This is a genomic window from Bradyrhizobium sp. SZCCHNR1098 (assembly GCF_032489375.1).
Lineage (GTDB): Bacteria > Pseudomonadota > Alphaproteobacteria > Rhizobiales > Xanthobacteraceae > Bradyrhizobium.
Map to the genome: position 1 here is coordinate 1 of NZ_JAUEXY010000014.1, position 112,466 is coordinate 112,466.

Here is a 112,466-nt window from a genome sequence, read left to right on the forward strand (position 1 = left end):
ATGAACCACGCGGCGGTATCGACCGCGCGCTGCGACAGCTGTCACAACGGCAGCTACACCGGCCAGGGCACCAAGGGTGCCATGGGCACCGCGTCGTACCCGGGCCACGTCGCCACCGGTGGCGCCGACTGCGTCAGCTGTCACGCCAAGGCGGCCTCGGGCGGCTTCACCAGCTGGGGCGGCGCGGCGTTCACCCACTCCGCGGCCAACACCAATTGCTCCGCCTGTCACAATGGCTCGAGCGCGAAGGGTTTGACCACGCCGCCGCACATTCCGGTGACCGGCGTCCAGTGCTCGAACTGCCATAGCAACACCGCGGCGAGCTTCGCCACCTACACGATGAGTCATACCGCCGTGCATGCGACGCGCTGCGACAGCTGTCACAATGGCGCCTATCGCAGCCAGGGCCGCAGAGGCGCGCAGGGGCCGGATCACAGTGCCAAGTCACAGGATTGCGGCTGCTGCCACGTGCGCGCTGCCGCCAACTTCTCGACCTGGGACGACGACCCGCAGAAGCCGGCCGCGGGTTGCTCGACCACGGCCAGGTCGGTGGTCCCCGCTCAGGCGCCCGTCGCCAAGGCGGTGACGCCAGCCACGACCGCCAACCGGACGATGACGGCGGCCACGACTCCCGAGTCCGCATCGGGCACGAGCGCAGCGCCGGCCACGGCTGCGGCCGGCGCGGCTGCGAAGCCTGCCGCACCATCCAGTTCGACGCTCTTGTTCAGCAGCAAGCCGCTGGCGAATACAGCTGCGACGTCGGCGGCCGCGACGACCGATCCTCGAGCAGGGGCCCCGGCCGGTGCGCCTGCCGCCTCCAAACCCGACGGCGCGGCGAAAGCTGGTGACGCGGCGTCGGTGTCGCAGCCGCTGAGCACTCTCCCGCGGATGACATCCGCCCCTTCAGCGCCTGTGCCGAACGATCCGCGCAGCAAGCTCCTGCCTTCGATCGGTGCCGCCAATCCTGATGCAATGGAGTCGCAGAACGCAGGTCGGGTTCCATCGCTGCTGCCGACGGTCAATCCGAGGGCAGGGCTTGCCGGCTCGAGCGCCACGGAGGCCGGCTCGAGATTCAACCACATGACGGCGCAGGGACCGTGCGCATCCTGCCACAACGGCATGAGTGCGCCTGGCAAGTCGTCGAAGCACATTGCGACTGCGGCGCCGTGCGAGACCTGCCACAAGAGCACGACGACGTTCAGCGGAGCCCGCTTCAGCCACACCGGGACGACAGCGGCCTGCGCGAGCTGTCACAACGGCATGGCCGCGACCGGCAAGCCGCAGAAGCACGTCGCGACCAATGCGCCGTGCGAGACCTGCCACAAGAGCACGACGACGTTCAGCGGAGCCCGCTTCAGCCACACCGGGACGACGGCGGCCTGCGCGAGCTGCCACAACGGCATGGCCGCGACCGGCAAGCCGCAGAAGCACGTCGCGACCAATGCGCCGTGCGAGACCTGCCACAAGAGCACGACGACATTCGGTGGAGCCCGCTTCAGTCACACCGGCACGATGGCGGCCTGCGCGAGCTGTCACAACGGCATGGCCGCGACCGGCAAGCCGCAGAAGCATGTTGCGACCAATGCGCCGTGCGAGACCTGCCACAAGAGCACGACGACGTTCAGCGGAGCCCGCTTCAGTCACACCGGTACGATGGCGGCCTGCGCGACCTGCCACAACGGATCATCAGCCGGCGGCAAGCCGCCGCGCCACGTGGTCACCAGCGCGCCATGCGAAAGCTGCCACAAGAACACCGTGTCGTTCTCGGGCGCACGGATGGATCACGCCAGCCTGACTGCGCCGTGCGCCAGCTGTCACAACGGCTCCAATGCCACCGGCAAGTCGCCGAAGCACTTCGTGACCAACGTCCCCTGCGAGAGCTGCCATCGGACGGTCAGTTGGAGCTCGGTCAACTACCGGCATATGTCGGCAAGCTATCCGAACCATAGCGCCACGATTGGCTGCACCGCCTGCCACAGCGGCAATTCGCAAGCCGTCGTGTTCAAGTTCGCGGCCTACAAGCCCGACTGCGCCGCCTGTCACGCGGGTGATTTCCGGCCGCAGCAGCATGCCAAGCTCGTGAAGCCGGCGCCGATGGACTACACCGTCGCCGAGCTCAAGGACTGCACCGGCGCGTGTCACATCTATGCTGACAAGTCGCAGACCGCCATCATCACCCGTCGCCAGCGGCAGCACCGGGTCAATGGAGGCGGCTGGTGATGAGCTGCCGCTTCAGTCAAGCAGCAGCAGCGAGGTCGACCCGATGGGCGATGACTCTGCTGTCCGGCCTGCTCGCAATCCTGCTCGATGGAGCCTTCGGCGTCGCACCGGCCCAGCCCGTCATCGATCAGTTCGTCGCCAGCGCAAACGCCACGACGATCGGCAACTGCAGCCTGCTGCGCGTCAACTTTCATGCTCGCGTGCGCTACACTGGGCATTTTCCGCTGGATAAGGGCAGCCAGCTCAGCGTCTCGCTACAATTGGTCGATCGGGACGCCGTCATCACGCGGCGTCTGGTCAGACGAGAGGGCGTGCGGGTCGACAATGCCCAGGGCTCCGGCATCCAGGACGTCTATCTGACGCTCGATCAGAACAGAGGACCGATCCTCGTCGCTCAGTTTGCTGGCGAGTTCACCTATCAGATCGTGCAATCCGGCAGCTTCGAGCAGGTCACGATCGTGATTGCCCGGAAGGGCCCGGTGTCGGCGTGCAAGGTGAAGGCCCTTGTGCCGAGCGTAGCCGCTCCGGATGCGCCGAAACCGGTTGCGATCCCCGGTGCGGCGGCGTCGGTCCGCAACGACAATCGCACGATGCAGCAGGCGTCCGCGGCGGACATCCGGTTTGCGGAGGCCTCGATGGACGAGGCGCGCGCATCGATCAAGAAAGGCAATTTCAACGCCGCGATCGACCTTCTGAAGAAGGTGCTGAAACTCCCTGAGACCGGTTCGAGCGCAGAGGCGCAGGAGCTGCTCGGCGTCGCGCGCCAGAAGGCCGGGCAGACCGCTGCAGCCCAGGCCGAATTTGAGGACTATCTGCGCCGTTATCCGAACGGCGAGGGCGCTGAGCGGGTGAGGCAGCGGCTCGCTGCGCTTCTGACCGCAACCAGCAGCGCGCCGGCACGACCGCGCGACATGTCTCCGGCCAACTCCGATGGCGGAGACATGGGGGCAGGGATGCCAACCAAGTCGGCAGGGCCGAACGGCGATACGCGCTGGTCGATGTCGGGCAGCCTCTCGACCACCTTCATCACCAATGACAGCACCAGCGCCGTCAAGGACAGGGCCATCGCGCCGAACCCGAATGCAGATCCCGATGCCCACCGGGTACACCAGAACACGCTGCTGACCAATTTCGACTTCCTGGGCACCGCGGACAACGATCGCATCAGGACCAAGTTCAAGCTGGCGTTCACCCACGAGCGCCAATTCGATACGGGCAATGACAAGTATGGCGTCTCGACCGCGCAAGTCGATTACACGCTGAAGGAAGCCGACGTGACCTTGCGCGTCGGACGGCAATCCCGCAACACCGGCGGCGTGATCGGCCGTTTCGACGGCGCGGTGCTGAGTTGGCAGAAGAGCCCCGGGCTGCGCTTGAACGTGCTCGCGGGCTCGCCGAACTGGAGCCGTTTCGACGCACCGTTCAAGGATGGCAAGACGCTCTATGGGGCAAGCATCGATTTTGGCAAGATCCTCGGCGGGCTCGAGACCACCGTCTACCTGATCACGCAATACGACCGCAACATCGTCGACCGCCAGGCCATCGGCGCGGAATTCCGCTATTTCGACACCAACAAGTCGCTGCTCGGCCTGATCGACTACGACACGCATTTCCGCGCGCTCAATGCCGCCGTGTTCTCGGGAACGTATACGTTCGAGGACAAGTCGGTCATCAACGCCTCGTTCGATTACCGAAGAGTTCCATTTCTCTCGACCTGGAATGCGTTGCAGGGGCAGCCGTTCCTCACGCTCTACGACATGATGAAGTTCAATACCGCAGGCGAGATCAGGCAGCTCGCGATCGACCGCACGCCGACATTCCAGTCGGCGATGGTCAGCTATTCGCGGCCCCTGAACGAGACCTGGCAGGTCGCCGCCGATGCCACGGTGACCAATCTGACCGGCACGCTGCCGTCCGGCGGCGTCGACGGCACGCCGGCGAGCGGTCTCGAATATTATCTGTCGGCTCAGTTGACCGGGAACAGCATCATCAAGCCGGGCGATCTGTTCATGGGCGCGCTACGCTACGCGAGCCTGGCGGACTCGAAGTTCTATGTGCTGGATCTTGCCTCGCGCTACCCGATCACCCCCGATCTCGCCATCAGCCCGCGGCTGCGGATGGGCTACAGGTCCGGCACCCGGACCGACTTGAAGGAGTACACGATCCTGCCGTCGTTGCTGGTCAGCTATCTCTGGTCGAAGGAGATCAGCTTGGAAACAGAGGTTGGCTACCGGTTCGTCGACAGCACGCTGGCCAACGTCAAGACGACGACAAAGGACCTGTTCGCGACGGTCACGTTGCGGCGCGATTTCAACGCCGACGGTGTCACGAAGTGCAACGCCTCGATCGTCAGCTGCGCCTGGGCCAGGCCTGCAGCGTTGCAAGGCGGCCAAGGCGCGGGCTCGGGCGATATGCCGCTGCGGTCGCGCGCGTCGATCCTGCCGTCCTATATGCTGGAGACCGGAGTGCGCTACTGGTTCAGCTCGGGGCAGAATCGCTACCGCTATTTCGCCGATCAGGCAGCGACGCTTCAGGTCTCCCGGCTCGCTTATGGCGGCATGACCGGGCACAGCGGCGAGATGTTCTTCAGGGTTGATGCGCTCGACGGCCCGTTCACCAACATGTTTCTGAAGGGCTATTTCGGGGCGGGCAAGATCAGCTCGGGCACTCTCGTCGATGAGGACTTTGCTCCTTTCGTCAATCCGTCATCCAAGACCGTCAGCAGCGTGGGCGGGCGGCTGCAATACGCAAATCTCGATGTCGGTTTCAATCTGCTGGAGACGGAGCGTTTCCGGCTTGGTGCCTTCGTCGGCTATCAATATTGGACAGAAACGGTCGACGCGCGGGGCTGCACCCAGGTGGGTGGCAATCCGACGATCTGCAGTCCGGCTCTTGGGGCAGGCGTCAAGGTGGTGACCGAGCAGGATCGCTGGCATAGCGGACGGGCCGGTGTCTCACTCGACACGCGGCTGTCTGACCGGCTGAGCTGGCAGGCGGAGGCCGCTTATGTCTGGACTTCGCAGAATGCGATCGACACGCACTATTTCACGTTCGGGCGCGATCCTGCCTCAGGACAAGGATCCGGATTCCAGGCCGAGACCGTGCTGAACTACCAGTTGACCGATAATTTCCGCATCGGCATCGGCGGACGCTGGTGGCATCTCAGCACCAATGCGGTCGATTCCTTCAATCAGGTCCTGAGATATACGACGGAGCGCTATGGCGTCTTCCTGCAGGGCTCCTACCAGTTCAATCGGGCAAAATAGTCGGCAGGAGTCGTCCAATCATGAACTACCAGATGCGGCCGTCGAGCCTCCTCCCTGAATATGACGCGATGTTCCGCGGTGCGTTGGATCGACTGCATCAGGAACGGCGCTATCGTGTCTTTGCGGATCTTGAACGCCAGGCGGGGCGCTATCCCTATGCGATCTGGCATTCGGGGGAGGGCAAGCGTGAGGTTGTGATCTGGTGCTCGAACGATTATCTGGGCATGAGCCAGCACCCGAAGGTCATGGGAGCCATGATCGATGCCGTATCGCGCATGGGCACAGGAGCCGGGGGCACCCGTAATATCGCGGGAACGAACCATCCGCTCGTCGCGCTCGAGCAGGAGCTGGCCGATCTCCACGGCAAGGAAGCCGCGCTGGTGTTTACCTCCGGCTACGTTTCCAACGAGGCGGGGATATCGACGATCGCCAAGCTGCTGCCTGGGTGTTTGCTGCTTTCCGACGCGTTGAATCACAACTCCATGATCGAGGGGGTACGTAAGGCCGGTGCTGAGAAGCAGATCTGGCAGCACAATGATCCTGAGCATCTCGAACGGCTGCTGCGGGCGGCAGATCCCGAAAGGCCAAAGCTCATCGTATGCGAGAGCCTCTACTCGATGGACGGCGATATCGCGCCTCTGCATCGAATTTGCGACTTGGCCGAGCGCTACGGCGCACTGACCTATGTCGACGAGGTCCATGCGGTCGGGATGTATGGCCCGCGCGGCGGCGGCATAGCTGAGCGCGACGGGGTCATGGAAAGGATCGACATTGTTGAGGGCACGCTCGCAAAGGCCTATGGCTGTCTCGGCGGCTATCTTGCGGCTGGGACGAACCTGATCGATGCGGTGCGCTCCTACGCCCCCGGTTTCATCTTCACGACTGCATTGCCGCCTCCGGTCTGTGCAGCCGCGACCGCTGCAATCCGGCATCTGAAAGCCTCGACAGCGGAGCGCGTCCGGCATCAGGATCGTGCAGCGCGGCTGAAGTCCGTCCTGACGGCAGCAGACCTGCCGGTGATGCCGAGCGAGAGCCATATCGTGCCGGTGCATGTCGGCGATCCCGAGAAGTGCAGGGCGGCTTCGGACCTGCTGATGTCGGAGCATGGCATCTATATCCAGCCGATCAATTACCCCACTGTCCCGCGAGGAATGGAACGCCTGCGTCTTACACCTACGCCCTATCACGACGACGCGCTCATGGACCAACTGGTCCATGCGATGATGAAGGTGTGGGACAAACTCCATCTCTGTTACCGCCGGGAGAGCGGCTTCACACGTGGGCATGAAGCGCCATAGCGCTGCCGGCGAAAGATTGGATCAGAAATCGGCACGTCCGGCCGGTGTGCGGAAAGGCGGTCGTGCTTCAGCTACTGAACGAACGCAGGTGTTCTCCCGCTCCGAGCGCACCATCCAGCCTCTCCTCCTTTCCAGTCTGTTTCCGGTTGTTTGCGGATGGCCGTGTCCGGCGACGAGTCCGAGCTGTCCGACGGCCCATGCCAGGCATCCGGCCGGATCAGCGCCAGGCCCGATTCCGGATCGTGAAACTTGCGCAGATGCGCCGGCGTTTCGGTGATGATGATCTCGAGGTCGGCCGGATGGCCCGACCTCGTATAGGCGTAGCCACCGAAGAAGTCCTCGCCCTTGCCCTGCACGCCGATTTGATCATGCTCGCGATGGTTGCGCTGATTTTAACTTCCACGAAGCGTGTCATCGGATCGTTGTCTTCCGCGCTATTATATTAGGGAATGCAGGCGGAATCGGAGCGGTCCTTACCAAAGCCGGAGATAGAATTGCGACTGTCAGCCTGAATGAGAATCAATTGCGCTGAAATCGTAACCGGGACGAATTGCAGCAATGAACCGTCGCGAGCGCCGAGCTTCGCCCACCAAAGTGAAGCTCCAACCTGCCAAGCCCGATGGTGCCGCGAACTTCTATGACGCTGCCTTGCGTGACGTCGCCAATGGCCGACATGCGGACGCCGAGCGGTGTTGTCATATGGCGCTTGCGATCGATGGAGGGCATGCGCCGACCCTCAACTTGCTAGGGATCCTTGCACTGCAGGCACAGCAGTATGAAGCTGCACTGCGGTGGGTATCCCGCGCGATCCAGCAGGATGTTCAGCCGCAGTACTTCCTGAGTCTTGGCACGGTGCTACAGGTCCAGGGACGCTCGGATGAGGTGATGAAGGTCGTCGAGTAGGCGAGGGCGCTCGGTCTCGAAAGCGCCGATCTGTGGATGCTGAGGGGCAATGCCCTTGTCAGCCTGCAGCAGCTCGCCGACGCTGTGTTGAGCTTCCAACGTGTGCTGGAACTGAATGCGAGGCATTGGGACGCGGCAAACCAGTGCGGCATCGCGCTTCAACGGTTGGGGCGGATCGACGAAGCGCTCGCCTATCTCGATCTGAGCGACGCCTTGCGGCCCAACCATGTACCGACGTTGTTGATGCGTGGTGCACTTCTGAATGGCCTGAAGCGGTTCGACGAGGCCCTTGCCATCTGTCGGCGAGCCCACGAGATCGAGCCCGGCAACTCTGACATCTGTGTCAAGACGGGCATTGTCCTGCGGACGATGCGCCGAGACGAAGAAGCGTTGCAATGGTTCGAGCGGGCGCTGGCTTTGCAACCTGGCTCCAGGGATGCGCTGCACGACAAGGCCTCTGTGCTGACGAAGCTGCGTCGATTCGACGAAGCGTTCGAGGTCTACAGGCAGTTGAAGCGTGCCGACCCGAGAGACACGCTGGCCGATCTTGGGACGGCTCATTTGAACCTGTTGCTGGGGGATCTCGACGCGGGCTGGTCTGGTCGGGAGGCCCGTTGGAGCCTGCCGAGCTCTTATCCGCGCTTCCAGCAACCCATGTGGCTGGGCCAGGACGGCATCGCTGGAAAAACCATTGTCATCGCAGCCGACGAAGGACTGGGCGATACGATCCAGTTTGTCCGTTACGTGCCGATGGTCCTGGCGCTAGGCGCCTGCGTCATCCTCGCCGTTCAAAAGCCGTTGCTACCTCTGTTGTCGAATGTGCCGGGCATTTCGCAGTGCATTCCGGTCTCGGAGGCCGCCGACCTTGCGGGAGTGGATATCCATTGTCCGATCATGAGCCTGCCGTTTGCCTTTCGGACGACACTGGCCGCGATTCCAGCGCCGGTGTCGTATTTGCCGGCGCCTGATCCGGATCGGATTCAAATCTGGCAAGAGCGCCTTGGTGCGCCTGAGAAATTGCGTGTCGGCCTGGTCTGGTCAGGCAACCCCAATCATCTCGACGACCACAATCGCTCCATCCCATTGCGCATGTTTTCCCGCCTGCTCGGCGAGGACGCGGCGTTCATCAGCTTGCAGAAAGAGCCGAAGGCCGAAGACAAAGCCGTGCTCCAGGAGGCGAGCCGGATTACGGACCTGACGGGCCAACTTGCCGATTTCGCGGACACGGCCGCGCTGATCTCATGTCTGGATCTCGTGATCACCGTCGATACCAGTGTCGCTCATCTCGCCGGCGCGCTCGGCCGTCCCACCTGGACGCTTCTGTCGTATACGCCGGACTATCGCTGGCTGCTCGATCGTGACGATAGCGTCTGGTACCCGAGCATGCGTCTGTTCCGTCAGCGCGAAGGGCGCGACTGGGGCGAAGTCATTGATCAGGTCGGAGATGCTCTTCACAAGCTGATTGTGGTGGGGGCGCCGTCCCCGCCGGTCTCGAGCGATGAGATCGCGTGATCCGTCGCCGTTTCACTTCGACGACTGGCGGCTTGCCGTCAGCTGCTGTCGGTAACGTTCGGCGTCCCAGTCGAGCAGCATCTGCTCGTGCTGCGACGAGAGATAGCTGATATCGGCCGACAGCGGCAGGCGGCTGGTCACGAGCGCGAGGCAGCTCAGCATGGCCTCGGCGCCCGGGCTGGCGTCGTTGCGGATGATGGCGCCGAGACCCGGCGCGAGGGCTGCGACGGGGGCGGGCAGGCGGCTCGCTTCCGCGCGCGCGAGCATCGTGGTGAGGCCGTCGGCGCCCTCGATCGTCGGCAGGCCCGGGCCGAGAAACACGACGTGATCCGGATACAATGAGCCGCCGGTTGCGATGGCGCGGTTGAACGGATCGGTGGCGATGCCGTGGCTACCAGCGTCGTGCGGCGGGCGATAGGCGGTGCCTGCGCACAGACGGCGCAAGGCCGCGGCGTCGGCAGCGGGCGCCGGGCGCACCGGCAGCGCCAGCCGGCGCTCCACGTCATGGACCAGCGCCTCAGCCTGATCGCAGGTGTCGGCGCCGACGACGAGGCCGTGATTGCCGAGGATCAGCACGTCGATGCGCTCGCGCGCGACGATTGCACTCACCGCGCGCGCCAGCGGCAGCCCGGGATGAAAGTAGTCGAGATGGCGCCAGGAGAGCCCGACCAGTCGCGCCGAAAATTCATCGCGTGCGTCGCGCCGTGCCGCCCAGGCGATGGTGTTGACGGCATGCACGTGCAGCACGACCCGGTGCGGCAGCAGCGCATGCAGCGCAGTCTCGATCGAGGCGCGTAGCGGGCCGGGGGCTGCCAGCGGAATGCGCTCATCGTCAGCGGCGAGCGCGTCGCGCGCTGCAGGCAGGAGGACAGGCACGAAGATGTCCTTCGCGTCGGCGTCGGCAAGCCAGGTGCCGGACGCCTTCACCCACAGCACATCATCCTGCTTGAGCGAGGAGTTGCCGCCGGCGCCTTGCACCAGCTCCACGTTGCGGCCGACCCGCGCCGACATCCGGCGCAAATCATCAAGCTCGGCAGGCTCGCGCATCTCGCGTCTCCTTCTCACCACACCAGGTGCTGCATCGTCCAATTCGGCATGCGGCCTGGCGAAGCCGCGAGCTTGCGCGTCGCGGCAGCCAGGTCGGGCGCACCGGCCAGCGTCGTGCGATGCACGCCATCGCCGAGCAGCAGGCTCTGCAGGCCTGCGGCGCGGGCGCCGGCGACGTCATGGTCGAGTGAGTCGCCGATCATCAGCACGCGGTGCGGATCCGGATCGCCGAGCTGCTCCAGCGCAGCCGCGAAGATCGGCGCATGCGGCTTGCCGACGAAGCTCACCGGGCCGCCGAGCCACTCATAGGCGCGCGCCAGCGTGCCGGGCGCAGGCACGAGGCCGCTCGCGCCGAACATCATCAGGTCGGGATTGGCGCAGATCATCGGCACGCCTCGCGCCGCCGCTCCGGTGAATTGATCGCGCCAGAGGTCCGGCTCGGCGAGGTCGTCATCAAGGCCGCCGAGCAGGATGAAATCGGCGTCGCGCATATCCGTCACGACGACGAGATCCAGCCCGTCGATCAACGAGCGGTCGCCGCCCCTGGTGATCGGGAAGCAGGCATTGCCACAATCGGTGAAGGGCGCGCGGGTTCGGTCGCGCAGGCCGGTCCAGGTCACCTCGCCCGAGGTGAGAATGCCGTCATAGGCAGAGCGCGGCAGGCCGAGCCGGGCGAGGCGCTCGGCATTGGCGCTCGCGCGCTTGCCGGAGTTCGACAGCACCAGGATATGCTTGCCGGCCTCGCGCAGCCGCAGGACGCAGTCATGCGCAGCGGTAAGCACCGTCCTTCCGTCATGCAACGTGCCCCATTGGTCGAGCAGCACGTGATCGAACCTGTCGGCGATGGCGGACAGGCCGCTGATCTCGCACGCCGCCGCCGTCATCGCGGCGGTCCCTGCAGCGCCAGCAGCGCCGTGCCGTAGCTCGCTTCGGTCTGCGCGGCGGCGCCGACGGGCACGCCGACGATGCGCCGGCGGATATCGGTCCAGGCTTCGTTCCGGGCACCGCCGCCGATGCTGATCACCCGCCGCAGAGCCGGCGCGCCGAGCGCGTGAAGACGCCGATAGGCCAGCGCTTCCACGCCAGCAATTCCTTCGAGCAGCGCCTGGAAGAAGCGATGATCCTCGACCGGCCGTGGCGTGATCCGCGGCGCCAGCGCGGGATCTGCGATCGGAAAGCGTTCGCCGGGTTTTTGCAGCGGATAGTAGTCGAGCCCGGTGGGCTCGTCCGGGCGCAGTAGCGGTGTCATGCGATCCATGGCGTCGGTGGTGAAATGCGCAAGCAGCGCGGCGCCGCCGGAATTCGATGCGCCGCCGGCGAGCCATTTGTCGCCGAGGCGGTGCGAGTACACGCCCTGATCGGCGGCGAAAATCGGCTGCGTCGCGACCAGCTTCACCACCAGCGTGGTGCCGAGCGAGGTCACCGCATCGCCCGGCGTATCGGCGCCGGTGGCGATGAAGGCGGCGACGCCGTCGGTCGTGCCGGCGACGATGCGCGTCGATGGGGACAGACCGAGCGAGCGCGCGATGGCTGGATCGATGTCGGCGAATGGCGTGCCCGGCACCAGAATGCTCGGCAGCACGTCGCGTGGAACGCCGAGCTGATCGATCCACTGCGGCCATTCGCGCCTGACAGGGTCATAGCCGAGCTTCAGGGCGTTGTTCTCATCGCTGACGCCGTGACGGCCGGCGAGGCGTCCGGCGATCCAGTCGGCCTGGTGCACGGCATGCCGCGCGCCGCTCGTGGAGGCGAGCAGATGCAGCAGCTTGGCGAGCGGGCTGCTCGTGCCATGCGCACCGCTCTCGGGCGGTGCGACGGCTGCGATGCGCCTGGCCTCGTCGACGGCGCGGGCATCATTGTACATCAGGCCGAGCGAGCGGGGCCGCCCGTCGGCGTCGATCAGCAGCAAGGTGCCGGAGGTGCCGTCGACCGCGATGTGCGCGACGGCGCCGAGATCGACGATCCTGCCGAGCTTGTCGAGCGCCGCGACCGTCGCCTGCCACCACAGCTCGGGATCCTGGTCGATGGCGTTGCCGTCCTGACGCGGTACGACCAGCGGAACGGCGGCTGCGCCCTTGATCTCGCCGCTGATATCGACGGCGCAGGCGCGCACACCGCTCGTGCCCACGTCGATGCCGACAAACAACTCCGTCATGCGACCTCATCCCGTTGTGCGCCGGCGAGCATGCCTGTGCTCGCCCGGCGCGTCGCCCCTGACGCGCTGCAGCACGTTTGGGGGATTGACGGCCGGATCGGCGTCTGCAATTTTTTGCAAGGAGTGAAGAATTTTGCAAGCAGGCATTCGTCGTGACGACAGCTTCCGACAGGGCGCCCATGGTGGACGGCGAGGCCTCGCTCGCAACGCGCGCCGCGTGGCTGTATTTCGCGGCCGGGCTGACGCAGTCGGAGGTCGCCGACCGGCTCAACATCCAGAGCACCAAGGCGCATCGCCTGATCGCGCGCGCCAGCCGCGAGGGCATGATCCGCGTCTTCGTCGAGGGCCCCGTCGCCGAATGCGTCGCGCTGGAGAACGCGCTGGCCGAGCGCTACGGGCTCGCCTTCTGCCGCGTCGCGCCGGATCTCGGCGAGGGCGATCTGCCGCTGAAGGCGCTGGCGCTGGAGGGCGCCAGCTTCCTGCGCCAGGTGCTGGAGCGCGGCGACGACAAGATCATCGGTGTCGGCCATGGCCGCACGCTTGCGGCGGTGGTGGCGCAGCTGCCGCAGACCCCGGCGCGCGACGTGCAGTTCGTGTCTTTGCTCGGCGGCCTCACGCGCAAATTCGCCGCCAACCCGTTCGACGTGATCCATCGTCTCGCCGAGCGCACTGGTGCCGAAGCCTATCTGCTGCCGGTGCCCGTGTTCGCCAATTCGGTCGCGGACCGCCGCGTGCTGATGCAGCAGTTCGGCATTGCCGACGTGTTCGCGCTGGCGCAGCGCGCCTCGCTGCTGTTCGTCGGCATCGGCCAGATCCATGCCGACGGCTTCCTGGTGTCGAGCGGCATGATCAAGCCGGACGAGGTCGTCGAGCTGAAGCGCGCCGGCGCCTGCGCCGACCTGCTCGGGCATTTCTTCAACGCCCAGGGCGAGCTGCTCGATCTCGATCTTTCGGCGCGCGCCACCTCGATGGCCGCTGCCGATCTGAAGAAACACCGCATCGTCGCCATCGGCGGCGGCGAGGCGAAGATCACGGCCCTGCGCGCGGTGCTGCGCAGCGGCTTCCTGAACGGTCTCATCATCGATGAGGTAACCGCTCAGGCACTCGCTACCGACAAGCCGGAGAAAACATCCGGCCACGCCAAGAACAAGAGTCGGAAGGGCAGGTAACGCGAACACGTCTCTACAAAAAACAAAGGGAGGGTTGAATGTACGATCGTGAGAAGAATCTCTTTGCGTCCTATGCCGGCAAGCGCATCAGCCGGCGTGATCTGCTCGACGGCGCTGCCAAGCTCGGCATCGCCGGTGTCGCCGCCAATGCCGCCTTTGCCTCGGCGATGTCGAGGGCGATGGCCGCGGATTTCAACTGGAAGGCCCATAGCGGCAAGACCGTCAAGCTGCTCCTCAACAAGCATCCCTATGTCGATGCGATGATCGGCGACATCGAGGCGTTCAAGAGCCTGACCGGCATGAACGTCAGCTACGACATCTTCCCGGAGGACGTCTATTTCGACAAGGTGACGGCGGCGCTGTCGTCGAAATCCGATCAATACGACGCCTTCATGACCGGCGCCTACATGACCTGGACCTATGGTCCGGCCGGCTGGATCGAGGACCTCAACACCTACATCAAGGATCCCGCCAAGACCAATCCGGCGTTCGCCTGGGACGACGTGCTGCCCGGCCTGCGCTCCTCGACCGCCTGGGACGGCGTGGCCGGCTCCGAGCTCGGCTCGGGCAAGGCCAAGCAATGGTGCATCCCGTGGGGCTACGAGCTCAACAACATCACCTATAACCGCAACATCTTCGACAAGGTCGGCGTCAAGCCGCCGAAGAACCTCGACGATATGCTCGACGTCGCCGCCAAGATCACCAAGGACGCCGGTGGTCCCTATGGCGTCGGCGTGCGCGGCTCGCGCTCCTGGGCCACCATCCATCCCGGCTTTCTGTCGGCCTACGCGAATTTCGGCCAGAAGGACTTCGTGATGGAGGGCGGCAAGCTCAAGGCCGCGATGAACACCAAGGCGTCGAAGGATTTCCACGAGAAGTGGGTCAAGATGATCCAGGGCTCGGGTCCGAAGAACTGGTCGACCTACACCTGGTACCAGGTCGGCACCGATCTCGGCGCCGGCGCTTCCGGCATGATCTTCGACGCCGACATTCTCGGCTACTTCATGAACGGCGGCGAGAACAAGGAGCGTGGCAATCTCGGCTACGCGCCATTCGCGGCCAATCCGGCCGCCAAGGCGCCGACGCCGAACGTCTGGATCTGGTCGCTGGCGATGTCGAGCTTCTCCAAGCAGAAGGATGCGGCGTGGACCTTCATGCAGTGGGCGGCTTCCGTCGAGCACGACCTGTTCGGCGCCCGCAAGATGGACTTCGTCAATCCAGTCCGCACCTCGGTGTGGAAGGACAGCGAGTTCCGCGATCGGATCGCCAAGTCCTATCCTGGCTATCTTGAGCAGCATGACCTCTCGGCGCCCGGTGCGAAGATCTACTTCACAGCGCAGCCGCTGTTCTTCGATCTCACGACGGAGTGGGCGGCCTCGCTGCAGAAGATGGTGGCCAAGGAGATCAGCGTCGACGAGGGCCTCGACAAGCTTGCCGAGAGCATCAACCGTCAGTTGAAGCAGGCCGGCCTTGGCTGAGGCCGGGCGACGCTCGTTCCATGACCACCCGCCGGTCCGGCCGCTCCCCCACGGGCGTCCGGACCGGCCTATCCCCGCGCTGATGCGATCACGCTTGTCATGAGCATGGCTGAACTTATCGAGACCCAAGCAGTGCCGCGCCGCACGAAACGCTGGCGCGGGCGATTGCTGCCATACCTGTTGAGCCTGCCGGCCCTGCTGGTCTGCATCGCCATCCTGGTGCCGTTCGTCACCGCGGCCGTCTATTCTCTGCAGCGCTACCGGCTCAATCTGCCATATCTGCGCGGCTTCATCGGCATCGACAACTACATCGATTTCCTGTCCGATCCGGCGTTCTGGAACACGCTGCGGATCTCGCTCGTCTACACCGCGGTAACAGTCGTCGCCGAGCTGCTGCTCGGCCTGGGCATCGCGCTGCTGCTGCGGCGGCCGACGCGCTTCCACAACGCGGTCTCGATCGTGCTGCTGCTGCCGCTGATGACGGCGCCGGCGATCGCCGCCTTGATGTGGAAGCTGATGACCAATCCGAGCTTCGGCATCCTGTCCTATCTGGTCGGCCTGTTCGGCGCGCATGACTTCAAATGGGCCTCCGATCCGTCGACCGCGCTGTTCACGGTCGTCCTGGTCGACGTCTGGGTCTACACGCCCTTCATCATGATCCTGCTCTTGGCCGGTCTGCGCTCGCTGCCGCGTCAGCCGTTCGAGGCGGCCGCACTCGACGGTGTGCCGGCGAGTTTCGTGTTCTTCCGCATCACCTTGCCGATGCTCGCACCCTACATCATCACCGCATCGCTGTTCCGTCTGCTCGATTCGATCCAGCAGTTCGACATCGTCTATGCGATGACGCAAGGCGGCCCCGGCGACCGGCTGATGGTGTTCCAGGTCCAGGCCTATCTCGAGTTCTTCCAGTACACCAATGTCGGACGCTCGGCGGCGCTGCTGATGATCCTGTGGCTGATCACCAACGTCCTGTCGAACATCTTCATCAAGAACTGGCTGCGGCTGCGCGCACGCGCCCACGGTCACGCCTGAGAGAGGGACGTCATGGATCACTCCAGCCTGGCTGGACGCATCTTTCGCGGCATTGCGCTCGCGCTGGTGCTCGTGTTCTTCATGTTTCCGATTGTCTGGATCCTCCTGATGTCGTTCCAGACCAACGAGCAGGTCCTGCGGATCCCGCCGCGCATCTTGTTCGAGCCGACATTCGCCAATTACGAGGCGCTGATCTCGGGCCAGCTCCGCACCGCGGCCGGCAATCTGCAGATCTCGTTCATGCGCAACCTGATGAACAGCTTCGTGCTGTCGAGCGCCTCGGTGATCCTGGCCTTGCTGCTCGGCGTGCCCGCGGCCTATGCGTTCGCGCGCTTCAAGTTCAGGCTCGGCGAGACCATTGCGTTCACGCTTCTCTCGTTCCGCTTTGCGCCCCCGCTGCTGGTGCTGCTGCCGCTGTCGCTGTACTACCAGCAACTCGGCCTGAACGACACGTATTTCGGCATCGTCTGGGTCTACCAGCTGATCGCGCTGCCGTTGATCCTGTGGATCGTGCGCGGCTATTTCGAGGACATCAGCCCGGATATCGAGCATGCCTACCGGCTCGCCGGCCACTCCTGGCGCGAGGCGTTCACACGCATCGCGGTGCCGCTGGCAGGGCCGGGGATCGCAGCGGCGGGGCTGTTGTCCTTCATTTTCTGCTGGAACAATTTCGTCTTCGCGCTGATCCTGGCCTCGGCCGACAAGCAGCCGGTGACGGTGGGCGCGCTCGCCTTCGTGACGGCGTCCGGCATCCAGTACGGCCAGATCGCCGCCGCGATCGTGCTGTCGGTTACGCCGACATTGCTGCTGGCGCTCTACGCGCAGCGTTATCTCGTCGAAGGACTGTCGCTCGGTGCGGTCAAGGGTTGAGGATACATGGCGCGTCTCGAACTGAAAGCCGTCGACAAGACCTTTGGCGCCGCTTGCTGCGCGAAAGGCGTGTCGCTGACGGTCGAGCCCGGCGAGATCGTCGCAGTGTTCGGTCCGTCCGGCAGCGGCAAGACCGTGCTGCTGCGCATGATCGCCGGCATGTTCGAGCCTGACGATGGCGACATCCTGGTCGGCGGGCGCTCGATCGTCGATGCCCCGCCGGAGCAGCGCGGCATCGGCATGGCCTTCCAGAATTTTGCGCTGTTTCCGCATATGAGCGCGCGCGACAATATCGCCAGCGGCCTGCGCGCGACGGGGGCGGCCGACACCGCCGCGAAAGTGACGGCGATGAGCCGGCTGTTGAAGATCGAGCACGTGCTCGGCCACAAGCCTCGTGAACTGTCCAACGGCCAGAAGCAGCGCACCGCGCTGGCGCGCGCGCTGATCGGCAGCCCCGAGGTGCTGCTGCTCGACGATCCCCTGCGCAATGTCGATGCCAAGCTGCGTTACGAGATGCGCCTCGAGCTGCCGAGCCTGCTGCGCCGCAGCTCGGCGGCGGTGCTCTATGTCACGCAGGACTATCGCGAGGCGATGGCAATCGCCGATCGGATCGCGGTGCTGATCAATGGCCGTCTGATGCAGGTGGCGTGTCCAGAGGAAATCTACGCGCGGCCCGCCTCGGTCGCGGTGGCGCGGCTGTTCGGCGATCCCAGCATCAATCTTGCCGAGGTCACGCCGGTGGCGGAGCAGGGCCGACTGACCGCATCTGTCGCCGGGGCGCTGATCCGGCTCGATGCGGACGGTTTGCCGACCAATATGCGCGAGCGCTGCTGGCTTGGCGTCCGGCCGGACGATGTCGTGGTGACGCGTGATGGCGGCGAGGGTGCGATCCCGGCGCGGATCGTCGCGGTCACGCCGATCCACGAGCGCGCCGTGGTGCTGCTGCGCTTCGCCGACGGATCCGAGTGGCTGGCTGCGCTGGCGCCGGAGGCGCTGGAGGCAGATGCGGACGAGGACGTGTTCGTGCGGTTCGCGCCCGATGCGGCGCTGTTGTTCGACCACGCGACGGGAGACCGCATTGGCCTCTCGCCGCGGCGGCAGGCGGCGTGAGGACCTGACATGGGCATGCTCGAAATCCGCAACGTCGACAAAGTCTATCACAGCCGGGGCAAGCCGCCGGTCCATGCCGTGCGCGCGCTCGATATGGAGGTGAAAGCAGGCGAGATCGTTGCGCTGCTCGGCTCTTCCGGCTGCGGCAAGACCTCGACTTTGCGCATGATCGCCGGGTTCGAGAGCGTCAGCTCGGGTTCGATCGCGCTGGCGCAGCGGCCGATCCATGATCTGGCGCCGGCGAAGCGCAAGGTGGCGATGGCGTTCGAAGGCTATTCGCTGTATCCGCCGCTCACGGTGCGCGAGAACATCGGCTTCGCGCTGAAGGCGCAGCAGCTGTCGCGCGCCGAGATCGCGCATCGGGTCGATAGCATCGCCCGCCTGGTCGAGATCGAGGATATCCTCGACAGCCATCCGCGCGCGCTTTCCGGCGGGCAGCAGCAGCGCGTCTCGCTGGCGCGCGCGTTGGTGCGCGACGCCGACCTCTATCTGCTGGACGAGCCGATGGGGCAGTTGGAGCCGCAGCTCCGCGCCGTGCTGCGCGGCCGCATCAAGGGCCTGCTCGCCGGACGTGGCATGACGGCGATCTTCGTCACCCATGACCAGACCGAGGCGAGCGCGCTCGCCGATCGCATCGCTGTCATGGAAGACGGCGTGCTGCAGCAGTTCGCGAGCGAGCGCGAGCTGAAGAACCGCCCGGCCAATCAGTTCGTCGCGAGCTTCATCGGTGAGCCGCCGATGAACCTGATGGAGACCGCGGTGACACAGGAGGAAGGCGGCTTCCGTCTGTCCGTGGGCTCCGATGTTGCCTTTCACATTCCCGCGCAGACGTTGGACGTGACGGGACAACAGGCGCTGGTGCAGGCCGATCGGATCAAGGTCGGCATCCGGCCGCAGCGGATCGCGATCGGCAGCGGTGAAACGCGGCTGCGCGTCGTCTCCAACCAGTGGCTCGGCGATCAGTCGCACATTGCGGGCGAGTGCGCCGGTCATCTGCTGGTCGCCGTGACGTCGAGCAGGGTCGTGGCGCGGCCGGGCGACGTCGTGCCGTGCGCGCTGGAGTCACGCCATCTCCACGTTTTCGGCGCCGACGGAGTCTGCGTCCGCCACGCGGAGGCGCGTTGAATATGACCTCCGGAGCGATTCGCGACGTGATCATCGGCATCGACGCCGGGACGTCGGTGATCAAGGCGGTGGCCTTTTCGCGGGATGGCCGCCAGCTCGGGGATTTCGCGATTCCCAACAGCTACACCACCTTGCCGGGCGGCCGAGTCGAGCAGGACATGGAGCGGACCTGGACCGACACCGTTGCGGCCTTGCGCGGCCTCAGCGGCGCGCTGCCGAATCTGGCTCACCGGGTCGCCGCGATCGCTGTGACCGGGCAGGGCGATGGCACCTGGCTGATCGATGCGGATGGCCATCCCGTCGCGCCCGCGCTGCTGTGGCTCGACTCGCGTGCGGCAGGTTTCGTTGAAGCCTTCCGCGGCGGCGAGCGCAATGTCGCGCACTATCAGCGCACCGGATCGGGGCTCAACGCCTGCCAGCAGGGGGCGCAACTGGCCTGGCTGCAGGCCCATGACGAAGAGTTGCTGGGACGCGCGGGCACGGCGTTCCACTGCAAGGACTGGCTCTACTTCAAGCTGACCGGCGAGCGGGTCACCGATCCCTCCGAGGCGACGTTCTCCTGCGGTGATTTTCGCAAGCGCGGCTTCGACGGCGATGCCGCGCGTCTCATCGGCATCGCCGATGCCGCGCGCCTGTTTCCAGATGTCGTCGACGGTGTCGCGACGACGCATGGCTTGACGGCAACGGCTGCGGCCGAGACGGGCTTGCCCGACGGCGTGCCCGTGTCGCTCGGCTATGTCGACGTGATCTGCAATGCGCTCGGCGGTGGGCTGTATGACCCCACGCCGGAGGTCGGCTGCACCATCATCGGCTCGACCGGCATGCACATGCGGCTGGTGAACGGCGCCGATGCAGTCAGGCTGAATGCCGAGGCGACCGGTTATACGATGCCGTTCCCGGTGCCGGGCCATTATGCGCAGATGCAGTCGACCATGGCCGCGACCTTGAACATCGACTGGCTGCTCGATGTCGCGCGCGGGGTGCTCGCCATGGAAGGCATCGCGCGGTCGCGCAACGATCTGATCCGCCGGCTGGACGAGCGCGTGCTTGCGGCGAAATCGGGCGAGCTGCTGTATCATCCGTTCATTTCCGACGCCGGCGAACGCGGCCCCTTCGTGTCCCATGAAGCTTCTGCGCAACTGATCGGCCTGCGTATCGGTCACGGCTACTGGGATCTGATGCGTGCCGTGATGGAGGGACTGGCCTTCGCCGCACGCGACTGCTACGCGGCGATGGGACCGCTGCCGACGGAAATTCGCCTGACGGGGGGCGCGGCACGCAGCCGCGCGCTCGGCGCCATTCTTGGCGCGGCACTCGGCAGCACGATTCGAGTCTGCCGTCGCGAGGAGGCCGGCGCGTCGGGGGCGGCGATGATCGCCGCGGTCGCGACCGGGCTCTACTCGGACATGATGATCTGCGCGGAGGAGTGGGTGAGACCGTATCTGGATGAGCCGCAAGCGCCGGATGCGGCGCTGGCGGAACGTTATGCGCAGCTGTTCCCGGTCTATGTCGAGGCCCGCCTCGCGGCGCGGCCGGTCTGGAAGCAGCTCGCCGCACAACGCGCAGGTGCCGATCATGTCTAGCTCCATCGCCATCATCGGCGACCGCTTCATGCTGCCGTCGGTGTTCGCCGAGCGCATCACCGCCGTCTGCGGCGATGGCATCGACATCCGCATGCTCGAGCAGCCCTGGCCGGACGAGCCGATGGAGCATGGCTATGCCGGCTCCAAGCTCGACGGGCTGAAGGAGTTCATGGGCGACCCCGAAGAACTGGCGGACTTCATCGGCGAGGCGTCCCTGCTGGTGACGCATCTGGCTCCGATCTCGCGGGCGATGCTGCAGCGGTTGCCGAGCCTGAAATTCATCGCCGTGTCGCGCGGCGGCCCCGTCAACGTCGACATGCAGGCCGCGCGCGATCACGGCGTGTTGGTCGTCAACACGCCCGGCCGCAACGCGAGCGCGGTGGCCGAATTCACCATCGGCGCGATGCTCGCCGAGACCCGGTTGATCCGTAGCGGCCACGAGTCGATGCGGGGCGGGCAATGGCGCGGCGATCTCTACCGCGCCGACCGCACGGGACGCGAACTCGGCGAAATGACGGTCGGCATCGTCGGCTATGGCGCGATCGGCACTCGCGTGGTCAAGCTCTTGAAGGCGTTCGGCTGCAAGATCCTGGTGACCGACCCCTACGTCCAGCTCAGCGCTGAGGACCGCAACGACGGCGTCGAGCACGTCGCGCTCGCCGACCTCTTGGCGCGCGCCGACGTCGTCAGCCTGCATGCCCGCGTGACGCCGGAAACCACCGGCTTCATCGATCGCGATGCGCTGGCCCGGATCAAGCCCGGCGCGATCCTGATCAACACGGCGCGCGGGCCGCTGGTCGACTATCGCGCGCTCCATGACGCGCTCAGCTCGCAGCGACTGGCCGGTGCGATGCTCGATACGTTCGCCGTCGAGCCGGCGCCGCCGGACTGGCCGCTGTTGCAGCTTCCCAACGTCACGCTGACGCCGCACATCGCCGGCGCGTCCGTGCGCACCGTCACCTTTGCCGCCGACCAGGCGGCCGAAGAGGTTCGCCGCTATCTCGCCGGCGAGCCGCCGCTCAATCCCTGCTGACGACGAAAGGTTTTCGACATGAATCGCGAGGAACGGCTGATCCGCGAGAACATCATCGCCAAATGCCGATGGATGAATGCGTCGGGCTTGAACCAAGGCACCTCGGGCAACATCTCCGCCCGCTACAAGGACCGCATGCTGATCACGCCGTCGGCGACACCTTACGACTCGATGAAGCCGGAGATGATCGCCTCGATGCCGCTCGAGGGGGACTACGGTTCCTGGGAGGGGCCGTTGAAGCCCTCGACGGAATGGCGCTTTCATCTCGACATCATGCGCGGCCGTCCGGATGTCGGCGGCGTCGTTCACACGCATTCCACCTATGCCACCGTGCTCGCCATCGCGCGCAAGCCGATACCGGCGTGTCACTACATGATGGCGGCGTTCGGCGGCACCGAAATCCGCTGCGCCGGCTATGCGCGTTTCGGCACGGCCGAATTGTCCGAACTCGCGCTGGAGGCGCTGGAAGGCCGCAACGGCTGCCTGCTGGCCAATCACGGCATGATCGCGGTTGGTGCCAGTCTCGAGAAGGCGATGTGGCTCGCGGTCGAGCTCGAGACCATCGCCCGGCAATATTATCTGTCGCTCGCGCTCGGCCAGCCGCACATCCTGGGCGACGCCGAGATCGCCGAGACGTCGCAGGGGTTTTCGACCTACGGGCTGCAGGAGCCGAAGGCGAAAGCGGCGAAGCCGGCCAAGGCGACGGCAAAGGCGCGCGCCGCCGCGCGCGGCAAGCCAGAGAAGAAGCGCAGCAGCAAGCGATGAATGCGACGGTCTCACGCAGCGGAACCGATCACGGTCTGTTGGACCTCGCCGTGATCGGCGGCGGCATCAATGGCGCTGGTATCGCCCGTGATGCCGCCGGCCGCGGCCTGAAGGTGCTGTTGTGCGAGAAGGACGATTTCGCCGAGGGCACCTCGTCGCGATCGGGCAAGCTGATTCATGGCGGCTTGCGCTATCTGGAGTACTACGAATTCCGCCTGGTGCGCGAGGCCCTGATCGAGCGCGAGGTGCTGCTGGCCTCGGCGCCGCACATCATCTGGCCGATGCGCTTCGTGCTGCCGCACTCGCCGGAGCAGCGTCCCGCCTGGCTGGTGCGCGCCGGGCTGTTCCTCTACGACCATCTCGGCGGCCGCAAGCAGCTGCCAGCGAGCCGCAACGTCGATCTCGCGCATGAGCCGGAGGGCGCGCCGCTGCGCCCCGAATTCCGGCGCGGCTTCGAATATTCGGACTGCTGGGTCGACGATGCCAGGCTGGTGATCCTCAATCTCGTCGATGCCGCACGCAAGGGCGCGACGATCCTGCCGCGCACCCGCGCCGTGAGCGCACGGCGAGAGAATGGCGTCTGGCGGCTGGAGATGTGCTCCGAGAGCGGCGAGCTGCAGACCGTCAGCGCGCGGGCGCTGGTCAACGCCGCAGGTCCCTGGGTGCAGGACGTGGTGCAGGGCGTCGCCGGGCTCAACTCGGCGCACAATGTGCGGCTCGTGAAAGGCAGCCATCTCGTGGTGCCAAAATTCTGGAGCGGATCGCAGGCCTATCTGCTGCAGAACACAGATCGCCGCGTCATTTTCGTCAATCCTTATGAGACCGATCTGGCGCTGATCGGGACCACTGACATCGTGCATGACGGCCGCGCGGAAGACGTTGCGATCGACTGTGCCGAAGTCGACTATCTGCTCGCCGTGCTCGACCGCTATTTCCGGGCTGCGCCCGGCAAGGGGGATATCATTCACGCCTTCTCGGGGGTGCGGCCGCTCTATGACGACAACGCCGACAATCCGTCGGCGGTGACGCGCGACTACGCGTTCGAGGTACATGGTGCACCCGGGCAGCCGCCGCTGCTGTCGATCTTCGGCGGCAAGATCACGACGTTTCGCCGGCTTGCCGAACAAGCGATGGAGCGCCTCGCGCCATGGTTTCCGCAGCTGGCGTCGGCATGGACGGCGGGCGCGCGCCTTCCGGGCGGCGATCTCGGTGCGCCGTTCGATCAGTTCCTTGCTGATCTCGCCGGCGAGTATCCGGGATTGCCGCCGGCGGTGCTGGCACATTGTGCGCGGCTCTACGGCACCCGGGCGCGCGACCTGCTCGGAGCATCCCGCAACGTCGGCGATCTCGGCCGCCATTTCGGTTCCTCCTTTTATGAGCGCGAGCTCGTTTTTCTGCGCGAGCAGGAGTGGGCCGTCACGGCCGCCGACGTCCTCGACCGGCGCACCAAGCACGGCCTGCATCTGAGCCGTGCCGAGCGCGAGGCGTTCGAGCATCAGCTCTGACCGCGTCTTGACGCCTCGAGCCCTTCCGCGACCGCCGCAGCGCTTGGCGGGTGCCGATGACACGCCCCGGCAAACCGTGCTATCGAGCGCCCGCGATATGGATCGCGACGCGCCTGGAGACGCGGAATTCGGCACAATCCGGACCTTTCGCCGATGCTTGACGCGCCGATCGCTTCACAATCAAACCGCCCGACGACCTCCTGAATTCGACGCCATGCGGGACCAGATCAAAGCGAGAGCCGACCATCGGCGCGGTCCGCGGCAGGCAGGCATTGTCGACGCCTGGACCAGGGCCGCGTCCGGATCCTGGATGGATCGGCGCTGGACCCCCTGGATCATCGTGCTGAGCGGCCTCGTGCTGGCTCTGCTGTGTGATGCCTTCGTGGCGCACATGCTTTCCGTCAACTATCGGGAGACCTATCGGGCCACCGAGGCCGCCAACGGCGATCTTGCCCGCGCGCTCGAAGAATACATGTTGCGCAACATCCAGGGCGTCGACGTGCTCTTGAACACGACGATCGACAGTCTCAAGCAGGACCCATCGCTGCTCACCGCCGGCAATCCGGCCCTGATCGACGAGCTGAAGCGCAGGGTGGCGCCGTATCCAGCCGCGGGCGGCATCGTCGTGATTGATGCGGACGGCAACCTGCTCGGCGACAGCGCCGGCAACGGAGTTCCCGGCCGCGAGAACAATTTCGCCGATCGGGCCTATTACAAGGTCCAGCGCGATGACCCCGGCCGCGGCCTGTTCATCGACGTGCCGGTGGCCTCGCGTGTGAACAAGGGTCTGTTCATCGCGGTGAGCCGCGCCTTGATGATGCCGGGCGGACGTTTCGCCGGCGTGATCGTCGTGGCCGTCGACTACGAGAATCTGCGGCAGTTCTTTCTGTCGCTGAACGTCGGGCAGCGCGGAACGGTGACGCTCTATCGAGACGATGGCACGATCCTGCTGCGCTCGCCGCACGCCGACGATTTTGCCGGCCGCAACGTTCGGTCCAATCGTCTGTTCAGCCAATATCTCCCGCAGGCGCCTCACGGCAGCTTCGAGGGCAGCGGCATGACGGACGGCACGTCGCGGAGCATCAGCTATCGACGCGTCGCCGGCCTGCCGCTGGTGGTGACCGTGGCGCGCGATCCGGTCGAGTATCTGGCCGGCTGGAAACACAACGCGCTGTACTACAGCGCCATCGCCGCCGGGCTCAATCTGCTGATCTCGGGATTCGGCCTCGTCCTGGCGCGGCAATGGCGGCTGCGCGCGGCATCCGAGCAGGCGCTGCGCGACAATTTCGAGCAGCATCTGCTGGTCACGGAGAACGTGCCCGCGTTGATCGTCCAGGTCGGCGCCGACGGCGACATCCGCTACGCCAATCGTGTCGCACGCGAATGGTACGCGCAGCCGCCCACCGGAGCCGGCCGCAGCCGCAGGATCGACGACTACATCGATCCCGCGCGACGTGGCGAGGTGAGGCCGAAGATCGAGGCCGCGCTGGCCGGCCGCACCGCGGGCGGCGAGGAGAAGATCGCGTTTCCCGACGGCCGTGAACGCTGGTGCCAGACCATTCGGGTGCCGGATCGCAGCCAGGATGGCACGGTGCGCGGCTATTTCGTGCTGTCGGTCGACATCACCGAGCGCAAGCGCATCGAGGACGAATTGCGCCAGGCCCAGAAGATGGAGGCCGTCGGCCAGCTGGCCGGCGGCATCGCGCACGATTCCAACAACATGCTGGCGGCGACGCTCGGCAATCTGGATCTGCTGCTCGACGCCTTGCCGCCCGCCGATGTCTCCTGCCGCAGCATGGTCGAGCGGGCGATCGAGGCGGCGGAGCGGGTCGCCGATCTCAACCGGCGGCTGCTGGCCTTCGCCCGCAAGCAAGCGCTGCAGCCGCAGATCACCGACGTAAATCAGTTGGTCAGCGGGATGACGACGATCCTGCAGCGGACGCTCGGCGAGAACATCGAGATCGAATTGGCGCAGGATCCGATGCTGTGGCACTGCCTGATCGACCCGACGCAATTGCAGAACGCGCTGCTCAACCTGGCGCTCAACGCGCGCGATGCGATGGATGGCGGCGGTCGACTGACGATCACGACGACGAATGCCGTGCTCGACCAGCCGCTCGATGACGGCGACGAGCGCATCATGCCCGGGGACTACGTGACGATCGCGGTGTCGGACATGGGGGCCGGCATGCCGCCCGAGATCGCGCGCCGCGCCTTCGAGCCGTTCTTCACCACCAAGGAGTTCGGCAAGGGCAGCGGCCTCGGCCTCAGCATGGTCTATGGCTTTGCGCGGCAATCGGGAGGCACGGTGCTGATCGACAGCCGGGTGGCGGAGGGCACGTGCGTCACGCTGTATCTGCCGAGCGCGGGGCCGGGCGTCACCGGTCGCGCGCGCGCCGGCGCGGCGCGGCTGGCGCGGCCGCAGACTGGCGAACGGATCCTGGTCGTGGAGGACAATCCGCTGGTGGGCGCGATGGCATCGACCATGCTGACATCGATGGGCTACAGCCTGGTCGTCGTCACCAACGTGGCCGCGGCGATTGCCGAGCTGGAGCGGCCGGACCCGGTCGCGCTGCTGCTGACCGACATTCTCCTGCCGGATGCCCTGACCGGCATCGACCTGGCGCGCGAGGTGCGCCGCAGATGGCCCGATCTGCCCATCGTCTTCATGTCCGGCTTCGCCGACCCCTCGCTGGTGCCGGAGGAATTCCGGGCGACGACCAGGCTTCTCGCCAAGCCGTTCCGGCTGAGCCAATTGTCGGAGGCGATCGTGTCGGCCTTGTCCGGCAGGACAGCGACGTGAGTCCGCAGCGATCATGCGGTGAGCGATCCCTCGTTTGCCCCGATCCACAGCGCCGTCCGGGCGAGCCGTCTCCGCCTCGCGGCGCGTGATGCGTCCGAGCTGTGCCGGTGGTTTCGCCCTCTCGACAACGAGGGCGCAGGGAATGCCGGGCGCTGGCCGCACCCATGGCCCGCCAGCGGAAAAAATGCTGGCGGCAGGAACCACAGGTTCAGCCGAGACATCCCGGCATTCCCCGCGCGATGGTTGGGCGGCTTATACGTCCTCTCCCCGGGGACCGGCTGTCTTGCCCCCGTCACCCGCGCAACGCGAACGCGTTGTCACGAGCTTGGCCTCAGCACCGGGAGGCCAGGACCCTACGATTTCGCCGGCGCAACGGCTTCGTTCGTCCGCATGACCTTCGTCACGCTGCGAGCCGCTGCGCCCACCGCATCCCACCCCGCGTGCCGTGACGATCGCGATACGCCCCTCGTGCCGAGGCGGGACGGGGAGATACAATCATGATTTCCGATAAAGCGAAACAGGAATATTTTCCGCGTGGGGACTGGACAGGGGTGATGTGATTGAGCCGGCGGATGAAAAGAGAATTTCGGCGCAGGCTGTTTCGGCCTTGCGACCGTTCCCGGGAACCCGAAAGCTTCGATCACAAACCCGGGTCGGCACACGGGACGTTCCCGGCCATGTTCTTTCTTGCGTGTATTGCTGCCCTAGAGCCCAAAGGAGTAGCATTGAGGAACTCTAAGCGCTGGGGGCGCGTGATGAGAAGATGGCTGATCATCTGGTCGCTGTACGCCGGGATGATGGGATTTGCACTTGGAGCAAGTTTCTTCTTCGGCATATATGGTCGTAACGTGACAGAAAGCGGCATAGCTGCCAACCATGAACAGTACTCTGCCGAAGAAGGCGCCAAGTCCAAGAAGGAAGAGACTGACGAAGCGCTTGCTTACTACACGCTCTGGCTTATGGCATTCACTGGAGTTCTGGCCTTCGCTACGGTCGGGCTGGGCATAGCCACCGTGCTCCTGTACGACACTGGCGAAAAGCAATTTCGATTCGCTATCCGCACTAGTGTCAAGCAGTCGCGGGACATGAAGGCTTCGATAGCTGCCGCTGACCGGTCCGCTGCTGCGGCCGAGCGCGCACTGACTGATTTAGAAAGGCCCTGGATTTTCGTCCACTTGTCGCCCCATCTTGTGGACAGGAAAGCCCCACCAGAATTCAAAATTCCTCCCGTTGCCGTATTTCAGATTGGCAACCATGGACGAATGCCAGCTATCATCAGAACTTGCTACATAGCCTTGGAGGGGCTTCCTCAAACTGAGCCTTCCGCGGGGCTGTTGCGTGATGAATTTCACATGTCGATCGGACCGCAAGAAAGGTCCGAAAAGCTTCCCATCGATTGCCCCGGCGGATTGGCTGAGTATGGCGTGGTAGTCGATTTGATTTCGGAGCAACTTCATCCGGTTCCCGAACTGAAACAAACCGAGAATTTCTTTTTCTACATCGTCATCGAGTACGTCGATGTGCGAGGGAAAGTGTACAAATCTAGCTTCTGCTGGCGCTTCGACTTGGGCGTGAATTATTGGGTCGAATTTGGCGGCCCTAGATTCAACTATCTGACCTAGAACTCCCGCTGCAGTCAGGCCCCCGTGAGGCTGCATGGTCGCGTCATAGAGATCAAATTCCCTCGCTTCGGAAGCCGAGTTTCAGCTTCGGATCGACGGTGCCACGCGACGTCTTGAGGGCGGTTGCAAACGGGTCTTCTTTCAGGCCAGCGATCGGCGCTGCCCCGACGGGGTAGAGATAAACTTCAATGATCGGTTGACGCTTGGCCGATCCCCCTGCGGAACGTGCTCGCTTGGCAAGGCGGGCGCTCTCGTCTGCCTCGCGGTTCGGCGGATTTTTGTCTGGAGTCTTGGGCTTACGCATTGGCTCTCGCCATCGCCGAAGCTTGCGTGTTGCAGATGATGGTACGGCGCAGACTCAAGTTCAGCACCGGTCAGGCATCGCACTTCACTCCACCGCATCCTTCTTCGCAATCCGGTGCAACTGCTCGAACAGATCGGCCTGCTCGCTGGTGCACAGACACACGCCCTGCGCGGAGTCCGTCTCGCCGGCGTTGAGGTAGGCGTGGCCCATGGTGCTGTCGAGATACATGCCGTCGCCTTCGTGCAGGGTCTCGGGCGCGTAGAACTCGGTGTGCACGGCGATGGTGCCGCGGGTCACCAGGAAGTATTCCTCGCCGCTGTGGCGGAGCAGGGGGCCGAACTCCTCGAGCGTGCGGGCGCGCACCTCGGCGATCATCGGCACCATGCGCTTTCCGATCAGGTCGGTGCATTGATAGGTGTAGGTGTAGAACCTGGTGTTGACGATCTGGCCCTGGCCGGCGCGGCTGACGCTGCGGCGGGCGGTCACCGGGCGACCCGCCTCGGGACGCGGCGAAGCAGGGCTGAACAGCTCGGCAATGTCCATCTGCAGGCCCGAGGTGAGCTGCAGCAGCTTGTCATAGGTCAGCGACATCAGGCCGTTTTCGACCTTGGACAGGGTCGACAGCGCCATGCCGGTCTTTTCGGCGACCTGCTTCAGGGTCAGCCCGCGCGCCTGCCGGGCCGCCTTCAGGCACTGGCCGAGCTGGGAGTGGGGGGCTTCGGCTGAAACGCTGATGGCAGTGTCTGTCAAAGCGATCTCCGGAAAATCCGTTAGCGGATCAGGCGTGCCGATGGCCGGGGCAGGCCGACAATCTCGCCCCAAAGAACAACATATTCAATTGGGTGCCCCGATGTCCGAAGGTCATGCGTGGACAGCGGTGGAACAATGCGTTTTCGGGTCGTGCATTCGATTTCCTATATGCTAAATAGTTTTCCGAAACGGAAAAGAGAAGCCCGTGGAATCGATTTGCGACAAGACCGCCGTCGAGCTGGTCAACCTCCTGAAAACAAAGGCGATCTCGCCGGTTGCGCTGCTCGAATCGTGTCTGAACCGGATCGCGGCGGTGAATCCGGCCGTCAACGCGGTGGTGACCCTGGACGAGCCGGCTGCCCGCTCGGCGGCCAAGGCCGCCGAGGCCGAGATCGTGAGGGGCGAGGACCGGGGGGCGCTGCACGGCCTGCCGGTCCTGATCAAGGACACCCAGGACACCGCCGGGATGCGCTCCACCTATGGCAGCCCGATCCTGGCCGACAATGTCCCGGCCGTCGACCAGGCCTCGGTGGGCCGGCTGCGCGCTGCCGGCGCGATCATCTTCGGCAAGACCAACACGCCGGAATGGGCGGCGGGCGGCAACACCCGCAATCCCGTGTTCGGCGCCACCGGCAACCCGTTCGATCCGATGCGCTCGGCCGCCGGCTCCTCCGGCGGCTCGGCGGTCGCGCTCGCTTGCGGCATGGCCCCGCTGGCCTCCGGCTCGGACACCGGCGGCTCCCTTCGCAATCCGGCCGGCTTCTCCGGCATCGTCGGCATGCGACCGTCCTACGGCCTCGTCGCCAGCGAGAAGCGCGCCCATGGCTGGTCGTGCCTGTCGACCGATGGGCCGATGGCGCGCGATGTCGCCGATACCGCGCTGATGCTGTCGGTGATGGCGAGCGACGATGCGCGCGATCCGCTCGCCTACACCTTGCCGGGCGAAGCCGTGCGCGGCGCGCCATCGCGCTGGGCGGTGCCGCCGGTGGTCGAACTCAAGACGCTCAGGCTCGCCTTCACCGAGGATTTCGGCTTTGCGCCGACGGAAGCGCTGATCCGCCGCGCCTTCCGCGCGCGCGTGTCGCGCATCGCGCCGCTGTTTGCTGACGCGCACGAGAGCGCGCCCGATTGCAGCGGCGCCGACGAGACCTTCGCGGTGCTGCGCGCCTCGCTGTTCCTCACCCAGCACGGCAAGAATTTTCGCGAGCGGCCCGACATGCTGGGGCCGAACGTGCGCGCCAATGTCGAGGAGGGGCTCGGCTACAGCCTCGACGATTTTTCGCGCGCGAGCGCCAACCAGACCCGCATCTACCGCGCCTATCAGGGCTTCTTCGCAAGCCACGACGTGCTGATCAGTCCGACCATCACCTTGAGCCCGCGGCCGTGGGTCGAGCTGTATCCGGCCGAGATCGACGGCGTGCCGACACGCTCCTACTTCCACTGGCTGGCGCTCGCTTATGCGGTGACGCTCGCCGGCCATCCCGCGCTCAGCCTGCCGCTCGGCCTCGACGACAACGGCCTGCCGTTCGGTCTGCAGATCGTAGGTCCCCGCGGCGGCGATGCGCTGGTGCTCGGCGTCGCCGCGGCGCTGGAGGCCGCCTTTGCCGATGACGCCGAGCTGCGCCGTCCCCGGCCGGACCTCGCCAGGCTCGCGTCGCTGCCGCCGCTGGCGCAGACGCCGGGCTTCATGGCGTGGGATTGAGACCGGCCATCATGATCAATACATCCTGGAGCGACTAACGATGTCCGACGTCCCCTCATGGCCGTTTTCGCTGGTGCGCCGCGCCGGCGGCCTGGTGTTCCTGTCCGGCGAAATCCCGGTTGCGGATGACGGTAGCATTCCCGAAGGCATCGCGGCGCAGACCGATCTCGTCTTCAAGCACATCTCGGAGACGCTTGCCGGCGAAGGCCTGACGCTCGACGACGTCGTGTCCTGCATGGTGCACCTCGCCGACAAGGCGGACTTCGCCGCCTACAACGAGGCCTATCGCAGGCACTTCAAGGACCCGCTGCCGGTGCGCACCACGGTGCAGGCGCAGATGATGGCGGATGTGAAGATCGAGGTCACCGTCGTCGCGGCGGCGCGGACCTGAGATAGGAGTGATGACGATGCAAAGCGCGATCGTTCTCGGTGGCGGCATGGTCGGTGTCGGCACGGCGCTGCACCTGCAGAGCCGCGGCTGGTCAGTGGCGCTGGTCGACCGCAGGGAGCCAGGCCGCGAGACCAGCTACGGCAATGCCGGCATCATCCAGAGCGAGGCCGTCAGGCCCTACGCGATGCCCTATGATCTCGCCGGCGTGCTCGACATTGCGCTCGCGCGCACCAACGACGTGCACTACAGCCTCGCGGCGTTGCCCTATCACGTGCGCCCGCTGCTGCAATACTGGTGGAATTCGTTCCCCGCCCGGCACGAGGTGCTGACGCGGACCTATGCGCAACTGATCGCACGCGCCGCGCCCGAGCACGAGCCGCTGATTCTCGCGGCCGGGGCCGGCAATCTCGTGCGCCGTGACGGCTTTCGCGTGCTGCACCGGACGCAGGCGCAGTTCGACAAGGAGGCCAGGGAGGCCGAGGCGGTCGGCAAGGCGTTCGGCGTCAAGTTCAAGCTGCTCAGCGCCCAGCAGCTCAAGCAGGCCGAGCCCGGGCTGATCGACAGCGGCATCGGCGGCCTGCACTGGCAGGAGCCGTGGACCGTGTCCGACCCCGGCAGCCTCGTCGGCTCCTATGCCGAGCTGTTCACGCGGCGCGGCGGCAAGCTGCTGCGCGGCGACGCGACCACGCTCGCACAGGCGGGCAGCGGCTGGGCCGTCACCACGGCGGAGGGACGCATCGAGGCCGAGGCCGTGGTGGTCGCGCTCGGACCGTGGTCGCCGGAGTTCCTGAAGCAGTTCGGCTACGACATCCCGATGGTGCGCAAGCGCGGCTATCACCGTCACTACAGCGGCGGCGCCCCGCTCGATCTGCCGTTGCGCGATGCGGCGCGCGGCTATCTGATGAACCCGATGGCGCTCGGCGTGCGCATCACGACCGGCGCCGAGCTGTCATCGCCGAATGCGAAGGCGACCCCGGTTCAGCTCGGCAAGGCCGAGGCTGCCGCGCGCCAGCTCATCGACCTCGGCAAGCCGGTGGAGCCCGAGCCGTGGATCGGCACGCGGCCGTGCATGCCCGACATGCTGCCGGTCGTCGGCCAGGCGGCGCGTCACAAGGGCCTGTGGCTGCATTTCGGCCACGGCCACCAGGGCTTCACGCTGGGGCCCGCGACGGGACGCATCCTCGCCGAGCTGATGAGCGGCGAAGCGCCGAGCGTCGACGTCGCCGCCTGCGCGCCGGCGCGATTCGGCGCATAGCTGCGAGAGCTGCTGCAGCCCTGCAATTGCAGGCTGCAGCGGCGCTCTCCGGGCAGTCCCTTGTTTACCAAGCGGGCCTGTTCTGGCGCTGCAAAATTTCCACTTCACGAATTCGCAAGCCCGCTCTCCTAGGGTGACGCCGGTTGAACCAGGACGCGGGGGCGAAACGCGTTTCGTGAGTTCTGTCGTCGGCCAGTGATCCGAACATCATGTGGGGGAGCAGATGAACTTCACGGGCCTCGTGTACCGCTTCATCTCGAATTTCGTATTTCTCGCGGCCGTCTATCTCAGCCTGAACTACATCGAGAAGTACCAGAACCGCGCCGTCCTGGCGCTCGTGGTGCTGATCTATGCCGGCATGCGCGCCGTCACGGTGGTGCGCACCTTCCATTTCTTCGGACGGATCGAGAAGATGGAATCGGACGTCCGCCGGCTGGCCGGCATGCTCGGCGACGGGCCGGTGGGGCAGGTGGTCAGCAGGCAGGTGGTGTCCGACGTCGGATCGCTGCGCAAGGACGGCGAGAAGAAATCCTACATCGACCTGTTCTTCCTGGCCGCCGCCGTCATCCTCTGCGTCAGCAAGCTGGTCTCGAATTGATCGGTCGCACCGCGATCGGTGTGCATCAGGCCGATCGCCGCGATATCGAGTTCGAGCAGCCGAAGGCGAGGGCGAGCGAATCGTGCCGCATCCCCGCGTGCAACATCTGCGAATGTTCAGCGCCGCCTGAGGCTCGCGAGGCGCAGCGGACGCGGCGCCGGCTTGGCAGTCGCCGCCTTCGGGGCCGGGCTCTCGAGCCGGGCGAGCTGATGCCGCTGCGCCGACAGCGGCGCGACAGGCGGCCATGCGAACAGATTGGGCGCCGGCGCTGCCAAGGCCGGCGCTGCAAGGCGCGGCGCGAGCGGCGGACGCGGCCATGCCGGCTTCTGGGCGCCGTGCGTGACGGCCGCGGGCACGTCGAGAATGCCGAAATCGTCTAGCCTGGCGCGGGCGCGTGTTTCGGCGCCGGCGAGATCGACGGGCGCGATCCTGGGCCAATGCGCCACCGGGGTCTCGTCCGACGGACGATGCACCAGCCAATCCTCGGGCTCGGTCGGCGTCGCCGGCCGGTCCGGCGTTGCCGCCACGACGTGCACGATCTTGTAGTTCTTGGCCTTGAGTTCGGCGAGGATCTTCGGCAGCGCCGTGACGGTGCGGGCCTGGATGTCGTGCAGCAGCAGGATGCCCTTGCCGCGCGCCTCCAGCCGCTTCATCGCGAGCTCGTAGACCTTGGCGCCGGAAATGCTGCGCCAGTCGTCGGCCAGGAAATCGGCGCTCCAGACCTGCAGGCCGAGCGAGGCGGCGTAGCTCTCCACGGCGTCACCGCGCAGCAGGCCGGGCACGCGGAAGAACGGCGACAGCGCGGAGGGATCGGTGAGCGCGGCCTTCGTCCAGGCGACGCCCTGATCGACCTCCGGCTGGACCTGTTCGAGCGTCATCTTGTTGAAGCTCAGCGGATGGTTCTGGCTGTGGGTGCCGATGGTGTGGCCGGCGGCCGCGAGCTTCCTCACGCCCTCGGGATCGGCCTTGGCCTGGCGGCCGATGGTGAAGAACGTCGCCTTGACGCATTGGTCGGCGAGAATCTGCAGCACCCGATTGCTGTATTTCGGCAGCGGCCCGTCGTCGAAGGTGATGACGACCTCGTGATCCTTGAGCGGCAGCGTCTCCTTGTACTGCATCGCGCCCAGGCGCGGATGCTCGCGCGGATCGACCACCAGGACGCGCGACGTGCCGAGCGCGTTCGGGTGTCCGGGACAATCGGCCGCCGATGCGACTGACGATCCGACACTGGAGGCGACGCAGGCGACGGTGCCCAACAGCACTGCGAGCCATGTTGGCCGTCCGACGCAAGCCCACCGACGATCACGCATCACGCTGCTCACATTCCCTTCACCGTCCCGGCCCCTTCGGTCAGGGTCTTCGACGCTCGATGATGTGTCGCAGCCGCGCGGGACGGGCAAGCGACCGCCAAGACATAGCAGGGATGTTCGGCTGTCGCGAGATGACATCGTTCCTGGTTCCGGTTTGCACGCGGCTGTTGCCGGATTGCAAGCGGTAGAAATCGCCGTGATCACGGCAGTCGAGCGTAGACAGGGGTCCTGAACGACGGATTAACCACCTTCGTTCGGCGTCGTCGGCGCGGGTGAAGGGCGCTCGCTATGCTGCTCGTGATGCACATCCGCCGGCTGCTTCGGAACCACATGGACCACGCGATAGCCGTGGTTCTTCAGGTAGCGCAGGAACGCGGGCAGCATGGCGACCGTGCGCGGCTGCGGATCGTGCAGCAGGATGATGCCCTTGCGCGCCTGGCTCAGCCGGGTGGTCAGCAGCTTCAGCGTCTGCTGCGGTGACATCGGGTTCCAGTCGCTGGCCCAGAGATCGGCGCCGAACACGACGATGCCGCGCGACTGCAGCAGGTCGAGCGTCGCCGGTGTCGATTCGAAATAGGGAAAGCGGAAGAATGGCGTCGACGGCGTGGTCGTCTCCGCGCCGTTGAGCGCCTTCTCGTCGGCGCCGATGCCGCGATCGATCTCATCGACGGCCTGTCCCGGCGTGATGTGCGCGAGATTCGCATGCGTGAAGGTGTGATGGCCTATGGTGTGGCCTTCGGCCGCGATCTTCCGCACCAGCGCGGCGCGGCGCGACGCAGGCTCGCCGACCAGGAAGAAGGTCGCGCGCACGCATTCCCTGGCGAGTGCGGCGAGCACCTTGTCGGTCATCGGCGGCGACGGGCCGTCGTCGAAGGTCAGCACCACCTCGCCGTCGTGCAGCGGCAGCGTGTCCGGGAAGCTCTTCAGGCCGACGCGCGGATGTGTCGCGGGATCGACGGTGAGAATGCGCGACGTGCCGAGCGTACCTTCGCGCGGGCATGCGGCGGGCGCAGCTGCGGCGACGTCAGCCGCAAGCAGCGCCGCCACGACGCAGGCCGCGTTTACCCATCCCGTCATCGGTCGCCAAAGCCGCATCTTTTCCCGTTGCGCTCGCTGTTGCCGATTATGTAATGCGTGAAAGCACAAATCAGACCATTTGCTCTGAAATCAAGCGCGTGAGGCACGTCATGAACGAGACATCGGACGTTGCCCATGCTGATGCTACTCTACGCGATCGCGCGCCGATGCGCACCGAATCCGGCGAGATTCGCGCCGAATTCATCGCGGCCATCACGGCGGCTATCGCCGCCGAGGACGAGGCGTTTCTGCGCGCCGAGGTCGCCGAGCTGCACGAGGCCGATCTCGGCGACCTGATCGCGGCGCTCGCGCCGGACGACCGTGTCCGGCTGGTCGAGCTGACCGGCACCGATTTCGACTTCTCCGCGCTGAACGAGGTCGACGACGCGGTCCGCGAGGAGATCCTCGAGGAGCTCGAGCCTGCGACCGTCGCCGAGGGCGTGCGCGAGCTCGAATCCGACGACGCCGTCGAGCTGTTGGAAAGCCTCGACGAGGAGGACAAGGAGGAGATCCTCGAACGCCTGCCGCCGTCGGAGCGCGACGCGCTGGCGCGCAGCCTCGACTATCCCGAGGGCTCGGCCGGCCGCCGCATGCAGAGCGAGGTCATCGCGGTTCCACTGGGCTGGACGGTCGGCGAGGCCATCGACTACATGCGCGAGACGCCGGATCTGCCCGAGCGGTTCTACGAGATCTATGCGGTCGACGACGCACGGCATTGGCAGGGCGCGGTGTCGCTCGATGCGCTGCTGCGCGCCCGCCGTCCGGTTCCGCTGGCCGATCTGATCGACGAGGACCGCCGTCGCGTCACCGTCACCGACGATCTGGCCGAGGTGGCGCGGCTGTTCGGCAAGTACAATCTGGTCGCGGCCCCCGTGGTCGATGCCGATAACCGGCTGGCCGGCGTCATCACCATCGACGACGTGGTTGACGTCATCGAGGAGGAGGCCGACGAGGATTTCAAGGCGCTCGGCGGCGTGTCGGGCGACGAGGAATTGTCCGACAGCGTCTGGACCATCGCCAAGGGCCGCTTCAACTGGCTGCTGATCAATCTCGCCACCGCGTTCCTGGCGTCATCGGTGCTCGGCCTGTTCGAGGGCCAGTTGCAGCAGATGGTGGCGCTCGCCGTGCTCGCGCCGATCGTCGCCAGCCAGGGCGGCAATGCCGCGACCCAGACCATGACGGTCGCGGTGCGCGCGCTGGCGACGCGCGAGCTCGGGCCGAACAATGCGATGCGGGTCGTGATCCGCGAGGGGCTGGTCGGGCTCGTCAATGGTCTGGCCTTCGCGCTCGTCACCGGCATCGCCGCCGTGGCGTGGTTCAAGATGCCCGGGCTCGGCATCGTGATCGGGCTTGCGATGATCTCGAATCTCGTCGCGGGTGCGCTCGGCGGCATCCTGATTCCGATGGTGCTCGAACGCGTCCGCGCCGACCCGGCCGTCGCCTCGGGAACCTTCGTCACGACGGTGACCGACGTCGTCGGTTTCTTCTCGTTTCTCGGCATCGCCACGCTGTGGTTCGGCTTGAAATAAGCGCAATCCCTGAACGACTTATATCGTTAATCCGGCCTTAACGCGGTTCGGCGAGACTGTCGCTTGAGACGGAGTCGGACGATGCAACGCTTGCGGCTGAAGGCAGATGGACGGATCGTGGAGCTGCGTGACGGCGAGGAGATTCCGCTGGCGCCCGCGGCTCCGCTCGAAGTGCGCGACCTCAGGCGGCGGGTGCAGCTGACCCAGCAGGAATTCGCCGCCAAGCTCGGCGTGCCCGTCGAGACCATCCGCAACTGGGAGCAGGGCAAGCGCATGCCGCGCGGCCCGGCGCGCGCGCTGCTCACCGTCATCGCGCACGCGCCCGAGACGGTGTTTGCCGCCTTAGCCAAGACTTAAGCCAAACACGGGTCGTGCGTTGGCAACGCCCAGCGTGTGCCTACATAATGTTGCACGCGCTCTGGAGTGCACGGCCATGCTGATGATCGAGGCCAATGGTGCCGGAATTCCCGCTTTGGGTCTCGGAACCTGGGAGCTGCGCGGGCGCGCCTGCAGCCGCATCGTCGAGCAGGCGCTCACCCTCGGCTACCGGCACATCGACACCGCGCAGGTCTATGAGAACGAGCACGAGGTCGGCGAGGGCCTGCGCGCCTCCCGCGTCCGGCGCAACGAGGTGTTCCTGACAACCAAGGTGTGGACCACGCATTTCGCGCCGCACGATCTCGAACGCTCGGCCAAGGAGAGCCTGGTCCGGCTGCGCGTCTCCGAGGTCGACCTGTTGCTGCTGCACTGGCCCAACCCGCACGTGCCGCTGGCCGAGACGCTCGGCGCGCTGGCGCATGCCAAGACGCTCGGGCTCACACGCCACGTCGGCGTCTCCAATTTCACGGTTGCCTTGCTCGACGAGGCGGTGGCGGCATCGCCGGAGCCGCTGGTGTGCAATCAGGTCGAGTATCATCCCTATCTCGATCAGACCAAGGTCCGCGATGCCTGCGCGCGCCATGGCATTGCGCTTGTCGCCTACAGCCCGATCGCCAAGGGCAAGATCAAGAACGATCCGACCTTGACGCGGATCGGCCGCGCCCATGGCAAGAGCCCGGCGCAGATCTGCCTGCGCTGGCTGGTGCAGCAGAACGTCGTGGCGATCCCGCGCACCTCGAAGATCGAACGGCTGTCCGAGAACCTCGACGTGTTCGATTTCGAGCTCTCGGAGCAGGACATGGCCGACATCTTCGCGATGGGCAGTCCCGAAGGGCGGATGACCAACTTCGCCTTTGCGCCGAAATGGGATTGAGGGCGGCGCCCGCGCCGCTATGCTAGACACCGACATGGCAGGCGCGGCCGGCGGGCCGGATGGCGGCTGGCGCTGCAATCCCTGCCAATGATCGGCGAGACCGCGCGCAGCCCAGGCAATCGGTCCGGCGTTCGGTCAGGCGCGGGCGCAAGTGAAGCAGCATGGAACGTTGGCAGTTCATCCGTTGGGGCATCGCCGCATCGGTGCTCGCGCATCTCCTGATCGCCGGTGGGGTCGTGGTCTCGACCACGGTGCGTCCCTACGAGATTGCCAGGACTGACGAGGTTGCCGTCGACATCGTCGATGCCGACGACCCGCAGAAGACGCCGGATCCGGTGTCGACGCCGTCCCCATCGCCCGAGCTGACGCTGCCGCAGCTGGCGCCGAGCCCGTCGCCGGCGGCCGCCGCGCCGCCTCCGGCGCCTGAGCCGGCGCAGCCACCGGTGCAGGAGGCGAAGGAGATGCCGAAGCCGCCGTCTCCCTCACCGGCGCAGCCACGGCCTTCGCCGATGCCGCCGTCCAAGGCCGTGAAGACGGTCGCCAAGCCTTTGCCGCCGCCTGTGCCGGCTCCGGCGCCGAGCTATGTGCCGCCCGAGCCCGACATCACGGTGAAATACGGCGTCATGCTGGGCCTGCCGGAGCCGCTTTCGCCGCTGCCGCCGGCAATCGGCCCGGACGATGCCAAGGACGCCGGGCCGGCCGCGACGACCAACCTCGCGGCCAATCTGGAGACGGCGCTGCGTCAGCGGGTCAGGAGTTGCGCCCGTCTTTCGGCTTCGATGTCACCGTCCGACCGGGTCATGGTCAGGCTGCGCTTCGCAATGACGCCCGACGGGCGGCTGGCGACGGAGCCGGAGGTGAGGGAGGTGATCGCACCGCTGAAGGCTGCGCAGCTGAAGGAAAGCGCCGTCGAGGCATTGAACGCCTGCCAGCCCTATTCGATGCTGCCGCGGGATCGCTACGACGAGTGGAAGGTGATCGAGATGTCGTTCACGCCGCAGGACTTCACGCGCTGATCGTGTCGCGCGCGGGGGACGCAAATCGGAGCAAGTCGCTGTCGACGCGGCCACCGCCGATCCTGTATGCGTCCCGGAAGGCAAGGCTCCCATGGCCGAGACGGCGCGGCCCATGCACGCCTGAACACGGAGACGGCTGGACATGACGCTGAAGCTGGTGATCGGCAACAAGAACTATTCCTCATGGTCGATGCGGCCGTGGCTGGCGCTGCGCGGCTGCGACATCGCCTTCGAGGAGATCGTGATCCCGCTCTACACCGACGATCCCGCCGACAAGGCGCGCATCCTTAAGCATTCCCCGGCCGGCAAGGTGCCGATCCTGATCGATGGCGCGATCAGCGTGTGGGATTCACTCGCGATCATTGAATATCTCGCAGAGCGTTTCCCGCAAGCGGGGCTGTGGCCCGCCGATGCCGCTGCCCGCGCTCATGCGCGATCGGTCTGCGCGGAGATGCACTCCGGCTTCCCGGCCTTGCGCAACGAATGCCCGATGAACCTGCACCGGCCGGTGCGGCTGGTGGAGCTGTCTGCCGATGCCAAGGCCAACATCGCCCGGATCGAGGACATCTGGCGCGACTGCCGTGCCCGCTATGGCAATGGCGGGCCGTTCCTGTTCGGCCGCTTCGGCGCGGCCGACGCCATGTTCGCGCCGGTGGTCACGCGCTTCCACAGCTTCGCCATTCCGGTCGCCGCCGAGACCCGCGCCTACATGGACACGATGATGGCGATGCCGGAGTTCGCGGCGTGGGTGAAGGACGGACTTGCGGAGAGCTGGATCATCGACCGGGTCGAGAAAGTCTGAACGGCGTCGCCTGTTCACGATATGGTCTGCGGTGGACGAGCGAGCCCCGACGCGCTCGTCCAGGAATACCGCCTACGGCGTCATCCCGTTGAAGACTCTCGCAATCTCCGTGTTTGCCATGTCGTGAGGTCGCTGGTCAGGGCGGGCGGCGGCGTGATATAAGCGCGATATTTATAAAGACACGCCGGCCCGGGCAGCGGGACAAGGGGCTCTTGCCGGCACGCGAGCAGGAGAGGGCGTTGAAACACAAGTTCCCCATTGGATCGACCGTCTATTTTACCGCGAGCAACGTCTCGCGTCCGGCCGCCACCGGCACCTACGAGATCATCCGCCAGCTTCCGACGGAAGACGACGACTGCCAGTATCGGATCAAAAGCTCGACGGAAGCCTTTGAGCGGGTTGCCAGAGAGAGCCAATTGGCCTTGTCTTGAGGATGACGTGCCGCGTCGGCGGAGGCGGCCGCCGGAGACGTAGCCGAAGCGAGAGGGGGAGTTGCCACGCGTTCGGGAGCCGTGGCGCGAGACGCTGACGATTGCTGCGCGATCCCTTTGGGGATAGCGGGTAGCTCCACACCATCCGGCGCCCGCAGGCGCATGGAATCGTCCTATTGTCGTGGTGGGGCCGCAATCGATCGGGTGATCATTTGAATTTGATGATCGTTTCACGGCCGTCCCATGTAGGGACGCCATCGGGCCCGCTCTCGCTGGCCCACGTCAGGAACAAGCGCGCATGAACTCGACCTGGCCTTCCTCGTTGGATCAGCTCTTGAACTCACCGGCGTTCCCGATGTGGCTCACCGTTGCCGCGGCGGGTTTCTTTGCACTGATCGTCCTGATTACCCTGCTCAGGGCCGAGAAATCGGTCGCCAACGGCGCGCTGACGGTGATCACGCTGCTGGCGGTCGGGATTGCGGTGGCGTCGATGATGCGGAGCCAGGATGCGAGCCCGCGCGGCGCCAATGGCGATCCTGCGGCGACCGCCACCGTCAGCTTCTCGCCGCCCGCTCTGGCCTGCGTGGATGATCTCGCCGGCGACCTGGTGCTCGCGAATTGCGAGAAGAGCCTGTTCGGATCGGCCGAGATGACGGCCGCGGCCGTCAGTTATGCGGCGGGCATGCTGAGCCGGCTGTCCCAGGCGGGCGACGTCGCCAGCGCCAACAAGGTGATGACCGCCGAGCTGCTGGCGCTGCGCCGCGCCGTGGAGCGCGATCGTTATGGCCTGATGGCCTATGTGCTGCTGACGCGCGACCGCTGCACGCCGAGCGATTGCGTGATGTTCCGTGCCGTGGGCGATCGCCAGCAACTGATGAACAACATGGAAGGGCGGACCTATGAGGGGCTGGTGACGCGCTACGCCTCGCAGTGGAATGCGGCCCCGGGCCAGCCCGTCGCTGGAACCTTTGCGGGACTGGCGCCTCCAGGGCAGGCGCCGTCGGCGCCGAGCGGCAAGCCGACGACCGCGGAATTTCCCAGCTCGGCCAATACCCCGCCGGTCAGCATCATGAATCCCGAGCCGACGGCCTCGACGCGCTCGGTCGCTCCGGCAGCCGCTGCGCCGAAGCCGCCGACGCAGCTTGCGCCGTCGCCCGCAGCGCCGCCGACCGTGGCTGCCAGCCACGCCCAGGCGCCGCCGGCGGCCAAGAAGGCCGCACCGAAGCCGAAGCCGGCTGCCGCGGCGCCTCAAGCGGCGCCTGACGCCGCCGAGCCGGCCGCCAACAACGAATAGATCCCGCTGGTCGAACCGCCATCATGCCTCTGCACCTGATCAAGCTCGCCGTCGGCTGCGAGTCCGTGAAAGAGCTGAAGGAGTGGATCGCCGAGCGCATGCTCGCGGCCAAGAAGAAGGGCCTGCCGCAGCAGCACGTCCATGTCACGCGGATGACGCCGAAACGGGTCGAGGACATCCTCGCCGGCGGCTCGCTGTACTGGGTGATCCGCGGTGAGGTCGCCGCGCGCGAGAAGATCGTCGGCATCGAGCCGTTCCGCGACGGCGACGGCATCGGGCGGTGCCGCATCATCATGCAGCCGAAGGTGATCGCGGTGTCGCCGCGGCCGATGCGTCCGTTCCAGGGGTGGCGCTATCTGACGACCGAGGATGCGCCGGCCGATCTCGGCAAGTCCAGTGCGGCGGGGGTCGAAGCCATGCCCGAGCCGCTGCGCCGCGAGCTGCGCGATCTCGGCCTGCTGTAGCCGCTCGACGAGTTGCCGGTGTTGCGCGTGAGCATCTCACGCCGGGGCGGAAGTTCAGACTCGATCGCAAGGGCAGAGCGTACGCTCTACCCGGCGTCAGTTGCCGCTGACTCTGGCCTTGCGGGCCAGGGAGCACTCGCGGTCTTGGCGAACCGCTGATTTGCCGGCGGCTCAACCGGCGATATTGTCGATCAATCGCGTGGTTCCGATCTTGGCCGCGACCAGGATGCGTATCGGTCCTGACTCGTTCGGGGCGATGGGCGCCAGTGTCTCGGCGTGGCGGACCTCGAGATAGTCCAAGGCGAAGCCGGCTTCGGTGATCGCGGCGGCGCCGTCCCCAATCGCCGCCTGCATGTCGTCGCCGGCGCGCAGCCGGGCCGCCAGCTCCTTCAGGACACGGTACAGCGTCGGCGCCGCCCGCCGCTCGTCTGCAGTGAGGTAGACATTGCGCGACGACATCGCGAGCCCGTCGCGTTCGCGCACCGTACGCGATCCGACGACGCGGACGCCGAGATCGAGGTCGCGCGCCATCTGGGCGACGACGCGGAGCTGCTGATAGTCCTTCTCGCCGAAGATCGCGACGTCCGGCCGGCATTGCGTGAACAGCTTGGCGACCACGGTCGCGACCCCGCCGAAGAAATGCGGACGGAAGCGATCCTCCAGCCCGGCCAATGCCGCGCCTTCCGGCACGACCCGCGTCGCGAAGCCGTCCGGATACATCGCCTTCGCGTCGGGATGCCAGATCAGATCGACGCGCTCGGCCGCAAGTTTCGCAACATCCTCCTTCCAGGTCCGGGGGTAGGAACCGAAATCCTCCGTCGGCGCGAACTGAGTCGGGTTGACGAAGATCGAGACGACCACCTTGTCGGCGCGGCGCTTCGCCAGCCGGACCAGCGAGACGTGGCCTTCATGCAGCGCGCCCATGGTCGGCACGAGCGCGATGCTGGCCTTTCTCGCGCGCAAGCTGTCGAGCTCGCGGCGGAGGGCGGAAACGGTGCGGGCGACGCGAGGGCTTCGTGACATTTTTGCTCGATCTCACAGCGAAAAATTGCGGTTGCTCTGTTCGGCCTTGACGCTCGGGCGACCGCCCTTAACAAGGACGCGACACGCCGCTCAGCATACTTGAATACGCCTGTTAGCACGTCTCCGCGTCCGATGCGGAGTTGGTAAACGCGCGCGTCAAGTAGTAGCGGAGGATGCGTCCCCCGCGGGATTCACGATGACGATGCATTTCACTTGACCGCAGACGACCGTGACTCGAAGATGATCGTAAGAGGTCGACAACATGCTGGTGCAGACTAGCCAAGGACAATCGGGCTCGGCCCACGTGGTTGTGCTTGGAAACGAGAAGGGCGGGTCGGGCAAGTCGACCACCGCCCTGCACATTGCCGTGGCACTCCTCAAGGCCGGCCAGCGCGTCGCCACGATCGATCTCGACTGCCGCCAGCAGAGCTTCACCCACTACATCAACAACCGCAGCGCCTGGGCGCGCCGCACCGGCCTGCGCCTTGAGCTGCCGACGCACTACTGCATCCAGCTCGGCCGGACGTTGCAGATCGACGAGAACGAGAACGCCGAGTTCCAGCAGTTCATGGAGGCGGTGAGCGCCGTCGAACGCTCGTTCGATTTCATCGTCATCGATACGCCCGGCAACGACAGCTACCTGATGCGCCTGGCGCATTCGATGGCGGATACGCTGGTCACGCCGATCAACGACAGCTTCCTCGACTTCGACGTGCTGGGAACGGTCGATCCGGCGACCTATGCCGTGACCGGCGAGAGCCACTATGCGGAGATGGTGCGTGACGTCCGGCGCAAGCGCCGCCAGGTGGACGGTGCGATGACCGACTGGATCGTGGTCCGCAACCGGCTGTCGATGCTCGGCTCCCGCAACAAGCAACTGGTCGCCGACGGCCTCAAGGACCTGTCGCTGCGGCTCGGCTTTCGCGCCATCGACGGTTTTGCCGAACGCGTCGTCTATCGCGAGTTCTTCCCGCGCGGACTGACCGCGCTCGACGACATCGACGAAGCGACCCTGGGCACCCGCCCCAATCTCGGCCACGTCACGGCCCGGGAGGAGGTCACCAGCCTGCTGCGGCAGCTCAAGCTGCCGCTGGACGAGCGCGGCCGCCGCCGCGCCGCGAACCGCGCCGAATGGTTCGCCCAGGTCGACAAGCCGCTCGACCTGCACGACATCATCAGCGCCTGAATACCGTCCGCAGTCCGGCGAAGCCGCGCCTGAGACATTGTGCGCGTTGAACGTGCGCCCGCCGCTTGGTTAACAATCCGCGTGACAGGGGGGACGGCGCGTTCAGCCTGCTTGGGGCGGACGAGGAAGATTTGTCTCAGGTCAACGCCGCGGCCGCCAACTTCGCTAGATTACCGTCAAATTCATGACTGATTTGAACCTGACGTTCAGGGCTCAAGTTACAGAGACGGGCGACGGAACCCGCTATGCTGCACAGCAACTAGGTGCGGCGCACAACGAACGGGCGACCGATACACAACATTTGGTCTTCCTGTCACAGCGCCGTTACATATATTAAACAGAACGGGTCGCGAGAGTCTTACAGGTTCAAAACTACCTTTGATTGTGCTCCCGAGGGACGAACATGAAGCGTGGAATAACCGTTCTTGTGTCTGTCAGCGTGCTGGCGGCCGTCGGCTACTTCACCGCGAGCAAGTGGGCGATCCGGCACGAGACCATCAGGTTCTATGACGCCTCGCGCGACAACCGTCTGGTCGAAGTCGCCGTGGCCGTCCGCCGCGACAAGGAGATGCAGGCCGAAGCCGGCATGGTCAAGCTGCCGGTCGCGATCCTCAATCACGGCAACACCGTCAAGTTCACCGAGTACTCGTTCCTGGCCAACGTATTTGCTGCGCGCGGCTACATGGCGGTCAGCATCCAGCACGACCTGCCGACCGATGCGCCGATGGTGACGAAGGTCGGCGAGCCCTATGTCGGCCGCCTGCCGCAGATCCAGCGCGGCGTCGCCAACATCCGGTTCGCCGTCGAGCAGATGCACCAAGTGCAGCCGAACGCCGACTATGATCATCTGACGATGGTTGGTCATTCGATGGGCGGCGACATCTCGATGTATTTCGCCAAGCAGTATCCCGAAGACGTCCGGAAGGTCGTCACGCTCGACAACCTCCGCGTCCCGTTCGTCACCGACGGCAAGTTCAAGATCCTGTCGTTCCGTTCGAAGGACCCGCAATTCAAGACCGATCCCGGCGTGATCCCGAGCGACGACATCTGCGAGAAGGAAGGCATCACGGTCGTCAACACGGACTTCCAGCACAACGACATGCGCGACACCGGACCCGACGACGCCAAGTCGTCGATCCAGGCCATGCTGGACAAGTTCCTCGCCGACAGCGACAGCAGCAGCGACATCGGGCCGGTCAAGACCAAGACACCATTGCTCGATCCGGGGCCCGTCGCGCCCTATGCGCCGGTCGGCAAGACCGCGACGCCGGCCAAGCCGCTGACGCATTGAGCGCGCAAGCCGGGATGCACGCCAGCCTCGCCTGACCCTTGCCGCCCACCACGACGGGCGGAATGAACGACGTAAGCGGCAGATGGGTCGCTGCCGTCATTGAAGCTGTTCGTCCGGCTGCCCACATGATGCGCGTCCGAGCAAGGTGCGCGTATGGTCGATCGTCGTACGAAGCCAGGTTCTGCGCCGATGACCACGGCCGACGATGGCTCGCGCCAGCAACGGTTGCCGGACGATGCGCGCTCCACGGCAGACGCCGTTGCGGCGTTTGTGGCGCAGGCCAAGGCCATGGCTCCTGCAGCTCAGGGAACCAGAGGTCGTCTCGTCTTTGCGCTTGATGCGACCCTGAGCCGCCAGCCGACCTGGGACATGGCCTGTGCCCTGCAGGCCGACATGTTTCGCGAGGCCGCCGCACTCGGCAGCCTGGATATCCGGTTGGTGTACTATCGGGGCTTCGATGAATGCCGCGCCACTGGCTGGATCTCCGACAGCGCTGAGCTCGCCCGGCTGATGGGCAAGATCGATTGTCGCGGCGGCCAGACCCAGATCGGCAAGGTTCTTGCCGAGGCGCGACGCCATGCGACAGCGTCTGGAATCCGCGCCGTCGTGTTCGTTGGCGACGCGATGGAGGAGAATGTCGACGTGCTCTGCGCAAAGGCCGGCGAGCTCGGGCTGTTGAAGGTCCCGCTGTTCATGTTCCAGGAGGGCAATGAGCCCGCGGCCGAGCAGGCTTTTCGCGAGATGGCGCGGCTGTCGGGGGGAGCATGGTGCCGCTTCGATCCCGGCGCATCCGCGCAGTTGCGCGATCTTCTGCGCGCCGCGGCGGCCTATGCTGCCGGTGGTCGCGCGGCGCTGCTCCGGCTCGCCGGCTCCGAAGCGGGCGCGGCACGTCTGATCGGGCAGATGAAGTAGAGATCGATCTCGGCCGCCGCCAATATCAAGCCCGGCGCACCGGCTCGAGCCTGCCGGTCGCGTACGCAGCCGATCATGCTTTTTGTCCCGACACGCCCTATATTCGGATCATGACACTGATCGCTGGCGCCGTCGCCGTCATCACCCTTTATCTGTTGCTGCAGATGTTCCGGAACGCGAATCCGGCGGCGCTGGCGCGCGCGCTCAAGTTTGCCGGTGGCATCGGCTGCCTTGCGGTGGCAGCCTTCACCGGCCTCCGCGGCGAGCTGGTGGTGGCGATCCCGATCGGGCTGTTCGGGGCGGGATTGCTCGGCTGGTCACCGGGTGGGCTCGGCAATGTCGGCAGCATGTTCGGGCTGGGCGGGCAGCGCTCGTCCGGTCAGAACTCGCGGGTGCGCTCGCAATTCATCGAGATGGTGCTCGATCACGACAGCGGGCAGATGCAGGGCCGTTTCGTCGCCGGCGTCCATGCCGGCCGGTCGCTGGACGAGTTCGATCTGCCGCAGCTCGCCGCGATGACGCCGAGCCTCGATGCCGACAGCGTCGCTCTACTTGAAACTTATCTGGACCGCCGGTTTCCCGCTTGGCGTCAGCACGCGGAGCGCGATGCGGCAGGGCGGCAGGGACGCGCGGCGTCGAGCTCCAAAATGACGGAAGAGGAGGCCTATCAGATCCTTGGCCTGCAGCCGGGCGCGGGGCGAGACGAGATCGGTCGGGCCCACCGTGCGCTCATGAAGAAACTGCATCCCGACCAAGGGGGGTCGACGTACCTCGCCGCCCGGGTGAACGAGGCCAAGGATACTCTGCTTCGTACGCATCACGGCTAACTCCGGCAACGCCACCAACGCCACAACACCGAACCCGCTTTCAACGCAACTTTGTCGACGCCTGCGGCTCTCGCCCTTGCCAGGCACGATCGTTCGTCATGGTGAAAAAGTTCTAGCGGCAAATCCTTGACGAGTGGTTTGCGGCCGTGCGTCCCGATCATCGATCGCGTGGTCCGCAAACGAAAAGGCCCGCGCTGTGTCGCGCGGGCCTCATCGGAACAGGATCGGTGCCGGCGTTAGTTGTGCACGGTCATGCAGGAGATGTCGGCGCGCTTCAGCTTCTTGCAGACGGCCTCGGCCTGATCACGATCGAGTCCTGCGAAGCGGGCGCGGATCAGGGTCTTGTCGCCCTTCGCGACCGTCTCGGTGAAGGGATCGGCCTTGCTGAGGAGGCCTTGCGCCGAGCTGCGGGCCGCCTCGATCCGCTTCTGGGCCTCGGCCTCGTTGTCCAGCGCACCGACCTGGATGATCCAGCCGCTCCGCGTCACGGAAGGCTTGCTCGGAAGCTCCGCCGCGGCGCTCGCGGAGGCGATCTGCGTCGGTGCCGGCTGGGCCGGAGGCGCCGCATAGGCCATGGCCTGCGACGAGCCTGCCGGCAGGCTGGAGGCAGGCAGCACGCCGAGAATGCCGTTGCCGGTGCCATGGCCCGGCGGCTGCGGCGGCATGTCGGGACGGGGGGCCTCGGCGCGGGTGATCGGCGGCGCCGGCTCGATGGCCTCGACGCGCTGAGCGAAGGGCGCGGGAGCAGGGGCGGCCGGCTGCGGCGCGGCGGTCGCGAGCTTGACCGCGCCGGCCTTGACCTGGACCGTCCTGACCTTGACCGGCTTCATCGGCTCGGTCGAGCCGGGAACGATCGACATCGGCTGGCTCTGGATCACACCGGAGGTCATCGGCGCCGGCTCGACCTTGGCCTCTCGCGGTGCCGCCGGCGGCAGAGCCGCGGTGGCTTCCGAGAGGGTCGAGATGATCTTGGAGGCGCGGCTCGGGGCCGGCGTCTCCGGCGCCGCGGAGGCGAGCTGCACCGTGCCCTGGTTCGGATCGCCGCCGTCGGAGCCGCCGCGCTCGCCGATCGCCGCCACGGTGCGCCGGGTCGCGCCCTTGTCGAGGTTTTCGGCAAGCAGGTTGCGCATGATGGCGTCGCGCGAGCCGCCGCTGCGGCCGCCGAGCACGACACCGACGAGGTGGCGGTTGCCGCGGCGCAGCGAGGTCACGATGTTGAAGCCGGAGGCGCGGGTATAGCCGGTCTTGATGCCGTCGATGCCCTCGACATTGCCGAGAAGATGGTTGTGGTTGCGGATCGACTGGCCGCGATAATTGAACACCACCGTCGAGAAATAGCGATAGTAGCGCGGGAAGCGGTCTTGGATCGCGCGGCCCAGGATCGACTGGTCGCGCGCCGTCGTGATCTGCGCGTCGGCGGGGAGGCCGGAGGCGTTCACATAGGTGGTGCGGCTCATGCCGAGCGAGCGCGCCTTGCGCGTCATCATCTTGGCGAACTCGTCCTCGTCGCCGCCGATCGCCTCCGCGATGACCACGGCGGCGTCGTTGGCCGACCGCGTCACCAGGCCCTTGATCGCGTCCTCGACGCGGATCGTCTGACCGGGGCGCAGGCCGAGCTTGGTCGGCGACTGCTCGGAGGCGTGCTCGGACACCGGCATCTCGGTATCGAGCTTCATCTTGCCGGAATCGAGCCGCTCGAACAGCAAATAGAGCGTCATGATCTTGGTGAGCGAGGCGGGGTGCCGCGAGGCGTCGGGATTGGTCGCCGTCAGCGTCGCGCCGGAATTGCCGTCGACGACGATCGACGCGAACGCCGGGCTGTAGCTGCCCTCGTCATTATGGGGCGAGTGCCGCGCGTGATGCTGCCGATGGCGCCGACGCGCCTCCGCGCTGTCGACCGTGACCACTGCTGCCGTCGCGAGGGTGATCAGTCCGTAGACGCCAACTCGCAACAGGCGCGAGGAAGCCATTTGTTTGCGAAGCATGAAATCCCCGTCCAATTTCTGACGTGATCACCGGCCCGTAAGGCGAAATTGTGCCGAACGCCCCCGTAACCGTGCCTGTCGGACCTCCCGATCGCGCCATGACGCTACCAAGCATCGAAGGGCTCGAACTGAGGTTTTGTTAAGACGCTGTTTTAGAACAGCTTTACGGTTCGGCCGACGCTGGCCGGGACCACCGGAGAGGTTAGGACGGTCGAGTTGCCAAAGGATTAAAGAAACCTTGCGCCGACGGTCGGTATTTCCGCGGAACTGGCCCGGGTTGGGGCGCCTGACGGTGCATCGAGACCGCAATGCCCGCGATGGTGCATTGCACAAGATTCTTGATTTTTTTTGTGCGCTGCACTATATTATGGATGCGTCAGGGAGCCGGGGCTTCCCTGAGGGCGCTCAAAATCAGGGAAAGGAATGCCACATGTTTAAGGTTGAAGACTTTCAGAACTACGGCAAAGAGCAGTTCGAGACCGTCGTGAACTCTGCGACCACCGTGCAGAACGGGCTCCAAGCCATCGCCACCGCGTATGGCGACTACACCAAGAAGTCGTTCGAGGACACCAAGTCGTTCGTCGAGAAGCTCCAGGGCGTGAAGTCGCTCGACAAGGTGCTCGAGGTGCAGACCGAGTTCGCCAAATCGGCCTACGAGACCTTCGTCGCCGATTCGCAGAAGATCGCCGGGCTGTATTCGGATCTCGCCAAGCAGGCGTTCAAGCCGCTGGAAGGCATCGCCGCCAAGTTCACCCCGCCGGCCGCGCACTGACCGTTCGCGCCCTGTAGGGAGCACAAAGCCCGGCTTGCGCCGGGCTTTTTTGTTGGCTGAAGGCGGAGCGCTGTCGGTGCCCGGCGCTTCTGTTATTTGGCAACCCGCAGCTTCGACAATGCGGTGCCGATCGAGTTGAACGTGGTCACGATCTGGCTCGAGCTCGTCAGCATGTAGAACTTGTCGGGACTGCTGGCGCAGTTCTGCAGCACGGCCGAGGTCGGATCGGCGGGCGAGCTCGTGTTCACCTGGATCGTGTAGATCGTGTACATCGCGTTGCCCTTCGAATCCTTGGTGTTCTTCAGGTTCGAGCAGAGCAGGGCCTGGCGCGCGTCGATCGGGTTGCCCGAGGCTTGCGACGAGCCGTTGCCGTATTCGGGCCAGCGGTCCTCGGTGTTCAGGCCGTCCGACAGCAGGATGATGACGCGATTGTAGGTGGTGTTGACGTCCTCCGCCGGCGCGGCCAGCACGCCGTTCGGAATCAGCGACTGTACGGCCCAGGCAAGTCCGATCGCCTGATTGGTGCCGCCGGTGGGCTGCATGGCGTTGACGGCGCTCTTCAGCGAGCTCCAATTGTAGCTGAGCGGCACGATCTCCGCGAGCTTGGTCGAGGCCGTGCTGCTGCAGTACTGGGTGCTGTTCTCCATGTGCTGGTTGGCCGGGAACAGCGTCGTCACGTCGGAGGTCGCGGGCGACACGGCATTCGCGTCGTTGGGCTGGGTGCGGTCGGCGACGCAGCCGGTCCAGGTGCTCTTGGTATTGGCGATCCAGGTGTGCGTGAAGGTGTTGACCTTGCACACCGTGCTGGATCCGCTTCCCGTGCAACTGCACGTGTTGTTCGGAAGATTGCTGCCGCTGGTCGGGCAGCTGCAGTAGCTGCCGGTGCACCAGTTCACCCGCGTGCTGGTCTGCACGCTGTCCCAGCAGCCGTTGTAGTAGCTATGCGAGGCGGAGTCGTAGCCCGGGCAGATATACCCGTTGTAGGTCCCGCTCGACGGGATCTTGGAGGCGCTGGAGCTGCCGGTCGCCGGGCCGCTGGTGCAGGAGAAGTAGGGGAAGCCGTTGCCGGACTTGAACGGACAGGAAGATCCCGGTCCCACCATGTCCCATTGGGACTGCGTGAAACTGCCGTTCGGGATTGCGGCCTGATAGGAGCCATTGGCGGGCTGGATCGTGGGCGGATTCTGCCAGTCGGTCCAGTCGATCCAGTCCTTGGCGTAATTGCTGGCGCCGACGTTCACGACCTTGGCGAATGGAACGACCGAGATGTAGACGTCGCCCGGGGTCTTGGCGAGCGCGCTGAGCTGGTCGATCAGCCCGCCGCTGCCGGCCACGGCGTTCTGCAGCGCGGACATCTTGCCGCTGGATGCCATCGAGCCGGTATTGTCGAGCGCGAGCGCCACCCGCATCTTCACGTCGCCCCAGGTCGATGTCGTTTTGACGCCGAAGTCCATGGTCGGAAAGCCGGCGATCTTCATGAACTGGGTGACGATCTGACCGGAGGCCGACAATTGGATGTTGGAGGCCGATGAGCTGGTCGAGGAGGTATAGCTGGCCGTCACGGTGACGTTCTGCGCGTCCGTGCTGGTGTAGAGCGCCTTGAAATAGGCGCTTGCCTTGGTTCCGACGTCGGCTGCGCTGATGGTGCCCTGCGCCAGGTCGCGCGACAGCATCAGCGAGGTGGAGTCGAGCGCGGCCTGCATCGACGACCGCGCGGCGTTCAGCCGGCTGTAGTCGACGCCTGCGCCGACGAAGGCCAGGATAGGGACGAGCGAGATGGCGAACAGCACGGAGATGTTGCCACCGCGGTCGCAGGCGAACCGTCGGGCGGCGCGGCGGCAGAGTCGAATGAAGGAGACATCGGTCATGTCGCTCACCAATTATGGTTTTCTGCAGGTGTTTTCGGTTCGGCTTCGTCAAGGACGGGTAAATCGAAACCGCGAAACACCGGGCCAATGCCCGCAGCGTGGCGCCGCGCCCGCAACCGAGCTGGTTCCCTGTCAATGCCCGCTGAATGGGCTTTGTAAAATGCGGCCGGTTTGATTAACCTTGCACCTCATCGCCGGGGCAGGGAATCGGTCCTGCCGGAGCGTCGGTCCGTCCTGGGCCTGCGCTTGCGGCAAACCGGTCGCTGACCCATATTCCGGGCGTCGGTCCGACCGAACCGGTCGGCTGGGACAGGCGATCTGGAAAGCAGGACCGGGTGGCGGAAAGCGGCCCGGCAGGGACAGGTCGGGGCAACCCTTATTGAGCAACCCTCCAAGTTGAGCGACCCTCCAAGGGAAACTCTTTATTGGGGGCCTCGCAGCCATATCTAACGCGTGCAAGATGTCGCAGCCAACTTCCAGATTGAACCGATCCGCGCCCAGGATGAGCAATAACGACAACAAGTCCGGTGGCACCGGTGGCCCGGCAACGTCCGTGATCACCAAGGTCAAGCCGAAGACCAAGCGCCCCAACCTCTACCGCGTCCTGATCCTGAACGACGATTACACGCCGATGGAGTTCGTCGTTCACGTCCTGGAGAAGTTCTTCAACAAGGACGTCGAGGCCGCGACCAAGATCATGCTCCACGTGCACCACCACGGCATCGGGGAGTGCGGCGTCTTCACCTACGAGATCGCCGAGACCAAGGTGACGCAGGTGATGGACTTCGCCCGCAAGCACCAGCATCCGTTGCAGTGTGTGATGGAGAAGAAATAGCCGGCTCTCTCCGCGAAGAGAGCCGCCGACGCGTGCAATAGCGAGCCAGAGGCCGGGGGCTCCGGCCGCTCGGGCGCGCCGGAGAAGTGGCGGTGGCGAATCGGAATCGCAAGTCGCCGCAGATGCAAATTGCTGCAGACGAGGTCGGCGCAATCCGGGCAGGTTTCACGTTTCGCCCGAAGAATTACGGCCGCTCCGGTCCCTATCTCTCCGCGCTGGGCCGCCTGCGCCGTTCGGTTGTCGCAAGCCCGATTTGCCGCAATCGGAACGGGTTTTGCATTGACGATCCGGTGAACCCGTAATCGAGCGGCTCGGCCGGTCTTTTGTCGCACTCGGTTATAACTATATTTGACGAAGGTTGTTGTTGCCTGACCGGGCGGCGGCGATCATGATGGCAAGGGGCCACAGAGGACGCGCATGCCGACTTTTTCTCAAAGCCTTGAACAATCCCTGCATCGTGCGCTGGCGATCGCCAACGAGCGTCATCATCAATACGCGACACTGGAACACCTCCTTCTGTCCTTGATCGATGACTCCGATGCAGCGGCCGTGATGCGCGCATGCAGCGTCGACCTCGACAAGCTGCGCGGCAGTCTCGTGAACTACCTCGAAACCGAGTTCGAAAATCTGGTCACGGACGGCAGCGACGACGCCAAGCCGACCGCAGGTTTCCAGCGCGTGATCCAGCGCGCCGTGATCCACGTTCAGTCGTCGGGCCGCGAAGAGGTGACCGGCGCCAACGTGCTGATCGCGATCTTCGCCGAGCGTGAGAGCCACGCCGCGTATTTCCTGCAGGAGCAGGACATGACGCGTTACGACGCCGTCAACTACATCAGCCACGGCATCGCCAAGCGGCCCGGCGTGTCCGAGGCCCGCCCCGTGCGCGGCGTCGACGAAGAGACCGAGACCAAGGGCAGTGAGGACTCCAAGAAAAAGGGCGAGGCGCTGGAAACCTATTGCGTCAATCTCAACAAGAAAGCGCGGGACGGCAAGATCGATCCGGTGATCGGCCGCAACTCCGAGATCAACCGCGCCATCCAGGTGCTGTGCCGGCGCCAGAAGAACAACCCGCTGTTCGTCGGCGAAGCCGGCGTCGGCAAGACCGCGATCGCCGAAGGCCTGGCCAAGCGCATCGTCGACAGCGAAGTGCCCGAGGTGCTGGCGGCGGCGACCGTGTTCTCGCTCGACATGGGCACCTTGCTCGCGGGCACGCGCTATCGCGGCGACTTCGAGGAGCGCCTGAAGCAGGTCCTCAAGGAGCTCGAAGCGCATCCGAATGCGATCCTGTTCATCGACGAGATCCACACCGTGATCGGTGCGGGTGCGACGTCGGGCGGCGCCATGGATGCGTCCAACCTGCTCAAGCCGGCGCTGGCCTCGGGCTCGATCCGCTGCATGGGCTCGACGACCTACAAGGAGTACCGCCAGCACTTCGAGAAGGACCGCGCGCTGGTGCGCCGGTTCCAGAAGATCGACGTCAACGAGCCGTCGGTCGAAGATGCGATCGCCATCCTGAAGGGCCTGAAGCCGTATTTCGAGGACTATCACCGGCTGAAATACACCAACGAGGCCATCGAGGCCGCGGTGCAGCTGTCGTCGCGCTACATCCATGACCGCAAGCTGCCGGACAAGGCGATCGACGTGATCGACGAATCCGGCGCGGCGCAGATGCTGCTGGCCGAGAACAAGCGCAAGAAGACGATCGGCATCAAGGAGATCGAGACCACGATCGCCACGATGGCGCGGATCCCGCCGAAGAGCGTGTCGAAGGACGACGCCGAGGTGCTCAAGCATCTCGAGCAGACCCTGAAGCGCGTGGTGTTCGGCCAGGACAAGGCGATCGATTCACTGTCGGCCTCGATCAAGCTGGCCCGTGCCGGCCTGCGCGAGCCGGAGAAGCCGATCGGCTGCTATCTGTTCTCGGGTCCGACCGGCGTCGGCAAGACCGAGGTCGCCAAGCAGCTCGCCTCGACCCTGGGCGTCGAGCTGCTGCGCTTCGACATGTCGGAGTACATGGAGCGGCACACGGTGTCGCGCCTGATCGGCGCGCCTCCCGGCTATGTCGGCTTCGACCAGGGCGGCCTCTTGACCGACGGCGTCGACCAGCATCCGCATTGCGTGGTGCTGCTGGACGAGATCGAGAAGGCGCATCCGGATCTCTACAATGTGCTGCTGCAGATCATGGATCACGGCCGGCTCACCGACCACAATGGCAAGCAGGTCAACTTCCGCAACGTGATCCTGATCATGACCACGAATGCGGGCGCGGCCGACATGGCCAAGCAGGCGTTCGGCTTCCATCGCTCGAAGCGGGAAGGCGACGACCACGAGGCGATCAACCGGCAGTTCGCGCCGGAATTCCGCAACCGGCTCGACTCCATCGTCTCGTTCGCGCACCTCAACGTCGAGGTGATCGGCATGGTGGTCGAGAAGTTCGTGCTGCAGCTCGAGGCCCAGCTCGCCGACCGCGACGTCACGATCGAGCTGTCGGAGCCGGCCAAGAGCTGGCTGATCCAGCACGGCTATGACGAGCAGATGGGCGCACGGCCGATGGGCCGCGTGATCCAGGAGCACATCAAGAAGCCGCTGGCCGACGAGGTGCTGTTCGGCAAGCTGAAGGGCGGCGGGCACGTCCGCGTCGTCCTCGTCAAGGACGAATCCGGCGTCGAGGAGAAGATCGGCTTCGAGTTCGTCGAGGGCCCCGTCACGCCGAAGTCCGAAGTTCCGGCCGCGCGCAAGCGCAAGCCGAAGTCCGGCGGCGGCTCGAAGGGGCCGGCGCCGAAGGGACCGCTGGTCAAGGCGTAAGCCTGACGCTACGAGATGACTACGAAAGGCCGGCCATCGCGCCGGCCTTTTTCGTTGACGCGAGGTTCTTTGATGCGACGTCCGGCTCAGGCCGGCTTGACGAAGAAATACACCGTCAGGCCGCAGCCGACGGCGATGATGAAACGGCGCACATGGGCCGGCGGGATGATCTGGCCAAGCCGCGCGCCGACGAAGCCGCCGACCATGGCAGCCCCCATCATCGTCAGCGTCTCCAGCCAATGCACGCGGCCCGAGAACGCAAAGATGGCGGAGGCCGTCATATTCATGAGCGCAGCGAGCAGCACCTTCATGCCGTTCATGGCGCGGATGTCGCGCATGCCGTAGAACACCAGGGCCGCCAGCATCAGGATGCCGATGCCGCCGCCGAAATAGCCGCCATAGATCGCGATCACGAACTGCACCGCCTGGATGGTCAGCGGCCCGAACCAGCGCGCGCCATCCTTCGGCGTAAAGCGCATGCCGAATGCGAACACGCTCGTGGCGAACAGCAACAGCCAGGGCACCAGCCGGCTGAAGGCGGCCGACGGTGTGACCAGGAGCAGCACGGCGCCGAGCGTGCCGCCGATCAGGCTGATGATCGACAGTCGCACGAGGTCGTGGCGCCAGGGCGCCTTTGCGTCGTTCAAGATCTCACGGGAGGCCCAAGCGCTGACGAACTGCCCGGGGCAGAGCGCGACGGTGCTGGAGGCGTTGGCGTCAATCGCGGGAATGCCGGCGGCGAGCAAGGTCGGGAAGGTCAGGAACGCGCCGCCGCCGGCCAGCGCATTGACGATGCCCGAGCCGAAGGCGGCGAGGGCGAGCAGGGCCAGCATCGTCCAGTCCGTCATCGCTGTCACTACTCGCCCTTCAGCCGCTGGCCGTCTTGGACGCGGACGCGCTCGGCGCCGCGGGCGCCGGCCGGCGACAGCCTGAGCATGCTCAGGAACGCGCCGACCAGCGCGAAACCGACGCCGGTCAAGAGCGACAGCCGCGTGCCGTCGGTCGAATCGATCGCGAGAAACATCGCGACCAGCGCCGCACCCGTGGTCTGGCCGAGCAGGCGCGCCGTGCCGAGCATGCCGCTGGCGCCGCCGGCGCGCTCGCGTGGCGCAGCGGCGATCATGGTACGGTTGTTCGGCGTCTGGAACAGGCCGAAGCCGCAGCCGGCCAGCGCCATGCGCCAGACGATATCCCATGCCGACGGCTCGCGCGGCAGCAGGCCGAGCGCACCGAGCCCGCACGCGAAGATGACGAGACCGATGCCGCCGAGCAGCCCGGCTGGCACGCGCTCGACCAGACGCCCCGCAATCGGCGCCGTCAGGCCGACCGCGATCGGCCACGGTGTGATCAGCAGGCCCATCTGCACCGGCGAATAGCCGAAATGGCTTTCGAGATAGAAGGGGATCGCGACGAAGGCGAGCATCTGTCCGCAGAACGACGAGATCGAGGTCGCGATCGACAGCGCGAACACTGGAATGCGCAGCAGGTCGAGCGGCAGCAGCGGCGAGGCCATGTGGGTCTGGCGCCAGACCAGCCACACGCCGGCCGTGATGGCGACGACGAACTCGATCGCGCAGGTCACCAGCGCCTCGCCATGGCCGAGGCTGTCCACGGCGGCGATCAGGAAGCCGAAGGCGACCGCGCTCAAGGCCGCGCTCTGCCAATCGAACATGTGCGGCGCGCGCGGCGTATGCGGCAGGAAGCGGAAGCCGAAGACGAAGGTGACGATGCCGAGCGGCACGTTGATCGCGAACAGCCACGGCCAGTTGCCGACGGCGAGGATGCCGGCGGCGATGGTCGGACCGAGCGCGGCGGAGACCGCGACCACCATCGCATTGATGCCGATGCCGCGGCCGAGCAGAGCGTGCGGATAGGTGAAACGCACCAGCGCCGAGTTGACGCTGAGGATGCCGGCGGCGCCAAAGCCCTGCAGGATGCGCGCGAGCGTCAGCAGCAGCAGGCTGTCGGCCAGCGCACAGAAGGCGGAGGCAGCCGTGAACAGCACGAGGCCGGCGAGATAGACCCGCCGATAGCCGATGATCTCGCCGAGCGAGGCCAGCGGCAGCAGCGAGATCGTGACCGCGAGCTGATAGCCGTTGACGATCCAGATCGAAAAAGCAGGGCTGGCATTGAGGTCGCGGGCGATCGTCGGCAGCGCCACATTGGCGATCGCGCCGTCGATCACGGCCAGCACGATGCCGAGGGCGATCGTCACGATCGCCCAGGTGCGCTGCGGCAGCGGCAGTCCGTCGGCGTGCAGACCCGTGGTCGTCGGCGTCTTCATGCGGGCTCCGGCCGCAGCCGGGCCGCGGGCAATGGACGGGAACGGGCAACCGCGCCGCACAAGCCCCGTTCCACGCCGGCGGACCGCGCCGCCGCGTCACCGCCGTTTGGGGCGGGCCTGAATGGTCCTGAGATAATTGACCGCGGCTTCCGCCTCGGGCCGCTCGAACTGGAAGCTCGGCATGTCCTTGTGAATGGTCGACAGGCCGGTCTGCAGCCGCTGGGCAAAATCCTCGTCGTAGAGCTTGCTGTCACCGAAGGTCCTGAACGGGGGCGCGTCGGGATGCCGGCTGGCGCCTGTGAGACCTACCGCATGGCATCGGCTGCAAAGGCTTTGCAAGAGCGCTTTTCCACGCTTCTGCTCGCTGTCCAGCGCATGGCTGGCGGTCGACGCGAACGCCAGCAGCAGGCAGGCGGACCCCATTCGTCGTCTCATGAACTCGTTCTCGCGTGTCTTGCGCCCGGCTACCAGCGGCCCTCGGCCTTGCTATAGGCATATAGGGCGATCAGCCCGATCGTCACCAGGGTCGAGCCGATCAGGACGATCCGGTCCCAGCGCAGCTGTGTCTCGTCGTCCCGCTGCAAGGTCAGCAGGGAGAACAGGGCCTTCATGGCAAAGCGGCGCATCGAATCGATCCCGGCAGCGGCCGCACATTCCGATGACGTGGGCCGGCCGCAGCTTAGCCTGCCCAATCGTTGCGCCGCCATGGCGAACATCTTGGGTCTGATGTCCGGCCCCCGGAGGGGCTCGGAAGCCGGATGCTCGAACTACCCAGCCTGTCCCATCACGACGTCTGCCACCGCCCGCGCGACTTTCGCGATCGTTGCGTTGCGATCCTCGGGAGACGCCTGTGAACCAGTCAGATAGGCCGTGACCAGAACCGGTTTGCGGCCCGGGGGCCAGAGAATGCCGACGTCGTTGGTCGTGCCGCGGTCCCCAGCGCCCGTCTTGTCGGCGACGCGCCAGTCACGCGGCACACCGGCGCGAAGCCGAGTGTCGCCGGTCTTGTTGGCGATCATCCAGTCCGTCAATCGCTGGCGCATATTCGTCGACAAGACCTCGCCAAGGAGCACGCGGCGCAGGTTCTGTAGCATGGCGGCCGGACTGGTCGTGTCGCGAGGGTCGTCGGCCAGCGCCTCGTTGAGCTCAACTTCCCAGCGGTCCAGGCGGCTGATCTCGTCGCCGATCGATCGGGCAAAACGCGTCAGACCCGCAGGACCGCCGATCTGCCGCAACAGGAGATTTCCCGCGGTGTTGTCGCTCTGGGTGAGCGCAGCTTCGCAGAGCTCGGCGAGTGTCATGCCGCGGCCGACGTGCTCCTTGGTCACCGGCGAATATGTTACGAGATCCTTCGCCTCGAACGGGACGCGCGTGTCGAGATGCAGTTCGCCGGCGTCGACGCGCTTCAGGACAGCCGCGGAAGCCAGACACTTGAACGTGCTGCACATCGGAAAGCGCTCGGCCGAGCGCAGGCCCGCCTCGAACCCGCTTTCGGAGTCGAGGACGGCGATGCCGAGCCGTCCGAGGCTCTCGCGCTCGATGCGGGCGAGTTCCCCTTCCAGATGCGCCCTTCGGTCGGCCGCCGCCTTCGCCGCAGGTGATGGCAGCCCGCTCGCCGCAGCCGCCATCCCGAGGATTCCAAAACCCAGATGCCGTCTCGTCAGCATGTTCATTCTCCAGTGACTGCGCGAACCTGCCGAACGAGGTGACGACTGACAAACGATCATTTATTCGTCGAGCCATGAGCAGAACTTGGTCATCATGCCCATCCGCAGCCATCTCCCTTTGAACGCCTTGCGGGCCTTCGAAGCATCCGCCCGGCATCTGAGCTTCACCAAGGCAGGCCTGGAGCTCAGGGTCACGCAGACCGCGATCAGTCACCAGGTGAAACAGCTCGAGCAGATGTTGGGCGCTCACCTGTTCCGGCGCCTGCCGCGCGGCCTCACGTTGACCGACGAAGCCCTGGCTCTGTTTCCCGTCCTCAACGATGCGTTCAGTCGCATCAGCGGCGCGATCGATCGCATCGAAGCGAAGGGAACCCGCGAGGTCGTGACCGTCGGCTGTGTCGGCACCTTTGCAACGGGATGGCTGCTGCAACGCCTCGACGGTTTTCGAGATACGCACCCCCATATCGACCTGCGCCTCCTCACCAACAACAACCGCATCGATATCGCCGGAGACGGGCTCGACATCGCGCTTCGCTTCGGCGACGGCTCCTGGCACGGCACTGAGGCCATCCATCTGATGTCTGCCCCGCTGTCGCCCGTCTGTCATCCCGATGTCGCGAGTCGTCTGCGCGCGCCGTCGGACCTCGCGGGCGAAAATCTCCTGCGGTCATATCGCGCCGAGGAATGGCCATTATGGTTTGCAGTCGCGGGCGCTCCATGCCCGATGATCCAGGGGCCGATCTTCGACAGCTCCGTCGCGATGGCCGAAGCGGCCGCGCGCGGCGTCGGCGTTGGCCTGGTTCCGATCGCCATGTTCAACTGCGAGCTCGAGACGGGTCGGCTGGTCAGGCCGTTTGCGGCTGAGGTCGCCGCCGGTTCTTATTGGCTGACCTGGTTGAAGTCGAAAGAACCGACGTCCGGCATGCGTGCCTTTCGTGACTGGCTGGTTGATGCCTTGCGCGCCGATCCGCCGCGCTGACGGCCGGTCGCCACCGCGCACAAGCCGAGGGAGCTAACAGCGCCACGAGGCGCGTGAGGTGGGCGCGTTGCGGCCAGCTCAGCGCTTTACGGCGCTGCGCCGCCACTCGCGCGGCGACAGGCCGAACTGCTCGCGGAACACGCGGCCGAAATGCGAGAGATCGTTGAAGCCCCAGGACAAGGCGATTTCGCTGATCTGACGATGCGCCAGCGTCGGCGAGCCGAGATCGCGCCGGCACTGCTTGAGCCGCGCAGCCAGCACGAAGCGCTGGAACGAGGTCTCCTCGTCCGAGAACAGGTCGTTGACGTAGCGCGCCGATAGCCCGAGCTCGCGTGCGATCTCCGGCAGTGAGAGGTCGGCGTCGGGCAGCCGGGTGCGGATGTGCGCCTTGATGCGATAAAGCAGCGCTGCGCGATGGCTCGAGGCGGGCAGGGGCTGTGTGCGAAGCCGCTCGGCCAAGGTCATGGCGAGCAGGTCGGCAGCCTGGTCGGCCAGAGGTTCGACATGCTCGGGGCCGATGTGCTCGGCGCGTTCGCAGAGCCTGACGATGAAATCATGGGCGAGCGGCTGGAGCGGGCTATCGGGGCCGAAGCTGATGGCCGTCACGGTTTCCGTCGGGCCGATCCGGCGCTGCAGCATCTCGCGCGGGAGCTTGAACACGATCTGCTTGAACGCGGCGTCGAACTGCAGCTCGTAGGGGCGGGTCGTGTCGTAGATCGCGAACTCGCCGGGCCGGATCACGGTGTCGCGGCCATCCTGAACGACGCCGCCGATTCCCTCTCGCCCGAGCGCGACGAGGACGAAGTCGGCATCCGCCCGGGAGATTCGCTGCGAGGTCCGGTGCACGCGCTGCCGGTCCGAGGCGACCTCGGAGCAGACGGCGCGGCCCAAGGTCGCGTGCGTCACCGCGCCGCGAAATGCGCTGCCGAGATCGGACGTGCAGTCGAGGCCGACATAGACGTCGCAGACGATGTCCTGCCACAGCGCCAGCCGGCGGTGGCCCGGGCTTCCTTCCGTGGTGAACAGGACCGGCATCGCTCCGTCCCCCTCCGCCTCTGTGTCGCGTGGATCGTCGGAAATGCAGCAAGTTCTGGGCCGGCTGGTCTCTCGCTGGCGGCCGCAGTCGAGTTTTCGTTCCCTCCAAGACGAGCGCGAATGATCGCCGAGGTCAATACTCCCCTGCGAATGCGGCGCGCGGCGCCGCCGATCCGGAAGAGGGGAGACGCGGGATGGGACTGGCACATCCGAAATACAAGGTGGCGGTGGTGCAGGCGGCGCCGGCCTGGCTCGACCTGGACGCCTCGATCAAGAAGACCGTCGGCCTGATCGAGGAGGCGGCCGACAAAGGTGCCAAGCTGATCGCGTTTCCGGAGGTCTTCATCCCCGGCTATCCCTGGCACATCTGGATGGACTCGCCGGCCTGGTGCATCGGCCGTGGCTTCGTGCAGCGCTATTTCGACAATTCGCTGGCCTATGACAGCCCGCAGGCCGAGGCGCTGCGCGCCGCCGTGCGCAAGGCCAGGCTCACGGCCGTGCTGGGACTGTCCGAGCGCGACGGCGGCAGCCTCTACATCGCGCAATGGTTGATCGGCCCGGACGGCGAGACCATCGCCCGGCGCCGCAAGCTGCGGCCGACCCATGCCGAGCGCACCGTCTATGGCGAGGGCGACGGCAGCGATCTCGCCGTGCACGACCGGCCTGACATCGGCCGGATCGGTGCGCTGTGCTGCTGGGAGCATCTGCAGCCGCTGTCGAAATACGCGATGTATGCCCAGAACGAGCAGGTGCATGTCGCGGCCTGGCCGAGCTTCTCGCTGTACGATCCGTTCGCGCCGGCGCTCGGCGCCGAGGTCAACAACGCCGCCTCGCGCGTCTATGCCGTGGAAGGCTCGTGCTTCGTGCTGGCGCCGTGCGCCACCGTCTCGCAGGCGATGATCGACGAGCTGTGTGACCGGCCCGACAAGCACGCGCTGCTGCATGTCGGCGGCGGCCACGCCGCGATCTTCGGTCCAGACGGCTCTTCGCTTGCGGAGAAGCTGCCGCCGGAGCAGGAGGGGTTGCTGATCGCCGAGATCGATCTCGGCATGATCGGCATCGCCAAGAACGCCGCCGATCCGGCGGGACACTATTCTCGCCCCGACGTGACCCGGCTGCTGCTCAACAAGAAGCCGCTCAACCGGGTCGAGGCCTTCGCGCTGCCGGTCGACGCGGTCACGCCCGGCGAGGCACAATCGGCGGCTGGCTGACAGGCTTGGCGAGCGCTAGGTCCCGGCCTCCGGTTGTGCCGGCGGCGGGGCCGACCGCCGCGGCGGCCGCTGCGCACGGCCTGCCGGCGCCGCCATGCGCGGCTGCAAGGTGACGATCACCGGGTTTGGCTTGTGGTCGGTCGCCGCGCCAGTCGCGGCGTCCACACCCATGCCGATCAGGCCGCCCGCTAAGATGTTGCCGGCGAAGCCGGCCGCGCCGGTCGCCGGGATGTCCTTGGTCAACGGGATGATCTGGGTCTCGTAGCCCGGCTTTTCGATGGTGACGGAGATGTCGGCATTGCGCTTGGCGACGAACGAGCAGGGCGTCGTGCAGGTCATCGGCGCTTCGAGACCGGCGATCGTGGCCTCGGCCCCGGACGGTGTCGACGCGACACTGATCGTCTCGGTTGTACCCCGCGTTACGGACGCGCAACCTCCCAGCGCGGCGCACAGCGCTACGAACGCTACAACTCTCATTTGGTACTGCCCCCTTGAAACCCGGGGGAACTCAAGCGCAACTGGAGCGGGACGGCAAGCGCAATCAGCATTATCCGAAGAAATTCCCGGGCGAGTTTCACGCGAGTGTGGCTTTCACACCTGCTTTCCACGAACCTGCCGTGCGATCGCCTTCTGCGCATCAAACTCGGCGCGCCGCCGCGCCAGCTCTTCCGGCGCGAGCATGGCCGGATTGCTGTAGTCGCGCTTCCAGCCGTGATCGTCGCTCCACTGCAAAGGCGATTGCACGGTCGTCCGTGCGGCTGGTGAACTCTCGAGGACACGCAGGGCGAGCTCGAGCGTGAAGGCCTGTGAGGCCGCGTCGTGCGGCTTGCCGGCGGAATTGCCGAGCGGAAAATCCGAGAACAGGAAGCGCGGTGCTGCCGCGTGCTCGACGATGTCCTTGGCGCAGCCCATGACGACGGTCGCGATGCCGTTCGCTTCGAGATGCCGGGCTACCAGGCTCACGGTCTGGTGGCACACCGGGCAGTTCGGCACCAGCACGACGGCGTCGATCTCGTCGGCGCGGCAGTGCGCAAGAATCTCCGGCGCATCGGTCTCGATCGTCACGCGCTGGCTGCGATTGGTCGGCGCGCCGAAGAAGCGCGGTCCGACCGCGCCGATGCGGCCCTCACGCGCCAGCCTGATGAGCTGTGGAAGCGGAAACCAGGTGCCGGGATCCTCGGCGCTGGTGTGCGCGCGATCATAGGCGATGTGGGAAATGCGCAGGTCGTGCTCCGCCGACGTGTCGCCGTCATAGACGGAGTAGAACTTGGCGCCACCATTGTAGGGCGCGCCGGGGCCTTGATCGCCTTTGGCGGGATCGAAAGGCGCGGCCGTGGTGACGATGGTGACGCGCGACTGCGCGAGCGGCTTGCGCAACGGATGGAACGGCGCCGACGTGTAGTGAGCCCAGCGATAGGGCGTGTCATAGCCGATCGCGAGATAGTAGTCGCGCGTGCGCGCCATGTAGGACAAGGGCGCATCGCTTTCGGGCGCGAAGCCGAGTCTGTCGTCGGTCGGTGCGGTCATCCGTCGCGCTCCCTGCAGGACTTGAGGATTGCTAGCCCGCTCATTCGCTGTGTCAAGGCGCCGCGCGGTGGAACCCCGCATGGTCCTGGGCTTTGTCTGTCGACAGAATTCCAACCATTGCACCGCGCTCACGATGCCTTCCATTTTTTCGGTTGCTCGCATTGCCTGTCTCGGCCTTGCCCTGATCCTGACCGGGCCGTTGTCCGGCGTGGCGGCGGAGCAGGGCTCAGACCGTGACGTTGCCGTGCCGGCTGATCCGAAGGGCGGCGCGCAGCAGGACGCGCCGCACGAGACTGCGAAGCCGGCAGAGGCTGCGGCAGAGGGCCCGGAGATCAAGGCCGAGGAGTCCAAGGAGAGCGGCACCCGCGAGGCGATCTGCCTGATGATCGAATCCGCAGCCAAGGCGAATGATCTGCCGCTCGAATTCTTCGCTCGCGTGATCTGGCAGGAGAGCCGCTTTCAGAGCGATGCAGTCGGGCCGGTCACGCGCAACGGCCAGCGCGCGCAGGGAATTGCGCAGTTCATGCCGGGCACGGCGAACCAGCGCCAGTTGCTCGATCCGTTCGATCCGGTTCAGGCGCTGCCGAAGTCGGCGCAGTTCCTGGCCGAGCTGCGCGATCAGTTCGGCAATCTCGGGCTCGCGGCGGCGGCCTACAATGCGGGGCCGCGCCGGGTGCAGGACTGGCTCACCGGCAAGGGGCAGATGCCCTGGGAGACCCGCAACTACGTCTCGGCCATCACGGGAGCCACGATCGATGAGTGGGCGGCCGCCGGTAACGGCGGCAAGACGCCGCCGAGCCCGCCGCCGACCTCGTGTCGTCAGCTGATGGCGATGTTGAAGCGCGCGCCGAATCCGTTCGTCACGGAGCTCGAGCAGCATGTGGCGCTGTCGGCCGCGAAACCATGGGGCGTCCAACTGGCTGCGGGCTTCGACCGCAACAAGGCGCTCGCGATGTATTCGCGGGCGATCAAGGGGCTTGGCCCGGTCATCGGCGACCGCGACCCGAGCCTGCTGTCGTCGGTGATGCGCTCGCGCGGCAGCCGCGCCTTCTACCAGGTGCGAATCGGCGCCGAGACTCGGGCCGAGGCCGACGCGCTCTGCAGCCGGATCCGCGGAGCCGGTGGCGCCTGCTTCGTGCTGCGCAATCGCTCCGGATAGAGCTCGTGCGGCGCCGCGCGTGGGGATGGTGGGAATGGCTGCGCCGGACGCAGACCCGCGCGCGCCTTATGGCGGTTGACGCGAGCGGCTTTCGCCAGCCTTATCGCGGTTCGTTCCGCTGGGCCGCCCGTGACACTTCCTCCGCTCGATTCGCCGCAATGGCATGGTTCACTGCGCGCCTTCGGCTGGGGGCTGCGCGCGACGTCAGCGACCATCCTGTCAGTGGTGCTGTTCGTCACCTTCATCGGCATCGGCGCGCTCGCCCACGATACCCGTTTCAGCATGCTCTGGGCGATCCTGAGCACGGTGCTGGTGTGGGCCGGGCCGGCGCAGATCATCCTGGTCTCCACGCTCGGCTCCGGCCAGACCATTTTGCAGTCGGCGATCGCGGTCACGATGAGCGCGATCCGGCTGTTTCCGATGGTGGTGGCGGTGCTGCCGCTGATCCGCTCCCCCCAGACCAAGCGGCGGCACCTGGTGCTGATCGCGCATTTCACCGCGGTGACCCTGTGGGTCGAATGCTATCGCTTCCTGCCGCATGTGCCGCGCGAGCGCCGCATCGCCTTCGTGCATGGGCTCGGTACCGGCCTGATGGGGATTGCGCTGATCGCGACCATCATCGGCTATCTCTTGGCCGCCAACCTGTCGCAGACCTTCGGCGCCGCGGTGCTCTTGCTGACGCCGCTGGCGTTCCTGTTCTCGACCCTGCGCAACGCCAGGGAGCTGGCCGACGTGCTCGCGCTCGGCCTTGGCCTCGTGCTGTATCCCGTGGCGGCCCAGCTCAACAGCGGCGTCGATATCCTGGTCAGCGGCGTCGTCGCCGGAACGCTCGCGTTCGGCGCGCACAAATGGCGCGAGCGGCGGGGGCCGGCATGAGCGACTTCATCGGCGATTGGCATGCGCTCGTGGTGCTGCTGGTGGCGGGCGTGATCCCCAACCAGATCTGGCGCCTGCTCGGGCTGTGGTTCGGCAGCGGGCTCGACGAGGGCTCGGACCTACTGATGTGGGTCAAGGCGGTTGCGACCGCCATCTTGGCTGGCGTCATCGCCCAGATCCTGGTGCAGCCGCCGGGCGCGCTCGCCAGCGTGCCATGGGGCCTGCGCTACGGTGCGGTCGTTGCCGGCCTTGCGGCCTTCATGGCGAGCCGCCGCTCGATCTTTGCCGGTGTCGTCTGCGGCGAGGCCGTCATGCTGGCCGGCAAATGGTGGCTCGGCTGAGTTGCGCGATCTTGCGCAACCGCAATTGCGGTGAGCCGAGGTTCGGATAGATTGCCGGGCAGACCCAAGGACTCCGCAATGACCACTGATACCGATCTCCGCCCGGGAGAAGTTGCCGTCGACGCGCCACAGCCGCGCGACGCCGCGCTGTATTTCATCGGCCGCATCCGCACGCCCTGGACCTCGCGGCTCGAGACTCCGCGGCAGGGCAGCTTCGAGGGGCCGGTGTGCCGGCTCGAGATCTTCGAGCCCTGGGTGCCGGCGCTGCAGGGCATCGATCGTTTCAGCCAGCTCCAGGTGCTGTACTGGCTCAACCGGGCCCGCCGGGATCTCGTGAAGCAGAGCCCGCGCCATCATGACGGCGAGACCCGGGGCACCTTCGCGCTGCGCTCGCCGGTGCGTCCCAATCCGATCGGCGTGTCGACCGTCCGCTTCGTCGCGCTGGAGGGCAACACCGTGCTGGTGCGCGGTCTCGACTGCCTCGACGAGACGCCGCTGATCGACCTGAAGCCGGATCATTGTGTGTTCACGCCGGCAGCGGCGGGTGGGGATGACAAATAGGACCGACAGATCCGGATGTCGAAGGTGAACAAGCGGCCGCAGAAGACGGTGACGGCTCTGGATGCGATCACGGCGGACCTCGTCGCCGTGCTGGTGGCGGTGACCGACGGCCATCCGAAGATCATGACGATCGAGCACGCCGCGGCGCTGCCGAGCGGACCGTTTCAGTTCGCGCACCGCTCGCTGCAGATGGGCCTGCGCGCCTGGGTCAAGGCGCAGACCGGCCATCCGCTCGGCTATGTCGAGCAGCTCTACACCTTCGCCGACCGCGGTCGCGGCGGCGCTCCCGACGCGCCGCACCGCATCTCCATCAGCTATCTCGGCCTGACACGCGAGGAAGAGGGGCGCGAGGGCGCGGATGCGCAATGGTCGTCATGGTACGACTACTTCCCGTGGGAGGATCATCGCGACGGACCGCCGACGATCCTGGCCAAGATCATCGCGCCGAAGCTGAAGGCCTGGGCGCGAGCCGCCGACCAGCCGGCGCTGCAGAAGACAAGGTGGCAGCGCGCCGCGATCACTTTCGGTCTCGATGGCCGCGAGTGGAACGAGGAATTGGCGCTGCAGCGCTATGAGCTGCTGTACGAGGCTGCGCTGATTCCCGAGAGTACGCGCGAGAAGGAGGCCGGCCAAGCGGAGGTGCCCGGCCGCGCCATGATCGGTGATCACCGTCGGATTCTCGCCACCGGAATTGCCCGCCTGCGCGCCAAGATCAAATACCGGCCGGTCGTGTTCGAGTTGATGCCGGAAGAATTTACACTGCTGCAATTGCAGCGCAGCGTCGAGGCACTGGCCGGCCGGCTCGTGCACAAGCAGAACTTCCGCCGCCTCATCGAGCAGCAGGAACTGGTTGAAGAGACAGGCGCAATCGCTGCCGACACGATCGGTCGGCCGGCCAAGCTGTTTCGCTTCAGGCAGGGCGTTCTGGCCGAGCGGGCGGTGGTCGGAACCAAGCTGCCGCTCTCGCGGTCTTGATCTCCCGCTCTTGACAAGGCTTATGCTCAGGATAAGTATAAGTCATCTTATGCTCACGGAGAGTATAAATGGCCGAGCTTGTCCTGCCTGCCGTCGCGCCGAATGCACCGCTTGCTGAGCGTCTGAGGCGGGTGATCCCGCCGCCGGAATGGGCCGTCTTCGAGGACGACGTCGCAGCCATTCTGGCGCTGAAGCGCCAGCGCAATGCCGTGGTGCTGGCGCACAACTATCAGACGCCCGAGATCTATCACGGCGTCGCCGACATCGTCGGCGACAGCCTGCTGCTGGCGCGCGAAGCGACCAAGGTCGATGCCGAGGTGATCGTGCTCGCCGGCGTCCACTTCATGGCCGAGACCGCCAAGCTGCTCAATCCTGACAAGACGGTGTTGATCCCCGACGTAAAGGCGGGCTGCTCATTGGCGGAATCGATCACCGCCGACGACGTGCGGCTGATGCGCGCGCGCCACCCCGGCGTGCCCGTGGTCGCCTATGTCAACACGTCGGTGGCGGTGAAGGCCGAGTCCGACGTCTGCTGCACGTCCGGCAACGCACGCGCGGTGGTCGAGTCGCTCGGCGTCGATCACGTCATCATGCTGCCGGATGAATATCTCGCGCGGAACGTCGCCGCACAGACAAAGGTCAGGATCACGGCCTGGAAGGGGCATTGCGAGGTGCATGAGCGCTTCAGCGCCGACGACGTCCGCGCGCTGCGCGACAACCATCCCGGTGTCACCGTGCTTGCGCATCCGGAGTGTCCGCCGGAGGTCGTGGCGGAGGCCGACTTCGCCGGCTCGACCGCGGCGATGTCGGACTTCGTCGGAGCAAGAAGGCCGGCCCGGGTGGTGCTGCTGACGGAATGCTCGATGAGCGACAATGTCGCCGTGCTCCATCCCGACATCGAGTTCATCCGCCCCTGCAATCTGTGCCCGCACATGAAGCGGATCACCCTGAAGAACATCCGCCATGCGCTCGAGACCAATACGCACGAGGTCACGATCGATCCCGCGATGGCCGAGCGCGCGCGGCGCTCGGTGGAAAGGATGCTGGCGTCATGAGCATCGATGTTTCGGCGTTGATCGGCCGTCCCGTGATCATCGGCGGCGGTACCGCAGGTCTGATGACGGCGCTTGCGCTTGCACCCGAGCCCGTCGTGCTGTTGTCGAAGTCGCCGCTCGGCGCGGAGGCGTCGAGCATGTGGGCGCAGGGTGGACTGGCCGCGGCGGTTGGCGATGACGATGATCCGGGGCTGCATCTGAAGGACACGCTCGCCGCCGGAGCGGGATTGTGCGACGAGGCCGCTGCGCGCCGCATCATCGAAGCAGCTCCGGCCGCGGTCGAGCGCCTCGCGCAGCTTGGCGTTGCGTTCGACCGAGGTGCGGATGGACGTTGGCGTCTGGGCCTGGAGGCCGCACACAGCCGCAACCGGATCGTGCATGCGACCGGCGACGGCACGGGACGCGAGATCATGCGCGCACTGATCGTGGCTGTGCGGCGTTGTGCTTCGGTGACCTTGCTCGAAGGCGTCGAGGCGCGCCGGCTGATTGTCAATGACAACGCGATCCAGGGCGTGGCTGCGGCGCGCGGCGGTGAGGCTCTGATCCTCGGCACGACACGCGTCGTGATCGCAACCGGCGGCATCGGCGGCCTGTTCCTCGACAGCACCAATCCGGCCGGCTGTTTCGGCCAGGGCCTCGCGCTCGCGGCGCGGGCTGGTGCGGTGCTGTCCGACCTCGAATTCGTGCAGTTTCACCCGACGGCGTTCGACGGGCCGTCGCGGCCGCTGCCGCTGCTCACCGAGGCGATCCGCGGCGATGGCGCCGTCCTGATCGACGACACTGGCACGCGCTTCATGGCCGACGAGCCCGGCGCTGAGCTGGCGCCGCGCGACGTGGTGGCGCGGGCGGTATGGCGCCGCCGTGCGCAAGGCCTTCGCGTGTTCCTCGATGCCCGCGACAAGCCGGGCAAGGATTTCATCGCGCGCTATCCCGTGATCAGCGCCTTCTGCCGCATGGCGGGCATCGATCCCGCGCGCGATCCGATCCCCGTGCGGCCGGCCGTGCACTATCATATGGGCGGCATCGCTGTTGACGCGATGGGACGCAGCACGGTCGAGGGCTTGTGGGCCTGTGGCGAAGCCAGCCGCACCGGCCTGCACGGCGCCAACCGGCTCGCCAGCAACTCGCTGATGGAGGCGATCGTCTGCGCGCAATGGGTGGCCGAAAGCGTGGCCGGCGCGCCGCAGCGTGCCGGCAAGCCGTGCGAGGTGGCGGCAATTCCGCCGGCGTCCGATCCGTCCGCCGTGCGGCCGCTGCTGTCGCATGCGCTCGGCGTGATGCGCGAGCGTCGCACGATCGCGGATGCCGTCAGCAGCCTGCTTCCGCTGGCAGAGCAGGCCGGGCCCATGGCTGACCCGGCGCTGGTCGGCCTGATGCTCGCGGTCGCGGCCCATGCGCGGGAGGAGAGCCGCGGCGCGCATTTCCGCAGCGATCGTCCGGACACGCTGCGCGTCGCGCAGCCGTCCAGCTTCACTCTGTCCGAGGCGGTCGCCGTTGCACGCGACATTGTCGAGGCGGAGCAGACGCCGTTCAGGAGCGCAGCGCCATGACTCTCAATCCTCTCTCGCCCTTGCTCTACGAGCCGCTGGTGCGCATGGCTCTGCTCGAGGATCTCGGCCGCGCCGGCGACATCACCACCGATGCCATCGTCCCCGCCGAGCAGCGCGCCTCGCTGAAGCTGAGGGCGCGCCAGCACGGGGTGATCGCAGGTCTCGATGTGGCGCGCTGCGCCTTCCAGACCGTCTCGCCGGACGTGCGCATGGAGATCGTGCGACCGGACGGCAGCGTCGTGACGCCGGGAGACGCGATCGCGACCATCAGCGGCCCGGCACGGGCGCTGCTGACCGGCGAGCGCGTCGCGCTCAACTTCCTCTGCCGTTTGAGCGGGGTCGCCAGCGCGACGGCGTCCCTGGTCGCCGCGGTGAAAGGGACCAAGGCGCAGATCGTCTGCACCCGGAAGACCACGCCGGGCCTGCGCACGCTGGAGAAATATGCGGTGCGCGCGGGTGGCGGCGGCAATCACCGCTTCGGGCTCGATGACGCTGTCCTGATCAAGGACAACCACATCGCCATCGCCGGCGGCATCAAGGCTGCCATCACGCGCGCTAAGGCCCATGCCGGCCATCTCGTCAAGATCGAGGTCGAGGTCGACACTCTGGCGCAGCTCGAGCAGGCGCTGACGCTGGGCGTCGATGCGGTGCTGCTCGACAACATGACGCCGGCGGAGCTCGAAGCCGCCGTCGGCATGATCAGCGGCAAGGCCATCGCGGAAGCCTCGGGCCGGATCACCGTGGAGACCGCACCCGCGATCGCTGCGGCCGGCGTCGACCTGATCTCGGTCGGCTGGATCACGCATTCGTCGGCCGCGCTGGACATCGGGCTCGACGAGGCGTGATCAGCCCTTGAGCACGGCGATCAGCTTCGCGGCATTCTCCTCCAGCACCTTCGGATCTTCCTTACGGCTCGCGGGCGGCAGCAGGGAATCGCCGTTGTGGCGCGGCATGATGTGGACGTGGAGGTGGAACACCATCTGCCCGCCGGCATGCTCGTTGAACTGCTGCACGGTGATGCCGTCGGCGGCGAACGCGGTCTTGGCGGCGCGGGCGATGGTGCGCACGGCACGGCCGACGTGGAGATAGTCCTCCTCGGTGATGTCGAGGATGTTGCGTGCAGCGGCCTTCGGGATCACCAGGGTGTGGCCGGGCACGCGCGGCATGATGTCGAGGAACGCCAGCACGTGGTCGTTCTCATAGACCTTGGTGCAGGGGAATTCGCCGCGCAGGATCTTCGCGAACGGATTGTTGGGATCGTAGGCGGTCATGGGCAGTCCCTTAAGCGGTTCCTCTTGGTGCGCCTTACTCTCACCGGCACGTGTCGCCGGTCAAGACGGCTCGTCCATCCCTTTCCGGAACGGTCCGGATTCGGCGAGCTCGCGGCCGGCCTCCTCGACATAGGCGCGCTCGCGCTTGAGATAGTCGTCGATGGCCCGGCGCAGGCCGCGGTCGGCGATGTAGTGCGCGGAGTAGGTGGTCTGCGGCAGGTAGCCGCGCGCGATCTTGTGCTCGCCCTGGGCGCCGGCCTCGACCACCCCCAGCTTGTGCTGGATCGCGAAATCGATCGCCTGGTAGTAGCAGACCTCGAAATGCAGGAACGGGTGATGCTCGATGGCGCCCCAGTTGCGGCCGAACAGCGTGTCCGAGCCGATGAAGTTGATGGCGCCGGCGATCCAGCGTCCGTCGCGCTTGGCCATGACCAGCAGCACGTCTTCGGCCATGCTCTCGCCGATCAGCGCGAAGAACTTGCGGGTCAGATACGGCCGGCCCCATTTGCGTGAACCGGTCTCCATGTAGAAATCGAAGAAGGCGTCCCAGGCATCCTCGGTGATGTCCTTGCCGGTCAGCCAGTGGATGCTGATGCCGGCGCCGAGCGCGTCGCGGCGCTCGCGCTTGATCGCCTTGCGGTGGCGCGAATTCATCGTCGCCAGGAAATCGTCGAAGCTGGAAAAACCCTGGTTGTGCCAGTGGAACTGCTGATCGGTGCGTTGCAGGAAACCCTGCGCTGCGAGCAGCTGCCATTCGGATTCACGGGCGAAGGTGACGTGCACCGACGACGCCTCGCTGATCCCGCACAACGCCTTCAGGCCCTGGGCGAGGGCGTTGCCTATCAACTCCCGGTCCTGGTCGGCGCGGATCAGCAGCCGCGGCCCACTGGCAGGCGTGAATGGGACGGAGACCTGGAGCTTCGGATAATAGCGCCCGCCGGCGCGCTCATAGGCATCGGCCCAGCCGCGGTCGAAGACATATTCGCCCTGCGAGTGGGACTTGAGGTAGCAGGGCACGACGCCGAGGACCTCGTCACCCATCTTCGCCACCAGATGGCGCGGCGCCCAGCCGGTGCGCAGGGTGGCCGAGCCGGAGGCTTCGAGCGCCGAGAAAAACGCGTGTGAGATGAACGGATTGTAGCCGCCGCCGCAGGCGGGAGATGAGCCGGGACTCACGCGACCGTCCGGATTGGCACAGGCGTCCCATGCTGCAGCCGGGATTTCGCTGACCCCGGGGACGGCTTCGAGCGTGATCTCAGGTGATGCCATCGAGTCCTTGAAAGTCGAGTCCTTGAAAGTCGAGTCCTTAAGAGAACCTAACGAGCGGCGTCCCGGCGGCGGCGACGCTCGAATGGCCGGTCCCTCAAGATCGTGCATCGCAGCAGCGAGTTCAAGGCCGGCGTCACGTCTCCGGCGTAAACCCTTCGAAGATCATCTGATCCGCATAGCGGGCTGCGGCGGCGCGCTGCTCGGGGGTGCGGACGGTCCAGGTCAGCAGCGGGCAGCCGAACACGTTGCGCGCGATCCAGGGGGCAGGCGCAGGCAGCTGCTCGACCCAATAGGCGACGAAATGCGGCTGGCTGCTGAAGCCATGCCTGAGATGCAGCATGCTGTCGCGTTGCGCCTGGGTCAGCTTGGCCCAGTAGCCGTCCTCGTAGCTGCGCTGGGCGACGATGCCGCGCGTCAGCTCCGGCATGGTTTCGCGCAGCGCCAGCACCTGGTCCGGATCGAACGACATGCCGACCACCGGCCCGGAATAGGACGCCAGCACCTCGGCCATGCGCCGGACCAGCCGGCGATCGCCCTGGAACGTGCTCTTGACCTCGACGACCAGCGGCACGCGCTCGGCGATCAGGTTGCAGAGGTCGCCGAGCGTCATCATCCGCTCGTCGGTCTGCTTGAACTTGATCGCTTTCAGCTCAGCTGCGGTCTTTTCGATCAGCGGGCCGGTGCCCTCGGTGAGGCGTCCGAGATCATAGTCGTGATGCACCATGGCCTCGCCATCGGCCGACAGCTGGATGTCGCATTCGATGGCGAAGTTGCCGGCCACGGCGCCGCGCGCGGCGGCCGGCATGTTCTCGATGATGCCGCTGACAGCATCATGCAGGCCGCGATGGGCGACGGGGCGGGCCGTCAGCCAGTCAGGTGCGCGCATTCGCCCCGTCCATTTTGCTGGCGCATGATCTCGTCGGAAAACCGTTTCGCACTTTTCCGGATCATGCGCTCTCTCTCACTCAACCTCGAACACGCCTTCGACTTCCACCGCCGCATCGGACGGCAGGGCCGAGACGCCGACGGTGGTGCGGGCGTGGCGGCCCTTGTCGCCGAAAGCGGCGACCATCAGGTCGGAGGCGCCGTTGAGGACCTTCGGCCCGTCGAGGAAGTCCGGCGCCGAATTGACGAAGCCGCCGAGACGGACGACGCGCACGACCTTGTCGAGGTCGCCGATCGCCGCCTTGACCTGCGCCAGCAGGTTGACGCCGCAGCCCTTCGCGGCCGCATAGCCGTCCTCGAGCGACACGCCGCCGCCGAGCTTGCCGGAAGCGATCATCTTGCCGTCGGCGCCGAGGCAGACCTGGCCCGACACGAACAGCAGGTTGCCGGTGCGCACGAACGGGACGTAGTTGGCCACCGGCGCCTTTGGTGCCGGCAACGTGATGCCCTGTGCCGTCAGATTCTGTTCAACCGTACCCGCCATCTGAAATCCCCGTTCTGTCGTCTGAAAGCCGATCCCGTGCCGGACCGCGGTCCTGTTTGGCGCAGTTGCTAGTGACATGCAAGCAGCCAGCGCCGACGCCAATCCGCCGCTTTGACCGCACGTTTCCGTGAGCCAGCCGCAGTTGCGACGCAATGCAGCGGTCTTTAATGTGACGGTTTAGCGATACGTCCTCCGAGGAAAACTCATGGCTCATTCGTTTCGACTGTCGATGGGAGCGCTCGCCGTGGCGGCGATCACATTCGGTCCGGCGCCGGCCGGGGCGGCCGTGCCGTTCCTGCCGCATCAGGCGCTCTATGACCTGAGCCTGGTCAAGTCGCGCGGGTCGAGCCCCGTCAATAGCGCGCGCGGCCGCATCCTCTACAATTTCTCCGGCAATGCCTGCAACGGCTACACCTCGGAATTCCGCCAAGTGTCGGAGCTCGATCTCGGCGAGGGCAAGGTGACCCTGAGCGACCTGCGCTCGACTGCCTGGGAGGACGGCGCCGGCAAGAGCTATCGCTTCAAGATCGACTCGCGCATGAACGATCAGGCCTCCAGCCCGGTCGACGGCATCGCCGAGCGCACCGGCGATCACATCACCGTCAAGCTCAAGCAGCCGGAGGCGAAGACCTTCACGCTCGACGGCTCGACCGTGTTTCCGACCGAGCAGATCCATCGCATCATCGCCGCCGCGCGCGAGGGCAAGTCGCTGCTTGAGCTGACGGTCTACGACGGCTCGGACAATGGCGAGAAGGTCTACAACACGCTGACCGTGATCGGAGCAGCCGTGTCGGCCGACAAGGCGGCCGCCAAGCCCGATGCCTCGACCGACAACGACGAGATGAAGAAGATGACGCGCTGGCCGGTGACGGTCAGCTATTATGACCGCGACGCCAAGCGGGCCGAGGGCGAGCAGACGCCGGTCTACGCGATGTCGTTCGAGCTGTACGAGAACGGCGTCTCGCGCGCGCTCGTGCTCGACTACAATGATTTCGTCATCGCCGGCGCGCTCGGCAAGTTCGACGTCAAGGACGCGAAGGACGGCAAACCCTGCGGCAATTGATCGGGGCGTCATTCCGTCTGCTCCGGGCCGTCATAGGCGATGCCGCGGATCACCGCGGCCTGGCCGAACTTCTTGCGTAGCGCATCGATCGCGCGCTCGGCCGAGGCCGAACGGCGATCGAGCATGTCGGTGTCGGAGGCCTCCGAGCCCGGGCGCAGCGCGCTGACGCCGGCGCCCATCAGCCGGAACGCCGTGCCGTCGGTCTCGCGCGCCAGCATCTCCTTGCAGATTGCGAAGATCTTGCCGGCGAGCTGCGTCGGCGCCGCGATCGATTGCGAGCGGGTGCGCTGGCGGAAGTCCGCGGTCTTCAGCTTCAAGGTGACGGTCGAGCCGGCCAGCTGGCTCGCCTTCAGCCGCGACGAGACCTTCTCCGACAGCCGCCACAGCATCTTTTCCAGGGTTGCGTAGTCGCGGATGTCGGTGTCGAAGGTGGTCTCGCTGGAAATCGTCTTGGCGCCGCGGTCGGCCACCACCTTGCGGTCGTCGATGCCGCGCGCCAGCCGCCACAGCCTGCGGCCGTCGCCGCCGAACTGCTTCATCAGCTCGATCTCGTCGGCACGCTGCAGGTCGGCGATGGTGCGGAAGCCCTGGTTCGCCAGCCGTTGCTGCGTGGCGGGACCGACGCCGAAGATGAAGCCGACCGGCTTGTCGGCCAGCATGTTGCGCGCTTCCTCCTGGTCGAGTGCGGCGAAGCCGCGGGGCTTGTCGACGTCGGAGGCGATCTTGGCGAGGAACTTGTTGCAGGACAGGCCGACCGAGACGGTGATGCCGATGGTCTGCTCGACCTCACGGGCGAAGCGCGCCAGCACCTTTGCGGGGACCATGCCGTGGACGCGCTCGGTTCCGGAGAGGTCGAGGAACGCCTCGTCGATCGAGAGCGGTTCGACCAGCGGCGTCAGCGCCTGCATCGCCTGGCGGACCTCGCGGCCGACCCGGACGTATTTCGCCATGTCCGGAGGAATGACGACCGCCGAGGGACACAGCTCCAGCGCCTTGAACATCGGCATCGCCGAGCGCACGCCATAGGTGCGGGCGATGTAGCAGGCCGCCGACACCACTCCGCGCTTGCCGCCGCCGACGATGACGGGCCGGTCGGCGACCTCGGGATTGTCGCGTTTCTCGACGGTCGCATAGAACGCGTCGCAATCGATATGGGCCAGCGTCAGCGCGGGCAGGGCGCGATGGCGGACGAGGCGCGGCGAGCCGCAGGCCGTGCAGCGGCGCGCGCTGTCATCCAGATCCGTCAGGCAGTCGCGGCAGAAGCAGGTCGGCCCGCTGACCGCGCGCGACGCTCCTTCTGGCGCGGAAGCGGTCACGGCACGTCGCGCTCCCACTGCCGGTCGCCCAATACCTGCCGCGCCGCCATGATATTGGTCGGATGTAACTTGGAGCTGGCGGCAAAAGCCTTTACCGTCTCGTCGTCGCGCAGCACGAAATCGAGCACGCTGACCAGGAAATTGGGGTCGGCGGCCGAGGATCGCAGCGTCTCCGGCCCAATCCCGGTCTCGGCCAGGAACCGGCCCAGCCGCTCCGGTTCGCCGGCCAGGAAGCCGAGGGCCTGAACTGCAACGATTTCAGCGACTTCGCGCGGATTTCGAACGGGCTTTTTCAACGGCGGATTTGCCTTTCCGTTAACTTGTCGGCTCTACTTTGCGTCCATCATGCCCGAGTCTTCGGAATGGGTTCAAGCAAGTGGAAACCATCTCGGGGAAAGATCGAATACCGACTTAACGGGTTAGAACGAATCTGGGGCTAGTTTGAATTAGATGAGTAGCGGTGGACAGGCGTCCGCCAGAGGGCATGCCGGTGTCAGTGATTCGGAGGGGCGGATGGGCAAGACCGTCCTGATCGTGGAGGACAACGAGCTCAACATGAAGCTCTTCCGCGATCTGTTGGAAGCCCACGGGTACCAGACGTCCGGGACGTCCAGCGGCGTGGAGGCGCTCGACATCGTGCGCCGGACCCGCCCCGATCTGATCCTGATGGACATCCAGCTGCCGCAGGTCTCGGGCCTGGAAGTGACGAAATGGATCAAGGACGATCCGGATTTGCGTGCCATCCCGGTGGTGGCAGTGACGGCCTTTGCCATGAAGGGCGACGAGGAGCGCATCCGCGAGGGTGGCTGCGAAGCCTATCTTTCCAAGCCGATCTCGGTCGGAAAATTCATTGAAACGGTACGCCGCTTTATCGGCTAAGGAGTTTCTGCAGTGTCCGCGCGTATCCTTGTGGTCGACGACGTCCCGGCCAACGTCAAGCTGTTGGAGGCGCGGCTGTCGGCCGAGTATTTCGACGTGCTGACCGCCGCGAACGGCGCCGAGGCGCTGCAGATCTGCCAGCGCGCCGAATGCGACATCATCCTGCTCGACGTCATGATGCCGGACATGGACGGCTTCGAGGTCTGCCGTCGGCTGAAGTCGAATCCGGCCACGCATTTCATTCCGGTGGTCATGGTGACGGCGCTCGACAGCCCGTCCGACCGCGTGCGCGGCCTGGAGGCCGGCGCCGACGACTTCCTGACCAAGCCCGTCTCCGACGTCGTGCTGATCGCGCGCGTGCGCTCGCTGACCCGGCTGAAGATGATGACCGACGAGCTGCGCATGCGCGCGCTGACCTCGCTCGAGATCGGCGTGCAGGCGCCCGAGCGCAACGCTGTCGCCGACGGCGGCAGGGGCGGCAAGGTGCTGCTGGTCGACGACCGGCCGTCGTCCTACGAGCGGCTCGGGCCGATGCTGGCGACCGAGCATGCCGTCGATGTCGAGACCAATCCCGCCGAGGCCGTGTTCAACGCCGCCGAAGGCAATTACGACCTCGTCATCGTCTCGCTCGACCTGAACGACTACGACGGCCTGCGGCTGTGCAGCCAGCTGCGCTCGCTGGAGCGCACCCGGCACGTGCCGATCCTCGCCATCGCCGAGGCGGAGAACAATTCGCGGTTGCTGCGCGGCTTGGAAATCGGGGTCAATGACTATCTCTTGCGCCCGGTCGACAAGAACGAGCTGATGGCGCGGGCGCGCACCCAGATCCGCAAGCGCCGTTACACCGACCACCTGCGCGACAACGTGCAGAACTCGATCGAGATGGCGATCACCGACGCGCTGACCGGCCTGCATAATCGCCGCTACATGGAGACGCATCTGGCGACCTTGGCCGACCAGGCGGCGAGCCGCGGCAAACCGCTGGCGCTGATGATGCTCGATATCGACTACTTCAAGTCGATCAACGACAATTACGGCCATGATGCCGGCGACGACGTGCTGCGCGAGTTCGCCATGCGCGTGCGCAAGTCGATCCGCGGCATCGATCTCGCCTGCCGCTATGGCGGCGAGGAGTTCGTGATCGTGATGCCCGAGACCGATTTGCACGTCGCCGGCATGGTCGCCGAGCGGCTGCGGCGCTCGGTCGCCAACGAGCCGTTCTCGGTGCACAAGGGCGAGAAGCGCATCGAGGTCACGACCTCGATCGGGCTGTCGACCCTGGAGCAGAAGGGCGAGCCGATCGCCGACGTCATGAAGCGCGCCGACACCGCGCTCTACCGCGCCAAGAACGAGGGCCGCAACCGCGCGGTGGCGATCGCCCCGGTGCATCAGCCGGCGCCGTTCCTGCCGCAAGCCGCCGGCCGCGGCCGCTGAGGGGCAGGGTGGCTCCGATCTTTCTGTCCTCGGCTGAAGCTGCGGCGCATCTGTCCAACGGCCTCCATCTGCCATCGAGCCGCTCCGGGCCTCGTGCTTCGAGACGCGCCGCAAGCGGCGCTCCTCAGCATGAGGGTTGAGAGCTTCGCCAAGACCTATCCAAGACGTATCCAAGACCTCTCCAAGATCGCACCAAGACCACGGACCTCGTCCTGAGGAGCGCGCCGCAGGCGTGCGTCTCGAAGGACGGCCAAGCGCGCAGGTCATCGGGCGTGCGTTCGACGTCGCTGCGCCAAAGTAACGGCGGGGTAGGCCGGCAGGCTTCCGTACATGACATGTCGTCCTCGCCGCGCATCCCGCGCCCGAGCTTTGCCAGTCAAAACCCTCTTCAAGAACAGAGGGCGCAGGGAAGGCCGGGTGCTGGTCGCACCCATGGTCCGCGTGCAACAAAAAGCACGCGGCAGAACCACAGGTACGAGCCGGACATCCGGCCCTCCCTGCGCGATGGCTTTACGGCCTACTCCGTGCTCTCCCCGGGGACCGGCGTTCTTGCCCCCGTCGCGAGCGCGCTTCGTCGCAGCGCCCGCTTGGCCTCAGCATCGGGAGGCCAGGACCACACGGCTTGACCGTGCAAACCGGATCGTTCGTCGGCGCGGACAAGCCACGCTGCAACCCGACACGCCCACCGCAGCCCACCTCACGCTCGTGACGATCGCGATGCGCCCCTCGTGGCGAGGTGGGATGGGCGACGTGTAGCATGTATTCTGAAAAAAAGAAAGTGAGAAATGCGGGTCGGAGAGCGGCCACGGCGATCACGTTGAGATTATTTGAGAAGTTCGTATTTCGGAGCAGGACAGTCCCGGAGACTGCCGAGGACAGGATCGACTTCCGATCGCGCGAAGCTCCAGGATGACCAATGATTTTCACGCTGGCGTTGATAGGCTTACGAGCTTCAGTTATCTCGTGCTAACATGCGTTACCAAGGTCATCCGCGATCTCAGGGGAAACAGATGAGGCCGCTTCGTATTGGCGCTCTGACTGGTGGGTTGATGGTGTGCGGACTCCCGATCCTTCACGTCTTCGGCGTCGAAGCCAACCCCTTTGTGATGGGACTGTTGGGAGGTGTTGCCGCCTGGTTGGCTGGCTTCATCGAGGATCGTTTCATAGCCACTCGGGCAGTGCCGTAGGGTGGATCTGCGCGGCGTGATCCGCTGGAACACCTGCGAGGCGATATCGGGCCAGTTGGAACAGCATCACGATGCTTGACCATATCTCCCGGGCAATCAACGAAACACAGGTCGTCGCTGCTTTGCTCGATGATGAGCAGCGGCGTGCGATGGCGATGCTGCTACGCGATCGTCTCGGTGTGAATGTTCTTGGTCACGTGCCCTGGGACAATTCCGAGGCGCCCCAGGGCCTGCACAGGACGGACGGATGGCAACTGATCCCGACGTATGTCGGCAGGCGCGAATGTGTGATGATTGTGGCGGGGGCGAGCGCGTGTTGGACATTCCGTAACGGGGCGGATCTGCTACGTGTCCTGGAGGAGTGCCCGCCAATGGAATTTTACGTCTCCGACAAGGACGCCAGTTACCTCCTCTGCTGTAATCACCACGACGTCGTCATCGGTTGGGGCGATGCTGCGGGGTGGGTTGCAAGGGGATGCCCCGAACGTCGGCTGGGCGGATAAACTGCGTAGGGCGGATTAGCGCAGCGTAATCCGCCGCTTGTCCGCCCGTGTAATGGCGGATTACGCTGCGCTAATCCGCCCTACGACACGTCGCAAACTCATCGGTTCGAAATACTCGCCTCAGAGATGTGTCATCATACGGAACAGCTCTTGATTTTATCCGATATTGGTGGTATCCAGGTCCCATGAGCACATCGATCCGCATCGTCAACTTCGATCACATGACCGGCTTCGGCCGGGCCATGGAAGGAGTCGCGCGCTAGGAGATCGACGACGCGATGTTCTCACCAGGCCCCGCCGGCATCGGACGGGGCCTTTTGTTTGGCCACGCTCCCTGCCGGCATAGCAGCAGGAGCACAGGATGCCACCCCATCAGACCAACGCGACGATCGACGCCGGGCACGTGTCAGGGCTCAACGTCGATCTCTCGATCGCATCGGTCACCGGCGCGATCAGCAGCGTGCAGCCATCGACGCAGTCCGAAGCGTCGATCGCGGCCTTGCGAGAGGTGTTGTCGGAAAAGGACGCGGCCGGTCCGCCGGCCACGCCGACTTGGCCGGTCATCCGCCTGATCGGCTGGTGCTGGCGCGCCCTTCAAGAACGGCAGCGCCGCAAGACTGTGCGGGACAGCCTGTATGAGCTGAGCGAACGCGAACTCACGGATATCGGCGTCACGCGTGCCGAGATCGAGCACATCGCCGCGCTGCGGATGCTCGAGAGCCTGAGGGACGACCCGCGATATCTGGGCGGCGTCTCGCGGAGGGGAATGTAGTCGGTCGCAGGCCGTGGCGATGCAGGGACGGTCGACCAACAGCGCGAGATGGTCGCCGCGACGTCATTGCGAGCGTCAGCGAAGCAATCCAGGGTCCCGCACACGACTCTGGATTGCTTCGCTGCGCGTCGCAATGACGGAGGTGAGATCGCGCTTCCTTCTGGACACTTTCTGCCGGAGACGTCGTGTGCGCGGAGTTCGGCAGAACACAAGCCTCGCATAGGTGCTCATCTGCGAGCGCAGGAACTACATGCCTTGATCTGGCGCAATCATCGTGGTAGCTACAAACCATGATCAATGTCGTGCGCCGCTCCAACCGCAAACATACGACCCGCTGCAGCCGGGCCGTGGGAGGAGTCGTGCGCTAGGTTTTCGACGACACGATCATTCCACCAGGCCCCGCCGGCATCGGACGGGGCCTTTTGTTTGGCCACGCTCCCTGCCGGCACAACAGCAGGAGCATCCGATGCCGCCCCAGACCAACCTCACTGCCGAGATCGCGCGCGATGGCGCCGCTCCCGGTCTCGATCGTCCCATGGCCGCAGCGACGAACGCTGTGCGTGGCGTGCAAGCCGCGCCGCGACCGTCCGCGTCCATCACGGTGCTGCGTGATGCGGTGTCGGAAAAGGACGCCGCCGGGCCGCCGGGCGCAGCAGCGCCGGGATTGCTCGGCCGGCTGGCGCGCTATTGGCTGGTGTTTCAGGAGGGCCGCCGGCTCAGGCGGATGAGAGTCGATCTGCGTGACCTGAGCGAGGCGCAACTGATTGATATCGGCCTGACCCGAGGCGACATCGACCACATCGCCGCGCACCGTGCTCTCGAACGGTTCGAGCGGAGCACGGCGCATCTGATGATGTCCCGCGGCGTGATGTAGCTGCGCGCGCGCCGGCGCTCGACGTTACGGTGGTCGTCGGCAGGGCGGATCTGCGTGATCCGCCCTCGCGATGCCATGGCTTGTTCCAAAGCGCGGGCTTGCCTGCTCAGCGAGCCGTTGCCACAACGTCCTTGCGCGCGCAGCGACGCAATCCAGAGTCCGTCTGCGGGACGAGCCTGGATTGCTGCGTTCGCAATGAGGGAGGAGAGATCGCGCGTCTCTCGACCATCATCCGCGGAGAATCGCGAGAGGAGGCCATGTCAGATGACGCAACATATCGGGATCGTCGCCTGCTCCGCCGAGGGCGCCGCGCTTTGCTATCGCACGATCTGCAAGGAGGGGGCCGACGTCCTCGGGCCGCATGCGCATCCCGAGGTGTCGATGCACACGCCGTCGCTCGCCGACTACGTGACATGTCTCGATCGCGGCGATCTCGCAGGCGTGGCCGAGCTGATGCTGGCCTCGGCCCGCAAGCTCGCGGCGGCCGGCGCGGATTTCCTGATCTGCCCGGACAACACCATCCACCAGGCGTTGCCGCTCGTGCTGCCGCGCTCGCCGCTGCCGTGGCTGCACATCGCCGATGAGGTCGCCAAGGAGGCGGCGAGGAGAGGCTATCGGCGTGTCGGCATCACCGGCACGAAATGGCTCGTCGACAGCAATGTCTATCCCGACAGCCTGGCCGCGAACGGCCTCGCCTTCGAGCGCCCGGACGAGGCCGACCGTATCACGGCGAACCGCATCATCATGGATGAGCTCGTCTGCGGCCGCTTCGAGCCGTCATCCATCGCCGCGTTTCAGGCGATCATCGTGCGGCTGAAGGCGCGGGGCTGCGACGCGGTCGTGCTCGGCTGCACCGAAATTCCGCTCATCATCGATGACACCAACTCGTCCTTGCCGACGTTGGACTCGACGCGGCTGCTCGCCCGCGCCGCGCTGTCGCGCGCGTGTCCGGTTGCGGTCTGAGGAGCGGACCAGCGCAGGGCGATGCGCGGCCGTTCTCCATCGAACGTCGTCGGAACCGCCCGCCGCCGCAGGCGTTTGTCTGGGCCCCAAGGAGGAGCCCCGATGAAGAAGCTGATGTTTGCGGTTGCCGTGTCGCTGTCCGTTCTGCCGTCATTCGCGCTGGCCCATATGGGCACGCCGCAGGAGCAGAAGGCGTGCGCACCCGACGCCAAGCGCTTCTGCCGCACTCAGCTCGGCGACGACTTCGGGGTCCAGAATTGTCTGACGCAGAATCGGGCCAAGCTGAGCAAGCGCTGCGCGGCGGTGTTCCAGAGCCACGGGATGTAGCACGCCTGGTGCGTCCGGCGGATCAGCCCAGCGTGATCCGCCATTCTTACGGCGCGGAAGAGTGGCTATGACGCTCGCGCTGATGCGCTCGACGGTTCAGCGGAACACGGCTACGCCGCGCGCACCTTGCGCAGGAACTTGTCCAGCTCGTCCTTGAGGTGATCGCTCTCCCGCGACAGCGAGTGCGCGGAGGACAGCACCTGGGACGAGGCGGTGCCGGTGGCGCTGGCCCCCTTGCTGACGTCGTCGATGTTGCCGGCGACGCGCGCGGTGCCGCCGGCGACCTCCTGGACGTTGCGCGAGATCTGCCCCGTCGCCGCGCCCTGCTGCTCGACGGCGGCGGCGATGCCGGCGGCGATCTCCGAGATCTGCTGGATGGTGCCGCCGATCTGCTTGATCGAGGCGACCGAGGACTGCGTCGCGTTCTGGATGCCTTCGATCTGCTGACCGATCTCCTCGGTGGCCTTGGCGGTCTGCGACGCCAGCGCCTTGACCTCGGAGGCAACCACCGCGAAGCCGCGGCCGGCGTCGCCGGCGCGCGCCGCCTCGATGGTGGCGTTCAGCGCCAGCAGGTTGGTCTGGGCGGCGATCGAGGTGATCAGCTTGAGCACGTCGCCGATACGCTCGGCGGTGCGCGACAGCTCGCTGATGCCGACGTCCGTCTGCTCGATCTGGCGCACGGCCTCCTTGGCGATGGTGGTCGATTCCCTGACCTGGCGGCCGATCTCATGGACCGAGGAGGTCATTTCCTCCGCGGCCGAGGCGACCGATTGCACGTTGGTCGAGACCTGGCCCGAGGCGGAAGCGGCGCTGGACGACAGCTGCTGGGTCTGCTCGGCGGTCTTGGTCAGCGTGTTGGCCGAGACCTCGAGCGTGCGCGCGTCGGCATGAACCTTGTTGATGATCTGGCCGACGGTGGCTTCGAACTCATCGGCCATGCGCTGCATCGCGACGTGCTGCTCCGTCTTGGCCGCATCGAGATAGACCGAGATGGCGAGATCCATGTCGATCATCGCCGCCTTGGTGATCGCAGCCTGCAGTGCGGCCTTCTTCTCGCGCGCCGACTGGCCCCCGAACCAGCCGTCCGCGATCTCCGTCTCGATCGCCTTCTGCAGCCCGGTGACGATCAGCGAATAGCCGGCGATGTACCAGCGCGGCTCCAGCCCCATCCGGTTGTGGGCCATCCCGATCCGGGTCACCGACTTCACATAGGCATCGTCGAACTTCGCGGTCGCCAGCGACATCCAATGATCGTGCTGGGCCTGCTTGGCGTGCCGCATGGCGGCCGGGGTGGAAAACATCTTGGCGAGATGCGGGTACTTGCCGACATGGGCGTAGAACTGCTCCAGCAGCCCAGGCAGCACCTTGCCGATCAGCGGCCGCAGCTCCCGCAGCGCCTCTCTGGTCGCATTGTCGATGCCGATAAAATCGAGACGGGATTGCAAAGTCTGAAGATCGGTCATCGCTGGTCTGCCGGTAAGATAAGGAGGGAGACGCTGCGAGACTCGCGGGTGCGTCGCTACCCCAAAATCGCACAGGTTTGGTTGATGGCTCCTTAAGTCGGGAACGGAGATTCGACCGCGGCGAGTGGACCGATCCGATGCGGGACGGCTCCGGCCGCATCCAGTGGCTGCAGCGCGCGCAATAAAAAACGGGGCCGAAACGGCCCCGTTGAAGTCGCAGCAGACCGCGATCTTACTTGATCTTGGCTTCGCGGAATTCGACGTGCTTGCGCGCAACCGGGTCATACTTCTTCTTGACCATCTTGTCGGTCATGGTGCGCGAGTTCTTCTTGGCAACGTAATAGAAGCCGGTGTCGGCGGTCGACACGAGCTTGACCTTGATGGTGACCGCTTTGGCCATGTCTTGAACCTCTGGAATCGGGATCTGGGGTGGGCACCGGCCAAAGAGGGGGCGCCGTTGGCCGGCAACCTACCCAGCCAGCCCCCAAAGTCAAGGTTTGAGGGCCAGATTCTGGGGGCCCTAGGCCGCGAAGAAGCGGTTTTTCGGTCTGGGCAGGCCGAGATTGTCCCGCAAGGTCGGCCCCTCATACGCCGTCCGGAAGATCCCGCGGCGCTGCAGCTCGGGAATCACCTTGTCGACGAAGTCGTCGAGCCCGGCCGGCAGGAACGGGAACATGATGTTGAAACCGTCCGACCCACGGCTTTCCAGCCACTCCTGCATCTGGTCGGCGATCGTCCTCGCGGTGCCGACGAAGGACAGACCGCCATAGCCGCCGACCCGCAGCGCCAGTTGCCGCACCGTGAGCTTGTCGCGCGCGGCGACATCGACCAGGCGCTGGCGGCCGCTCTTGGAGGCGTTGGTCTCGGGGATATCAGGCAGCGGGCCGTCGGGATCGAAGCCGGAGGCGTCGGTGCCGAGGATGACCGAGAGCGAGGCGATGGCGCTGTCGTAATGCACCTTGCTGTCGAGCAGAGCGCGCTTCTCCCTGGCCTCGTCGACGCTGTCGCCGACCACGACGAAGGCGCCGGGCAGGATCTTCAGATGCTCCGGATCCCGGCCGACCTTTTCCATGCGGCCCTTGATGTCGGCATAGAGCTTTTGTCCGTCGGCGAGGCTACCGCCGCCGGTGAACACGGCCTCCGCCGTCTCGGCCGCGAGCTGCTTGCCATCCTCCGAGGCGCCCGCCTGCACGATGACGGGCCAGCCCTGCACGGGACGGGCGATGTTCAGCGGGCCGCGGACTTTCAGATATTTGCCCTTGTGATCGAGCACATGCATCTTGTCGGGATCGAAGAACAGACCCTGCTCGACGTCGCGCACGAAGGCATCGTCGGCGAACGAGTCCCACAGACCGGTGACGACGTCGTAGAACTCGCGGGCGCGCTTGTAGCGCTCGGCGTGCTCCATGTGATCGTCGAGGCCGAAATTCAGCGCGGCGTCCGGATTCGACGTCGTGACGATATTCCATCCGGCGCGGCCGCCGGAGATGTGATCGAGCGAGGCGAAGCGGCGGGCGACGTGATAGGGCTCGTCGAAGGTGGTGGATCCCGTCGCGATCAGCCCGATGTGCTCGGTGACCGCCGACAGCGCCGAGAGCAGCGTGAACGGCTCGAACGAGGTCACGGTGTGGCTGCGCTTCAGCGCATTGATCGGCATGTTCAGCACGGCCAGGTGATCGGCCATGAAGAAGGCGTCGAACTTGCCGGCCTCGAGCTTGCGGATCAGCTGCTTCAGATGCGCGAAGTTGAAATTGGCGTCCGGCCAGGCGCCGGGATAGCGCCACGCGCCGGTGTGGATGGAGACCGGGCGCATGAAAGCGCCGAGCTTGAGTTGACGTGGGGCCATGAAGGGTCGTCCGCGGATGGTTGCTGTCTTGGGCAGATAGGAACTCGGCCCATGCGTGTCAGCAATCGGCGGCAGAACACGATTTCGTTTTTGGTGGCGGACGTAGCACGCTCATTCCAATGACGTGCCGAGCAAGCGATCCAAACAACGGTGTCATCCCGGCGAACGCCGGGATCCATACTCCGTGAAGGGAATGTGAGGCACAGTCTCGACCATCCGGGCCGATCGAAAGATTCCGCGGTATGGGTCCCGGCGTTCGCTGGGACGACACTTTGTTGTGGGGGGGGGCCGCCCACTCGCCGCGACCAGCATCCACCGAGTATCCTGCCCCTCTGGCAGGGACGAACGGCAACAGTGCCTTTCGGACTCATTCACAAGGGAGCCATCGGCGTGTCAGACCGGCTGAACATCTCCTCAGGCTATCCGTTCGAGGACGTCTATGGCTATGCGCGCGCGGTCCGCGTTGGCGAGCAAATCTTCGTCTCCGGAACGACTGCGCGCGGTCCTGATTTGGATCGCGACGTCTACGCACAGGCGCAAAGCGCAATCGGCCTTATCGCCGAAGCGCTGCAGAAGGCGGGAGCGGAGCTCCGTCACGTGGTGCGTACGGTCGTGTACTTGACCGACATGGCGGATACCGATGCGGTGGCCCTTGCGCATAGCGAAGCGTTCGGGACGATTCGGCCTGCGAGCACGCTCGTGAAGGTCGCAGGTCTCACGCCTGCGACGGCGCGCGTCGAGATCGAGGTGACCGCGATCATTCGCGACTGAGCATCGTAGCGGCGCTATACTGAGGATTGCCTCAACCGCCCAGCACGTCCTTCTGCATCTTGCCGCCATGGAAATGGAAGAACGGCACCGGCGCGTCGTGGCGGAGTGGGCCGGTGGCGAGGCGGCGGTCGAGCTCGTGGAGAACGTTCCTGGTCATCGGATGCAGGTCGGCGAGCGGCTTGGAGCCGAGCTCGACCCAGACCAGCTCGACCAGCTCGGCATCGGCGTGGATCACGCCCTCGACGCGGTGGGTGATGGTGGAGGCATCGGCGGTGAAGAAGCGGGTGTCGAAGCGTTTGATGCGGCCGGGCGGGGTGATGGCGCGGGCGATCAGGAACAGGCCGGAGGGATCGGGCAGGAGGCCGGCCTGCGCGAATGGCGCCCAAGGACCTTCAAGCTTCGGTGCGGGGCCGTCGACCCTGCGTCCCAGGCAGAGACCGGTTTCCTCGCAGGCCTCGCGGATCGCGGCGACGGCCAGCGACTTCGCGCGCGACGCCGTCGTCTGCGGCTTGCCCTTGAACAGATTGGCTTCGAGCTCGGCCGGCATGGGCGCTGCGACCGGGATGCGGTGATCCGTCTTGTCGACGCGGCCGCCGGGGAAGACGAACTTGCCCGGCATGAACACGACCTTGTCGTGGCGTTTGCCGACCAGCACCTTCGGCACAGTGCTGCTGCGATCGACCAGGATCAGCGTCGCCGCATCCCTTGGCTTGGTGTAGGGATGGTGGTCCGCTTCCTTCTCGGCGGGCTTGCCCGCCGGCGCGCCGGTCGCCTGTGCCGTCTCGCTCATGTCCTCCCCGCCTTTTTCTTGCTCGTCGATCGGTCGAATGCTCACACCGGCGGAATGCCCTCCACCGGATTGTCGTCGAAGCCGTGCATGCGGAACGCCCATTGCAGCCCGACGACGGCGCCCTTGACCGGCTGAATCAAGGCGAGCGCGGCGACCAAGGTCACCGGCAGATAGATCGCGAGTTGCAGCGCCACCGGCGGCGCGTAGTTGGTCTCGATCGAGAGCACCAGCGGCACGATGATGTGGCCGACGATGACGATCACGAGATAGGCGGGAAGATCGTCGGCGCGATGGCCGGAAAAATCCTGGCCGCAGCGGTCGCAGTTGTCGGCGACTTTCAGGAAGGCGCGGAACAGCTTGCCCTCACCGCAGCGCGGGCAGCGGCAGCGCAGGCCGCGCTTCATCGCCGTCCAGACGTCGCGCTTCTCGGCCAGGCCGGTGTCACGTGTCCAGGTTTGCGGCATTGCGTGGGGCGTTGAACTCATGGCGTCCATGATCTGCCTTTCTTCGATGTGCCGGGCTTGCGTTTTGCCCCTGCCTTTTGGCTTTTCTTGCGGCTTTTTTCTTCGTGCTTCGGACGAGCCTCGGATTTGGCCCGCTTGGTCGCCTTGCTCTTCGCCTTGACGGTCGTCTTGCTCTTCGACCGGTCGCGGCGGCCATGCCGCGAAACGAGGACATCCGCCTGGGTCAGGAGCTCGAAGCGCAGCGCGCCGGCCACCGGCTGAGCTTCTACCAGACGCACGTCGACGACGTCACCCAGCCGGTGCATGGCACCGCTGCGCTGGCCGATCAACGCGTGCCGCGTCTCGTCATAGTCGAAATATTCCGTGCCGAGGGTCCTGATCGGAACCAGGCCGTCGGCGCCGGTCTCGTCGAGCTTGATGAACAGGCCCGCGCGGGTGACGCCGGAGATGCGGCCCTGGAAGGTAGCGCCGATGCGGTCGGCCAAGTGATGGGCGATCAGCCGGTCGGCGGTCTCGCGCTCGGCCTTCATCGCGCGCCGCTCGGTGACCGAGATCTGCGCCGCGACCTCGGCGAGATGATCCGGCGTCTCGCTGTCGGGCAGGGCGCCGTCGCCGAGGCCCAGCGCGCGCAGCAGGCCGCGGTGCACGACGAGGTCGGCATAGCGGCGGATCGGCGAGGTGAAATGCGCATAGCGGCGCAGGTTCAGGCCGAAATGTCCGTAATTGTCCGTCGAATATTCCGCCTGCGCCTGCGAGCGCAGCACGACCTCGTTGACGAGATGCTCGTAGTCCTGGCCCGCGACCAAGGTCAGCACGCGGTTGAACAGCGACGGCCTGAGCGCGCCGCTCTTGGCGAAGGGCACGTCGAGCGTCTTCAGGAACTCCTGCAGCGCATGGATCTTCTCCACCGTCGGCTCGTCATGCACGCGGTAGATCAGGGGCAGCGCCTTCTTCTCCAGCAGTTCGGCCGCGGCGACGTTGGCCGAGATCATGAACTCCTCGATCAGCCTGTGGGCGTCGAGGCGCTCCGGCACGACGACGCGATCGACGGTGCCGTCGGCCTTGAGCAGGATCTTGCGCTCGGGAATGTCGAGGTCGAGCGGATCGCGCGCGTCGCGGCCGCGCTTGGCGACCTCATAGGCCGCATAGAGCGGCTTCAGGATCGGCTCGAGCAGGGGGCCGGTGATGTCGTCCGGCTTGCCGTCGATCGCGGCCTGCGCCTGCGCATAGGAAAGCTTCGCGGCCGAGCGCATTAGCACGCGGTGGAACGAGTGCGAGCGCTTGCGGCCGTCGGCGCCGAGCACCATGCGTACGGCGAGCGCGCCGCGCGCCTCGCCCGGCACCAGCGAGCAGAGATTGTTGGAGATGCGCTCGGGCAGCATCGGCACGACGCGATCGGGGAAGTAGACCGAGTTGCCGCGGATCAGCGCGTCGCGGTCGAGCGCCGATCCAGGACGGACGTAATAGGCGACGTCGGCGATGGCGACGTGGACAATGAAGCCGCCGACATTGTTCGGATCGGGGTCGGGCGCGGCATGAACGGCGTCGTCGTGGTCCTTGGCATCGGGCGGATCGATCGTGACCAGCGGCAGCTCGCGCCAGTCCTCCCGGCCCTTCAAGGTCGCGGGCTGCGCGGCTTCGGCTTCCGCGACGGCTGCCGCGGAGAAGTCCATCGGGATCTCGTGGGCATGGATCGCGATCAGGCTGATCGCCTTCTCGGTGGCGACCGAGCCGTAGCGCTCCTTCACGCGTCCTGCGGGCAGGCCATAGCCGCGGCCACGCAGCAGGTCGACGCTGATGAGATCGCCGTCCTTGGCGTCCTTGGTGTCGGCGGGGGCGATGGAGAGCTCGCGGCCAGCCTGCTTCTTGTCGACCGGAATGAGGCGGCCGCCGCCGCCGGGATTGCTGCGGAAAATGCCGAGCACGCGCGGCCGCGCCTGATCGAGCACCTTGAGTACGCGGCCGCGATAGGCCACGCCTTCGGCGTCCTTGATCGGCTCGACCCGCAGCAGCGCGCGGTCACCGACGCCGGCGGCCGAGCCCGGCCCGGCATGACGCGGCGTGTGGATGCGGATGCGCGGCGGCTCGGACTGTTCGGCCTCGTCCCATTCGGCCGGCTTGGCGATCAATTCGCCGTCGCTGTCGCGCCCGGTGATGTCGGCGACCAGCGTGGCCGGCAGGGTCGCGGTCTCGACGACCTTCTTGCGGCCGCTCTTCTTCACCGTGCCGTCGGCGACGAGCTCGCGCAGCAACTGCTTGAGCGCGACGCGATCGGCGTTCTTCAGGCCGAATGCGCGGGCGATGTCCTTGGTGCCAACCTTGCCCGGATTGGCGCGGATGAAGGCGACGATGGCCTCCCGCGAAGGGAAGCCGATGTCGCGCTTTTGGGTCATTTTCTCATCCGCGGGCCTTGCCGGCGCTTTTCTTGGGCGTCGCCTTGGTCGCAGGCTTGGCCGAGGTCTTGGCGGCCTTGGCGACCGGCGCACGCGCCTTGCTGGTGGAGTCTGATTTCGGTTTGGCGGCCGCCTTCTTCGCCACGGCCTTTTTCGCCGGCTTCGGCGTGTCGTCGTCACCGCCGGTCTTCGGCTTGGCCTTGCTGGCAGCCTTGGCCGGCTTCGCAGCCTTGCCCTTGGCCTTCTTGCCGCCGCCCTTGGCGGCGCGCTCGTCGAGCAACGCAATCGCCTCCGCCAGCGTGATCGTGTCCTTCTCCTTGTCGCCGGGAATGGTGGCGTTGACGCCGCCTGCGGTGACATAGGCGCCGTAGCGGCCGGCCTTGACGGCGACGGGGCCGAGCGACGGATGGTCGCCGAGCGCCTTGCCGGGATCGGCGCCGAAGCGCTTGCTCGGTCCCTTGGCGATCTTCTCGGCGATCAGGGTGACGGCGCGGTTGAGGCCGATGTCGAACACCTCGTCGCCCGCCTCCAAGCTCGCATAGGTCTTGTCGTGCTTCACGAACGGCCCGAAGCGGCCGAGATTGGCGATGATCGGCAGACCCGTCTCCGGATGGATGCCCACCTCGCGCGGCAGCGACAGCAGCTTCAGCGCATAGTCGAGCTCGAGGCTGGCGGGCGATGTTCCCTTCGGGATGCCCGCGCGCTTCGGCTTCTCGCCTTCGGCGTAATCCTTCTGCTCGCCGAGCTGGATGTAGGGCCCGAAGCGGCCGGCCTTGACGACGACGTCGAGGCCGGTGTCCGGATCCTGGCCGAGCACGCGATCGGCCGTCGCCTCGCTGTCGGCGGCGAGCGGGCGGGTGTAGCGGCATTCCGGATAGTTCGAGCAGCCGACGAAGGCGCCGAACTTGCCGGCCTTGAGGTTGAGCCGTCCGGTGCCGCAGGTCGGGCACTGCCGGACATCGCCACCATCGTCGCGCGGCGGATAGATGTGGGGCCCGAGCATCTCGTCGAGCGCGTCGAGCACCTGCGCCACGCGCAGGTCCTTGATGTCGTCGACGGCGCCGATGAAGCCGGTCCAGAAATCCTTCAGGACCTGCTGCCAGGCGATCTCGTTGTTGGAGATGCGGTCGAGCTGCTCCTCGAGATCCGCCGTGAAATCATACTCGACGTAGCGGCGGAAGAAGTTCTCCAGGAACGCGACGACGACGCGGCCCTTGTCCTCGCCGTGCAGCCGCTTCTTCTCGAGCTTCACATAGCCGCGGTCCTTCAGCACCTGCAGGATCGAGGCATAGGTCGAGGGTCGGCCGATGCCGAGCTCCTCCATGCGCTTGACCAGCGAGGCCTCGGAGAAGCGCGGCGGCGGCTCGGTGAAATGCTGGGTGACCGCGAGATTCTGCCGCTTCAGCGGCTCGCCTGGGCTCATCTGCGGCAGGCGGCGGCCGTCCTCGTCCTCCTCGTCGTCGCGGCCTTCCTGATAGAGGGCGAGGAAGCCGTCGAACTTGATGACCTGGCCAGTCGCGCGCAGCTCCAGGGTGCGGGCGCCCGCCTTGGCGATGATGTCGACGGTGGTGCGCTCCAGCTCGGCGGATTCCATCTGGCTCGCGATCGTACGGGTCCAGATCAGCTCATAGAGCTTGGCCTGGTCGTCATCGAGCCGCTTGCGTAGATCGGCCGGCTTGCGCGACAGGTCGGTCGGGCGGATCGCTTCATGCGCTTCCTGGGCGTTCTTGGCCTTGGCCTGGTACTGGCGCGGGCTCTCCGGCACATATTTGTTGCCGTAGATCTCGCCGATCACCTTGCGGGCCTGGGTGATCGCCGAGCCGTCGATCTGCACGCCGTCGGTTCGCATATAGGTGATGAGACCGGTGGTCTCGCCGCCGATGTCGATGCCCTCATAGAGACGCTGCGCGATGCGCATCGTGTGCGCCGGCGCGAAGCCGAGCTTGCGGCTCGCCTCCTGCTGCAGCGTCGAGGTGGTGAAGGGGGCCTGCGGGTTGCGCCGCGCCGGCTTGGCGTCGACGGTCGCGATCGTGTAGCTCGCCGCGTTGAGCGCGTTCTTGAAATCCTCGGCTTCGGCGCCGGTGCCGATGTCGAGCCGCTGGATCTTCTTGCCGTCGGCGCCGACGAGGCGCGCCTCGAAGGTGTCACCGCGCGGCGTCGCCAAGGTCGCGATCAGCGACCAATATTCGCGCGGGACGAACTTCTCGATCTCGAGCTCGCGATCGCAGACGAGGCGCAGCGCGACCGACTGCACGCGCCCGGCCGAGCGGGCGCCCGGCAGCTTGCGCCACAGCACGGGAGAGAGAGTGAAGCCCACGAGGTAATCGAGTGCGCGGCGCGCCATGTAGGCGTCGACCAGCGCGCCGTCGATTTGGCGCGGATGCTTCATCGCCTCCGAGACGGCCTGCTTGGTGATGGCGTTGAAGACGACGCGCTCGATCTTCTGATCCTTGAGCGCACGCTTCTCCTTCAACACCTCCAGCACATGCCAGGAAATCGCTTCGCCCTCGCGATCAGGGTCGGTGGCGAGAATCAGCCGGTCAGCGCCCTTCAGCGATTTGGCGATATCGTTGAGTCGGCCGGCCGCCTTGGGATCGATCTCCCAGATCATGCGGAAATTCTCGTCCGGATCGACGGAACCGTTCTTGGCCGGAAGGTCGCGGACATGACCGAAAGAGGCCAGAACCTCGTAGGAGGAGCCCAGATACTTATTGATCGTCTTGGCCTTGGCAGGCGACTCCACGATGACGATATTCATGTATTTCCAATGGCTTAGTGGAAGGATTGAAGCTGGCTTCGCGGGATTCGCGCCGGCTGCGTTGACCCGAACATGGGTGGTGAGGGGGTTCCTGTCAAATCGAGGGATGTTGAAAGGCGATTGCGTTCGACCGGCGAAGTACCTATCAGGTTGTACGGAGCACGATGAGAATCGTGCTCTTTTGAGGTTGTTTTTCGTCAAATTCCTTATGCTGGGTGACGGTTGTTGGCCAAGGCAGTGGACAAAAGCGACCCGGACGTCGAGGTGACGGTGGAGGATCCCGACGCCGCGGCAGCGCTGATCGCCGAGGTGACGGCCAGCCTGTCGCATCTGGCGCAGCGTCATCACCTCGACATGCTCGACTACCTGCTGCGCATGGCGAACCTGGAGGCCGAGGAGCATCTCAGGCTGCGCAGCCGCCACAGGCTCTGCTGACGGCCGGCCGCGCTCAGCGCGGGGCGAGAGCGGTTTCCTCCGGCGCCAGCGTCCGGCCGTCCTCCGCAGTCAGCAGCAGCTTGCGAACCGGCCTGCGGTTCGCGCGGTCGACGAGCGCGGTGGCGATCTCGTCCGGGTGCTCGTCGAATTCCTCGCTCCACTGTCGCAGTGCGACCAGGATCGGAAACAGGCCGCGGCCTTTCGGCGTCAGCACGTAGTCGCGATAGGAGCTGCCATCCGCGGCCGGCTCGGTGGTCAGGATGCCACGATCGACCAGCGCCCGCAGTCGCACCGTAAGGATGTTCTTCGCCATGCCGAGGCTGCGCTGAAATGCGCTGAAGCGGCGCACGCCGAGAAAGGCATCGCGGATGATGAGCAGCGACCACCAGTCGCCGATCGCATCCAGCGACCGCGCGATCGGGCAGGCGTCGCCTTCCAGGCTCGTGCGCTTGACCATCACGTCATCCTTGTCCTGTCGCCCGCGGGGCGCGGCTGATACCCCGGCGCACCCGCGTCAGGTCACGCCCTTGTGTGGTTGCATTATAAAACCGACTGGCCTATGTCGTCTATCGGTTTAATTATGCAACCATATGGAGGCGGGCGTGAGGCTTGCAAACAAGACGGCACTGATTACCGGCGGCAGTAGCGGCATCGGGCTTGCGACCGCCCGGCGCTTCGTCGCGGAAGGCGCCAGGATCGCGATCACTGGGCGCGATGCCGGGCGGCTGGAGGCTGCGGCGCGCGAGCTCGGGCCGAACGCGCTGGCGCTGGTGGCCGATGCCACCGACATCGCCGCGACCGAGGCCGCGGCTGCCCGCGCCGCAGAGCGCTTCGGCAAGCTCGACATCCTGTTCGCCAATGCCGGCATCCCCGGCGCGACCCCGGCCGGAGCAACCAGGCCCGAGGTGTTCGAGCAGGTGATCCGCACCAATCTGACGGGCGTGTTCTTCACCGTTCAGGCGGCGCTGCCTCATCTCAAGGACGGCGCCTCGATCATCCTCAATGGCTCCGTGATCTCGGTGCTGGGCAATCCCGGCTATTCGGCCTACGCCGCGAGCAAGGCTGGGGTGCGCGCGATGGCGCGGGTGCTGGCGTCGGAGCTGTCGCCGCGCGGCATCCGCGTCAACGTGGTTGCGCCGGGCGCGATCCGGACGCCGATCTGGGGCGCCGCGGTCGCGACGCCCGAGGCTGAGAAGACGTTCGAGGCAAGGATCGCGGCGACCACGCCGCTCGGCCATATCGGCGAGCCGGAGAATATCGCCAGCACCGTGCTGTTCCTGGCGTCGGACGATGCCGCGCACATCCAGGGGCAGGAGCTGTTCGTCGATGGCGGCGCCACGAGCTCGCCGGCCGGTGCGCCGATCTATCGGGGGTAGGCGCCAGAGAGCAGCATGTGGCGAGGCCTCGTCACGGTGAGAGACGGTGGCTGCCGGCGGCAGCCACCGTCTCGATCAGGCAGCGAGATCGCCGGCCGTCTGAAGCGCCGTCGCGAGCGCCTGCTCGCGCTGCTCCGGCCCGATCTGGACACCATCGGCCGCGATGAATGTGAGATCCTTGACGCCGATGAAGCTGAAGACCCCGCGCAAATAGGTCTCCAGATGTTCGAAGGCGGCCATCGGCGTATCCGCGCCATAACGGCCGCCGCGCGAGATTGCGATGATCACGCGCTTGTCGCCGGCGAGCCCTTCCGGGCCGTTCGGGCCATATTTGAAGGTCTTGCCCGCGACCGCGATGCGGTCGATCCATGCCTTGAGCTGGCTCGGGATGGAGAAATTGTACATCGGAGCCCCGATCACGACGGTATCGGCGCGGAGAAACTCCTCAAGGACCGCCTGACCGGATGTGATGTCCGCCTCGATGGCTGGATCCGCTGCCGCTCCTCCGCGCATGGTCGCGACATGCGCGCCAGACAGATGCAACAGCGGTTCTGCGGCGACATCCCGATAGGTGACCTCGAGGTCCGGCGTCAGCTGGCGGAGCCGCGCGACGATTGCGGCGGACACCTGACGGCTGACGGAGTGGGGGCCGAGCACGCTGGAGTCGACATGAAGGAGTTGGGTCATCGGGTCAGTCACCTTGGTATTGGTTTGTAACTGGCGCACTATGAGTGACTGTGCTGTAACCCCACAAGAACGCACATTTTTGAAACTCGGGCACAGCCATGACACCTGCGAACAGCCCTGATCCTGGCCTGCCGGCGGAGCCGGAGCACAATGATTGCCGGGGCGTCGCCTCGATCCTGGCGCGCGTCGGCGACAAATGGAGCGTGTTCGTCATCATGATGCTGCAGGACGGGCCGAAGCGCTTCAACGAGCTCAAGCGCCTCGTGGGCGGCATTTCCCAGCGCATGCTGACCCTGACGCTGCGCGGCCTCGAACGCGACGGGCTGGTGACGCGCACGGTTTTTCCGACCATCCCGCCGCGGGTCGACTATGAATTGACCGATCTCGGCCGCGGCCTGTCGCAGCCCGTGCAGGCGCTCGGGCACTGGGCCATCCAGCACCAGGACCAGATCGAGCGGGCACGCACGCACTTCGACGCACGCAAGGATGCCGACTGAGTGCTAGGTGAGCGACACCATCCCGCCGCCGTGGCGCTCCAGGCGGCCGGCCAGCTCCAGCTCGAGCAGCACCATGCGCAGCACGGCGGGTGACAGACCGCTGATCCGGATCAGGTCGTCGATCGAGACGGGCGTCGGGCCGAGCAGGGCTGTGATCTGCGCGCGGTCGTGGCTTTCGGGATCGGGGGCGAACAACTCCTCGTCCGGCTCGCGCAGCGAAAAGGGCAGCGGCCGCTCCATGATCGGGCCGACGGCCTGGATGATGTCTGCGGCTTCGGTGACGAGCGCGGCGCCCTGCTTGATGAGATCGTTGGTGCCCGCGCAGCGGGGATCGAGCGGCGAGCCCGGGACGGCGAAGACCTCGCGGCCCTGTTCGCCGGCCATGCGCGCCGTGATCAGCGAGCCCGAGCGATGCGCGGCCTCGACGACGACGACGCCGAGCGAGGCGCCGGAGATCAGCCGGTTGCGGCGGGGAAAGTCGCGGGCGCGCGGCTCGTGGCCGAGCGGCATTTCGGAGATCGCGGCACCGCTGCCGCCGACGATGCCGCCGAGCAGGTCGACGTGCTCCGGTGGATAGATCCGGTCGTGGCCGCCGGCGAGCACCGCGACCGTGCCGCTGCCGAGGCTCGCGCGATGGGCGGCCTGATCGATGCCGCGGGCGAGGCCAGAGATGATGACGAAGCCGGCCTGACCGAGCTCATGGGCGATCTGGCTGGCGAATTTGAGTCCGGCGGCGGAAGCGTTGCGCGAGCCGACGATGGCGATCATCGGGCGCATCAACGTCTCGCGGGCGCCGCGCACTGCGAGCAGCGGAGGCGCATCCTCGCAGGTGGCGAGGCGGGGCGGATAGCCGTCCTCGTTCGGCGCCCGCAGTTCGACGCCTTGCCGTTTGCAGGTTTCGAGTTCGGCCTCGGCTTCGCCGACCGTGCAGATCCGGCCGGCTCCGGCCGCGCCGCCGCGGCGTGCCAGATCGGGCAGCCGGTCGAGCGCTACGCGCGCGGTGCCGAAATGGTCGAGCAGCGAGCGGAAGGTGCGCGGGCCGACATTGTCGGACCGGATCAGGCGCAGCCGGTCGCGCCGCTCGGTGTCGCTCAGCTCGATCGTCGTGTTGATGGCATCCACGCAAAGCCCCCTTTACCGGGGACTAGAATGGAGCAACCCGAGGACGCAGGGAAGAGGGCGCGCTACGCCGGCGCGACGTCGCGCACATCCTCGGACGCGGATATCGGAGACGACAGCGCCGGCTGATCGCCCTGGATGGCCGGCGTGGTGCCGACCGGAGCCTCGCGCAGCCAGCGCTCGGCGGCGTCGCGTCCGCGCTGGTACAGCAGCTCGATGAAGCTGCTGCCGAGATCGGTCGCATCGCGCTGAGCCAGGGCCTCGATCTCGTCCTCGGCGGCAAGCCGATGAACGCGCGGCGGATGCAGGCCGTCGCTGCGTGCCCATTCGAGCGCCGCGAGCTCGGCGTTCAGGACCGCATTGCCGGCGATCTGGTCGAGACGGCGATCGATCGCGGCCGAGGTCATCGGGACATTGCCGTCGCGCGCGGGCGTGACCTGAACGACCAGCAGGTCGGCGGCGCTGGACTCATGCGCGATCTGGATCAGCGGCGGATTGGTGAGGTAACTGCCGTCCCAATACGCCTCGCCCTCGATGTCGACAGCGGCGTGCAGTTGCGCGGGACAGGTGGAGGCGAGCAGCGCATCCGGCGTGATGCCGGCATTGCGGAAGATCTGCGGCAGGCCGTCACGGGCCCGGGTCGCCGCGATCAGCAGGCGGGGTGCGGCCGGGCCCTGCACGGCGTCGAAGTCGATGGTCTCGAGGAGGATGTCGCGGAGCGGGTCGAGATCGAGCGGGTCGGCGCGTCCGCCGCGCAGCCCCGCGCCGAACGACACCGAGCTGCTCGCCGGCGAGTACGCGCCGATCACCAACAGCGATCGGAACGACGCCTCCTCCATCAGCCGGGTCCAGAACAAAGCGAGCCGGTTGCGGGCTTCGTCGCGGCCACCCTTGGCGAGCCCGCTCGCGAGCAGCGCGGCGTTGACCGCGCCGGCGCTGGCGCCGCTGATGGTGTCGAAATCGCAACCGGGCTCCTCGAGCAGGCGATCCAGCACGCCCCAGGTGAAGGCCGAGAACGTTCCGCCGCCCTGCAGAGCCAGCGACAGCTTGCGCGGCGGCCACGTCCGGGGTGGTGGCGGCAGCGTGACCGTTGCGATCGTCTCCGCCAGCGTTCGCTCGGGCGTCTCCGCGGCCTTGGTCTCGCTGATCACGGACGCGCTCGTGGCCGCCATGATCATCTCGGCAACGGCCGGCGCGACATCGGCTCGTTCCGGCGCAGGGTGCGGTTCGGATGCTTCGGTGGATGGTGCCACGTTCGGCATGACCGGCGCAGCGGGCGCGATCGCCTCAGGCGTGGGCGCCGGGTCTGCAGCGGCCGTGATGCCGGTCGACCAGATCTCGGCGGCCGAGAGCAGCAGGCTGGCGTTCGATCGGGCCGGGGCCGCCTTCTGCTGCGCCGGAGCCTGATCAGTACGGTCATCGTGCGTGGCCGACGAACCGCTGGAATTGGTCTTGCGTAACCACATGCAGGAATCATGACAGGCAATCATGATTCACGCCAGAGACCCGCGTTGACTTATGAGCTGATCAATCGCCGGTGTTGCCGTGCAGCCGCTGTGAAAACAGGGCGCAACGCAGGTTTTCCGTATTTGCTCCGTATTTGTCCGGAGCGAGCGACTACTTCTTCGCCCCGATCTTGCTCTCGGTGCCCGACTGCAATCGCTTGATGTTTTCGCGATGCATGTAAATAAGCAACAGTGTGAGCAGGACGAACAAGGCCGCCAGCGCGGTGTGGCCGAATGCCCACAGCACGATGGGCGTCAGCACGCTGGCGACGAGTGCCGCGAGCGATGAGTAGCGGAGCGCGAACGCGGTGGTGAGCCACACCAGGCAGAAGAAGATGGCGCCGGGCCAGAACAGGCCAATCAGAATACCGATGTAGACCGCCACGCCCTTACCGCCGCGGAACTTCAGCCACACCGGGAACAAGTGGCCGAGGAAGGCGCCGAGGCCCGCGATCATCGCGGCATTCGGGCCGCCGAGATAGCCGGAGATGATGACCGCGGCCGTGCCCTTCAGCGCGTCGCCGAGCAGGGTTGCTGCCGCGAGCCCCTTGCGTCCGGTGCGCAGCACGTTGGTGGCGCCGATATTGCCGGAGCCGATGCTGCGCAGATCCTGCGTGCCGGCCAGCCTGGTCAGGATCAGGCCGAACGGGATGGACCCCAGGAGATAGCCGATGATGAGAGCGAGGGGCAGGAAGGCTTCGGAACCCATCATACCGCTCCTTCCGAGCTTGGCCTTGCGTCAGACATGTTCGAACACGGTGCGGCCGCCGACGATGGTGCGGACCACGCGGCCGGTGAAGCGGGCTTCGTCGAACGGCGTGTTCTTGCACAGCGATTTGAGGTCGGCCGGATCGAGGATCCAGGGCACGTCGGGATCGATCACGATGACGTCGGCCGGCGCGCCCGCCCGCAAGGTGCCGCCGGGCAGGCCGAGCAGTTCGGCGGGCCGGGTCGACATCGCGCGGATCAGGGTCGTCCAGCTCAGCTCGCCATTGTGTACGAGCCGCAGCGCCGCCGGCAGCATGGTCTCAAGGCCGACCGCGCCGCTCGCAGCCTCCGCGAACGGCAGCCGCTTGACCTCGACGTCCTGCGGCGTGTGGTCCGACATGATGACGTCGATCAGGCCCGAGGCCAGCGCCTCGACCAGCGCGCGGCGGTCGACCTCGGTGCGCAGCGGCGGCGTCAGTTTCAGGAAGGTGCGGTAGGGGCCGATGTCGTTCTCGTTCAGGGTGACGTGGTTGATCGAGACCGACGCGCTCACCGTGAGGCCTGCCTCGCGGGCGCGCCTGAGGATGTCGAGCGAGTCGATCGAGCTCAGCGCTGCCGCGTGATAGCGTCCCTTGCTGAGCGCCACCAGGCGCATGTCGCGTTCGAGCACGACGGCTTCCGCTGCGGGCGGAATGCCGTAGAGGCCGAGCCGAGAGGCAAACTCGCCTTCGTTCATGACGCCTTCGCCGACGAGATTGGGATCCTCGGTGTGATGCACGATCAGGGCGTCGAAATCCCGCGCATAGGTCAGCGTGCGGCGCATCACCTGCGCGTTCATCACGCTGGTATGGCCATTGGAGAAGGCGACCGCGCCGGCAGCGCGCAGCAGCCCGATCTCGGTCATCTCCTCGCCGCGCAGGCCCTTGGTCAGCGCCGCCATCGGCTGGATGTTGACGATGGCGGTGTCGCGCGCGCGGCGCAGCACGAAGTCGACGGTCGCCGAGTTGTCGATGACCGGCTCGGTGCCGGGCTGGCAGATGATGGTGGTGATGCCGCCGGTCGCCGCCGCCTGGCTGGCGCTGGCGAAGGTCTCGCGATGGCCCAGACCGGGCTCGCCGACGAAGGCGCACATGTCGATCAGGCCGGGGGCCACGATCTTGCCGGCGCAGTTGACGACATCGGTGCCCTCGGGCACGCCGGCCGCGCCGATGCCGCGCTTGAGGTCGCGGATGACGCCGTCGGCGATCAGCACGTCGCCGGGGCCGTCGAAGTCGCGGGAGGGGTCGATGACGCGCGCATTGGCGAGCAAGATCGGGCGGCGGTCGGTCAGCATGGCGTTTTGTCCCGACTTCTGTATCACGCGTTGGGCAGGTTGCGGGCCAGTGCTTCGAGCACGGCCATGCGCACGGCAACCCCCATTTCGACCTGTTCCCGGATCAGCGATTGCGCGCCATCGGCAACGATGGACTCGATCTCGACGCCGCGGTTCATCGGTCCCGGATGCATGACCAGCGCGTCTGGCTTGGCGTAAGCGAGCTTCTTCTGATCGAGCCCGAAATACTGGAAATATTCCGACGACGACGGCACGAACGAGCCGTTCATGCGCTCGCGCTGCAGCCGCAGCATCATGACGATGTCGGCGCCGTTGAGGCCCTCGCGCATGTCGCGCGCGACCTCGACGCCCATCCGCTCGATGCCGGGCGGCAGCAGCGTGGAGGGCGCGACGATGCGGACGCGGGCGCCCATCGTATTCAGCAGCAGGATGTTGGAGCGCGCGACGCGCGAATGCAGCACGTCGCCGCAGATCGCGATCACCAGCCCCTCGATGCGGCCCTTGTTGCGGCGGATCGTCAGCGCATCGAGCAGCGCCTGGGTCGGATGCTCATGCGCGCCGTCGCCGGCATTGATCACGGAGCCGTCAACCTTGCGCGCGAGCAGCTCGACCGCGCCGGACGCATGGTGGCGGACCACCAGGATGTCCGGGTGCATCGCGTTCAGCGTGACCGCGGTGTCCATCAGGGTCTCGCCCTTGCGCATGGACGAGGACGACACCGACATGTTCATGACGTCGGCGCCGAGCCGCTTGCCCGCGATCTCGAACGAGGACTGGGTCCGCGTCGAGGCCTCGAAGAACAGGTTGACCTGGGTCCGGCCGCGCAGCACGGTGCGCTTCTTGTCGACCTGACGATTCAGTTCGACATATTCCTCGGACAGATCGAGGAGACCGGTGATGTCGTGGGCGGAAAGGCCCTCGATTCCCAGCAAATGCCGGTGCCCGAGGACGAAAGTCGATTTCGGAGAGGTTGCCATTAAAGCCAGAGCTATAGGCGCGGTTTCCGCAGGGGGCAAGGCCGAAAGCCGGGGTTCCGAGTTATCCCCCGTTCCGTCTTTCGAGCCTCTCAGGGCGCTCCAAACCGGCGGCTGGCGAGCCATCGCCAGACGAGGTCCGCTCCGATATGCCCTGATCCTGCTGGCGGCGATCGTGCCGGCCTGTGCGAGCGCGTTGCCGTTCGATTTCGTCTATCTCCGCGACATCGACCCGACGATCCTTCAGGACATCCGTTATGCCGGCAGCAACAATTTCGTCGGCCGCCCTTTGCCGGGCTACGAGGCGGCCGAATGCGTCGTGACGCGTGACGTGGCGCGGCGGCTGCAGGCCATCCAAGCCGAACTGCGGCCGCGCGGCCTGTCGCTGAAGATGCTCGACTGCTACCGGCCGGTGCGTGCCGTGGCGGAGATGCTGGCCTGGTCGCAGGACGGCGTCGAGACCACGGCCGGTCGCCGTTACACTCCGCGCATTGCCAAGCAGGACCTGTTCCGTCTCGGCTACATCGCCGTGCGTTCGAGCCATTCGACGGGTGCGGCGCTCGATCTCACGCTGGTCGAGCTCGCGGCGGATAATTCGGCGGTGTTCGACCCGGCCAAGGACTACGCGGACTGCACCGCGCCCGCAGCGCTACGCGCGCCCGAGGGCAGCGTCGACATGGGAACCGGCTACGACTGTCTAGATCCCAAGGCGCATACCGCCGCGCAAGGATTGACGCCCGAGCAGCGGCGCTGGCGCGATGAGCTGCTCTCGGCCATGGCGCGGCAAGGTTTTGTGAACTATGCCAAGGAGTGGTGGCACTTTTCGCTGCCGGGCGCTGGCGCGACCACTTATGTTTTTCCCATTCGGCCGCGCCGATGATCGATCTGTAGCAGGGCACGGCCATGACGCAGTCTTCCTTCGCGACCCATGAGGTCTTCAACCAGTCGCCGCCATTCGAGGACGTCAACCTGTTCACGGCAGACCAGCCGCTGGTCGACGCGGTGAAGACCAATGGCGGTGCTCGCGCCGAGCAGGAGCTGTCTGCGTTCGGTGCGCTGTGGGGCTCGGCCGAGATGGCCGAGCAGGGCCGGCTCGCCAACGAGAACACGCCGAAGCTGCGCAGCTTCGACGCCAAGGGCTTTCGGCGAGACGTCGTCGAATTCCATCCGACCTACCATGCGATGATGTCGCGCTCGGCCGCAGCCGGCCTGCACAATTCGACATGGACGGCAGAAGGCCGGCCCGTCGGCGGCTGCTCGGAAGTGGTGCGCGCCGCGAAGTTCTACATCGCCTCGCAGGTCGAGAGCGGCCATTTGTGTCCGATCACGATGACGCGCGCCTCGGTGGCGGCGCTGGCCGCCCAGCCCGATCTGCTGGCTAGAGCGATGCCGGTCATCGCGACTGATGACTACGATCCGGCGTTTGCGCCGTGGTGGCAGAAGCGCGGCATGACGCTCGGCATGGGCATGACCGAGAAGCAGGGCGGGACCGACGTGCGCGCCAACATGACGCGCGCTGAGCGCACGACCGATGGCTATCGCATCACGGGGCACAAATGGTTCATGTCGGCGCCGATGTGCGACGCCTTCCTGGTGCTGGCGCAGGCCGATGCCGGCCTGACATGTTTCTTCATGCCGCGCTTCAAGCCGGATGGCTCGGTCAACGCGATCCAGTTTCAACGCTTGAAGGACAAGCTCGGTAACCGCTCCAATGCCTCGTCGGAGGTGGAGTTCGCGGGCAGCTATGCCGAGCGGGTCGGCGACGAGGGCAGGGGCATCAGCACCATCATCCAGATGGTGCAGCTGACGCGGCAGGATTGCGCGATCTCGTCAGCCGGCCTGATGCGCTCGGGACTGGCGCACGCGCTGCATCACGCGCGCCACCGCAGCGTGTTCCAGAAGCATCTCGCCGACCAGCCACTGATGCAGGCGGTGCTCGCCGACATGGCTCTCCATGTCGAGGCGACGGTGGCGCTGGTGATGCGGCTGTGCCGTGCGTTCGATCGCGCGCCTCTGTCCCCGCGGGAGGCCGCCTACATGCGGCTGCTGACGCCCGCGATCAAATACTGGGTGTGCAAGAGCGCGCCGCCGTTCTTGTATGAGGCGATGGAGTGCCAGGGCGGCAACGGCTATGTCGAGGACGGCATTCTCGCGCGCCATTTCCGGGAGTCGCCGGTCAATGCGATCTGGGAGGGCTCGGGCAACGTGATGTGCCTCGACGTGCTGCGGGCGCTGACGCGCGAGGCGGAGGCGGCCGCGCACGTGCTGATGCAACTGAAGGCAGAGACCAGCGGGCTTCCCGGCGCGGCGGAGGCGCTCGCTTTCATCGAGACCGGCTTCCGCCGGCCGGATTCCGAGCGCGTTGCCCGGCTTGCGGTGGAGAAGCTGGCGCTGCTCGCCGCCTGCGCCGCGCTCAACGTGGTCATGCCTCGCCATGCCGAACTGTTCGCCGCGACGCGGCTCGCCGCCGTGCATCCGAGCATGTATGGCGCGGTCGATCTCGATCTCGCCGATATCCGTGCCTTGCTGGAGCGCGCCCTGCCTTGACCGATTCTCCTGAAGTCGCCGTCGCGGACTCGCTCGATCCGGCCAATCCACCGCAACAGGTCGCGCCTGCGAAACACCAGCCGCGCACGCTCGGCTTCTGGTGGACCGCGCTGTGGGGCTTCGTGATCTTCATCGCGCTGTTCGCCGGCCAGGCTGCGGTGGTCGGCTACTTTCTGCTGATGCGGGACGGGCCGACCGACGCCGCTGCGCTGGTTCACATCGCCAGCCGCGGGCTGACCTTGTCGCTGTCGGTGATCATGGGCCTGCCGGCCGTGCTGCTGGCGGTCTATTTCGCCGTCCGTCACACCCGCACGCCCTTCGCCGAATATCTCGGCCTGCGCTGGACGTCGTGGAAGTATGTCGGCATCGGCATCGTGGGCATGGTGGTGATCGTCGTCGCCTGGGACCTGATGTCACGAGCGACGGGGCGCGAGGTCTCTCCGGGCTTCATGTTGGACGTCCTGAAGACGGCCAAGGGCGACGGCACGGTCTGGCTGATGGTGCTCGCCTTCTGCGTCGCGGCGCCTCTGTCCGAGGAATTGTTCGCGCGCGGCTTCCTCTATCGCGGCTGGTCGGATTCGTTTCTGCGGGTGCCGGGCGCGATCGTCCTGTCGTCGCTGGTCTGGACCGCGATGCATCTGCAGTACGACTGGTACTTCTTCCTCGAGGTGCTCGCGCTCGGCCTGTGGTTCGGCTATCTGCGCTCGGTCAGCCATTCGACCTGGCTGACCGTCGTGCTGCATGGCCTCAACAACCTCGCCGCCACCGTGCAGACCATGTGGCTCGCCAGCGGCCAGTCCTGAGCGCGGTGTTCAGCCGGCCCAGGCGATCGCGAGCGGCATGGTCAGCGCCGCCAGCACGGTCTGCAGTGAGATGATCTGCGCCAGCAGCGGCGCATCGCCGCCCATCTGCTTGGCCAGCACATAGGCGCTCGGCGAGGTCGGCACCGCCGCGCAGATCGCGACCACGATGAGGCTCGGGCCGGTGACGCCGAACCATCCGGCGAGCCCGATCGCGAGGAGGGGCATCAAGACCAGCTTGAGCACGACGCCGAGCGCAGCGGCCGGGCCGGCGCGGCGCAAGCCTTCGAAGTGCAGGCCGGCGCCGGTCACCAGGAGGCCGATCGGCAGCGACGCCTGGCCGAGCGCGTCGGCAGCATCATGCCAGAGTTTAGGCAGTGGCACCCGCGCGACGTTGAGCGCGAGGCCGAGGACGCAGGCCCAGATCAGTGGATTGCGCACGATGGTGGCGAGGATCTCGCGGAGCGAGCGGCGGTTCGGCGAGGCATAATGGGCGAGCACCGCGACGCTGAACACGTTGACCATCGGGATGATCGCGATCATCGCGACCGACGCCACCGCAAGGCCGGTGGGGCCGAACAGGCTGCCCGATACGCTGAGCGCGACGTAGGTCTGCCAGCGCGTCGCGCCCTGGAAGATCGAGGTGAAGGCCGGTCCGTCGACGCCGGCGCGCGCGAGCAGCGGCCGCAGGGCGAGGCAGAGCGCGGACATCGCCAGCATCGCCAGGAACAGCGCGCCGCCGATGCCGGCCACCGGCACCTTGCTGAGATCCGCCTTGACGAGGCTCTGCAGCAGCAGGGCGGGGAACAGCACGTAGTAGGTCAACCGCTCCAGCCCGTGCCACTGGGTATCGAGCCGCATCAGGCTGCGCCGTAGGCCAAAGCCGACCACGATCAGCAGGAACACCGGCGCCAGCGCCGCGATGACGGGGCCCATGCGACTACTGACCCGAGCGGCGCAGCGTCGTCAGCCGGTCGAGCGCACCCTGCAGGATGAAGATCGCCGCATGCGTATCGATCACCTCGGCGCGTTTGGCGCGGCTGACATCCATGCCGATCAACTCGCGCTCGACCGCCGCCGTCGACAGCCGCTCGTCCCACAGGCCGATCGGCAGGTCGGTAAGGCCGGCGAGATTGCGCGCGAACGCCCGGGTCGATTGCGCCCGCGGCCCCTCGCTGCCATCCATGTTGATGGGAAGGCCGAGCACGAAGCCGACCACCTTGCGCTCGGCGCAAATGGCAAGCAGCCTGATGGCGTCGGCCTTGAAGGCCTTGCGCTGGATCGTCTCGACGCCGGTGGCGAGCCGCCGGTCCGGATCGGACACGGCGACGCCGATGGTCTTGGTGCCGAGATCGAGGCCGACGAGCGCGCCGCGCTCGGGCCAGCGGCCGGCGGCTTCGACAAGGGGGAGAATGGGCGCGGGCATGGCAATGCGCTTAACACGCAGGCGCGTGGCGAGCCAGCAGGTGAGGGCGTGCATCGCTTCGCCGCCCCGATGAAGCTCGCGCACGCGAGTCGACCGGCCCAGATGTCGAGCGTTGCAGTCTTTCCCGGATGCGCCGGCTTCGGATCATCAAGCGAAGCTGGTGGAGCGCGAGAGCTTGTTCCAGGCACTCACTTCGGCTTTCATGCCCTCGATCTTCTGCTCGACCAGGGCCAGCGCGTCCTCACCGAGGAACAGCCGTACAGGCGGTTTTTCGGCTTCCACGAGGGCAAGCAATGCCTGTGCGGCCTTCGCGGGATCGCCGGGTTGGTTTCCGCTCTTGGCCAATCGGGCGGCGCGAATCGGATCCATGACGGCGTCGTAGTCGGAAATGCTGCGTGGCGTGCGATCCATGGACCGTCCCGCCCAATCGGTCCGAAACTGACCGGGCGCAAGCGCAATGACGCGGATGCCGAAGGCGGCCACTTCCTTGCCGAGCGACTCCGAGATGCCCTCCAGCGCGAACTTGCTGCCGCAATAGAAGCTGATCCCGGGCATGGTGATGAAGCCGCCCATGGAGGTCACATTGACGATATGGCCGCGCCGCCTCGCGCGCATCCCCGGCAACACGGCCTTCATCATCGCGACAGGGCCGAACACGTTGGCGGCGAACTGCCGCTGCAGATCGTCGAGCGAGGACTCCTCCAGCGTGCCCTCGTGACCGTAGCCGGCATTGTTCACCAGTACGTCGATCGCGCCAATCTGCTTCTCGGCCTCTGCCACAGCAGCCGGGATTGCATCGAAATCCGTAACATCGATCACGAGAGGATGAGCCTTGCCCGCTGCAAGCGCGGCAAAAGCCTCGGCATCCCCGACCCTTCGCACGGTCCCGATCACCCGATGGCCGGCGGCCAGCGCGCCCTTTGCGAACGCTCGGCCCAAGCCCGAGCTGACGCCAGTGATGAGGAAGATCTTCGAATCGGCAGCCGCCATCGTACAACTCCGCATGACAAGGTTATCTATATCATGATATAGATATTGCATGACACGTGGCAAGACCGAACATTCATCCAGTGGCATGAGAGGCGAGCCGCTTCGTCGGCACGTCCTCGATGCCGCAGAGCGGCTTCTCCGTCAGGGCAAGGCCGATTTCTCGATGCGGGACCTTGCCGCTGAGGCGGGGGTCAGCTTCGCGACGCCGTTCAATCAGTTCGGCAACAAGGCCGCGATCATGCAGGCTCTCTCCATACGTCGGATCGACACCATGGAGGTGCGGTACGCCGCCGCGCCACCATCGAGAGATGCGAATACCCGCGTGCTATTGGCTATTGATACGGCGGTGGCAGTGATGTTGGAGAATCCAGACGTGAACCGGACCGTGATGGGATGGCTGGGTGCCGCCCAGGCTTCGCCCGGTCAGACGCTGTCCCGATCCACTGCCTTCTGGGCACTGGCCTTGGGGAAGGGAGAGGGACTGAGGGCCGGCCGGCGAGAACAAGCCCTGCGCTGCCTTCCAGAGCAACTCGCCTTCAGTTTCCGCGGCGTGTTGTCCTTCTGGACTGCGGGCGAATTGTCGGATGCGGCGCTCGCCCCGCGTGCGCGAGACATGGCGAGCGCCTTGTTGCTCGGCTACCTCCATTAACGTCCGATAGGGGCGGCTTGATCGACTGACCCGCCGATCCCAGGTCTCTGTCGGCCAGCTTCAGGCGCGCCTGCGGCGGGCTCCTTGTCCAAGGCTTGCTTTCGCAGGACGATTCCCGACTCCTCGTGAGGACGCGGCGCTCCCGGGATGCCCTCACGAGGAGATCGGCGGAGCTTAACGGATCGCGATCGGGTTGATCATGCCCTGGACGCCGCCGCGCCAGCGTGGCTGGCCGAGCACGAACAGGAACTCGTAGCCCTTGTCCTTGGCCAGTTCCGCCGTGTCCATGTTCTCCAGGATGTAGGTCCCGTTCATGGCGAGCAGGATCTGGTGCACCTCGAACAGGTTCGACGACTCGAACGGGATCGCCTCCACCGCCCAGTTGTCGGCGCCGACTGCGACCACACCCTTCGAGGTCAGGTATTTGGCGCCTTCGACGCCGAGACCGGGTTCGCCGGCGCCGTAACGCTTATCGTCCTTGCCGATCAAACCAAGCCAGCCGGTGTGGAAGATCACGATGTCGCCCTGGCGGATCTCGACGCCCTGCTTCTTGGCAGCTTCCTCGATCTCCTTGACGTTGAACGCCGTGCCTTCCTTGACCACGTCGGTGTTGTAATAGGCGGCCATGTCGAGCAGCACGCCGCGCGCCACCAATGGCGGCACCTTCTCGATGCCGAGCTTCTTCAGGCCGGTCGGATCGGCGAAGTCGAGCAGCTTGTTGCCGTTGTAATAGACGTGCTCGATGCCGAGATGGCCGAGCCCGTCGATCTGGCTGCCGACGCCAACCCAGCCTTCGACGATGTCGTCATTGTAGGTCGCCTTGTTCGGGCCGAGGCCGGGAATTCCGGCCTGGCCCGGCTGCACCACGGTGATCTTGAACGAACGCGGCGGATAGGCCGGCGTCTTGGAATCGACGATCATGCCGAGCGGGTAGGTCTTGCCGGTCTTCACCAGCGAGGCGGCTTTGACAACGAGCTCCGGCGTGATGTAGTTGGCCGCGCCGATCTCGTCCTGTGGGCCCCATTTCGATTTCGTCCAATCCGGGGTCTTGTCCTGGGCATTGGCCGTCCCGATCGCACCCATGATGGCAATCGAACAGCACAACACGAACGCGTTGCGCATCGCATTTCCTCCGACATGTTGACGTTTGTTGTGTTTCGCGCTGGCCAGCGCCCGCATCCTAACTGAGGGCGCCGCGGAACCAAATTGTTTTTCGATCTTGCGTTGCATTTTGTCTGAGTGTCGCACCGGAAGATGTTGCCGGGCAGTGCGCCGGCAGTCGTGATCTCATGTGGCGGAATACGTGGCCTGCGTTCCGCATTGCCGGCACTCTCGACTGTCACGCGCGTTCCTCCCGCGGTATTGTCGGGCCCGCATGCGTGACGCGCATCCGAAGGCACGTCCTCGCCAAGAACAAGCAAGCACAAGGAGCAGACCATGTGGCCCGATCGCCGGTTTCTCGATCTCGTCAAGACCGAACATCCGATCGTCCTTGCGCCGATGGCCGGGGTGATGGACGCCGATCTCGTGATCGCGGTGGCGCAAGGCGGCGGGCTCGGCTCCTTGCCCTGCGCCATGCTGAGCGCGGACAAGGCGCGCGAGCAGGTCAACATCATCCGCCAGCGCGTGTCGGCGCCGGTCAATGTGAACTTCTTCTGCCACACGCCGGTCGAGGCCGATGCGATCAGCGAGGCCGCGTGGAAGCGGAGGCTCGGCGCGTATTACCAGGAGTATGGCGTGGATCCGGCGGCTCCGGTGACGGCCGCGAACCGTGCTCCCTTCGATGCCGCGATGTGCGCCGTCGTCGAGGAGCTGAGGCCGGAGATCATCAGCTTCCATTTCGGCCTACCTGAGCCGTCACTGCTTGCGCGCGTGAAGGCGACCGGCGCGGTCGTGATGGCGTCCGCGACCGTGGTGCGCGAGGCGGTATGGCTGGAGCGGAACGGCGCCGACGTCATCATTGCGCAAGGTGCGGAGGCCGGCGGCCATCGCGGCATGTTCCTGACCGACAAGCTCGCCGAGCAGGTCGGCACGTTTGCGCTGGTGCCGCAGATCGTGGATGCGGTGAAGCTGCCGGTGATTGCAGCCGGCGGCATCGCCGATGCGCGCGGCATCGCCGCGGCGTTTGCGCTCGGTGCATCCGGCGTGCAGATCGGCAGCGCTTTCCTGCGCTGCCCCGAGTCCAAGGTCAGCGTCATGGCCCGCGCCGCGCTTGCCGCCGCCGATGACGAATCCACCGTCATCACCAACGTG

General features: G+C 66.1%; 105 protein-coding genes and 1 pseudogene (1 of these 106 running past the window's edge). 63 read left to right on the plus strand and 43 right to left on the minus strand.

The window, feature by feature from the left end; genetic code table 11:
* The 3 genes and pseudogenes from QX135_RS25815 to hemA all read left to right on the plus strand — a co-directional run.
* Positions 1 to 2,220 (plus strand): annotated as a pseudogene (locus QX135_RS25815) (hypothetical protein); the annotation flags it as partial.
* 50 nt (positions 2,221 to 2,270) lie between these two features.
* Positions 2,271 to 5,486: a hypothetical protein gene (locus QX135_RS25820; RefSeq protein WP_315784622.1), complete on the plus strand. Its 3,216-nt coding sequence runs from the start codon at positions 2,271 to 2,273 to the stop codon at positions 5,484 to 5,486.
* A gap of 32 nt (positions 5,487 to 5,518) precedes the next feature.
* A complete protein-coding gene (gene hemA, locus QX135_RS25825; protein ID WP_410053231.1) occupies positions 5,519 to 6,784 on the plus strand; it encodes a 5-aminolevulinate synthase in 1,266 nt (421 codons plus the stop codon).
* Positions 6,785 to 6,855: 71 nt separating this feature from the next.
* On the opposite strand, the gene QX135_RS25830 is transcribed toward hemA, so the two are convergent.
* Positions 6,856 to 7,140, minus strand: a complete 285-nt coding sequence (locus tag QX135_RS25830) for a hypothetical protein (protein ID WP_315741301.1) — start codon at positions 7,138 to 7,140, stop codon at positions 6,856 to 6,858.
* Positions 7,141 to 7,342: 202 nt separating this feature from the next.
* On the opposite strand from QX135_RS25830, the gene QX135_RS25835 reads away from it, so the two are divergent.
* A complete protein-coding gene (locus QX135_RS25835; protein ID WP_316181001.1) occupies positions 7,343 to 7,687 on the plus strand; it encodes a tetratricopeptide repeat protein in 345 nt (114 codons plus the stop codon).
* Positions 7,688 to 7,723: 36 nt separating this feature from the next.
* Complete coding sequence (locus QX135_RS25840) at positions 7,724 to 9,199, plus strand: tetratricopeptide repeat-containing glycosyltransferase family protein (RefSeq protein ID WP_316180999.1); 1,476 nt, start codon at positions 7,724 to 7,726, stop codon at positions 9,197 to 9,199.
* A gap of 12 nt (positions 9,200 to 9,211) precedes the next feature.
* On the opposite strand, the gene QX135_RS25845 is transcribed toward QX135_RS25840, so the two are convergent.
* Genes QX135_RS25845 through QX135_RS25855 form a run of 3 tightly spaced genes read right to left on the minus strand, consistent with a single transcriptional unit; the run spans position 9,212 to position 12,401 of the window.
* Positions 9,212 to 10,246 (minus strand): class II aldolase/adducin family protein, encoded by a 1,035-nt coding sequence (locus tag QX135_RS25845; protein ID WP_316180997.1) that lies wholly within the window; start codon positions 10,244 to 10,246, stop codon positions 9,212 to 9,214.
* A 14-nt stretch (positions 10,247 to 10,260) separates the two neighbouring features.
* Positions 10,261 to 11,130: a TIGR01459 family HAD-type hydrolase gene (locus tag QX135_RS25850; protein ID WP_316180995.1), complete on the minus strand. Its 870-nt coding sequence runs from the start codon at positions 11,128 to 11,130 to the stop codon at positions 10,261 to 10,263.
* A complete protein-coding gene (locus QX135_RS25855; RefSeq protein WP_316180993.1) occupies positions 11,127 to 12,401 on the minus strand; it encodes an FGGY-family carbohydrate kinase in 1,275 nt (424 codons plus the stop codon). The genes QX135_RS25850 and QX135_RS25855 overlap by 4 nt, the downstream gene beginning before the upstream one ends.
* A gap of 179 nt (positions 12,402 to 12,580) precedes the next feature.
* On the opposite strand from QX135_RS25855, the gene QX135_RS25860 reads away from it, so the two are divergent.
* From QX135_RS25860 to QX135_RS25915, 12 genes are all read left to right on the plus strand, one after another.
* The gene (locus QX135_RS25860) at positions 12,581 to 13,570 is read left to right on the plus strand and encodes a sugar-binding transcriptional regulator (RefSeq protein ID WP_315741306.1); all 990 of its coding nucleotides are present in this window, start codon (positions 12,581 to 12,583) and stop codon (positions 13,568 to 13,570) included.
* Between the two features lie 38 nt (positions 13,571 to 13,608).
* Positions 13,609 to 15,048: an extracellular solute-binding protein gene (locus QX135_RS25865; protein ID WP_315741296.1), complete on the plus strand. Its 1,440-nt coding sequence runs from the start codon at positions 13,609 to 13,611 to the stop codon at positions 15,046 to 15,048.
* Positions 15,049 to 15,153: 105 nt separating this feature from the next.
* The gene (locus QX135_RS25870) at positions 15,154 to 16,080 is read left to right on the plus strand and encodes a sugar ABC transporter permease (protein ID WP_315754436.1); all 927 of its coding nucleotides are present in this window, start codon (positions 15,154 to 15,156) and stop codon (positions 16,078 to 16,080) included.
* Positions 16,081 to 16,092: 12 nt separating this feature from the next.
* The gene (locus QX135_RS25875; RefSeq protein WP_316180991.1) at positions 16,093 to 16,950 is read left to right on the plus strand and encodes a carbohydrate ABC transporter permease; all 858 of its coding nucleotides are present in this window, start codon (positions 16,093 to 16,095) and stop codon (positions 16,948 to 16,950) included.
* 6 nt (positions 16,951 to 16,956) lie between these two features.
* Entirely contained in the window at positions 16,957 to 18,060 is a 1,104-nt protein-coding gene (locus tag QX135_RS25880; protein ID WP_316180989.1) for an ABC transporter ATP-binding protein, read from the plus strand.
* Between the two features lie 15 nt (positions 18,061 to 18,075).
* The gene (locus QX135_RS25885; RefSeq protein ID WP_316181016.1) at positions 18,076 to 19,185 is read left to right on the plus strand and encodes an ABC transporter ATP-binding protein; all 1,110 of its coding nucleotides are present in this window, start codon (positions 18,076 to 18,078) and stop codon (positions 19,183 to 19,185) included.
* Between the two features lie 2 nt (positions 19,186 to 19,187).
* Positions 19,188 to 20,768 (plus strand): FGGY-family carbohydrate kinase, encoded by a 1,581-nt coding sequence (locus QX135_RS25890; RefSeq protein WP_316180987.1) that lies wholly within the window; start codon positions 19,188 to 19,190, stop codon positions 20,766 to 20,768.
* Entirely contained in the window at positions 20,761 to 21,801 is a 1,041-nt protein-coding gene (locus QX135_RS25895; protein WP_316180985.1) for a 2-hydroxyacid dehydrogenase, read from the plus strand. The genes QX135_RS25890 and QX135_RS25895 overlap by 8 nt, the downstream gene beginning before the upstream one ends.
* An 18-nt stretch (positions 21,802 to 21,819) precedes the next feature.
* Entirely contained in the window at positions 21,820 to 22,566 is a 747-nt protein-coding gene (locus QX135_RS25900; protein ID WP_316180984.1) for a class II aldolase/adducin family protein, read from the plus strand.
* Positions 22,563 to 24,071 (plus strand): glycerol-3-phosphate dehydrogenase, encoded by a 1,509-nt coding sequence (locus tag QX135_RS25905; protein WP_316180983.1) that lies wholly within the window; start codon positions 22,563 to 22,565, stop codon positions 24,069 to 24,071. Before QX135_RS25900 ends, QX135_RS25905 begins: the two co-directional genes overlap by 4 nt.
* 310 nt (positions 24,072 to 24,381) lie before the next feature.
* A complete protein-coding gene (locus QX135_RS25910) occupies positions 24,382 to 26,874 on the plus strand; it encodes a hybrid sensor histidine kinase/response regulator (RefSeq protein ID WP_316180982.1) in 2,493 nt (830 codons plus the stop codon).
* A 755-nt stretch (positions 26,875 to 27,629) separates the two neighbouring features.
* On the plus strand, positions 27,630 to 28,496 hold the full coding sequence (locus QX135_RS25915; RefSeq protein ID WP_316180980.1) for a hypothetical protein: 867 nt from the start codon (positions 27,630 to 27,632) through the stop codon (positions 28,494 to 28,496).
* Positions 28,497 to 28,548: 52 nt separating this feature from the next.
* Here the strand turns inward: QX135_RS25915 and QX135_RS25920 are convergent, their stop codons facing one another.
* The gene (locus QX135_RS25920; protein WP_316180978.1) at positions 28,549 to 28,800 is read right to left on the minus strand and encodes a hypothetical protein; all 252 of its coding nucleotides are present in this window, start codon (positions 28,798 to 28,800) and stop codon (positions 28,549 to 28,551) included.
* Between the two features lie 84 nt (positions 28,801 to 28,884).
* The gene (locus QX135_RS25925; RefSeq protein WP_316180977.1) at positions 28,885 to 29,550 is read right to left on the minus strand and encodes an XRE family transcriptional regulator; all 666 of its coding nucleotides are present in this window, start codon (positions 29,548 to 29,550) and stop codon (positions 28,885 to 28,887) included.
* 205 nt (positions 29,551 to 29,755) lie between these two features.
* Here QX135_RS25925 and QX135_RS25930 point away from each other — a divergent pair, with 205 nt between their 5' ends.
* From QX135_RS25930 to QX135_RS25945, 4 genes are all read left to right on the plus strand, one after another.
* Entirely contained in the window at positions 29,756 to 31,252 is a 1,497-nt protein-coding gene (locus tag QX135_RS25930) for an amidase (RefSeq protein ID WP_316180975.1), read from the plus strand.
* Positions 31,253 to 31,292: 40 nt separating this feature from the next.
* On the plus strand, positions 31,293 to 31,643 hold the full coding sequence (locus tag QX135_RS25935) for a RidA family protein (RefSeq protein ID WP_316180973.1): 351 nt from the start codon (positions 31,293 to 31,295) through the stop codon (positions 31,641 to 31,643).
* 16 nt (positions 31,644 to 31,659) lie between these two features.
* A complete protein-coding gene (locus QX135_RS25940) occupies positions 31,660 to 32,898 on the plus strand; it encodes an FAD-binding oxidoreductase (protein ID WP_315773107.1) in 1,239 nt (412 codons plus the stop codon).
* 223 nt (positions 32,899 to 33,121) lie between these two features.
* Positions 33,122 to 33,496, plus strand: coding sequence for a hypothetical protein (locus tag QX135_RS25945; RefSeq protein WP_315740348.1), 375 nt, complete (start codon positions 33,122 to 33,124; stop codon positions 33,494 to 33,496).
* 116 nt (positions 33,497 to 33,612) lie between these two features.
* On the opposite strand, the gene QX135_RS25950 is transcribed toward QX135_RS25945, so the two are convergent.
* Positions 33,613 to 34,806 (minus strand): polysaccharide deacetylase family protein, encoded by a 1,194-nt coding sequence (locus QX135_RS25950; protein WP_316180970.1) that lies wholly within the window; start codon positions 34,804 to 34,806, stop codon positions 33,613 to 33,615.
* Between the two features lie 240 nt (positions 34,807 to 35,046).
* Positions 35,047 to 35,883, minus strand: coding sequence for a polysaccharide deacetylase family protein (locus QX135_RS25955; protein ID WP_315797976.1), 837 nt, complete (start codon positions 35,881 to 35,883; stop codon positions 35,047 to 35,049).
* Between the two features lie 110 nt (positions 35,884 to 35,993).
* Here QX135_RS25955 and mgtE point away from each other — a divergent pair, with 110 nt between their 5' ends.
* The 8 genes from mgtE to QX135_RS25995 all read left to right on the plus strand — a co-directional run bounded on the left by mgtE (position 35,994) and on the right by QX135_RS25995 (position 42,671).
* A complete protein-coding gene (mgtE, locus tag QX135_RS25960) occupies positions 35,994 to 37,412 on the plus strand; it encodes a magnesium transporter (protein WP_315754474.1) in 1,419 nt (472 codons plus the stop codon).
* An 81-nt stretch (positions 37,413 to 37,493) separates the two neighbouring features.
* The gene (locus tag QX135_RS25965) at positions 37,494 to 37,769 is read left to right on the plus strand and encodes a helix-turn-helix domain-containing protein (RefSeq protein WP_315740344.1); all 276 of its coding nucleotides are present in this window, start codon (positions 37,494 to 37,496) and stop codon (positions 37,767 to 37,769) included.
* 76 nt (positions 37,770 to 37,845) lie between these two features.
* Complete coding sequence (locus tag QX135_RS25970; RefSeq protein WP_316180967.1) at positions 37,846 to 38,664, plus strand: aldo/keto reductase; 819 nt, start codon at positions 37,846 to 37,848, stop codon at positions 38,662 to 38,664.
* A 161-nt stretch (positions 38,665 to 38,825) separates the two neighbouring features.
* Positions 38,826 to 39,680 carry a hypothetical protein gene (locus tag QX135_RS25975; RefSeq protein ID WP_316180965.1) on the plus strand — a complete coding sequence of 285 codons (855 nt, stop codon included), beginning with the start codon at positions 38,826 to 38,828 and terminating at the stop codon, positions 39,678 to 39,680.
* A gap of 142 nt (positions 39,681 to 39,822) precedes the next feature.
* Complete coding sequence (locus tag QX135_RS25980; protein WP_315797979.1) at positions 39,823 to 40,482, plus strand: glutathione S-transferase family protein; 660 nt, start codon at positions 39,823 to 39,825, stop codon at positions 40,480 to 40,482.
* Between the two features lie 239 nt (positions 40,483 to 40,721).
* On the plus strand, positions 40,722 to 40,913 hold the full coding sequence (locus tag QX135_RS25985) for a hypothetical protein (protein WP_315740340.1): 192 nt from the start codon (positions 40,722 to 40,724) through the stop codon (positions 40,911 to 40,913).
* 298 nt (positions 40,914 to 41,211) lie between these two features.
* A complete protein-coding gene (locus QX135_RS25990) occupies positions 41,212 to 42,207 on the plus strand; it encodes a hypothetical protein (protein ID WP_315812846.1) in 996 nt (331 codons plus the stop codon).
* A 23-nt stretch (positions 42,208 to 42,230) separates the two neighbouring features.
* Positions 42,231 to 42,671: a DUF1489 domain-containing protein gene (locus QX135_RS25995; RefSeq protein WP_315740338.1), complete on the plus strand. Its 441-nt coding sequence runs from the start codon at positions 42,231 to 42,233 to the stop codon at positions 42,669 to 42,671.
* A 171-nt stretch (positions 42,672 to 42,842) separates the two neighbouring features.
* Here the strand turns inward: QX135_RS25995 and panC are convergent, their stop codons facing one another.
* Positions 42,843 to 43,694 carry a pantoate--beta-alanine ligase gene (gene panC, locus QX135_RS26000; protein WP_316180962.1) on the minus strand — a complete coding sequence of 284 codons (852 nt, stop codon included), beginning with the start codon at positions 43,692 to 43,694 and terminating at the stop codon, positions 42,843 to 42,845.
* A gap of 262 nt (positions 43,695 to 43,956) precedes the next feature.
* On the opposite strand from panC, the gene QX135_RS26005 reads away from it, so the two are divergent.
* The 4 genes from QX135_RS26005 (at position 43,957) to QX135_RS26020 (ending at position 47,910) form a co-directional block, all read left to right on the plus strand.
* Positions 43,957 to 44,880: a division plane positioning ATPase MipZ gene (locus QX135_RS26005; protein ID WP_315740336.1), complete on the plus strand. Its 924-nt coding sequence runs from the start codon at positions 43,957 to 43,959 to the stop codon at positions 44,878 to 44,880.
* A gap of 403 nt (positions 44,881 to 45,283) precedes the next feature.
* A complete protein-coding gene (locus tag QX135_RS26010) occupies positions 45,284 to 46,171 on the plus strand; it encodes an alpha/beta fold hydrolase (protein ID WP_315740335.1) in 888 nt (295 codons plus the stop codon).
* A gap of 153 nt (positions 46,172 to 46,324) precedes the next feature.
* Positions 46,325 to 47,083, plus strand: a complete 759-nt coding sequence (locus QX135_RS26015) for a VWA domain-containing protein (RefSeq protein ID WP_409997715.1) — start codon at positions 46,325 to 46,327, stop codon at positions 47,081 to 47,083.
* A gap of 110 nt (positions 47,084 to 47,193) precedes the next feature.
* The gene (locus tag QX135_RS26020) at positions 47,194 to 47,910 is read left to right on the plus strand and encodes a DnaJ domain-containing protein (protein ID WP_315754567.1); all 717 of its coding nucleotides are present in this window, start codon (positions 47,194 to 47,196) and stop codon (positions 47,908 to 47,910) included.
* Between the two features lie 236 nt (positions 47,911 to 48,146).
* Here the strand turns inward: QX135_RS26020 and QX135_RS26025 are convergent, their stop codons facing one another.
* A complete protein-coding gene (locus QX135_RS26025; RefSeq protein ID WP_315754486.1) occupies positions 48,147 to 49,895 on the minus strand; it encodes a D-alanyl-D-alanine carboxypeptidase in 1,749 nt (582 codons plus the stop codon).
* A gap of 430 nt (positions 49,896 to 50,325) precedes the next feature.
* Here QX135_RS26025 and QX135_RS26030 point away from each other — a divergent pair, with 430 nt between their 5' ends.
* On the plus strand, positions 50,326 to 50,667 hold the full coding sequence (locus QX135_RS26030) for a phasin family protein (protein WP_315718372.1): 342 nt from the start codon (positions 50,326 to 50,328) through the stop codon (positions 50,665 to 50,667).
* A gap of 92 nt (positions 50,668 to 50,759) precedes the next feature.
* Here QX135_RS26030 and QX135_RS26035 read toward each other — a convergent pair whose 3' ends face one another.
* Positions 50,760 to 52,535, minus strand: coding sequence for a pilus assembly protein (locus tag QX135_RS26035; RefSeq protein WP_315740332.1), 1,776 nt, complete (start codon positions 52,533 to 52,535; stop codon positions 50,760 to 50,762).
* 502 nt (positions 52,536 to 53,037) lie between these two features.
* Here QX135_RS26035 and clpS point away from each other — a divergent pair.
* A complete protein-coding gene (gene clpS / locus QX135_RS26040) occupies positions 53,038 to 53,370 on the plus strand; it encodes an ATP-dependent Clp protease adapter ClpS (protein WP_006611275.1) in 333 nt (110 codons plus the stop codon).
* A gap of 417 nt (positions 53,371 to 53,787) precedes the next feature.
* Positions 53,788 to 56,175, plus strand: a complete 2,388-nt coding sequence (gene clpA, locus QX135_RS26045; protein ID WP_315740331.1) for an ATP-dependent Clp protease ATP-binding subunit ClpA — start codon at positions 53,788 to 53,790, stop codon at positions 56,173 to 56,175.
* Positions 56,176 to 56,261: 86 nt separating this feature from the next.
* Here clpA and QX135_RS26050 read toward each other — a convergent pair whose 3' ends face one another.
* The 5 genes from QX135_RS26050 to bla all read right to left on the minus strand — a co-directional run bounded on the left by QX135_RS26050 (position 56,262) and on the right by bla (position 60,126).
* On the minus strand, positions 56,262 to 57,023 hold the full coding sequence (locus tag QX135_RS26050) for a sulfite exporter TauE/SafE family protein (protein ID WP_315740330.1): 762 nt from the start codon (positions 57,021 to 57,023) through the stop codon (positions 56,262 to 56,264).
* Between the two features lie 8 nt (positions 57,024 to 57,031).
* The gene (locus QX135_RS26055; RefSeq protein WP_315775248.1) at positions 57,032 to 58,459 is read right to left on the minus strand and encodes an MFS transporter; all 1,428 of its coding nucleotides are present in this window, start codon (positions 58,457 to 58,459) and stop codon (positions 57,032 to 57,034) included.
* Between the two features lie 96 nt (positions 58,460 to 58,555).
* The gene (locus QX135_RS26060; protein ID WP_315740328.1) at positions 58,556 to 58,882 is read right to left on the minus strand and encodes a cytochrome c; all 327 of its coding nucleotides are present in this window, start codon (positions 58,880 to 58,882) and stop codon (positions 58,556 to 58,558) included.
* A gap of 41 nt (positions 58,883 to 58,923) precedes the next feature.
* Positions 58,924 to 59,085 carry a hypothetical protein gene (locus QX135_RS26065; RefSeq protein WP_315718376.1) on the minus strand — a complete coding sequence of 54 codons (162 nt, stop codon included), beginning with the start codon at positions 59,083 to 59,085 and terminating at the stop codon, positions 58,924 to 58,926.
* Between the two features lie 141 nt (positions 59,086 to 59,226).
* A complete protein-coding gene (bla, locus tag QX135_RS26070) occupies positions 59,227 to 60,126 on the minus strand; it encodes a class A beta-lactamase (protein WP_315775247.1) in 900 nt (299 codons plus the stop codon).
* 94 nt (positions 60,127 to 60,220) lie between these two features.
* Here bla and QX135_RS26075 point away from each other — a divergent pair, with 94 nt between their 5' ends.
* Positions 60,221 to 61,105, plus strand: a complete 885-nt coding sequence (locus QX135_RS26075; protein ID WP_315775246.1) for a LysR family transcriptional regulator — start codon at positions 60,221 to 60,223, stop codon at positions 61,103 to 61,105.
* A gap of 78 nt (positions 61,106 to 61,183) precedes the next feature.
* On the opposite strand, the gene QX135_RS26080 is transcribed toward QX135_RS26075, so the two are convergent.
* The gene (locus tag QX135_RS26080; protein WP_316180956.1) at positions 61,184 to 62,140 is read right to left on the minus strand and encodes a helix-turn-helix domain-containing protein; all 957 of its coding nucleotides are present in this window, start codon (positions 62,138 to 62,140) and stop codon (positions 61,184 to 61,186) included.
* 194 nt (positions 62,141 to 62,334) lie between these two features.
* Here QX135_RS26080 and QX135_RS26085 point away from each other — a divergent pair, with 194 nt between their 5' ends.
* Positions 62,335 to 63,351: a carbon-nitrogen hydrolase family protein gene (locus QX135_RS26085; RefSeq protein ID WP_316180954.1), complete on the plus strand. Its 1,017-nt coding sequence runs from the start codon at positions 62,335 to 62,337 to the stop codon at positions 63,349 to 63,351.
* 15 nt (positions 63,352 to 63,366) lie between these two features.
* Here QX135_RS26085 and QX135_RS26090 read toward each other — a convergent pair whose 3' ends face one another.
* Positions 63,367 to 63,828 (minus strand): PEGA domain-containing protein, encoded by a 462-nt coding sequence (locus QX135_RS26090; RefSeq protein WP_315740324.1) that lies wholly within the window; start codon positions 63,826 to 63,828, stop codon positions 63,367 to 63,369.
* A gap of 114 nt (positions 63,829 to 63,942) precedes the next feature.
* The gene (locus tag QX135_RS26095; RefSeq protein ID WP_316180952.1) at positions 63,943 to 64,878 is read right to left on the minus strand and encodes a glycine reductase; all 936 of its coding nucleotides are present in this window, start codon (positions 64,876 to 64,878) and stop codon (positions 63,943 to 63,945) included.
* A gap of 133 nt (positions 64,879 to 65,011) precedes the next feature.
* Here QX135_RS26095 and QX135_RS26100 point away from each other — a divergent pair, with 133 nt between their 5' ends.
* The 8 genes from QX135_RS26100 to nadC all read left to right on the plus strand — a co-directional run bounded on the left by QX135_RS26100 (position 65,012) and on the right by nadC (position 72,240).
* Entirely contained in the window at positions 65,012 to 66,037 is a 1,026-nt protein-coding gene (locus QX135_RS26100; protein ID WP_316180950.1) for a lytic transglycosylase domain-containing protein, read from the plus strand.
* Between the two features lie 129 nt (positions 66,038 to 66,166).
* Positions 66,167 to 66,913, plus strand: a complete 747-nt coding sequence (locus QX135_RS26105; protein ID WP_315784549.1) for an AzlC family ABC transporter permease — start codon at positions 66,167 to 66,169, stop codon at positions 66,911 to 66,913.
* Positions 66,910 to 67,254: an AzlD domain-containing protein gene (locus QX135_RS26110; protein WP_315740320.1), complete on the plus strand. Its 345-nt coding sequence runs from the start codon at positions 66,910 to 66,912 to the stop codon at positions 67,252 to 67,254. Before QX135_RS26105 ends, QX135_RS26110 begins: the two co-directional genes overlap by 4 nt.
* Before the next feature lie 78 nt (positions 67,255 to 67,332).
* Positions 67,333 to 67,815, plus strand: coding sequence for a tRNA (N6-threonylcarbamoyladenosine(37)-N6)-methyltransferase TrmO (gene tsaA / locus QX135_RS26115; RefSeq protein ID WP_316180947.1), 483 nt, complete (start codon positions 67,333 to 67,335; stop codon positions 67,813 to 67,815).
* Positions 67,816 to 67,830: 15 nt separating this feature from the next.
* A complete protein-coding gene (locus QX135_RS26120) occupies positions 67,831 to 68,790 on the plus strand; it encodes an NrtR DNA-binding winged helix domain-containing protein (protein WP_316180945.1) in 960 nt (319 codons plus the stop codon).
* Between the two features lie 68 nt (positions 68,791 to 68,858).
* The gene (nadA, locus tag QX135_RS26125; protein ID WP_316180943.1) at positions 68,859 to 69,845 is read left to right on the plus strand and encodes a quinolinate synthase NadA; all 987 of its coding nucleotides are present in this window, start codon (positions 68,859 to 68,861) and stop codon (positions 69,843 to 69,845) included.
* Positions 69,842 to 71,395, plus strand: coding sequence for an L-aspartate oxidase (locus QX135_RS26130; RefSeq protein WP_316180942.1), 1,554 nt, complete (start codon positions 69,842 to 69,844; stop codon positions 71,393 to 71,395). Before nadA ends, QX135_RS26130 begins: the two co-directional genes overlap by 4 nt.
* A complete protein-coding gene (gene nadC / locus QX135_RS26135) occupies positions 71,392 to 72,240 on the plus strand; it encodes a carboxylating nicotinate-nucleotide diphosphorylase (RefSeq protein ID WP_316180940.1) in 849 nt (282 codons plus the stop codon). Before QX135_RS26130 ends, nadC begins: the two co-directional genes overlap by 4 nt.
* Here nadC and QX135_RS26140 read toward each other — a convergent pair whose 3' ends face one another.
* The 4 genes from QX135_RS26140 to QX135_RS26155 form a co-directional block, all read right to left on the minus strand.
* Positions 72,241 to 72,666: an HIT family protein gene (locus tag QX135_RS26140; protein ID WP_315775233.1), complete on the minus strand. Its 426-nt coding sequence runs from the start codon at positions 72,664 to 72,666 to the stop codon at positions 72,241 to 72,243. It abuts the gene before it with no gap.
* A 60-nt stretch (positions 72,667 to 72,726) separates the two neighbouring features.
* On the minus strand, positions 72,727 to 73,935 hold the full coding sequence (locus QX135_RS26145; protein WP_316180937.1) for a GNAT family N-acetyltransferase: 1,209 nt from the start codon (positions 73,933 to 73,935) through the stop codon (positions 72,727 to 72,729).
* Positions 73,936 to 74,068: 133 nt separating this feature from the next.
* The gene (locus QX135_RS26150; RefSeq protein ID WP_316180935.1) at positions 74,069 to 74,821 is read right to left on the minus strand and encodes a glycerophosphodiester phosphodiesterase; all 753 of its coding nucleotides are present in this window, start codon (positions 74,819 to 74,821) and stop codon (positions 74,069 to 74,071) included.
* Positions 74,822 to 74,896: 75 nt separating this feature from the next.
* Positions 74,897 to 75,364 carry a RidA family protein gene (locus QX135_RS26155; protein WP_315812829.1) on the minus strand — a complete coding sequence of 156 codons (468 nt, stop codon included), beginning with the start codon at positions 75,362 to 75,364 and terminating at the stop codon, positions 74,897 to 74,899.
* 205 nt (positions 75,365 to 75,569) lie between these two features.
* On the opposite strand from QX135_RS26155, the gene QX135_RS26160 reads away from it, so the two are divergent.
* Positions 75,570 to 76,427, plus strand: coding sequence for a cell envelope integrity EipB family protein (locus tag QX135_RS26160; RefSeq protein WP_315740310.1), 858 nt, complete (start codon positions 75,570 to 75,572; stop codon positions 76,425 to 76,427).
* Positions 76,428 to 76,435: 8 nt separating this feature from the next.
* On the opposite strand, the gene QX135_RS26165 is transcribed toward QX135_RS26160, so the two are convergent.
* Positions 76,436 to 77,743 carry a DNA polymerase IV gene (locus QX135_RS26165; RefSeq protein ID WP_316180932.1) on the minus strand — a complete coding sequence of 436 codons (1,308 nt, stop codon included), beginning with the start codon at positions 77,741 to 77,743 and terminating at the stop codon, positions 76,436 to 76,438.
* Complete coding sequence (locus QX135_RS26170; protein WP_315740308.1) at positions 77,740 to 78,039, minus strand: DUF3572 domain-containing protein; 300 nt, start codon at positions 78,037 to 78,039, stop codon at positions 77,740 to 77,742. The genes QX135_RS26165 and QX135_RS26170 overlap by 4 nt, the downstream gene beginning before the upstream one ends.
* Positions 78,040 to 78,256: 217 nt before the next feature.
* On the opposite strand from QX135_RS26170, the gene QX135_RS26175 reads away from it, so the two are divergent.
* The 7 genes from QX135_RS26175 to QX135_RS26205 all read left to right on the plus strand — a co-directional run bounded on the left by QX135_RS26175 (position 78,257) and on the right by QX135_RS26205 (position 84,682).
* A complete protein-coding gene (locus QX135_RS26175; RefSeq protein ID WP_008964019.1) occupies positions 78,257 to 78,622 on the plus strand; it encodes a response regulator in 366 nt (121 codons plus the stop codon).
* Between the two features lie 12 nt (positions 78,623 to 78,634).
* Positions 78,635 to 80,056, plus strand: a complete 1,422-nt coding sequence (locus tag QX135_RS26180) for a PleD family two-component system response regulator (RefSeq protein WP_315775224.1) — start codon at positions 78,635 to 78,637, stop codon at positions 80,054 to 80,056.
* Positions 80,057 to 81,314: 1,258 nt separating this feature from the next.
* Positions 81,315 to 81,746 carry a hypothetical protein gene (locus QX135_RS26185; protein ID WP_315797995.1) on the plus strand — a complete coding sequence of 144 codons (432 nt, stop codon included), beginning with the start codon at positions 81,315 to 81,317 and terminating at the stop codon, positions 81,744 to 81,746.
* A 361-nt stretch (positions 81,747 to 82,107) separates the two neighbouring features.
* Positions 82,108 to 82,518, plus strand: coding sequence for a DUF1127 domain-containing protein (locus QX135_RS26190; RefSeq protein ID WP_316234370.1), 411 nt, complete (start codon positions 82,108 to 82,110; stop codon positions 82,516 to 82,518).
* Positions 82,519 to 83,053: 535 nt separating this feature from the next.
* Positions 83,054 to 83,392 (plus strand): DUF1127 domain-containing protein, encoded by a 339-nt coding sequence (locus tag QX135_RS26195; protein WP_410053230.1) that lies wholly within the window; start codon positions 83,054 to 83,056, stop codon positions 83,390 to 83,392.
* A 264-nt stretch (positions 83,393 to 83,656) separates the two neighbouring features.
* Complete coding sequence (locus QX135_RS26200) at positions 83,657 to 84,355, plus strand: aspartate/glutamate racemase family protein (protein ID WP_316234372.1); 699 nt, start codon at positions 83,657 to 83,659, stop codon at positions 84,353 to 84,355.
* A 102-nt stretch (positions 84,356 to 84,457) separates the two neighbouring features.
* The gene (locus QX135_RS26205) at positions 84,458 to 84,682 is read left to right on the plus strand and encodes a hypothetical protein (protein ID WP_315740303.1); all 225 of its coding nucleotides are present in this window, start codon (positions 84,458 to 84,460) and stop codon (positions 84,680 to 84,682) included.
* A gap of 110 nt (positions 84,683 to 84,792) precedes the next feature.
* Here QX135_RS26205 and QX135_RS26210 read toward each other — a convergent pair whose 3' ends face one another.
* The 3 genes from QX135_RS26210 to QX135_RS26220 all read right to left on the minus strand — a co-directional run bounded on the left by QX135_RS26210 (position 84,793) and on the right by QX135_RS26220 (position 87,991).
* Complete coding sequence (locus QX135_RS26210) at positions 84,793 to 86,145, minus strand: globin-coupled sensor protein (RefSeq protein WP_315773121.1); 1,353 nt, start codon at positions 86,143 to 86,145, stop codon at positions 84,793 to 84,795.
* 232 nt (positions 86,146 to 86,377) lie between these two features.
* A complete protein-coding gene (rpmG, locus tag QX135_RS26215) occupies positions 86,378 to 86,545 on the minus strand; it encodes a 50S ribosomal protein L33 (RefSeq protein ID WP_015666342.1) in 168 nt (55 codons plus the stop codon).
* Between the two features lie 120 nt (positions 86,546 to 86,665).
* On the minus strand, positions 86,666 to 87,991 hold the full coding sequence (locus tag QX135_RS26220) for an LLM class flavin-dependent oxidoreductase (protein WP_315784516.1): 1,326 nt from the start codon (positions 87,989 to 87,991) through the stop codon (positions 86,666 to 86,668).
* 390 nt (positions 87,992 to 88,381) lie between these two features.
* Here QX135_RS26220 and QX135_RS26225 point away from each other — a divergent pair, with 390 nt between their 5' ends.
* Positions 88,382 to 88,762 (plus strand): RidA family protein, encoded by a 381-nt coding sequence (locus tag QX135_RS26225; RefSeq protein WP_316163272.1) that lies wholly within the window; start codon positions 88,382 to 88,384, stop codon positions 88,760 to 88,762.
* A gap of 31 nt (positions 88,763 to 88,793) precedes the next feature.
* Here the strand turns inward: QX135_RS26225 and QX135_RS26230 are convergent, their stop codons facing one another.
* Genes QX135_RS26230 through topA form a run of 4 tightly spaced genes read right to left on the minus strand, consistent with a single transcriptional unit; the run spans position 88,794 to position 95,167 of the window.
* Positions 88,794 to 89,552: an NUDIX domain-containing protein gene (locus QX135_RS26230; protein ID WP_316163273.1), complete on the minus strand. Its 759-nt coding sequence runs from the start codon at positions 89,550 to 89,552 to the stop codon at positions 88,794 to 88,796.
* 41 nt (positions 89,553 to 89,593) lie between these two features.
* Positions 89,594 to 90,037, minus strand: coding sequence for a DUF983 domain-containing protein (locus QX135_RS26235; protein WP_315740298.1), 444 nt, complete (start codon positions 90,035 to 90,037; stop codon positions 89,594 to 89,596).
* Positions 90,034 to 92,409 (minus strand): ribonuclease R, encoded by a 2,376-nt coding sequence (gene rnr / locus QX135_RS26240; RefSeq protein WP_315784511.1) that lies wholly within the window; start codon positions 92,407 to 92,409, stop codon positions 90,034 to 90,036. The genes QX135_RS26235 and rnr overlap by 4 nt, the downstream gene beginning before the upstream one ends.
* Before the next feature lie 4 nt (positions 92,410 to 92,413).
* Entirely contained in the window at positions 92,414 to 95,167 is a 2,754-nt protein-coding gene (topA, locus tag QX135_RS26245; RefSeq protein WP_316180918.1) for a type I DNA topoisomerase, read from the minus strand.
* Between the two features lie 225 nt (positions 95,168 to 95,392).
* Here topA and QX135_RS26250 point away from each other — a divergent pair, with 225 nt between their 5' ends.
* The gene (locus QX135_RS26250; RefSeq protein ID WP_315740362.1) at positions 95,393 to 95,602 is read left to right on the plus strand and encodes a hypothetical protein; all 210 of its coding nucleotides are present in this window, start codon (positions 95,393 to 95,395) and stop codon (positions 95,600 to 95,602) included.
* 13 nt (positions 95,603 to 95,615) lie between these two features.
* Here the strand turns inward: QX135_RS26250 and QX135_RS26255 are convergent, their stop codons facing one another.
* Positions 95,616 to 96,059, minus strand: coding sequence for a helix-turn-helix domain-containing protein (locus QX135_RS26255; protein ID WP_315740295.1), 444 nt, complete (start codon positions 96,057 to 96,059; stop codon positions 95,616 to 95,618).
* Positions 96,060 to 96,204: 145 nt separating this feature from the next.
* On the opposite strand from QX135_RS26255, the gene QX135_RS26260 reads away from it, so the two are divergent.
* Positions 96,205 to 96,978 (plus strand): glucose 1-dehydrogenase, encoded by a 774-nt coding sequence (locus QX135_RS26260; RefSeq protein WP_315740294.1) that lies wholly within the window; start codon positions 96,205 to 96,207, stop codon positions 96,976 to 96,978.
* 75 nt (positions 96,979 to 97,053) lie between these two features.
* Here QX135_RS26260 and QX135_RS26265 read toward each other — a convergent pair whose 3' ends face one another.
* On the minus strand, positions 97,054 to 97,665 hold the full coding sequence (locus tag QX135_RS26265) for an FMN-dependent NADH-azoreductase (RefSeq protein WP_316180915.1): 612 nt from the start codon (positions 97,663 to 97,665) through the stop codon (positions 97,054 to 97,056).
* Between the two features lie 98 nt (positions 97,666 to 97,763).
* On the opposite strand from QX135_RS26265, the gene QX135_RS26270 reads away from it, so the two are divergent.
* Positions 97,764 to 98,162 (plus strand): helix-turn-helix domain-containing protein, encoded by a 399-nt coding sequence (locus tag QX135_RS26270; protein WP_316180913.1) that lies wholly within the window; start codon positions 97,764 to 97,766, stop codon positions 98,160 to 98,162.
* A gap of 3 nt (positions 98,163 to 98,165) precedes the next feature.
* On the opposite strand, the gene dprA is transcribed toward QX135_RS26270, so the two are convergent.
* The 5 genes from dprA to QX135_RS26295 all read right to left on the minus strand — a co-directional run bounded on the left by dprA (position 98,166) and on the right by QX135_RS26295 (position 103,804).
* Entirely contained in the window at positions 98,166 to 99,284 is a 1,119-nt protein-coding gene (dprA, locus tag QX135_RS26275) for a DNA-processing protein DprA (protein WP_316180911.1), read from the minus strand.
* Between the two features lie 62 nt (positions 99,285 to 99,346).
* Positions 99,347 to 100,747: a patatin-like phospholipase family protein gene (locus QX135_RS26280; protein ID WP_316180908.1), complete on the minus strand. Its 1,401-nt coding sequence runs from the start codon at positions 100,745 to 100,747 to the stop codon at positions 99,347 to 99,349.
* A 151-nt stretch (positions 100,748 to 100,898) separates the two neighbouring features.
* Complete coding sequence (plsY, locus tag QX135_RS26285) at positions 100,899 to 101,495, minus strand: glycerol-3-phosphate 1-O-acyltransferase PlsY (protein WP_316180906.1); 597 nt, start codon at positions 101,493 to 101,495, stop codon at positions 100,899 to 100,901.
* 30 nt (positions 101,496 to 101,525) lie between these two features.
* A complete protein-coding gene (locus QX135_RS26290; RefSeq protein ID WP_315784500.1) occupies positions 101,526 to 102,827 on the minus strand; it encodes a dihydroorotase in 1,302 nt (433 codons plus the stop codon).
* Positions 102,828 to 102,850: 23 nt separating this feature from the next.
* A complete protein-coding gene (locus QX135_RS26295) occupies positions 102,851 to 103,804 on the minus strand; it encodes an aspartate carbamoyltransferase catalytic subunit (protein ID WP_315740287.1) in 954 nt (317 codons plus the stop codon).
* Between the two features lie 151 nt (positions 103,805 to 103,955).
* Here QX135_RS26295 and QX135_RS26300 point away from each other — a divergent pair, with 151 nt between their 5' ends.
* From QX135_RS26300 to QX135_RS26310, 3 genes are read left to right on the plus strand one after another with little or no spacing between them, the layout of a single operon-like run.
* A complete protein-coding gene (locus tag QX135_RS26300) occupies positions 103,956 to 104,681 on the plus strand; it encodes a M15 family metallopeptidase (RefSeq protein WP_316181014.1) in 726 nt (241 codons plus the stop codon).
* 23 nt (positions 104,682 to 104,704) lie between these two features.
* Positions 104,705 to 106,348, plus strand: coding sequence for an acyl-CoA dehydrogenase family protein (locus QX135_RS26305; protein WP_316180903.1), 1,644 nt, complete (start codon positions 104,705 to 104,707; stop codon positions 106,346 to 106,348).
* Complete coding sequence (locus tag QX135_RS26310; RefSeq protein WP_316180901.1) at positions 106,345 to 107,151, plus strand: CPBP family intramembrane glutamic endopeptidase; 807 nt, start codon at positions 106,345 to 106,347, stop codon at positions 107,149 to 107,151. The genes QX135_RS26305 and QX135_RS26310 overlap by 4 nt, the downstream gene beginning before the upstream one ends.
* 9 nt (positions 107,152 to 107,160) lie before the next feature.
* Here QX135_RS26310 and QX135_RS26315 read toward each other — a convergent pair whose 3' ends face one another.
* The 3 genes from QX135_RS26315 to QX135_RS26325 form a co-directional block, all read right to left on the minus strand.
* Positions 107,161 to 108,084: an AEC family transporter gene (locus tag QX135_RS26315; protein WP_316180899.1), complete on the minus strand. Its 924-nt coding sequence runs from the start codon at positions 108,082 to 108,084 to the stop codon at positions 107,161 to 107,163.
* Between the two features lie 4 nt (positions 108,085 to 108,088).
* Positions 108,089 to 108,574, minus strand: coding sequence for a Holliday junction resolvase RuvX (ruvX, locus tag QX135_RS26320; RefSeq protein ID WP_315740283.1), 486 nt, complete (start codon positions 108,572 to 108,574; stop codon positions 108,089 to 108,091).
* A 147-nt stretch (positions 108,575 to 108,721) separates the two neighbouring features.
* Positions 108,722 to 109,564, minus strand: a complete 843-nt coding sequence (locus QX135_RS26325; protein ID WP_315784491.1) for an oxidoreductase — start codon at positions 109,562 to 109,564, stop codon at positions 108,722 to 108,724.
* Positions 109,565 to 109,613: 49 nt separating this feature from the next.
* On the opposite strand from QX135_RS26325, the gene QX135_RS26330 reads away from it, so the two are divergent.
* Positions 109,614 to 110,213 (plus strand): TetR/AcrR family transcriptional regulator, encoded by a 600-nt coding sequence (locus QX135_RS26330; protein ID WP_316180896.1) that lies wholly within the window; start codon positions 109,614 to 109,616, stop codon positions 110,211 to 110,213.
* Positions 110,214 to 110,387: 174 nt separating this feature from the next.
* Here the strand turns inward: QX135_RS26330 and QX135_RS26335 are convergent, their stop codons facing one another.
* Positions 110,388 to 111,335, minus strand: a complete 948-nt coding sequence (locus tag QX135_RS26335) for a cyclase family protein (RefSeq protein ID WP_316180893.1) — start codon at positions 111,333 to 111,335, stop codon at positions 110,388 to 110,390.
* Positions 111,336 to 111,650: 315 nt separating this feature from the next.
* On the opposite strand from QX135_RS26335, the gene QX135_RS26340 reads away from it, so the two are divergent.
* Positions 111,651 to 112,466 carry the 5' portion of a nitronate monooxygenase family protein gene (locus tag QX135_RS26340; protein ID WP_315798008.1) on the plus strand. Its footprint extends 261 nt past the window's final position, so 816 of the gene's 1,077 nt are visible here — the first part of the coding sequence; it begins with the start codon at positions 111,651 to 111,653; its stop codon lies beyond the right edge, outside the window.

What these genes read in the sequence shown, in the direction of transcription:
- QX135_RS26050 (WP_315740330.1), bottom strand. Translation starts at nt 57,023, where the DNA reads ATGACGGACTGGACGATGCTGGCCCTGCTCGCCCTCGCCGCCTTCGGC.
- QX135_RS26080 (WP_316180956.1), bottom strand. Translation starts at nt 62,140, where the DNA reads ATGCCGGTCCTGTTCACCACGGAAGGAAGCCCGGGCCACCGCCGGCTG.
- QX135_RS25970 (WP_316180967.1), top strand. Translation starts at nt 37,846, where the DNA reads ATGCTGATGATCGAGGCCAATGGTGCCGGAATTCCCGCTTTGGGTCTC.
- QX135_RS26025 (WP_315754486.1), bottom strand. Translation starts at nt 49,895, where the DNA reads ATGCTTCGCAAACAAATGGCTTCCTCGCGCCTGTTGCGAGTTGGCGTC.
- QX135_RS25820 (WP_315784622.1), top strand. Translation starts at nt 2,271, where the DNA reads ATGACTCTGCTGTCCGGCCTGCTCGCAATCCTGCTCGATGGAGCCTTC.
- QX135_RS25975 (WP_316180965.1), top strand. Translation starts at nt 38,826, where the DNA reads ATGGAACGTTGGCAGTTCATCCGTTGGGGCATCGCCGCATCGGTGCTC.
- QX135_RS26055 (WP_315775248.1), bottom strand. Translation starts at nt 58,459, where the DNA reads ATGAAGACGCCGACGACCACGGGTCTGCACGCCGACGGACTGCCGCTG.
- QX135_RS25850 (WP_316180995.1), bottom strand. Translation starts at nt 11,130, where the DNA reads ATGACGGCGGCGGCGTGCGAGATCAGCGGCCTGTCCGCCATCGCCGAC.
- QX135_RS25865 (WP_315741296.1), top strand. Translation starts at nt 13,609, where the DNA reads ATGTACGATCGTGAGAAGAATCTCTTTGCGTCCTATGCCGGCAAGCGC.
- clpA (WP_315740331.1), top strand. Translation starts at nt 53,788, where the DNA reads ATGCCGACTTTTTCTCAAAGCCTTGAACAATCCCTGCATCGTGCGCTG.
- QX135_RS25940 (WP_315773107.1), top strand. Translation starts at nt 31,660, where the DNA reads ATGCAAAGCGCGATCGTTCTCGGTGGCGGCATGGTCGGTGTCGGCACG.
- QX135_RS25905 (WP_316180983.1), top strand. Translation starts at nt 22,563, where the DNA reads ATGAATGCGACGGTCTCACGCAGCGGAACCGATCACGGTCTGTTGGAC.
- QX135_RS26235 (WP_315740298.1), bottom strand. Translation starts at nt 90,037, where the DNA reads ATGAGTTCAACGCCCCACGCAATGCCGCAAACCTGGACACGTGACACC.
- QX135_RS26265 (WP_316180915.1), bottom strand. Translation starts at nt 97,665, where the DNA reads ATGACCCAACTCCTTCATGTCGACTCCAGCGTGCTCGGCCCCCACTCC.
- nadA (WP_316180943.1), top strand. Translation starts at nt 68,859, where the DNA reads ATGGCCGAGCTTGTCCTGCCTGCCGTCGCGCCGAATGCACCGCTTGCT.
- QX135_RS26230 (WP_316163273.1), bottom strand. Translation starts at nt 89,552, where the DNA reads ATGAGCGAGACGGCACAGGCGACCGGCGCGCCGGCGGGCAAGCCCGCC.
- QX135_RS26335 (WP_316180893.1), bottom strand. Translation starts at nt 111,335, where the DNA reads ATGCGCAACGCGTTCGTGTTGTGCTGTTCGATTGCCATCATGGGTGCG.
- hemA (WP_410053231.1), top strand. Translation starts at nt 5,519, where the DNA reads ATGCGGCCGTCGAGCCTCCTCCCTGAATATGACGCGATGTTCCGCGGT.
- QX135_RS25965 (WP_315740344.1), top strand. Translation starts at nt 37,494, where the DNA reads ATGCAACGCTTGCGGCTGAAGGCAGATGGACGGATCGTGGAGCTGCGT.
- QX135_RS26020 (WP_315754567.1), top strand. Translation starts at nt 47,194, where the DNA reads ATGACACTGATCGCTGGCGCCGTCGCCGTCATCACCCTTTATCTGTTG.
- QX135_RS26145 (WP_316180937.1), bottom strand. Translation starts at nt 73,935, where the DNA reads ATGGCATCACCTGAGATCACGCTCGAAGCCGTCCCCGGGGTCAGCGAA.
- tsaA (WP_316180947.1), top strand. Translation starts at nt 67,333, where the DNA reads ATGACCACTGATACCGATCTCCGCCCGGGAGAAGTTGCCGTCGACGCG.
- QX135_RS25910 (WP_316180982.1), top strand. Translation starts at nt 24,382, where the DNA reads ATGGATCGGCGCTGGACCCCCTGGATCATCGTGCTGAGCGGCCTCGTG.
- QX135_RS25900 (WP_316180984.1), top strand. Translation starts at nt 21,820, where the DNA reads ATGAATCGCGAGGAACGGCTGATCCGCGAGAACATCATCGCCAAATGC.
- rpmG (WP_015666342.1), bottom strand. Translation starts at nt 86,545, where the DNA reads ATGGCCAAAGCGGTCACCATCAAGGTCAAGCTCGTGTCGACCGCCGAC.
- QX135_RS25920 (WP_316180978.1), bottom strand. Translation starts at nt 28,800, where the DNA reads ATGCGTAAGCCCAAGACTCCAGACAAAAATCCGCCGAACCGCGAGGCA.
- QX135_RS25990 (WP_315812846.1), top strand. Translation starts at nt 41,212, where the DNA reads ATGAACTCGACCTGGCCTTCCTCGTTGGATCAGCTCTTGAACTCACCG.
- QX135_RS25870 (WP_315754436.1), top strand. Translation starts at nt 15,154, where the DNA reads ATGGCTGAACTTATCGAGACCCAAGCAGTGCCGCGCCGCACGAAACGC.
- QX135_RS25880 (WP_316180989.1), top strand. Translation starts at nt 16,957, where the DNA reads ATGGCGCGTCTCGAACTGAAAGCCGTCGACAAGACCTTTGGCGCCGCT.
- QX135_RS26010 (WP_315740335.1), top strand. Translation starts at nt 45,284, where the DNA reads ATGAAGCGTGGAATAACCGTTCTTGTGTCTGTCAGCGTGCTGGCGGCC.
- QX135_RS26290 (WP_315784500.1), bottom strand. Translation starts at nt 102,827, where the DNA reads ATGCTGACCGACCGCCGCCCGATCTTGCTCGCCAATGCGCGCGTCATC.
- QX135_RS26030 (WP_315718372.1), top strand. Translation starts at nt 50,326, where the DNA reads ATGTTTAAGGTTGAAGACTTTCAGAACTACGGCAAAGAGCAGTTCGAG.
- panC (WP_316180962.1), bottom strand. Translation starts at nt 43,694, where the DNA reads ATGTCACGAAGCCCTCGCGTCGCCCGCACCGTTTCCGCCCTCCGCCGC.
- QX135_RS26270 (WP_316180913.1), top strand. Translation starts at nt 97,764, where the DNA reads ATGACACCTGCGAACAGCCCTGATCCTGGCCTGCCGGCGGAGCCGGAG.
- QX135_RS26140 (WP_315775233.1), bottom strand. Translation starts at nt 72,666, where the DNA reads ATGACCGCCTACGATCCCAACAATCCGTTCGCGAAGATCCTGCGCGGC.
- QX135_RS26110 (WP_315740320.1), top strand. Translation starts at nt 66,910, where the DNA reads ATGAGCGACTTCATCGGCGATTGGCATGCGCTCGTGGTGCTGCTGGTG.
- bla (WP_315775247.1), bottom strand. Translation starts at nt 60,126, where the DNA reads ATGCTGACGAGACGGCATCTGGGTTTTGGAATCCTCGGGATGGCGGCT.
- QX135_RS26015 (WP_409997715.1), top strand. Translation starts at nt 46,325, where the DNA reads ATGGTCGATCGTCGTACGAAGCCAGGTTCTGCGCCGATGACCACGGCC.
- QX135_RS25860 (WP_315741306.1), top strand. Translation starts at nt 12,581, where the DNA reads ATGGTGGACGGCGAGGCCTCGCTCGCAACGCGCGCCGCGTGGCTGTAT.
- QX135_RS25915 (WP_316180980.1), top strand. Translation starts at nt 27,630, where the DNA reads ATGAGAAGATGGCTGATCATCTGGTCGCTGTACGCCGGGATGATGGGA.
- QX135_RS26160 (WP_315740310.1), top strand. Translation starts at nt 75,570, where the DNA reads ATGGCTCATTCGTTTCGACTGTCGATGGGAGCGCTCGCCGTGGCGGCG.
- QX135_RS26305 (WP_316180903.1), top strand. Translation starts at nt 104,705, where the DNA reads ATGACGCAGTCTTCCTTCGCGACCCATGAGGTCTTCAACCAGTCGCCG.
- QX135_RS25935 (WP_316180973.1), top strand. Translation starts at nt 31,293, where the DNA reads ATGTCCGACGTCCCCTCATGGCCGTTTTCGCTGGTGCGCCGCGCCGGC.
- nadC (WP_316180940.1), top strand. Translation starts at nt 71,392, where the DNA reads ATGACTCTCAATCCTCTCTCGCCCTTGCTCTACGAGCCGCTGGTGCGC.
- QX135_RS25950 (WP_316180970.1), bottom strand. Translation starts at nt 34,806, where the DNA reads ATGCGTGATCGTCGGTGGGCTTGCGTCGGACGGCCAACATGGCTCGCA.
- QX135_RS26190 (WP_316234370.1), top strand. Translation starts at nt 82,108, where the DNA reads ATGCCACCCCATCAGACCAACGCGACGATCGACGCCGGGCACGTGTCA.
- QX135_RS26295 (WP_315740287.1), bottom strand. Translation starts at nt 103,804, where the DNA reads ATGGCAACCTCTCCGAAATCGACTTTCGTCCTCGGGCACCGGCATTTG.
- ruvX (WP_315740283.1), bottom strand. Translation starts at nt 108,574, where the DNA reads ATGCCCGCGCCCATTCTCCCCCTTGTCGAAGCCGCCGGCCGCTGGCCC.
- QX135_RS26325 (WP_315784491.1), bottom strand. Translation starts at nt 109,564, where the DNA reads ATGGCGGCTGCCGATTCGAAGATCTTCCTCATCACTGGCGTCAGCTCG.
- QX135_RS25840 (WP_316180999.1), top strand. Translation starts at nt 7,724, where the DNA reads ATGCTGAGGGGCAATGCCCTTGTCAGCCTGCAGCAGCTCGCCGACGCT.
- QX135_RS25895 (WP_316180985.1), top strand. Translation starts at nt 20,761, where the DNA reads ATGTCTAGCTCCATCGCCATCATCGGCGACCGCTTCATGCTGCCGTCG.
- QX135_RS26100 (WP_316180950.1), top strand. Translation starts at nt 65,012, where the DNA reads ATGCCTTCCATTTTTTCGGTTGCTCGCATTGCCTGTCTCGGCCTTGCC.
- QX135_RS26185 (WP_315797995.1), top strand. Translation starts at nt 81,315, where the DNA reads ATGCTTGACCATATCTCCCGGGCAATCAACGAAACACAGGTCGTCGCT.
- QX135_RS25845 (WP_316180997.1), bottom strand. Translation starts at nt 10,246, where the DNA reads ATGCGCGAGCCTGCCGAGCTTGATGATTTGCGCCGGATGTCGGCGCGG.
- plsY (WP_316180906.1), bottom strand. Translation starts at nt 101,495, where the DNA reads ATGGGTTCCGAAGCCTTCCTGCCCCTCGCTCTCATCATCGGCTATCTC.
- QX135_RS26085 (WP_316180954.1), top strand. Translation starts at nt 62,335, where the DNA reads ATGGGACTGGCACATCCGAAATACAAGGTGGCGGTGGTGCAGGCGGCG.
- QX135_RS26120 (WP_316180945.1), top strand. Translation starts at nt 67,831, where the DNA reads ATGTCGAAGGTGAACAAGCGGCCGCAGAAGACGGTGACGGCTCTGGAT.
- QX135_RS25890 (WP_316180987.1), top strand. Translation starts at nt 19,188, where the DNA reads ATGACCTCCGGAGCGATTCGCGACGTGATCATCGGCATCGACGCCGGG.
- QX135_RS26075 (WP_315775246.1), top strand. Translation starts at nt 60,221, where the DNA reads ATGCCCATCCGCAGCCATCTCCCTTTGAACGCCTTGCGGGCCTTCGAA.
- QX135_RS26065 (WP_315718376.1), bottom strand. Translation starts at nt 59,085, where the DNA reads ATGCGCCGCTTTGCCATGAAGGCCCTGTTCTCCCTGCTGACCTTGCAG.
- QX135_RS26175 (WP_008964019.1), top strand. Translation starts at nt 78,257, where the DNA reads ATGGGCAAGACCGTCCTGATCGTGGAGGACAACGAGCTCAACATGAAG.
- QX135_RS26005 (WP_315740336.1), top strand. Translation starts at nt 43,957, where the DNA reads ATGCTGGTGCAGACTAGCCAAGGACAATCGGGCTCGGCCCACGTGGTT.
- QX135_RS26060 (WP_315740328.1), bottom strand. Translation starts at nt 58,882, where the DNA reads ATGGGGTCCGCCTGCCTGCTGCTGGCGTTCGCGTCGACCGCCAGCCAT.
- clpS (WP_006611275.1), top strand. Translation starts at nt 53,038, where the DNA reads ATGAGCAATAACGACAACAAGTCCGGTGGCACCGGTGGCCCGGCAACG.
- QX135_RS26280 (WP_316180908.1), bottom strand. Translation starts at nt 100,747, where the DNA reads ATGTGGTTACGCAAGACCAATTCCAGCGGTTCGTCGGCCACGCACGAT.
- QX135_RS26315 (WP_316180899.1), bottom strand. Translation starts at nt 108,084, where the DNA reads ATGGGCCCCGTCATCGCGGCGCTGGCGCCGGTGTTCCTGCTGATCGTG.
- QX135_RS26035 (WP_315740332.1), bottom strand. Translation starts at nt 52,535, where the DNA reads ATGACCGATGTCTCCTTCATTCGACTCTGCCGCCGCGCCGCCCGACGG.
- QX135_RS26200 (WP_316234372.1), top strand. Translation starts at nt 83,657, where the DNA reads ATGACGCAACATATCGGGATCGTCGCCTGCTCCGCCGAGGGCGCCGCG.
- QX135_RS26155 (WP_315812829.1), bottom strand. Translation starts at nt 75,364, where the DNA reads ATGGCGGGTACGGTTGAACAGAATCTGACGGCACAGGGCATCACGTTG.
- QX135_RS25885 (WP_316181016.1), top strand. Translation starts at nt 18,076, where the DNA reads ATGCTCGAAATCCGCAACGTCGACAAAGTCTATCACAGCCGGGGCAAG.
- QX135_RS26090 (WP_315740324.1), bottom strand. Translation starts at nt 63,828, where the DNA reads ATGAGAGTTGTAGCGTTCGTAGCGCTGTGCGCCGCGCTGGGAGGTTGC.
- QX135_RS26220 (WP_315784516.1), bottom strand. Translation starts at nt 87,991, where the DNA reads ATGGCCCCACGTCAACTCAAGCTCGGCGCTTTCATGCGCCCGGTCTCC.
- mgtE (WP_315754474.1), top strand. Translation starts at nt 35,994, where the DNA reads ATGAACGAGACATCGGACGTTGCCCATGCTGATGCTACTCTACGCGAT.
- QX135_RS26095 (WP_316180952.1), bottom strand. Translation starts at nt 64,878, where the DNA reads ATGACCGCACCGACCGACGACAGACTCGGCTTCGCGCCCGAAAGCGAT.
- QX135_RS25955 (WP_315797976.1), bottom strand. Translation starts at nt 35,883, where the DNA reads ATGACGGGATGGGTAAACGCGGCCTGCGTCGTGGCGGCGCTGCTTGCG.
- QX135_RS26330 (WP_316180896.1), top strand. Translation starts at nt 109,614, where the DNA reads ATGACACGTGGCAAGACCGAACATTCATCCAGTGGCATGAGAGGCGAG.
- QX135_RS25945 (WP_315740348.1), top strand. Translation starts at nt 33,122, where the DNA reads ATGAACTTCACGGGCCTCGTGTACCGCTTCATCTCGAATTTCGTATTT.
- QX135_RS26130 (WP_316180942.1), top strand. Translation starts at nt 69,842, where the DNA reads ATGAGCATCGATGTTTCGGCGTTGATCGGCCGTCCCGTGATCATCGGC.
- rnr (WP_315784511.1), bottom strand. Translation starts at nt 92,409, where the DNA reads ATGACCCAAAAGCGCGACATCGGCTTCCCTTCGCGGGAGGCCATCGTC.
- QX135_RS25995 (WP_315740338.1), top strand. Translation starts at nt 42,231, where the DNA reads ATGCCTCTGCACCTGATCAAGCTCGCCGTCGGCTGCGAGTCCGTGAAA.
- QX135_RS26210 (WP_315773121.1), bottom strand. Translation starts at nt 86,145, where the DNA reads ATGACCGATCTTCAGACTTTGCAATCCCGTCTCGATTTTATCGGCATC.
- QX135_RS26150 (WP_316180935.1), bottom strand. Translation starts at nt 74,821, where the DNA reads ATGCGCGCACCTGACTGGCTGACGGCCCGCCCCGTCGCCCATCGCGGC.
- QX135_RS26205 (WP_315740303.1), top strand. Translation starts at nt 84,458, where the DNA reads ATGAAGAAGCTGATGTTTGCGGTTGCCGTGTCGCTGTCCGTTCTGCCG.
- QX135_RS25875 (WP_316180991.1), top strand. Translation starts at nt 16,093, where the DNA reads ATGGATCACTCCAGCCTGGCTGGACGCATCTTTCGCGGCATTGCGCTC.
- QX135_RS25980 (WP_315797979.1), top strand. Translation starts at nt 39,823, where the DNA reads ATGACGCTGAAGCTGGTGATCGGCAACAAGAACTATTCCTCATGGTCG.
- QX135_RS25855 (WP_316180993.1), bottom strand. Translation starts at nt 12,401, where the DNA reads ATGACGGAGTTGTTTGTCGGCATCGACGTGGGCACGAGCGGTGTGCGC.
- QX135_RS26195 (WP_410053230.1), top strand. Translation starts at nt 83,054, where the DNA reads ATGGCCGCAGCGACGAACGCTGTGCGTGGCGTGCAAGCCGCGCCGCGA.
- topA (WP_316180918.1), bottom strand. Translation starts at nt 95,167, where the DNA reads ATGAATATCGTCATCGTGGAGTCGCCTGCCAAGGCCAAGACGATCAAT.
- QX135_RS26255 (WP_315740295.1), bottom strand. Translation starts at nt 96,059, where the DNA reads ATGGTCAAGCGCACGAGCCTGGAAGGCGACGCCTGCCCGATCGCGCGG.
- QX135_RS25835 (WP_316181001.1), top strand. Translation starts at nt 7,343, where the DNA reads ATGAACCGTCGCGAGCGCCGAGCTTCGCCCACCAAAGTGAAGCTCCAA.